General features: G+C 43.2%; 106 protein-coding genes (2 of these 106 cut by a window edge). 59 read left to right on the top strand and 47 right to left on the bottom strand.

Features of this window, described 5'->3' with window-relative positions; genetic code table 11:
- The 3 genes from ACNQO6_RS02255 to ACNQO6_RS02245 all read left to right on the top strand — a co-directional run.
- Positions 1–193, top strand: partial view of a PqiB family protein gene (locus ACNQO6_RS02255; RefSeq protein ID WP_343580571.1) — the final stretch only. The gene continues 1,460 nt to the left of window position 1, outside the view; 193 of the gene's 1,653 nt are visible here — the last part of the coding sequence; its start codon lies beyond the left edge, outside the window; the stop codon is at positions 191–193.
- The gene (locus ACNQO6_RS02250) at positions 193–888 is read left to right on the top strand and encodes a PqiC family protein (RefSeq protein WP_440208069.1); all 696 of its coding nucleotides are present in this window, start codon (positions 193–195) and stop codon (positions 886–888) included. The genes ACNQO6_RS02255 and ACNQO6_RS02250 overlap by 1 nt, the downstream gene beginning before the upstream one ends.
- 162 nt (positions 889–1,050) lie before the next feature.
- On the top strand, positions 1,051–1,623 hold the full coding sequence (locus ACNQO6_RS02245) for an undecaprenyl-diphosphatase (protein WP_440207966.1): 573 nt from the start codon (positions 1,051–1,053) through the stop codon (positions 1,621–1,623).
- Between the two features lie 89 nt (positions 1,624–1,712).
- Here the strand turns inward: ACNQO6_RS02245 and ACNQO6_RS02240 are convergent, their stop codons facing one another.
- The 6 genes from ACNQO6_RS02240 to tssH are packed head-to-tail and all read right to left on the bottom strand — an operon-like array spanning position 1,713 to position 9,279.
- Positions 1,713–2,681, bottom strand: coding sequence for a M15 family metallopeptidase (locus tag ACNQO6_RS02240; protein WP_440207965.1), 969 nt, complete (start codon positions 2,679–2,681; stop codon positions 1,713–1,715).
- Between the two features lie 3 nt (positions 2,682–2,684).
- A complete protein-coding gene (locus ACNQO6_RS02235; protein WP_440207964.1) occupies positions 2,685–3,278 on the bottom strand; it encodes a hypothetical protein in 594 nt (197 codons plus the stop codon).
- 11 nt (positions 3,279–3,289) lie between these two features.
- Positions 3,290–4,099: a type IVB secretion system protein IcmH/DotU gene (icmH, locus tag ACNQO6_RS02230; protein ID WP_005284332.1), complete on the bottom strand. Its 810-nt coding sequence runs from the start codon at positions 4,097–4,099 to the stop codon at positions 3,290–3,292.
- 10 nt (positions 4,100–4,109) lie between these two features.
- Positions 4,110–5,474, bottom strand: a complete 1,365-nt coding sequence (gene tssK, locus ACNQO6_RS02225) for a type VI secretion system baseplate subunit TssK (RefSeq protein WP_440207963.1) — start codon at positions 5,472–5,474, stop codon at positions 4,110–4,112.
- Positions 5,475–5,490: 16 nt separating this feature from the next.
- Complete coding sequence (gene tssA, locus ACNQO6_RS02220) at positions 5,491–6,582, bottom strand: type VI secretion system protein TssA (protein WP_440207962.1); 1,092 nt, start codon at positions 6,580–6,582, stop codon at positions 5,491–5,493.
- A 24-nt stretch (positions 6,583–6,606) separates the two neighbouring features.
- Positions 6,607–9,279 (bottom strand): type VI secretion system ATPase TssH, encoded by a 2,673-nt coding sequence (gene tssH, locus ACNQO6_RS02215; RefSeq protein WP_440207961.1) that lies wholly within the window; start codon positions 9,277–9,279, stop codon positions 6,607–6,609.
- Positions 9,280–9,654: 375 nt separating this feature from the next.
- Here tssH and ACNQO6_RS02210 point away from each other — a divergent pair, with 375 nt between their 5' ends.
- From ACNQO6_RS02210 to ACNQO6_RS02135, 16 genes are all read left to right on the top strand, one after another.
- A complete protein-coding gene (locus ACNQO6_RS02210; RefSeq protein WP_440207960.1) occupies positions 9,655–10,359 on the top strand; it encodes a hypothetical protein in 705 nt (234 codons plus the stop codon).
- 19 nt (positions 10,360–10,378) lie between these two features.
- Positions 10,379–10,882 carry a type VI secretion system contractile sheath small subunit gene (gene tssB / locus ACNQO6_RS02205; RefSeq protein WP_005229256.1) on the top strand — a complete coding sequence of 168 codons (504 nt, stop codon included), beginning with the start codon at positions 10,379–10,381 and terminating at the stop codon, positions 10,880–10,882.
- Positions 10,875–12,356: a type VI secretion system contractile sheath large subunit gene (tssC, locus tag ACNQO6_RS02200; protein ID WP_343579459.1), complete on the top strand. Its 1,482-nt coding sequence runs from the start codon at positions 10,875–10,877 to the stop codon at positions 12,354–12,356. Before tssB ends, tssC begins: the two co-directional genes overlap by 8 nt.
- Before the next feature lie 51 nt (positions 12,357–12,407).
- Positions 12,408–12,911 (top strand): Hcp family type VI secretion system effector, encoded by a 504-nt coding sequence (locus ACNQO6_RS02195; RefSeq protein WP_004654761.1) that lies wholly within the window; start codon positions 12,408–12,410, stop codon positions 12,909–12,911.
- Between the two features lie 74 nt (positions 12,912–12,985).
- On the top strand, positions 12,986–13,462 hold the full coding sequence (gene tssE / locus ACNQO6_RS02190) for a type VI secretion system baseplate subunit TssE (protein ID WP_004771197.1): 477 nt from the start codon (positions 12,986–12,988) through the stop codon (positions 13,460–13,462).
- Positions 13,463–13,474: 12 nt separating this feature from the next.
- On the top strand, positions 13,475–15,283 hold the full coding sequence (tssF, locus tag ACNQO6_RS02185; RefSeq protein ID WP_440207959.1) for a type VI secretion system baseplate subunit TssF: 1,809 nt from the start codon (positions 13,475–13,477) through the stop codon (positions 15,281–15,283).
- Positions 15,247–16,242, top strand: a complete 996-nt coding sequence (gene tssG, locus ACNQO6_RS02180; RefSeq protein WP_440207958.1) for a type VI secretion system baseplate subunit TssG — start codon at positions 15,247–15,249, stop codon at positions 16,240–16,242. Before tssF ends, tssG begins: the two co-directional genes overlap by 37 nt.
- On the top strand, positions 16,242–17,666 hold the full coding sequence (locus ACNQO6_RS02175) for a hypothetical protein (RefSeq protein ID WP_440207957.1): 1,425 nt from the start codon (positions 16,242–16,244) through the stop codon (positions 17,664–17,666). Before tssG ends, ACNQO6_RS02175 begins: the two co-directional genes overlap by 1 nt.
- 28 nt (positions 17,667–17,694) lie before the next feature.
- Positions 17,695–21,504 carry a type VI secretion system membrane subunit TssM gene (gene tssM / locus ACNQO6_RS02170; RefSeq protein WP_009514727.1) on the top strand — a complete coding sequence of 1,270 codons (3,810 nt, stop codon included), beginning with the start codon at positions 17,695–17,697 and terminating at the stop codon, positions 21,502–21,504.
- A gap of 37 nt (positions 21,505–21,541) precedes the next feature.
- A complete protein-coding gene (tagF, locus tag ACNQO6_RS02165) occupies positions 21,542–22,501 on the top strand; it encodes a type VI secretion system-associated protein TagF (protein WP_440207956.1) in 960 nt (319 codons plus the stop codon).
- Positions 22,502–22,503: 2 nt separating this feature from the next.
- Positions 22,504–23,271, top strand: a complete 768-nt coding sequence (locus ACNQO6_RS02160; protein ID WP_440207955.1) for an OmpA family protein — start codon at positions 22,504–22,506, stop codon at positions 23,269–23,271.
- A gap of 33 nt (positions 23,272–23,304) precedes the next feature.
- A complete protein-coding gene (locus tag ACNQO6_RS02155; protein WP_016651954.1) occupies positions 23,305–23,568 on the top strand; it encodes a PAAR domain-containing protein in 264 nt (87 codons plus the stop codon).
- Positions 23,569–23,735: 167 nt separating this feature from the next.
- Positions 23,736–24,170 (top strand): hypothetical protein, encoded by a 435-nt coding sequence (locus tag ACNQO6_RS02150; RefSeq protein ID WP_440207954.1) that lies wholly within the window; start codon positions 23,736–23,738, stop codon positions 24,168–24,170.
- 351 nt (positions 24,171–24,521) lie between these two features.
- Positions 24,522–25,292, top strand: coding sequence for a molybdate ABC transporter substrate-binding protein (gene modA / locus ACNQO6_RS02145; RefSeq protein ID WP_440208068.1), 771 nt, complete (start codon positions 24,522–24,524; stop codon positions 25,290–25,292).
- Positions 25,293–25,296: 4 nt separating this feature from the next.
- Complete coding sequence (gene modB, locus ACNQO6_RS02140) at positions 25,297–25,992, top strand: molybdate ABC transporter permease subunit (RefSeq protein ID WP_440207953.1); 696 nt, start codon at positions 25,297–25,299, stop codon at positions 25,990–25,992.
- Positions 25,989–26,606, top strand: coding sequence for an ATP-binding cassette domain-containing protein (locus tag ACNQO6_RS02135; RefSeq protein ID WP_440207952.1), 618 nt, complete (start codon positions 25,989–25,991; stop codon positions 26,604–26,606). Before modB ends, ACNQO6_RS02135 begins: the two co-directional genes overlap by 4 nt.
- Here the strand turns inward: ACNQO6_RS02135 and ACNQO6_RS02130 are convergent.
- Positions 26,601–26,867, bottom strand: a complete 267-nt coding sequence (locus ACNQO6_RS02130; protein WP_016651958.1) for a metal/formaldehyde-sensitive transcriptional repressor — start codon at positions 26,865–26,867, stop codon at positions 26,601–26,603. The two genes, ACNQO6_RS02135 and ACNQO6_RS02130, sit on opposite strands and share 6 nt — an antisense overlap.
- 56 nt (positions 26,868–26,923) lie before the next feature.
- Between ACNQO6_RS02130 and dmeF the strand changes: the two genes are divergently transcribed.
- Positions 26,924–27,907, top strand: coding sequence for a CDF family Co(II)/Ni(II) efflux transporter DmeF (gene dmeF / locus ACNQO6_RS02125; RefSeq protein ID WP_440207951.1), 984 nt, complete (start codon positions 26,924–26,926; stop codon positions 27,905–27,907).
- 46 nt (positions 27,908–27,953) lie between these two features.
- On the opposite strand, the gene chrA is transcribed toward dmeF, so the two are convergent.
- From chrA to ACNQO6_RS02070, 11 genes are all read right to left on the bottom strand, one after another.
- Entirely contained in the window at positions 27,954–29,306 is a 1,353-nt protein-coding gene (gene chrA / locus ACNQO6_RS02120; RefSeq protein WP_440207950.1) for a chromate efflux transporter, read from the bottom strand.
- 2 nt (positions 29,307–29,308) lie between these two features.
- Complete coding sequence (locus ACNQO6_RS02115) at positions 29,309–30,232, bottom strand: chromate resistance protein ChrB domain-containing protein (protein ID WP_440207949.1); 924 nt, start codon at positions 30,230–30,232, stop codon at positions 29,309–29,311.
- A gap of 106 nt (positions 30,233–30,338) precedes the next feature.
- Positions 30,339–30,626 (bottom strand): DUF971 domain-containing protein, encoded by a 288-nt coding sequence (locus ACNQO6_RS02110; protein WP_440207948.1) that lies wholly within the window; start codon positions 30,624–30,626, stop codon positions 30,339–30,341.
- Positions 30,616–31,608, bottom strand: a complete 993-nt coding sequence (locus ACNQO6_RS02105; RefSeq protein ID WP_440207947.1) for a HEAT repeat domain-containing protein — start codon at positions 31,606–31,608, stop codon at positions 30,616–30,618. The genes ACNQO6_RS02110 and ACNQO6_RS02105 overlap by 11 nt, the downstream gene beginning before the upstream one ends.
- A 12-nt stretch (positions 31,609–31,620) precedes the next feature.
- Complete coding sequence (locus ACNQO6_RS02100; RefSeq protein WP_440207946.1) at positions 31,621–32,442, bottom strand: ABC transporter ATP-binding protein; 822 nt, start codon at positions 32,440–32,442, stop codon at positions 31,621–31,623.
- A 1-nt stretch (position 32,443) separates the two neighbouring features.
- Complete coding sequence (locus ACNQO6_RS02095) at positions 32,444–33,286, bottom strand: ABC transporter permease (protein ID WP_440207945.1); 843 nt, start codon at positions 33,284–33,286, stop codon at positions 32,444–32,446.
- 128 nt (positions 33,287–33,414) lie between these two features.
- Positions 33,415–34,824: an ABC transporter substrate-binding protein gene (locus ACNQO6_RS02090; RefSeq protein ID WP_440207944.1), complete on the bottom strand. Its 1,410-nt coding sequence runs from the start codon at positions 34,822–34,824 to the stop codon at positions 33,415–33,417.
- Positions 34,825–34,834: 10 nt separating this feature from the next.
- The gene (locus ACNQO6_RS02085) at positions 34,835–35,080 is read right to left on the bottom strand and encodes a 4Fe-4S dicluster domain-containing protein (protein ID WP_038345284.1); all 246 of its coding nucleotides are present in this window, start codon (positions 35,078–35,080) and stop codon (positions 34,835–34,837) included.
- A 10-nt stretch (positions 35,081–35,090) separates the two neighbouring features.
- Complete coding sequence (locus ACNQO6_RS02080; RefSeq protein ID WP_440207943.1) at positions 35,091–36,830, bottom strand: fumarate reductase/succinate dehydrogenase flavoprotein subunit; 1,740 nt, start codon at positions 36,828–36,830, stop codon at positions 35,091–35,093.
- A gap of 44 nt (positions 36,831–36,874) precedes the next feature.
- Positions 36,875–37,627 (bottom strand): GntR family transcriptional regulator, encoded by a 753-nt coding sequence (locus tag ACNQO6_RS02075; RefSeq protein ID WP_440207942.1) that lies wholly within the window; start codon positions 37,625–37,627, stop codon positions 36,875–36,877.
- Positions 37,628–37,879: 252 nt separating this feature from the next.
- Positions 37,880–38,824, bottom strand: a complete 945-nt coding sequence (locus tag ACNQO6_RS02070) for a LysR family transcriptional regulator (RefSeq protein WP_440207941.1) — start codon at positions 38,822–38,824, stop codon at positions 37,880–37,882.
- 92 nt (positions 38,825–38,916) lie between these two features.
- On the opposite strand from ACNQO6_RS02070, the gene ACNQO6_RS02065 reads away from it, so the two are divergent.
- Entirely contained in the window at positions 38,917–39,558 is a 642-nt protein-coding gene (locus tag ACNQO6_RS02065) for a LysE family translocator (protein ID WP_440207940.1), read from the top strand.
- Positions 39,559–39,604: 46 nt separating this feature from the next.
- On the opposite strand, the gene ACNQO6_RS02060 is transcribed toward ACNQO6_RS02065, so the two are convergent.
- From ACNQO6_RS02060 to ACNQO6_RS02045, 4 genes are all read right to left on the bottom strand, one after another.
- Complete coding sequence (locus tag ACNQO6_RS02060) at positions 39,605–41,578, bottom strand: family 2A encapsulin nanocompartment cargo protein cysteine desulfurase (protein ID WP_440207939.1); 1,974 nt, start codon at positions 41,576–41,578, stop codon at positions 39,605–39,607.
- The gene (locus ACNQO6_RS02055) at positions 41,553–42,485 is read right to left on the bottom strand and encodes a family 2A encapsulin nanocompartment shell protein (RefSeq protein WP_199949319.1); all 933 of its coding nucleotides are present in this window, start codon (positions 42,483–42,485) and stop codon (positions 41,553–41,555) included. The genes ACNQO6_RS02060 and ACNQO6_RS02055 overlap by 26 nt, the downstream gene beginning before the upstream one ends.
- Before the next feature lie 235 nt (positions 42,486–42,720).
- Positions 42,721–43,677 carry a serine O-acetyltransferase EpsC gene (epsC, locus tag ACNQO6_RS02050; protein ID WP_150953190.1) on the bottom strand — a complete coding sequence of 319 codons (957 nt, stop codon included), beginning with the start codon at positions 43,675–43,677 and terminating at the stop codon, positions 42,721–42,723.
- Positions 43,678–43,713: 36 nt separating this feature from the next.
- Complete coding sequence (locus ACNQO6_RS02045) at positions 43,714–44,223, bottom strand: rhodanese-like domain-containing protein (protein ID WP_440207938.1); 510 nt, start codon at positions 44,221–44,223, stop codon at positions 43,714–43,716.
- Positions 44,224–44,629: 406 nt separating this feature from the next.
- On the opposite strand from ACNQO6_RS02045, the gene tauA reads away from it, so the two are divergent.
- From tauA to tauD, 4 genes are read left to right on the top strand one after another with little or no spacing between them, the layout of a single operon-like run.
- The gene (tauA, locus tag ACNQO6_RS02040) at positions 44,630–45,670 is read left to right on the top strand and encodes a taurine ABC transporter substrate-binding protein (RefSeq protein ID WP_171070922.1); all 1,041 of its coding nucleotides are present in this window, start codon (positions 44,630–44,632) and stop codon (positions 45,668–45,670) included.
- Between the two features lie 9 nt (positions 45,671–45,679).
- Positions 45,680–46,471, top strand: a complete 792-nt coding sequence (locus tag ACNQO6_RS02035) for a taurine ABC transporter ATP-binding protein (protein ID WP_009514775.1) — start codon at positions 45,680–45,682, stop codon at positions 46,469–46,471.
- Positions 46,468–47,349, top strand: coding sequence for a taurine ABC transporter permease TauC (gene tauC / locus ACNQO6_RS02030; protein ID WP_009514724.1), 882 nt, complete (start codon positions 46,468–46,470; stop codon positions 47,347–47,349). Before ACNQO6_RS02035 ends, tauC begins: the two co-directional genes overlap by 4 nt.
- Before the next feature lie 16 nt (positions 47,350–47,365).
- The gene (gene tauD, locus ACNQO6_RS02025) at positions 47,366–48,211 is read left to right on the top strand and encodes a taurine dioxygenase (protein WP_005229319.1); all 846 of its coding nucleotides are present in this window, start codon (positions 47,366–47,368) and stop codon (positions 48,209–48,211) included.
- A gap of 327 nt (positions 48,212–48,538) precedes the next feature.
- Here the strand turns inward: tauD and ACNQO6_RS02020 are convergent, their stop codons facing one another.
- On the bottom strand, positions 48,539–49,630 hold the full coding sequence (locus ACNQO6_RS02020; protein ID WP_440207937.1) for an AraC family transcriptional regulator: 1,092 nt from the start codon (positions 49,628–49,630) through the stop codon (positions 48,539–48,541).
- 63 nt (positions 49,631–49,693) lie between these two features.
- Between ACNQO6_RS02020 and ACNQO6_RS02015 the strand changes: the two genes are divergently transcribed.
- From ACNQO6_RS02015 to ACNQO6_RS02005, 3 genes are all read left to right on the top strand, one after another.
- Positions 49,694–51,442, top strand: a complete 1,749-nt coding sequence (locus ACNQO6_RS02015) for a neutral/alkaline non-lysosomal ceramidase N-terminal domain-containing protein (RefSeq protein ID WP_440207936.1) — start codon at positions 49,694–49,696, stop codon at positions 51,440–51,442.
- Positions 51,439–52,725 carry a D-arabinono-1,4-lactone oxidase gene (locus tag ACNQO6_RS02010; protein ID WP_440207935.1) on the top strand — a complete coding sequence of 429 codons (1,287 nt, stop codon included), beginning with the start codon at positions 51,439–51,441 and terminating at the stop codon, positions 52,723–52,725. Before ACNQO6_RS02015 ends, ACNQO6_RS02010 begins: the two co-directional genes overlap by 4 nt.
- A 286-nt stretch (positions 52,726–53,011) precedes the next feature.
- The gene (locus ACNQO6_RS02005) at positions 53,012–54,175 is read left to right on the top strand and encodes an alanine racemase (RefSeq protein ID WP_440207934.1); all 1,164 of its coding nucleotides are present in this window, start codon (positions 53,012–53,014) and stop codon (positions 54,173–54,175) included.
- A 63-nt stretch (positions 54,176–54,238) separates the two neighbouring features.
- Here ACNQO6_RS02005 and ACNQO6_RS02000 read toward each other — a convergent pair whose 3' ends face one another.
- The 3 genes from ACNQO6_RS02000 to ACNQO6_RS01990 all read right to left on the bottom strand — a co-directional run bounded on the left by ACNQO6_RS02000 (position 54,239) and on the right by ACNQO6_RS01990 (position 56,698).
- A complete protein-coding gene (locus ACNQO6_RS02000) occupies positions 54,239–54,607 on the bottom strand; it encodes a hypothetical protein (protein WP_440207933.1) in 369 nt (122 codons plus the stop codon).
- Between the two features lie 145 nt (positions 54,608–54,752).
- On the bottom strand, positions 54,753–55,994 hold the full coding sequence (locus ACNQO6_RS01995; protein WP_440207932.1) for an OmpP1/FadL family transporter: 1,242 nt from the start codon (positions 55,992–55,994) through the stop codon (positions 54,753–54,755).
- 263 nt (positions 55,995–56,257) lie between these two features.
- A complete protein-coding gene (locus ACNQO6_RS01990; protein WP_005284457.1) occupies positions 56,258–56,698 on the bottom strand; it encodes a universal stress protein in 441 nt (146 codons plus the stop codon).
- Between the two features lie 248 nt (positions 56,699–56,946).
- Between ACNQO6_RS01990 and ACNQO6_RS01985 the strand changes: the two genes are divergently transcribed.
- Both ACNQO6_RS01985 and ACNQO6_RS01980 read left to right on the top strand, forming a co-directional pair.
- Complete coding sequence (locus tag ACNQO6_RS01985) at positions 56,947–57,237, top strand: hypothetical protein (protein WP_440207931.1); 291 nt, start codon at positions 56,947–56,949, stop codon at positions 57,235–57,237.
- Between the two features lie 107 nt (positions 57,238–57,344).
- The gene (locus tag ACNQO6_RS01980) at positions 57,345–57,836 is read left to right on the top strand and encodes a DUF2505 domain-containing protein (protein ID WP_005229336.1); all 492 of its coding nucleotides are present in this window, start codon (positions 57,345–57,347) and stop codon (positions 57,834–57,836) included.
- A 46-nt stretch (positions 57,837–57,882) separates the two neighbouring features.
- Here the strand turns inward: ACNQO6_RS01980 and ACNQO6_RS01975 are convergent, their stop codons facing one another.
- The gene (locus ACNQO6_RS01975) at positions 57,883–58,086 is read right to left on the bottom strand and encodes a hypothetical protein (RefSeq protein ID WP_005229337.1); all 204 of its coding nucleotides are present in this window, start codon (positions 58,084–58,086) and stop codon (positions 57,883–57,885) included.
- 132 nt (positions 58,087–58,218) lie between these two features.
- Between ACNQO6_RS01975 and def the strand changes: the two genes are divergently transcribed.
- From def to ACNQO6_RS01960, 3 genes are all read left to right on the top strand, one after another.
- On the top strand, positions 58,219–58,701 hold the full coding sequence (def, locus tag ACNQO6_RS01970) for a peptide deformylase (RefSeq protein WP_199974847.1): 483 nt from the start codon (positions 58,219–58,221) through the stop codon (positions 58,699–58,701).
- 116 nt (positions 58,702–58,817) lie between these two features.
- Positions 58,818–60,095 (top strand): glutaminase, encoded by a 1,278-nt coding sequence (locus ACNQO6_RS01965; protein ID WP_440207930.1) that lies wholly within the window; start codon positions 58,818–58,820, stop codon positions 60,093–60,095.
- 155 nt (positions 60,096–60,250) lie between these two features.
- Positions 60,251–60,721, top strand: coding sequence for a hypothetical protein (locus tag ACNQO6_RS01960; RefSeq protein WP_199974843.1), 471 nt, complete (start codon positions 60,251–60,253; stop codon positions 60,719–60,721).
- Between the two features lie 91 nt (positions 60,722–60,812).
- On the opposite strand, the gene ACNQO6_RS01955 is transcribed toward ACNQO6_RS01960, so the two are convergent.
- Complete coding sequence (locus ACNQO6_RS01955) at positions 60,813–61,385, bottom strand: hypothetical protein (RefSeq protein ID WP_440207929.1); 573 nt, start codon at positions 61,383–61,385, stop codon at positions 60,813–60,815.
- A 193-nt stretch (positions 61,386–61,578) separates the two neighbouring features.
- Positions 61,579–65,265: a methionine synthase gene (gene metH / locus ACNQO6_RS01950; RefSeq protein ID WP_440207928.1), complete on the bottom strand. Its 3,687-nt coding sequence runs from the start codon at positions 65,263–65,265 to the stop codon at positions 61,579–61,581.
- Positions 65,266–65,703: 438 nt separating this feature from the next.
- On the opposite strand from metH, the gene ACNQO6_RS01945 reads away from it, so the two are divergent.
- Positions 65,704–67,332 carry an inorganic phosphate transporter gene (locus ACNQO6_RS01945; protein WP_343580613.1) on the top strand — a complete coding sequence of 543 codons (1,629 nt, stop codon included), beginning with the start codon at positions 65,704–65,706 and terminating at the stop codon, positions 67,330–67,332.
- Positions 67,333–67,813: 481 nt separating this feature from the next.
- Here the strand turns inward: ACNQO6_RS01945 and ACNQO6_RS01940 are convergent, their stop codons facing one another.
- Positions 67,814–68,800 (bottom strand): Tim44 domain-containing protein, encoded by a 987-nt coding sequence (locus ACNQO6_RS01940; protein WP_343580615.1) that lies wholly within the window; start codon positions 68,798–68,800, stop codon positions 67,814–67,816.
- Between the two features lie 98 nt (positions 68,801–68,898).
- Positions 68,899–70,287, bottom strand: coding sequence for a DNA repair protein RadA (gene radA / locus ACNQO6_RS01935; protein ID WP_343580617.1), 1,389 nt, complete (start codon positions 70,285–70,287; stop codon positions 68,899–68,901).
- Between the two features lie 360 nt (positions 70,288–70,647).
- On the opposite strand from radA, the gene ACNQO6_RS01930 reads away from it, so the two are divergent.
- From ACNQO6_RS01930 to dapF, 5 genes are all read left to right on the top strand, one after another.
- Positions 70,648–72,156, top strand: coding sequence for an alanine/glycine:cation symporter family protein (locus ACNQO6_RS01930; RefSeq protein WP_343580618.1), 1,509 nt, complete (start codon positions 70,648–70,650; stop codon positions 72,154–72,156).
- A gap of 290 nt (positions 72,157–72,446) precedes the next feature.
- The gene (locus tag ACNQO6_RS01925) at positions 72,447–73,859 is read left to right on the top strand and encodes an amino acid permease (RefSeq protein WP_440207927.1); all 1,413 of its coding nucleotides are present in this window, start codon (positions 72,447–72,449) and stop codon (positions 73,857–73,859) included.
- Between the two features lie 144 nt (positions 73,860–74,003).
- On the top strand, positions 74,004–74,225 hold the full coding sequence (gene lptM, locus ACNQO6_RS01920) for an LPS translocon maturation chaperone LptM (protein WP_343581319.1): 222 nt from the start codon (positions 74,004–74,006) through the stop codon (positions 74,223–74,225).
- Between the two features lie 40 nt (positions 74,226–74,265).
- Positions 74,266–75,516 carry a diaminopimelate decarboxylase gene (lysA, locus tag ACNQO6_RS01915; protein ID WP_343581318.1) on the top strand — a complete coding sequence of 417 codons (1,251 nt, stop codon included), beginning with the start codon at positions 74,266–74,268 and terminating at the stop codon, positions 75,514–75,516.
- Positions 75,517–75,522: 6 nt separating this feature from the next.
- Positions 75,523–76,377: a diaminopimelate epimerase gene (dapF, locus tag ACNQO6_RS01910; protein WP_343581317.1), complete on the top strand. Its 855-nt coding sequence runs from the start codon at positions 75,523–75,525 to the stop codon at positions 76,375–76,377.
- A gap of 47 nt (positions 76,378–76,424) precedes the next feature.
- Here dapF and ACNQO6_RS01905 read toward each other — a convergent pair whose 3' ends face one another.
- Complete coding sequence (locus tag ACNQO6_RS01905; RefSeq protein WP_440207926.1) at positions 76,425–77,036, bottom strand: LysE family translocator; 612 nt, start codon at positions 77,034–77,036, stop codon at positions 76,425–76,427.
- Between the two features lie 160 nt (positions 77,037–77,196).
- On the opposite strand from ACNQO6_RS01905, the gene xerA reads away from it, so the two are divergent.
- The 7 genes from xerA (at position 77,197) to gyrA (ending at position 86,142) form a co-directional block, all read left to right on the top strand.
- The gene (gene xerA / locus ACNQO6_RS01900) at positions 77,197–78,090 is read left to right on the top strand and encodes a site-specific tyrosine recombinase/integron integrase (protein WP_440208067.1); all 894 of its coding nucleotides are present in this window, start codon (positions 77,197–77,199) and stop codon (positions 78,088–78,090) included.
- 431 nt (positions 78,091–78,521) lie between these two features.
- Positions 78,522–79,271, top strand: coding sequence for an electron transfer flavoprotein subunit beta/FixA family protein (locus ACNQO6_RS01895; RefSeq protein WP_004771287.1), 750 nt, complete (start codon positions 78,522–78,524; stop codon positions 79,269–79,271).
- 17 nt (positions 79,272–79,288) lie between these two features.
- Entirely contained in the window at positions 79,289–80,224 is a 936-nt protein-coding gene (locus tag ACNQO6_RS01890; RefSeq protein WP_004771288.1) for an FAD-binding protein, read from the top strand.
- Positions 80,225–80,300: 76 nt separating this feature from the next.
- Complete coding sequence (locus ACNQO6_RS01885; protein ID WP_440207925.1) at positions 80,301–81,140, top strand: helix-turn-helix domain-containing protein; 840 nt, start codon at positions 80,301–80,303, stop codon at positions 81,138–81,140.
- A gap of 87 nt (positions 81,141–81,227) precedes the next feature.
- A complete protein-coding gene (locus ACNQO6_RS01880) occupies positions 81,228–82,193 on the top strand; it encodes an MBL fold metallo-hydrolase (protein WP_440207924.1) in 966 nt (321 codons plus the stop codon).
- A 213-nt stretch (positions 82,194–82,406) separates the two neighbouring features.
- Positions 82,407–83,063, top strand: coding sequence for a hypothetical protein (locus ACNQO6_RS01875; RefSeq protein WP_440207923.1), 657 nt, complete (start codon positions 82,407–82,409; stop codon positions 83,061–83,063).
- A 346-nt stretch (positions 83,064–83,409) separates the two neighbouring features.
- On the top strand, positions 83,410–86,142 hold the full coding sequence (gene gyrA / locus ACNQO6_RS01870; RefSeq protein WP_440207922.1) for a DNA gyrase subunit A: 2,733 nt from the start codon (positions 83,410–83,412) through the stop codon (positions 86,140–86,142).
- Between the two features lie 26 nt (positions 86,143–86,168).
- Here the strand turns inward: gyrA and ACNQO6_RS01865 are convergent, their stop codons facing one another.
- Genes ACNQO6_RS01865 through ACNQO6_RS01850 form a run of 4 tightly spaced genes read right to left on the bottom strand, consistent with a single transcriptional unit; the run spans position 86,169 to position 91,084 of the window.
- Positions 86,169–87,281: an ABC transporter permease gene (locus ACNQO6_RS01865; protein WP_440207921.1), complete on the bottom strand. Its 1,113-nt coding sequence runs from the start codon at positions 87,279–87,281 to the stop codon at positions 86,169–86,171.
- Positions 87,278–88,408 (bottom strand): ABC transporter permease, encoded by a 1,131-nt coding sequence (locus ACNQO6_RS01860; protein ID WP_440207920.1) that lies wholly within the window; start codon positions 88,406–88,408, stop codon positions 87,278–87,280. Before ACNQO6_RS01860 ends, ACNQO6_RS01865 begins: the two co-directional genes overlap by 4 nt.
- A gap of 3 nt (positions 88,409–88,411) precedes the next feature.
- Positions 88,412–89,575 carry an HlyD family secretion protein gene (locus ACNQO6_RS01855; protein ID WP_440207919.1) on the bottom strand — a complete coding sequence of 388 codons (1,164 nt, stop codon included), beginning with the start codon at positions 89,573–89,575 and terminating at the stop codon, positions 88,412–88,414.
- A 12-nt stretch (positions 89,576–89,587) separates the two neighbouring features.
- Entirely contained in the window at positions 89,588–91,084 is a 1,497-nt protein-coding gene (locus ACNQO6_RS01850) for a TolC family protein (protein ID WP_440207918.1), read from the bottom strand.
- A gap of 348 nt (positions 91,085–91,432) precedes the next feature.
- Here ACNQO6_RS01850 and serC point away from each other — a divergent pair, with 348 nt between their 5' ends.
- A complete protein-coding gene (serC, locus tag ACNQO6_RS01845; protein WP_440207917.1) occupies positions 91,433–92,512 on the top strand; it encodes a 3-phosphoserine/phosphohydroxythreonine transaminase in 1,080 nt (359 codons plus the stop codon).
- Positions 92,513–92,586: 74 nt separating this feature from the next.
- Here the strand turns inward: serC and ACNQO6_RS01840 are convergent, their stop codons facing one another.
- Together ACNQO6_RS01840 and ACNQO6_RS01835 are read right to left on the bottom strand one after the other, a co-directional pair.
- Positions 92,587–92,730 carry a hypothetical protein gene (locus ACNQO6_RS01840; RefSeq protein ID WP_004771301.1) on the bottom strand — a complete coding sequence of 48 codons (144 nt, stop codon included), beginning with the start codon at positions 92,728–92,730 and terminating at the stop codon, positions 92,587–92,589.
- A 36-nt stretch (positions 92,731–92,766) separates the two neighbouring features.
- Positions 92,767–93,705, bottom strand: a complete 939-nt coding sequence (locus ACNQO6_RS01835; RefSeq protein WP_343578535.1) for a hypothetical protein — start codon at positions 93,703–93,705, stop codon at positions 92,767–92,769.
- Between the two features lie 231 nt (positions 93,706–93,936).
- Here ACNQO6_RS01835 and ACNQO6_RS01830 point away from each other — a divergent pair, with 231 nt between their 5' ends.
- Together ACNQO6_RS01830 and ACNQO6_RS01825 are read left to right on the top strand one after the other, a co-directional pair.
- Positions 93,937–94,407 carry a YaiI/YqxD family protein gene (locus ACNQO6_RS01830; protein WP_440207916.1) on the top strand — a complete coding sequence of 157 codons (471 nt, stop codon included), beginning with the start codon at positions 93,937–93,939 and terminating at the stop codon, positions 94,405–94,407.
- Between the two features lie 7 nt (positions 94,408–94,414).
- Positions 94,415–95,308: a DMT family transporter gene (locus ACNQO6_RS01825; protein WP_343578536.1), complete on the top strand. Its 894-nt coding sequence runs from the start codon at positions 94,415–94,417 to the stop codon at positions 95,306–95,308.
- A gap of 12 nt (positions 95,309–95,320) precedes the next feature.
- Here ACNQO6_RS01825 and ACNQO6_RS01820 read toward each other — a convergent pair whose 3' ends face one another.
- Entirely contained in the window at positions 95,321–95,902 is a 582-nt protein-coding gene (locus ACNQO6_RS01820) for a PilZ domain-containing protein (protein ID WP_343578537.1), read from the bottom strand.
- Positions 95,903–95,927: 25 nt separating this feature from the next.
- Between ACNQO6_RS01820 and ACNQO6_RS01815 the strand changes: the two genes are divergently transcribed.
- The 4 genes from ACNQO6_RS01815 to ACNQO6_RS01800 all read left to right on the top strand — a co-directional run bounded on the left by ACNQO6_RS01815 (position 95,928) and on the right by ACNQO6_RS01800 (position 101,588).
- Entirely contained in the window at positions 95,928–97,163 is a 1,236-nt protein-coding gene (locus tag ACNQO6_RS01815; protein ID WP_440207915.1) for a lipoprotein-releasing ABC transporter permease subunit, read from the top strand.
- Positions 97,156–97,845 carry a lipoprotein-releasing ABC transporter ATP-binding protein LolD gene (gene lolD, locus ACNQO6_RS01810; RefSeq protein WP_343578539.1) on the top strand — a complete coding sequence of 230 codons (690 nt, stop codon included), beginning with the start codon at positions 97,156–97,158 and terminating at the stop codon, positions 97,843–97,845. The genes ACNQO6_RS01815 and lolD overlap by 8 nt, the downstream gene beginning before the upstream one ends.
- Positions 97,838–99,073, top strand: coding sequence for a lipoprotein-releasing ABC transporter permease subunit (locus ACNQO6_RS01805; protein ID WP_343578540.1), 1,236 nt, complete (start codon positions 97,838–97,840; stop codon positions 99,071–99,073). The genes lolD and ACNQO6_RS01805 overlap by 8 nt, the downstream gene beginning before the upstream one ends.
- A gap of 88 nt (positions 99,074–99,161) precedes the next feature.
- The gene (locus ACNQO6_RS01800) at positions 99,162–101,588 is read left to right on the top strand and encodes a DNA internalization-related competence protein ComEC/Rec2 (protein ID WP_440207914.1); all 2,427 of its coding nucleotides are present in this window, start codon (positions 99,162–99,164) and stop codon (positions 101,586–101,588) included.
- Position 101,589: 1 nt separating this feature from the next.
- On the opposite strand, the gene ACNQO6_RS01795 is transcribed toward ACNQO6_RS01800, so the two are convergent.
- Positions 101,590–102,543, bottom strand: a complete 954-nt coding sequence (locus ACNQO6_RS01795; protein ID WP_440207913.1) for a lysophospholipid acyltransferase family protein — start codon at positions 102,541–102,543, stop codon at positions 101,590–101,592.
- 137 nt (positions 102,544–102,680) lie between these two features.
- Between ACNQO6_RS01795 and sppA the strand changes: the two genes are divergently transcribed.
- Together sppA and ACNQO6_RS01785 are read left to right on the top strand one after the other, a co-directional pair.
- Positions 102,681–103,703 carry a signal peptide peptidase SppA gene (sppA, locus tag ACNQO6_RS01790; protein WP_343578543.1) on the top strand — a complete coding sequence of 341 codons (1,023 nt, stop codon included), beginning with the start codon at positions 102,681–102,683 and terminating at the stop codon, positions 103,701–103,703.
- 176 nt (positions 103,704–103,879) lie between these two features.
- The gene (locus ACNQO6_RS01785) at positions 103,880–104,677 is read left to right on the top strand and encodes an alpha/beta fold hydrolase (protein ID WP_440208066.1); all 798 of its coding nucleotides are present in this window, start codon (positions 103,880–103,882) and stop codon (positions 104,675–104,677) included.
- Positions 104,678–104,715: 38 nt separating this feature from the next.
- Here the strand turns inward: ACNQO6_RS01785 and purN are convergent, their stop codons facing one another.
- Both purN and purM read right to left on the bottom strand, forming a co-directional pair.
- Entirely contained in the window at positions 104,716–105,345 is a 630-nt protein-coding gene (gene purN, locus ACNQO6_RS01780; protein ID WP_440208065.1) for a phosphoribosylglycinamide formyltransferase, read from the bottom strand.
- Positions 105,342–106,412: a phosphoribosylformylglycinamidine cyclo-ligase gene (gene purM, locus ACNQO6_RS01775; RefSeq protein ID WP_343578544.1), complete on the bottom strand. Its 1,071-nt coding sequence runs from the start codon at positions 106,410–106,412 to the stop codon at positions 105,342–105,344. Before purM ends, purN begins: the two co-directional genes overlap by 4 nt.
- Positions 106,413–106,545: 133 nt before the next feature.
- On the opposite strand from purM, the gene cxpE reads away from it, so the two are divergent.
- The 4 genes from cxpE to ACNQO6_RS01755 all read left to right on the top strand — a co-directional run bounded on the left by cxpE (position 106,546) and on the right by ACNQO6_RS01755 (position 112,891).
- Positions 106,546–107,739 (top strand): chloramphenicol efflux transporter CxpE, encoded by a 1,194-nt coding sequence (gene cxpE, locus ACNQO6_RS01770; RefSeq protein ID WP_440207912.1) that lies wholly within the window; start codon positions 106,546–106,548, stop codon positions 107,737–107,739.
- Positions 107,740–107,759: 20 nt separating this feature from the next.
- On the top strand, positions 107,760–108,458 hold the full coding sequence (locus ACNQO6_RS01765; protein WP_004771428.1) for a DnaA regulatory inactivator Hda: 699 nt from the start codon (positions 107,760–107,762) through the stop codon (positions 108,456–108,458).
- A 114-nt stretch (positions 108,459–108,572) separates the two neighbouring features.
- Positions 108,573–110,441: a rhombotarget A gene (gene rbtA / locus ACNQO6_RS01760; RefSeq protein ID WP_440207911.1), complete on the top strand. Its 1,869-nt coding sequence runs from the start codon at positions 108,573–108,575 to the stop codon at positions 110,439–110,441.
- A 14-nt stretch (positions 110,442–110,455) separates the two neighbouring features.
- Positions 110,456–112,891, top strand: coding sequence for a CSLREA domain-containing protein (locus tag ACNQO6_RS01755; protein ID WP_440207910.1), 2,436 nt, complete (start codon positions 110,456–110,458; stop codon positions 112,889–112,891).
- A gap of 62 nt (positions 112,892–112,953) precedes the next feature.
- Here ACNQO6_RS01755 and ACNQO6_RS01750 read toward each other — a convergent pair whose 3' ends face one another.
- The 5 genes from ACNQO6_RS01750 to ACNQO6_RS01730 form a co-directional block, all read right to left on the bottom strand.
- Entirely contained in the window at positions 112,954–113,343 is a 390-nt protein-coding gene (locus tag ACNQO6_RS01750) for a DUF3106 domain-containing protein (RefSeq protein ID WP_005284567.1), read from the bottom strand.
- Complete coding sequence (locus tag ACNQO6_RS01745; RefSeq protein WP_005229427.1) at positions 113,333–113,656, bottom strand: hypothetical protein; 324 nt, start codon at positions 113,654–113,656, stop codon at positions 113,333–113,335. The genes ACNQO6_RS01750 and ACNQO6_RS01745 overlap by 11 nt, the downstream gene beginning before the upstream one ends.
- Complete coding sequence (locus ACNQO6_RS01740) at positions 113,643–114,260, bottom strand: RNA polymerase sigma factor (protein WP_262754604.1); 618 nt, start codon at positions 114,258–114,260, stop codon at positions 113,643–113,645. The genes ACNQO6_RS01745 and ACNQO6_RS01740 overlap by 14 nt, the downstream gene beginning before the upstream one ends.
- A 160-nt stretch (positions 114,261–114,420) precedes the next feature.
- The gene (locus ACNQO6_RS01735) at positions 114,421–115,197 is read right to left on the bottom strand and encodes a TrmH family RNA methyltransferase (protein WP_440207909.1); all 777 of its coding nucleotides are present in this window, start codon (positions 115,195–115,197) and stop codon (positions 114,421–114,423) included.
- 59 nt (positions 115,198–115,256) lie between these two features.
- Positions 115,257–115,343, bottom strand: the 3' end of a protein-coding gene (locus ACNQO6_RS01730) for a class 1 fructose-bisphosphatase (protein ID WP_005284579.1). Its footprint extends 885 nt past the window's final position; 87 of the gene's 972 nt are visible here — the last part of the coding sequence; the start codon falls outside the window, past its right edge — the gene reads right to left on this strand; the stop codon is at positions 115,257–115,259.

The following is a 115,343-nucleotide window of genomic DNA, read 5'->3' as shown; positions in this document are numbered from 1 at the left end:
CCTGAATGATGTGCGTAAAACCATGCAATCGAGTGAATCAATTTTATCCAGTGATGCACCGATGCAGCAGGACGTGCGTAAGGCATTACAACAAATGACCAGAGCAGCGGCATCTTTGCAGTTAATGGCCGATTATATTGAACAACATCCTGAATCGCTGATTCGCGGGAAAAAAGCTGAGAGCAATAAATGATGATGACAATATTTAACAAAGCATTCACGGCTCAGCACGCGATACGCGGCGCTGGTATTTGCGCCACGACTTTAGTGATAGCGGCATGCTCTGGCTCACCTACACCGAATTATTATACCTTGGCCAATAAGGTCACGCCTTTGCCAAACTCTAAAGTGAAGGTGATCGAAGTCTTGCCTGTAGGCTTGCCGGATCGAATCAATCGCGCACCGCTGGTCATACAGGAAACCAATGGTCGCTCAAATATTCTGGATAATGAACGCTGGACTTCAACCTTAGGGTCAGAGTTAAGAGATAATTTATCTGCCGGTTTGCAGCAGAAGCTGGGCGCCGTCGATCGCTATAATAGTGGCATGATCGGTGGAAAGGTGTCTTATCAGGTTGCGACGGATTTTTCCCATTTTGATATTGTGAATACTGCTTCTGCCAATACCAAGAATGTTGAAGTTTCAGTGGCATGGATTATTAAACGTAACGATCCGAATATTACGATCGATCAAAATTCTACCCAGAATCAGCAGTTGGCTTGCCGGATGACATTCAGCCAGCCTGTCACCGCCAGCAATCCTCAAATTTCAACCATTGTGAGCACTGCAAGTGCTTCACTGGGTCGCGTGATTGATGCCATGGCCGTATCGATCGCGGCATTGGATGCAAAAGCTCCTGTCAGAATAGAGGGGGCGGTGTGTTCTTAAACCCTTATAAATCATGTTTAGAGGAATATCACTAAAATATCAGTATTAAAAATAGCTTAAATTGAGGTTGAAGATTATATTTAATCATTTGGTAATTTTAATTTTTGTTTAAGCTATTATTTTTAATCTTTCCACGATCAAATCATCATGGATCGATTGGCAATGTCAATTGAAGATGTCAATATTGCTTTGTTTCAGTGGGTTAATGCAGCTGCGACTCAAAATTCATTTTTGGATAAAATCGCTATATTTGCTTCGCATAATCTGATTGGCTGTTTATTCGGATTTCTGATTGTTTCTGTCGTGTTTAAGGATAAAAAGTACAGAACGCAATTTATAAAGACCTTAATATTCATATTGGTCGCCTTGCTATTTAGCCAAGTGATCCATGCTTTCTATTATCACCCTCGTCCCTTTGCGATGGGGTTGGGGCATACTTTAGTTGGGCATGGTTCAACCTCATCGTTCCCGAGTATGCATACCCTTACCGTAGCAACCATTGCCTTTTCTTATCTGTTGTCAGGATTTAGAAAAATAGGAAGTATCGGATTATTACTGGGAGTTATTGTAGGCTGGTCCAGAGTGTATGTCGGTGTGCATTTTCCTTTTGATATCGCTGCTTCATTTATTTTCGCCTTTATAATCGTTTCGGTTACTGATTATATTTATGAGCTATGCAAATCAAAATTGAGCAGAATCGTGTCTATTCCAGTATTTGGTGAAAATATAATTTAAACGATATTATTAAAAGTCTTATGAAGTTTTTTTATTTGGAATAATAGAGACAGATCATCATCAGATAATCTGTCTAGATATGTTAATAACTATGAATCACCTGTTCGCGCTGTTAATTGACCTTCAGCAATCAGTTGATCTGCCATTTCCTTGGTTTTCTTTAAACCCGGCATACGATATTCGGTATGACCGTAATCTTGAATTGATTTCCAGCGACCACCCCAAGTCAAGCCAACCGATTCGGCGACCTGGCCATAGAGTTGATAACCGCGCATTGCCCACGGATCCCGTTCACTAATTACCACTTTACCATTGCGTTTAAAGGCAACATCCGCAGCCAGACCAAATTGGTGGTAACTTTGATAGCCTTTTGCACGCGTGGTATTCGGGTTACCTGCCAGCATGTTTTGACGATTCGGACTACGATAACCTTCGAGTAATACCAGTTCATAGCCATGCTGTTCTTTCATGATTTTAAAGACCATGAGTAAACGCTGCTTATAACGTGGATTAATTTTATCCCATTTACGATCTACCATTGATGAATCCAGACTGCCATGAGAATGGGTGAGCGGTACTTCAATTTGTGACGCATCAATGCTCGGGTCTGTGGTATGTTGAGCCTGATAGGCCTGTTCTAAACGCGTTGCTTCTACAATCGCATCTTGAATCAGGTTCTCGTCCACATCTGGTGGAGGGCTCAGCATTTCGCCATTCAGGAGCGCATAGACCTGTGGATCAGTTTCCTTTAAATATTCTGCTTCAATTCGTGTAGAACTGATCGGACGGGTAAACGCAAAAACCAGAATACTGGCAAATAGAAAGAAACCTGCAATCAGGATCCACCATTGTTGCAAATGCCAATGCGACTGTAATTTTTCTGGAGATGCTGCCTGATGCATATTTTCTGCAAACTGCATGGCATTGGCGATTTTCTTTTTCCCGCTGGGGAGCAGGGATTGTAAAAGCTGCGTACATTTGTAACGCAGCTCATAGGACATGAGTAAGGTCAGCCCAATTGCAACCCCGACAAAGCAGAGAAAAATAAACCAGATCATCTGTTATTTGAGTTCATTTACAGCGAAAGGCTTCTGGGTGACTTTAATCTGTACGGTTGCATCAGGTGCTTCGGCTTCAGGTTCTTTCACTGGTGCAACCTTGGCGGGTTGAGCAGCGGGTTTTACCACTTTGGCTGGTACTGCTTCACTTTTTGCAGGCGCCGCTTTTACTGGGGTAACAGCTTGAGCTGCTTTGCTACGCGGTTCATTGGCAAAAGGTGAGGCATGTTGTACGGGTTGAGCAGGTGCCGCAGCCGGTGGTGTGCGCTGGAAGAATTTGTTCAGGTCATTGCTACCTGGCTGGGTAAAGTTACTGTCTTCTTCTGACTCTGCTGTTTCATATTGAACAGGAGCAACAGTTTCGGTTGTCTGTGGTGTATGTTTGGTGACTGGAAGTACCGTGGTATTTTCTGCTACCGCTTGAGTCGGTTCGGCATATTCACTGGATGATCCTGTTCCCGTGGACAGCATAAAGAAGAATAGTGTGGTCAAAATAATGCCGGAAATAAACCCAATCAGTAAATAGATCACAGGGGATAACGTTTTTTTCTTATTTGTCTGTAAGATGCGTAAAGAGGTGGTTCTTTCCTGACTCATACTTCAATCAACTAAGGCAAATGGATAGTAATATGTGCTTCTTCCGCTGGCGCTGAAATCACATTTTGATAAGGTGTTAAAGCATTATGATTTTGTTTATTCAGCATAAACTTTAACCCTGCAAAGGCGAGTGCTGCGAATAACAATAAGAAAATCAGGATCCAGAAAAATGGCAGCTCATGATGAATAATATGCTTGATCTGGTCGGGAATCGCGGCAAAAGGAGAGAACGCGGCTTTCTTGCCTTTGAGATAATCAATTTCATCACCGACACGTGCCACCAGATGATTGAGGCTTTCCACCGATTCGAGACGATATTTACCTTGGAAGCCTAGCAGTAAGCAGTAATGAAACACTTCAAGCGAGGCCAGACGTTCTTTGCCGCGGCTACGGAGCTGTTCCAGAATCTCAAAAAAGCGATAACCTGCCAACTGAGAGCCAAATAAGCTCAACTGTAGCGGGCTGATCAGCCAGCTATTTTGCAAGTTAAAGTAAGCTGCATCCTGTTGCGTGGCAATGGTTTCATCAATCAAGGCACAAAATGCATATTTCGCATCATGAATATCCTCTGCAGAGAATTGCAGTCGTTTCGCCTGTTGCTCAAAACGGTTGAGTAAATCCAGAATTTTTTCACGAAAATCACCCGGATTTGAGGGGATATAACGGTTACGAAGCAAGAACACCAAATAAAATCCATCATGTAACAGATCGATCAGATTTGTTGCTTGTGCCTTATTCTGTGGCTGGTCAGTACTAGGTAAGCCTGAACCGATTTTGCCATCATCAAATAAAGAAGGAATACCCGCTGGATGTTGAGTCATTGTGATTCTCTTAACTATTCATTACAGCAATGAGTTCAATACTGATATCTTGGAAACCGGCTGGTACATAGACACAGATGGATTCTGACTCAAGCATACGTTGATAGAGTTCATGATGCGGTTCAATTTCAAAGTAACTCACACCGGAACGCACTGGAATTGCGGTTGGGACTTGCATCAAATGATGCAGTGGAACTGCAGGCAGGGCGGCAATCACACGTTGCTCAACGTCAATGGTACTACCCACTTTAAAGCGTAACGGCACGATCTGGATCAGTTCATGGGTTTGCATCATGCTGCTCGAAACTGCAATATAAAGACGTGTATCACGGGTAATCTTGTCAGACTCAAGGCTGCCGACCCAGTAGGATGGTCGTGTTTCTTTCAAGGCAATACTGAAATAACGGCTTGAAATAATAGTATCCAGCAAATCTCTCAGAATAACATCGAGTTGCTGGAAACTATCCTGCAGCTGATGATGCTTGTAATGCGGTAAATGGTCGACATCATAAGCCGTTGAGAAGGTTAGTAGGGAGCCAGTCAAACGCAATAATTCAGAGAATAAACGTTCTGGATGAATTTGCGGATAATGCAGTAAATGATTCAATCCCGCATAAGCAGTATTCAGGGCATTGATCAACCAGAATGAAACAATATCGCCGGAACGGAACTCAATCAGTTTCTGTTCGTTTTCACGGTTGTTGCTTTGAATGGTTTTAATCTTGGCCTTAATTACATTCAAGGTACGTTTTAGGTTATTGATTAAAGACTCTGACGCAGCCACATGTAAAATCGGTGGAATGAATTTGCTATCCAGCTCAAATGTACCTGAACTTTGGCGTTTTAATCTTCCTACAGCCAAATACAAGAAGCCATCAAGGTTCTGGGTCGGCTGAATATGTGAATCAAGCAATTTGAATTCAGCACGACGACGCAACAGACTCAGCTCAGCTGGGCTGGCATCGGTAAACAGGTCATGGGTTTCTGACAGATAGTTATGATAACGGCTCGACAGCGAGCGGGTTTCATCTGCAATATTTTTCTTGTTCGCCTGCAAAATAGGCAGGGCAAGGTAAACAATCATTTCACCTTGCAAATTTAAATCATCCAGCAATAAAGGTTCTGGTAATAGATCCTGTGCAGGTGCATGGTAGATTTCACCATCCTGCCAGATGATTTCAGCCTCTTCTAAAGCCAGAATATGGGTTGAAAGTTGTACTTCATCAAATTTGAGCTTTTGGACGCCATACGCATGCGGAATCAACGCCCGAACCGTATGATTCAAGCGTTGCTCGTGGTAGGTGTCCTGAATCTGGAAATGCTGAGGACGTAAAAACAGGCCCTCACCCCAAAGAATTTTCTCTGCTTTAAACATATCGATTTACCAACAATTATTCGTATTCATTCTTTGGTTGCACACCGAGCGTATCTTGCAGCATTTGTAACGGATGCTCATCTTTAATCACTTGGGTTAACCATTCATGTAGTGGCATTTGGCTCCACTTAATGGTTTTTTGCAACATATAGCTCACAGGACTATGCGGTTCATTTTTTTGAAAATAAGTCGCGATTTCCTGTAAAACGCGCATCGCTTGCTCACGATTTTCAACATGCGATTGAACTTGTGGCTGAAAGGTCGGTTGCGCTTGAGCTACAGTCGGCTGAGCGGTCAGATTTTGTGGTGTCGTGGTCATAGCGGTTTCACTGTCAGTCGCCACGGTTTGAGTCACTTGCTCAAACTGTTCTGTTTTATAAATTTTCTTCAGACTAATATGAATATGATCGAGGCTAGAGTCAATTGCAGCAAAGCTTGGTGAATCCAGACCAAGTAAACCATCCAGCACATTTTTCAGGGTCGACCACTGTTGGAAAATCTCACTGAAATGTTGATAGTTCTGGCGTTGGAAGGCTTTGTCTGTATTCAGTAAAGCCTGCTCAAACTGCTCTAGCTCACTGGTACTGCTCGCACTTTCATAGTCATCACTCTGTTTACGACGAATATTTTCATGGTAAAGAAAGTTATCATAGTCGAGTAAATGATAAAAAGGAGCGTGATTGATCAAGGGGACTTTTTTAATGAGCAGGGGTAACTGGTTAATTAAACCCTGTAATAATCCAATCCGTTGATCCAGATCATCATCTTCTACTTCTGGATGTAGTGTCAGCCAGTATTGTTCAAGCAAGCGATGACTGAGCTCAAGGCTTTTGGCAATCCCTTCGAAGCCATAGAGATTGGCCCAGGCTTCAGACAGCCAGGTGAGGATACGGATATCTTTACTTTTGGTTTGCAGTAGATCAATTGATGTGGCTGCAACAAAGTCCCAATCGGCCTGTTTCGGTTCTGTGACCCAATCGCCTTGATCAAGCAGCAGATCATCTTGAGTCCGGGCTTTTTTAATGGCATGGAACTCATTTGAAAAAGAGTAATCTTCACCACAAGGCGACTGCTCATTAATCGGGTTCAGTAATGGGTTAATATCCATATGTATCACAGTGTTGGCTCAATCTTAAAGTTCTGCTTTCGCTTTTTTGCTGGTACGCTTTTTTGTGGTTTTTGCAACAGGATCAAGTTGATAGATGATTTCATCATCTTTGGTATCAATGTTGATCAGTTTCGGCAATTTATGCTCAGCTAAAGCCACCAGAATTTCTGTCGCAAGTGCTGGTAAAACGGTTGAGTTTAAAATGTTATCTACATTGCGTGCGCCGCTATCAACTTCGGTACAACGACTTAAAATCAGTTCAATCAAATCGTCTGAATATTGCACCTGAGTTGCATATTGTTTTTCAATGCGTGCAACAATCTTCCCAAGCTTATGTTTAATGATTCGAACCAGTAAATCATCATGTAAAGGGAAGTAAGGCACAATGCGCATACGACCAATAAATGCGGGCTTGAACTGTTTATACAAGCTTGGCTTTAAATGCTCGATCAGGTCATCCGCATCCGGCCATTCTTCGACAGGCTGATTTAAGCAGGCTTGCATGATGGCGCTAGAACCTGTATTCGAGGTCAGGATAATGGTGGTGTTTTTGAAATCGATGACACGGCCTTCACCATCTTCCAGGGTACCTTTGTCGAAGACCTGATAAAACAGTTCTTGAACGTCACTATGTGCTTTTTCAATTTCGTCCAACAGCACAACACTATAAGGGTTACGACGTACCGCTTCAGTTAATACACCGCCTTGGCCATAACCGACATAACCGGGAGGCGCACCTTTTAAGGATGAAACCGTATGTGCTTCCTGATATTCAGACATATTAATAGTAATGAGATGCTGTTCGCCACCATATAACTCATTGGCCAAGGCAAGGGCAGTTTCTGTTTTACCTACACCACTTGGACCGATCAACATAAATACACCTTGCGGTTTATTTGGATCTTCCAGCTTGGCTTTAGAGGTCTTGATGCCTTTTACCAATTGATTCAATGCATAATCCTGCCCCATAACGCGCTCACCGAGCTTATCTTCAAGGCTTAGAATCTGTTTGATTTCATCATTGACCATATTGCCAACCGGAATACCGGTCCAGTCGGAAATGATCTCATTGATGATGCGTGCATTGACACGCTCAAAGACCAATGGAGTCTGACCTTGTAACTGAGTCAGTTGATCTCTTAAAGCAGCGACCTGAGTGCTATGTTGTTCCGTCTCATCTTGCTTGCTAAGTTGCTGGATCTGTTTGACCAAATCCAGTTCTTGCTGCCATTTCACTTCAACATCCTGTATTTCTTTATCCAAAGAAGCCAGTTGTTGATTGAGCTCTTCCAGACGTTCATGATGAATCGGGAAGTGCTGATGTTCATTGCTTAAAATCTGCTGTTCTAATTTCAGGTTGTGCTGTTGCGCTTTTAACTGGTCGAGCACCACCGGTTGCGCATTTTGGGTTAAGGCAACACGTGCGGCTGCAGTATCCAGCACACTGACGGCCTTATCCGGAAGCTGGCGTCCGCTGATATAACGGTGAGAAGCCTGAACAGCAGTAATGATGGCCTGATCCTCAATTTGCAGATTGAAATGCTTCTGCATCACCGGAATCATGGCACGTAGCATGTCAATCGCGACTTCTTCAGTCGGTTCTTCAACCTTGACCACCTGAAAGCGGCGACTTAAAGCCGCATCTTTTTCAAAGTACTGTTTATATTCAGCCCAAGTGGTTGCGGCGATGGTTCTTAGTTCACCACGTGCCAAAGCCGGTTTAAGCAAGTTAGCAGCGTCATTTTGCCCTGCCTGACCACCTGCGCCGATCAGGGTATGTGCTTCATCAATAAACAGGATAATCGGGTGTGTTGAAGATTGAACTTCCTGAATCACCTGTTTTAAACGATTCTCGAATTCACCTTTAACACTTGCACCGGCCTGCAACAAACCCATGTCTAATACATGCAGATGCACATGTTTAAGTGCATCTGGTACCTGACCTTGTGCAATCTTTAAGGCAAGACCTTCTACCACTGCTGTTTTACCTACGCCAGGTTCACCGGTCAAAATCGGGTTGTTTTGACGGCGACGCATCAGGATATCGAGCATCAAGCGAATTTCAAACTCTCGACCAATGACCGGATCAATGCCGCCTTTCTTGGCTTTCTCGGTCAGGTTAATCGTATATTGATCAAGTGCAGGCGTTTTTACCGTCGTTGTGGTGGGGGCTTGAGTGTCATCTGACGATAGATCAGAAGTAACAGATGGTTCGGAGGCTGGCTGTTCCGTGCTGTTTCCGCAAATATCCAGAAACTTGTGTTTCATGGTATCAATCGGGAACAGTTCAAATAGACTCGAAGCCCTGAACGCAATCTGTTGTAAATCTGGTGCGGTGAGCAGGGCAATCAGTAAATGACTGCTACGAATCACGGGTGTTTGTTCAGCAGATGCCAACAACCATGCCTGTTCAAATAATCTTACAATTGATTTTGCGAAAATAGGGGTACGGGTATTGCCTTTTGGCAAAGAGCCGATAGTTTCTTTTAAATCATTAATTAAGGCTTCAGCAGAGATATTATTTTTTTTTAATAAAATGTGTAAATCATTGGCAGGTGTTTGATTTAATAGCTCAACCAGTAAGTGTTCAATCTCAATTTCATAATTTAATTGGTTAATACAGTAATTTGCTGACTTTTCTAATGCAGTACGAGTAGGAGGTGATAGTTTTGTAATTAAAACCTTTAAGTTACTCATTTAATACTCACAGTAATTTTTAAATACCAAGTTCTATTCGGCACGTATTAACTTGGTATGGTTGTTTTCTCTTAAAAATATTTTTTGAATAAAATCAAAAACTTAACTAAACTCTACACGAGTATACAGATTATTCTACAACAAAAAATGTCACTTTTAAACAAAAAATGCACGCTATTTAAGTTTTTTTTTACAGGAATGTCTGTCATGAAACTTTAATAATGTTAATAAACGTAACTGGTATTGACTTTATGTGTGTTTTTTTTGTTAAATTCGCGGAAATGATGTAAATGTACAAAAATTGACGAGTAAGAGGGTTTTTTAACAATAATTGTCAGCTCTTCAATTATAAGTTAAATAATGACGAGGCATATTTTGAAAAAAGGTATTGTAATATCAATTCTTTGTATAGCGACTGGTTTAATCGGCAATTCAGTTTATGCTGAAGAGCAGGCTGCGAAACCAATTAAATTAAAAAGCAAATGTATTAAACAGAATCCGTTGGTGGCAAACCAGACGGATCAAACGCTATTGGGAATTTATCAACAAGTTTGTGATAAAGATAATGCTTCGCGTGTCAATGACCTGTTAGCTCAAGCCGCAATGCGCATGTATGAAATCAAGCAGCCCATGAATGCCTTAAAGCTGGTGACACAATTACAAGAGCAAAATGTACGTGGTGCAGCGTTAACCGATATAGCGTTTTTAGCAAGTGTTGAACTGGCGAATGAATCACTTCAGCATATGCGCTCAAGTGAAATGCGTTATTTAAGCAACGAGTTGACCTATCCACCAGCAAAACAGTTGAGTGACAATATTCGTGCCGCTGTGCCAGCACCTGATACCTCAACCAGCAAAGCCATTACTGACGAATCTTTAAAGAAAGAAGTTCGTAATACGTGGTCGAATACAAATACTCGACGTACAACAAACAGAAAAGCACCTACAACCCAACCAGCACGTAATAATGTAACTCGTACTGCTGCACCTAAGCGACCAGCGGCTGCGGCAGCACCAGTGACTAAACAACCAAATACTGTTCAAAAGACAGGCTCGAATCCTTTTGATTCGTTGAAATAATAAGCAAGGGTAGAAAGTTATGGCAAAGAGAGAAAGCGTACAGAAGAAACTGCAACGCATACGTCCTCCTCGTGTACAGCTGACATATGATGTTGAAGTTGGTGACGGTAAAGAGTCAAAAGAATTACCTTTTGTTGTCGGCGTTATGGGTGATTTCTCTGCAGCATCCGAATTAGAGAAAACCAAATTAAAAGATAAGAAATTCATCAATGTAGATCTCGATAACATTGATGAAGTCATGGAATCATTGGCACCACGTGCAGCCTTCCAAGTTGAGAATACCTTGACTGAAGAGGGTGGTCGCATGTCTGTTGACCTAACGTTTAACTCGATGGAAGATTTCCGCCCAGAACAGGTGGTACAGCAAGTTGATCCATTGCGTAAACTGGTTGCGGCGCGTGAGCGTTTAACGGATTTACGCAACAAGATTTCAAACAGTGAACGTCTGGAAGACTTGTTGGATGAAGTATTGAAAAATACCGATCAGGTCCGTCAATTAAGTGCGGAGGCTGACAATGAGTAATTTACAGGCAGCTACTGCTGCAAGTGTGGAAGCTGAATCAGCAAACCTGCTCGACTCCATTGTTGAGCAAAGCCGTATTGCACGTAATGATGATGAACATGTTCGTGCAAAAAGCCTGATTGGTGAGTTGGCAAAGGAAGTGATGGCGGGAACCATTACGGTTTCTGAGAACATGACCTTATCGATTGATAAGCGTATTGCCGAGATTGATGCCTTAATTTCCAATCAGCTTAGCCAGATCATGCATCATGAGCAATTCCAGAAAATTGAATCAACCTGGCGTGGTCTTTACTATTTCTGTCAAGAAACACCTTCTAACTCGATGATCAAGATTCGTATGTTGAATACGACGAAAAAAGAGTTAGTGAAAGACTTTCAGGGTGCAACTGATTTCGATCAAAGCACACTGTTCAAAAAGATTTACGAAGAAGAATATGGCTCATTCGGTGGTGCACCGTATGCGGCCCTGATTGGTGATTTCGAGTTTGATCGTACACCGTCAGATATGTATTTACTGGAACAGATCTCTCATGTGGCTGCAGCAGCACATGCACCCTTTGTTTCAGCGGCAAGCCCAAGTATTTTAGGCCTTGAATCATTTACGGATATTGATCGTCCACGTGATGTTTCAAAAATCTTTGAAACTGCCGAATACGTGCAATGGCGTTCTTTCCGTGACAGCGAAGACTCACGTTATGTTGCATTGACCATGCCTCACGTGTTGGGTCGTCTACCATATCATCCAAAAGAGGGAACTGCGACTGAAGGTTTTAACTTCATCGAAGATGTCTCTGGTGAAAACCATGATGATTATTTATGGATGAATGCGGCCTATGCCTTCGGTACCCGTTTAACCAATGCATTTGATATGCATGGCTGGTGTGCGGCGATTCGTGGGGTAGAGGGTGGTGGTCTGGTTGAAGGCTTGCCAGTGCATACCTTCAAGACTTCAGATGGCGAAGTGGTATTTAAATGCCCAACTGAAATTGCCATTACAGACCGTCGTGAAAAAGAACTGAGTGATCTTGGTTTCATCCCGCTCGTTCACTGTAAAAATACAGACTATGCTGCTTTCTTTGGTGCGCAATCGACGCAAAAGCCGAAGAAATATGACAGCGATACGGCGAATGCCAACTCTGCACTTTCGAGCCAGATCCAGTACATCATGGCAGTATCACGTATTGCGCATTACTTAAAAGCAATGATGCGTGACAAAGTTGGAAGTTTTGCATCTGCAGGCAATGTTGAAGCCTTCTTAAATGAATGGTTGTCTCAATATGTCTTGCTAGATGATGGTGCATCTCAGGAAGCAAAAGCACAATATCCGCTTCGTGAGGCATCTGTAAAAGTTGTAGAAGATCCAGCTCAGCCGGGTCACTACAAGTCTGTGGTTTTCTTAAGACCACATTTCCAGCTGGATGAGTTGTCTGTTTCTTTACGACTCGTGACTGAACTACCTCAGTCCTCAAATTAACAATGAGATCAGCTAGATAATAACTTTAAATAAAATAGAGGTAATGTTTAAATGAAAGATATATATGTTGAGTTTCGTGGCAAGTACAAGGTAGACGGAGAATCTCGCGATTCTGAACACAAAGGTTGGCTTGAAGTTAACTCTTGGTCTCATAATATTCGTCAACCAAAATCTGCGACTTCTAGTAGCGTTGGTGGTCATACTGCTGAACGTGTTGAACACTCAGACATGATTTTCGTTAAAGATTTGGATGCAACTAGTCCAAAACTTTGGGAAGCATGTTCTGCAGGTTACACTTTTGATGAAGTACAAATCGATTACTACCGTGCAAATGGTGACAAGCGTATCAAGTACTTACAAATCAAATTGAAACACGTTCTTGTTTCAAGCGTAACGCCAACTGTCAATGAGGAAGGCGTTCCTACTGAAACATTTGGTTTGAAATATGCTGCTGTTGAGTGGACATATAACCAACAAGACATTAACGGTACTGCGAAAGGTGCTGTTACGAAGAAATGGTCACTTTCTAACAACACAGCGTCATACGCTGCGTAATAGAAACCGTGATGTTCTAGTAGAGGTTAATAGTTGCCTATTAGCCTCTATTTTTCCAAGATTTGTTCTTAAAAATGAATTTAGATCATTTATATCCTTATGGCTTCCGGTCAACTTTATTTGATCGTTTGGTGCCTGAGCAGGAAGATTATTTAAGAGGCATGTCGATTCAGCAATTACGAGAGTCTGTTGCTCGGGATCTGGAAGACTTGCTCAATAGTCGGATTGCACAATTTGATCGTGATATGGATGAATATCCACTCGCCAAGAAATCGATTTTGCAGTTTGGAATTATTGACTTCGTTGGCCTGTCAACCGCCAACCCGCTGGATCGGGATAAAATTTGCCAGTCAATCGAGCAGTCAATTGCTGCACATGAGCCAAGACTGAGACAGATAAAAGTCGAGATGTTATTAGATGGTCACAATATGGGTTCACTGTGTTTGAGTATTCAAGCTTACTTAAATATCCATCCTTTATATGAGCCTGTGTTTTTTGACGCTTTACTCAAACCGACAACACAACAATATGTTATTTCTGCCAGAACCTAGTGTGAGCGAACTGTGATAGAGCAACTTTTACCGTATTATGAAAAACAACTACAAGAATTCGGTCAACAGTCCAGAGAGTTCGCGCAGAAGTATCCCAAAATTGCGCAGCGCCTTTCCTTAAATCAGGAACAGATTGATGATCCGCATATAGAACGGTTAATTCAGGCTTTTTCCCTGATCGCTGCACGTATTGATAAAAAACTAGAAGACAGTTACGACGTATTTACCCATTCACTGTTTGAGGTGATGTTTCCTCAATATTTACGTCATTTCCCTGCCTGTACAGTGGTCAGCTTTGAAGATATAAATAAACTGAAACAGCTCACGGCAGCACATGTCATTCCACAAAAAACAGCCTTGAAATCGCGTAGCTTTAAAGGCGTTCAATGCGAGTTTAATACCACCAATGAAGTTCGTTTATTGCCGATTTCATTGACGCAGCTTGAGTTTCAAACCTCACCCAGTATCCATATGCATTTGAACCAGAATGCGACTTTAAGCCTGAAATTTGAAATTTTTAATGAGGCACAAAAGTGGATCCTGGATGAGAAACTGCCGATTTATCTGGATGCGATTTCAAACTTTCCATTACAGGTGCTGGACAGTATTTTCCGTAAAGATACCGGCTTTGCGCTCCTTGTCGGGCCGCGCGTGGTAGAAATCAGCAATCCGTTTGAGGTGATGGGGTTTACCGAGCAGGAAAGCCTGTTACCGATTGATCAGCATACCCATCATGCCTATCGTTTATTGATGGAGTACTTCTGTTTTCCTGAAAAATTTAACTATCTCAATCTGGATTTAAGCCGCTTAAAAGGCTTGCTGGGTCAGCAGAATCAGTTTGAAATCCTGATCCATCTCAAGCTCAATTTAAACGATCAGGCGGTGGTACGGAATTATTCCGAACTGAATGTCGCAAACTTTAAGTTGTTTACCACACCTGCAATCAACTTGTTTGAAAAACAGGCTGAGCCGCAGAAAATTTCACATACCCAATTACAATATCCACTCATCACCGATGCACATCATCCTGAGCTTTATCAGGTCTATTCGGTGATTGAAATGAATATGGTGCGGGAAAAAACCAATCAGGAACAAACCCATCTGCCGGTATTGCCGTTTTTTGCAATGAGTCATTATCATAATGATAAAGTACAGTTCTTTTATTCGCTGAATTATGTACCCGCACAAAATAAAACCACGCAAATGGGCTATTCAATCGTTTCAAAACATTTGAAACCTTATGAAATTAAATCGGATTTTATTAGTACCCGCTTACTCTGCTCAAATGGCGATTTGCCGCATGAAGCATTAAGTCAAAGTAATAATATCCTGAACCTGAATGACAGCAGCCTGGCACGACGGGCATTAATTTTAAAACGTCCGACTTCGCCTTTCTATTTTGATAAGAATAAAAATGAGCAGTGGCGGATTATTTCTCATCTTTCATTGAATACGCTGGCCTTGATGAAAGGGGATGCGTTGAGTCATGTCAAAGAGCTATTGGCCTTATATAATTTGCCGCACTCAAAAGAAAATATTTTACTGATTGATGCACTCAAGCAACTGAGCTTTTCAACCACCAATAAACTGGTTAATTCCAAGCCTTTCCCGATGTTCATTCGAGGGGTGAAAGCTGAGCTTGCAGTCAACAAGAGTGTGTTTAGAGGGCATAGTTTATATATTTTCAGTCAGCTGCTCAGCCATGTGTTTAATCTGAAAGTTCAGATTAACAGTTTTGTCGATGTGGTCGTAAAAGACAGTCTTAATCAGCAGGAGATATACCAATGCGTGCAGAACGTTGGTGGCAAGACTCTTCTGTAGTCGACCAGATTTTTAAAAAAGCCGGCTCATTTGAGTTTATTCAGTCGACACGGTTATTACGGCATTTACCTGCACCATCCCGTCAGCAGGACTGGTCAGATGATTTCAAATTTGGAACCTCATTTAGTTTAAGTTTCCCTGCAACCGAAATTGAGGAACTGAGTTATCAAGAACAGCGGATTCATTTGACCAATTTGGTGGTCGGTTTAACCGGTACCCAGGGTGCACTGCCTTATACCTATACTAATAAACTCAAGCAGAGTTCACGCCAGCAACGTCTCGAAATCAAAGCCTTTCTGGGATTGTTTAACCATAAACTCACGACCAAATATGTCGATGCCAGTATTGCCTATAATTTACCGGTACGTTATGAGATTGAACAAAAGAATCACTATCTCGATATTTTACATGCCTTAAATGGTTATATTCGCTCCCAGCATCAGCAGCATGATCTGGATGAATATTTTGCCGAATTTTCTGGTTTGATGCAGGGACAGAATAATACTGCCCATGCCTTGAAAACCATCTTAGGACGGGTGTTTGATACGCAGGTACAGATTCAGGAATTCGTTAAAGAGAAATTCCAGTTGGGCGATGAGCAGAAAACCACTTTGGGCGGCAGTCACCCAAGTTTACTGGGCATTAATACCTTTTGTGGGGATACCGTTGAGCAGATTGACGGGAAAATAGAAATTCAAATTGGCCCATTAAACCGCGAACAGTATCTGGCTTTTTTACCGAATCAGCCGCTGAATAAAAAATTAAAAGATCTGATCCAGACCTGGTGCAGTCCGACCTTGTTTATTGATGTGCGCTTGATTCTCGACAAAAGTGAAATTCGCCCGATTTCGCTGGATTCATCGCATGCAATGGGCTTGGGACAAGGTGCATTTTTAATGCCGTCAGAACAATTACAACATAACAGTGAAACGCGTTATGCACTTTTAGGAGCCGCATAATGATCAAGAAAATCCTGGCAACGTTAATCACCTGTTTTATTCTGGTGGCACTGATTGTGATCTTCTATTGGAGAGATACGCAATATTTACCTGAATCTGCAGACCTGATTAATTACTTCCTGATTCTGCCTGTTGTCATTACCTTTATTTTACTTTCGCCCTGGCTCATCTATAAGGGCTATCAAAAATATAAAGAGAGAAAAGAACAGGCTTTGGCCGCTGAGCAAAATAATAATCAGGCAGAAGATGAGCAAGCGCCGATTGCTCAGGCAAGTAAATGGTTGAATGTCAATCTGTACTCTGCTGCGGTCTATAATGCATTGGGTGAAAATGATGCCATCCTGACGGGGATTAAAGAGTTTGCCAGCCCGAAACTGGATCCGCATTTATTGAGCTTTCAGGGATTACCGATTTTATCCTATCGTATTGAGGAGCTGGATCAGCAGTTGGGTCCGGATGACGAGGATGAGTCACAGTTTTTAGCTATTCGCCAACAACGCATCATGGCATTGATTCGACATCAGATCGAACAGCACCATGATGTACTTGTTTCCATCTCTGATCATTTAAAGCGCTCCAGCCTGTTTTACGAAAGCCAGAACCTGCATGAATACCGGATGCATCCTGCATGGATTGATCCTGGATTTTCAGGGGAAGAACAAAGTGAAGAGTTGCAGATCGAGCAGGTCTATCGTTTAGATAAGTTAAATTTACATATTTTGCTGTCTGAGGATGTGGTACATACCTGGAATGACCAAAGTAGTAATGAAATGCTGCAGCGCATTTTTTATGATCTGGGCATCATTCCACAAAAATTCCATATTGAATATCATTTTATCAGTGCCGCATCGACAGAGCAGCAGATGGTCGAGTTAGTGGAGCGCATCCAGAAACAGGCGCATGAAATTTCCTTGATTATTGCTGCAGACTCAGAAATTGATCAGGAAATCGTGGATGAAAAGGTGTGGGGAATGAGTGCCTATACACCTGCCGAGTTTGTCGGTAGCACTTGTCTGGCGCATCCGGATGTGCAGCTGGCGCAACAACAGCCTTTAAAAAGCTTAAAGCTGGTCGCTCATCAAAATAATTTAGATCAAATATTCAAAGAGCTAGAAATACATGATTTACCACAATATCAAGATGAAGAACCTTTTGTACTGGTGGTCGAGGATGCGACCGATATCAAGGCAGTCAAAAAGCTGGAACAGTTTTTTGCACAAAGCCCGGTAGAGCAGCATCACTACCTGTATTGTAAACCGGCTGCTGGACATACCCAGAACGTGGCAAAAGTTTTTGGATTGATGTTGGGGGCACACCTTCCAGATCAACAGGTTGCCTTTGTTTATGGACAAAATTTAAAAGCATTTATTCAAACTTTCCCAGAGATCTCACCGGATCAGGAAAGTGTAGCAATTGCTGATTGATTAACTTTATTAAGAATTTGAGAACTCAATGTATACCATTTTAGGTTATCTGTGGCAGTACATCACTAATCCTAAGGCAATCATTGCTTTGTCCTTGTTTGTGGCGCTTATTTCTTCATATTCGTCTATTCCGCGTCATATCTTCTGGGCGTTGGCAGCGACTTATGCGTTGGGCCTGATTGTGTATGGCATTTACTGGTTGATCCAGCGTAAACGCCATGCTGAACAGGGTGAAGAACTGGCCAATGCGATTGAACAGGACAGCAAGGCTGAGTACGGACAACAAAAAGATAAAGCCGAATTACAGTTAATCCAGCAACAGATGAAAGAGTCGATCCAGTTGATTCGCAAATCCAAACTGGGCGATAAAAAGGGCAATGCGGCTTTATACGAATTGCCTTGGTATATGGTGATTGGTAACCCGGCTGCAGGTAAGAGTTCGGCCATTTACAATTCCGGATTAAAGTTTCCATTTGAAGAAACCCATCAAAAGATGGTCTCTGCAGGTTTGAGTGGTACACGTAACTGTGACTGGTTCTTTTCTACCGAAGGGATCTTGCTGGATACTGCAGGCCGTTATTCGGTGTACTCGGAAGACCATTCTGAATGGTTAGGTTTCCTTAATATCTTGAAGAAAAACCGTTCTAAAGCCCCGGTGAATGGTCTGATCGTGATTGTCAGTATTGCTGAACTGATTAGCCAAAGTCCTGAAAACTCCTTAAAACTGGCCAAGAATTTACGTGCCCGTATTCAGGATTTAACCGAGCGACTTGAAGTGGTGGTGCCGGTTTATCTGGTGTTCTCTAAAATGGACCTGATTGCGGGCTTTACCGAGTTCTTCGATTGTTATGAGTCGCAAGAATACAATCAGGCTTGGGGTGCAACCTTGCCTTACGAGCAGAACTCATCCCAGAATGCGGTTGAATTATTCGAGAAACATTACACGATTCTGTATGACGGTTTAAAGAGTGTAAGCACGACGCATTTGAGCCGCCGTCATTCGCAGAATATTTCTCCAAGTGTGATGACCTTCCCACTGGAATTCAAAACCTTAAAACCGGCATTAAAAAGCTTTATTGGTACTTTGTTTGAAGATAACCCTTATCAGTTCCAGCCGGTATTCCGTGGTTTTTATTTTACCAGTGCTTTGCAGGAAGGCATTATTGAAAGTCCAATGACGGAAAATATTGCACAGGAATTCCAGCTTCAGCAGGTTCCGCTCAATGGTCAGGACGGTCCGAGTCCATCACTTGCACCGAATCATGGTTATTTCTTGCAAGGCCTGTTTTCGAATGTAATCTTACGCGATAAGGATTTGGTGAAGCAGCATATCAATCCTGCGAAAAAGCGTCAGCGCTATATCGGATTCATTGCCGCATTGGTCGGTGTTTCACTGGTCTTGGGCGTATGGGTCTGGTCATATCGCAATAACCAGCAACTGATTGCCGATGTGCAGGCAGATCTGGATAAAGTGGTGCATCTGGAAAAAGCTTCTGGACAACAGCTTTCCACCCAGCTTGAAGCTTTACTGATCTTGCAGGAGCGTTTACAGCAGCTTGATGAGTTCAATGACCATCGTCCACTTAAATTCAGCTTTGGTTTGTATCAAGGCAATCAGTTACGCGAGAGCTTAAAGGCAGAATACCTGAAAGGGATCAAGCAGATTGTCCTGACGCCGACCCAACAGAATATTGCACAATACCTGCAACGTGTTAAGAACAATGAAGCAACCCTGAAAGCCAACCATGTCAATGTGGAAATCAAACAGGTTGCCAAGACACAGCAGTATCTGGAGCCTTCGGATACCAATCCGCAAGATGCCTATAATGCATTAAAAGCCTACTTGATGATGAGCAATCCGGAATATATGGATAGCAGTCATTTAAGTGATCAGGTGTCACGTTTCTGGCGTTCTTGGCTAGATGCCAACCGTGGCCAGATGCCACGTGGTGAAATGATTCAGGATGCGGAAAAAATTCTTTCTTATGCCATGACCTTGGCCAATCAGGAAGGTTTCCCGATCCTTGAAACAGATGCGCAAGTGGTTGATCAAACCCGTCAGGTGTTATTGTCTGTCATTCGTGGCATGCCAGCGCGTGATCGTGTCTATAATGAAATCAAGATGCGCGCAGCGGTACGTTTCCCGGCGGTGACCGTTGCACAGATTGTGGGTGAGCAAAACCGTTCAATTGTGCTGGGTAGCTATGCATTACCAGGTGTATTTACGCAAAAAGCTTGGGATGAATATGTCGAAAAAGCGATTGATGAAGCGGCGAATAAACCAACAGACAGTAAAGACTGGGTGTTGAATAGCCGTCAATCTGATGATTTGACCTTCTCGGGTAGCCCGGAGCAGATTCGCAAGCAACTGGTGGCCTTATATAAGCAGGAATATGTGACGGAATGGAAGAAATTCCTGAGCGGTATTTATTATGCTAAAGCCGATCAGTTTAGCCAGCAGGTCAAGACCATTGATATCTTGGGTGAACCTCAAAACTCGCCGATCCGTACCCTGTTACAACGGATCGCGATCGAGACCAACTGGGATAACCCGATTGTTCAAGCTGAACTTGCTGTCCCTGAAAAAGGCTTTGTGGCCTGGTTCAAGCGTAAAGTCTTGAATAATTCGGATGATAGAGCAGCGGCTCAAGCTATGGACCGTGCGCAAGGTGCAATTTCTCAAGAGTACCAGATGTTCTATCAATTGGTGCGTAAGCGTGATGATTTGCAGGATAAGTCGCTGTTTGATGAGTACATGAATAATCTTGCGCAAGTCCGCAGCAAGTTCAATGATCTGAAAACTGCAGGTGAGATTGGCCCAAGTGCGATGGCTTTAGTGAAACAGACCATCAATGACCAAACCTCGGTTTTCAACATCACTCAGAAATATGTGGATGAGAAAATGATGGTGGGTCTGAAGGATACTGACCAGCAGTTATTGCAAAAGCTGTTGATGGGACCGTTGACTCAATCATTTGCCAGCTTGATTGCACCGACACAAGATGAGTTAAACAAATTGTGGGGTATTCAGGCCTATCAACCATTTAAAACCAATTTGAGTCAGAAGTATCCATTTAACTCAAGTGTGACTTTACAGGCAACCAGTAATGAAATTGGTCAGATCTTTGGTGAAACAGGTAGCATTGCACGCTTTGTCAAAGAAGCCTTGGATCCATTTGTAATTCGCCGTGGCTATGTGTTGACTTCTAAAACCTGGAAAGATCTGGGCATTAGCCTGAACCCGCAATTTGTGATGGCGTTCCAGCAATATGTGGCGCCAATCAATGGCATGGCGACCGGTAGTCTGGATCAGCCAGCCGCTGCGCCTGTGTCAAATCAGTCGAACTTTCAGTTCTATCCATTACCGAATCCACAGTACTTGTCGTACACCATTGATATTGATGGTCAGCGAATGGTGTTTGAAAATGGCATTCAGCAATGGGTGAACTTCGTATGGCCGAATCAGGGAGCGATTCCAGGTGCGCGTATTACTGCCGTCGATCTTGAGGGCAAGACCCATACTATTTTCGAAGAGCCGGGTGAATATGGCATTAACCGTTTGATCGATGCGGCACAGCGTAAAGAGCAAAATGGTAGCTTCGAAATGACCTGGACCAGCAAAGCTGAACCATCATTAACCTTAAAAGTGAACTTCCGTCTGATTAGCGGTAATAGCTCAGGCAATATCGGTTCGAGCCGTGGTTATGCAGGCTTGCAACTGGTAGATAAAGTGGTGACAGAGAAAGCAGTACGCGTGGTTTCTGCGCAAGCAACACCTGCGGGTGCTGCACCGAAGCCACAACCGGCTGCACCTGCTCAGCCAGGAGTCACACCGTAATGTTAGGGATAATCACGGAATATCAGGAGGGGCTGGGATGCAACAAGTGAAGACCACACCTTTGTATTACGGAAAGACACCCGCTCGGGGTGACTTTCTGAAGTCCAAAGGGCAATATGCGTTGATTCAGGTGCTTGATCAATGGATCACGGAAGCACTTGAACATGCCATGCGAGCGCCTGACTTTAAACAACGTTATGAGTCTTTACCAGCGCTGGATTTCTTTATCGCCAATCCTGCCGAGCCGATGTTTCTGGCAGCCAACCTGATTGCCAGTCAGGACAGCTCAGGGCGAGCATTTCCAATGGTGTTAAGCCAACTGCTGGAAGTCGAACAACCTTATCAGAATCTATTGTTGGCGCCGTATTATTACAAATCGGTACTGGTTGATCTGTTTCAGCGTAATCGGGTACTTCGCAGTATCCGTGATACCAATATCATGCTGGAAAAGCTGAATAATCTACCCAACGTGGTTCAGTTATTTACCTCGACCGAATGCAATGGTTTCTATGAAAATCATACCATGCACTCATTTGCACAATTGATGAAGATCAATGTCTATGAACTCGCACAAAGCATGATTGGTTTGGGATTGCTATTGCAGCCGATTTTAAAGAATGGCACCAGTCGCTTAAATAAGGTGTTGATCCTGCCGATCAATAACCATATGTATTGTTATGAAATTGCTGCCTTCTGGGTTGGCATGATTGGACGATTCTTAGGAATTAACAATACCGAAATCCTGATTGGCATCTTGCACCGGGAGGAGCCGATTCTATTTATTGGTTTCCAGGGTGCAGACATCCTGGCATTGAGCGATATCTTTACCCAGAATATGCAGAGTGAACATTGGGTTTCATTGATTCAGGCGCAATGGATTGATGCTTATCTGGAGCAAAATGCGGGCCTTGCGACACTCGAACAGTCACTTTGTCAGCGTCAGATGAGCCTGAGTCAGGGCTTAAAGCTATTCCGACAAACTTTTTTAGATGAATAAATATGAGAAATAATTTGAAATCTGTATCGGCGGGTTGGGTCTTTGCTTTAACACTCTTAGGGCAAAGTGCTGTGCTCAATGCAGCTCCGATCGTGGTGGAAGGTGTAGTACCAAACGATGCCAGCAAACAGGCAATTCTGGTCAAGATGCAGTCGGTGTATGGTGCCGATCAAGTGGTCGATAAAATTCAGGTCCGTCCAGTCTCAGCGCCAAATGGATGGAGCGATTCCGTAACGCGTGTGATTACACCTGACTTGAAAAAGGTCAAGCAGGGGCAATTGCGAGTCAGAGGAATACAGGTTGAATTAACAGGAAAAATGACGGATCCTAATGATATTCAACCGACCACCAATAATTTTCAGGCTTTGGTCCAGCAGCCTTATCGTTTTAATGCGCAGCTTTCTGTGAATCAGGCAGAGCAAAAAATTATTGATGATGCATTGAAAAACCGAATTATCGAATTTGAGTCTGGGAGTGCAATCCTGACCGCGGCAGGGCAACAGATTCTGGATGAAATGGCGGTGGCTTTAAACAAGGTGGGCGGCAAGAAAGTCAAAATTATTGGGCATACCGATAGTTCTGGTGATGCTACCAAGAATACGGTTTTAAGCCAGCAGCGTGCTGCAGCGGTACAAAGTTATCTGGTCAGTAAAAGTATTGCTGCTGACCGTTTGAGTACCGAAGGCAAGGGCTCTAGCCAGCCTGTTGCGGATAATGCAACGGCAGACGGGCGTCGGAAAAACCGTCGGATTGAATTTGAAGTGCTTTAACAGTTTAAATACCTATAGGCGAGGGATGTGATTATGGCAACACCCTATATAGTTGTTGGTTGTCCAACCACAGGCGGTGGACAGGTGATTAGCGGCAATAGTAGCTTCTTGATTGAAGGAATTCCGATTGCCTGTGTCGGTGACAAGGCGACTTGTCCTAAGCATAAAACGGTTGCTACGATTGTGGCGGGTGACCCCAATATGCAAGTCATGGGCAAAGCAGCAGCACGTGTCAATGATCCCTTATCTTGTGGTTGTAAATTATTACCGAAGCAGAACTTAGCTGTGAAAGGTTAAAACTTTTTAAAGCTCTTGGAATGAACAAAGGGCTTTAAAATTTAATTTATCTCGGCAAGGTCACTGGTTAGAGTAATAATTTAGTCATTGCATCAGGCTCAACTAAACTGTGTATTTCGCATTTTACGGGACAGGTCAATGCTTGATTTCTTGGATGAGCATGGCTGATGTTAAAACAATTACCTATACTCTTATTGATGGCTTTTCTTGGAGGCTGTAAAGAAAAGCAAACCGAAAATTTTAATTATGAATTTTTAGGTCATCAGCTTTGTGCTCTAAAAACAAGTGAGATGAGCGCTGCTAATGAGTTTGGATTGTTAGATAGTTCATTTAAGTATAAAGAAAATGTTTTTGATGAAAAATTATCGATTGATCTATATGGCGAAAGTTTAAAAAATTTATCGAATAAACAAAGTAATTATATTTTCTGTATTGATACTTCAAGCATAAAAGCAGGGACTTTGGAGACACAGATCAGATTGGAAATTAAAAAAGGAAAGTATTTGAGACAGTATGAATTTATAAATTATTCATGCCTGTCGGCACGTAATTCTATGTTGAATCTATCAAAAAATGAAATGATAAAAATATGTAGCTTCTAGATGAGGCTAAGTAAAGTCCAATATGATGATGTTTAATGAATTGTTATTAAATTTTTAAAAGATTTTATTTCTTCTAAAACTTTTTCCAATGAGCTTAATTTTCACGCCAGTAGCGATGGGTTAAAAAACTAGAGCTTTGCGGGGACCAATCATTGATGTCGAAATGCTGCATTGAGTAGCTATAAAACTTATTTTTGCACCCAAAGTCGCGATCTTGCCACTTTTCAGCGCCATACTCGTCTTTAAACAAATGAAGGATAAAGCCTAACTAAACTGGCGAAATGTTATTTTTAGTGTATCTTTATTCAGCGATATATTTTTAAAAACATATCGAAATCTGAGGACAGGATGATGACAATAACGATGAAAAAATTAGGTCTATGCAGTGCCATTTTCGGGGCGGGATTATTGATTCAGACCCCTGCATTTGCTGCCGAATCAGTTACAGTATATGCCGCTGCCAGCTTAACCAATGCAGTGAATGAACTCGATGCAATCTATCAAAAGAAGAATAAAACCCAGATCAAGACCTCATATGCCGGTTCCTCTACTTTAGCCAAACAGATTGAAGCAGGTGCGCCAGCTGATGTATTTATCTCGGCTGATACGCAGTGGATGGATTATTTGCAAAACAAACAATTGCTTGCTGCAACAGATCGCATCAATTTATTGGGTAATCGTTTAGTGATGATTACGCCTAAAGATCGGCCGATTAAATTAAAAATGGATAAAAGCTTTGATCCAGCTAAGGTGATTCAGGGCAAGCTGTGTACAGGCGATACCAAAAGTGTGCCTGTAGGGAAATATGCCAAGCAGGCATTGAATTCGCTGGGCTGGTGGGACAAGGTTCAATCTCGTCTCGTGGAAACAGAAGATGTCCGTGCTGCCTTAAACTTTGTAGCTCGCGGTGAATGTCAGGTCGGTATTGTCTACGCAACTGATGCTGCCATCAGCAAAGATGTGGTTGTAGCCGGTATCTTCCCTGAAAATACCCATCCAGCGATTATTTATCCTGTAGGACTGATCAAGAAAAATATCGAATCGATTAAATTCTATAAGTTTTTACAAAGTGGGCAGGCCAAAGCCGTATTTAAAAAATATGGGTTTAGCGTGTCGCAGTAATTGAATGATGATCCTCAATCTCGAAGAAATTGAAGTTCTTAAGCTGTCCTGCAAAGTGGCAGCAGCGTGTCTGGTGTTTAGCCTCATTCCTGCAACTTTAGTGGCTTGGGTATTGGCCCGAAAAGAGTTTTGGGGAAAATCACTATTTGAGACCTTGGTGTTCTTGCCTTTGGTTTTGCCACCTGTGGTGCCGGGCTACTTGTTACTGCAATTGTTTGGTAATCGCGGATTATTCGGACAATATCTGGCACCTTTCGGTTTAGAGTTTGCCTTTAACTGGAAAGGGGCAGTATTGGCCTCGGCGGTCATGGGCTTTCCCTTGTTGGTACAATCGATTCGACTGGCGATTGAACTGGTCGATCAACGTTTGGAAATGGCCGCAAAAACCTTGGGCGCATCTTCCCTTGGCGCTTTTATACAGGTGACCTTGCCATTGGCCAGTAGCGGGATTTTGGTGGGCAGTATTCTGTGTTTCTGTCGTAGTCTGGGAGAATTTGGTGCAACCATTACCTTTGTTGGCAATATTGCTGGCGAAACCCGGACTTTACCGTTGGCAATGTATAGTTTGATGCAGCAACCCGATACCGAAGCTGCGGTATGGCGATTGATTATCTTATCTTTATCGGTGGCATTCTTTGCCTTATGGTTTGCACAGTGGTTCAATCGATATCAGAAAAATAAGCGTGGGTATTCAGCATGATTGATTGTCATATACAACTGCAACAAGGACAATTCTCTCTGGATCAACGTTTTCAATCTGATCAGACAGTAATTGGTTTATTTGGGGCTTCCGGTTCGGGGAAAACCACGATATTGCATAGCATTGCCGGATTAATCCGACCGCAATCGGGTTGGATTAAAATTCAGGATCAGATCTGGTTCGATCAAGCTCAAAATATTCATCTCAGTACGCAGCAGCGTCACGTGGGCTTGGTTTTTCAGGATGCACAACTGTTTCCGCATAAAAACGTCAAACAGAATTTACTGTTTGGTTTTAAGCATATTGCACCACAACAACGTCAGTTTGAAGTGGACTATATTGTTGAGTTACTCAAATTGCGACATTTGCTGGAACGTATGCCGATTAAGCTGTCTGGAGGCGAAAAACAGCGAGTAGCTTTGGGACGAGCATTATTATACTCGCCACAATTGCTGCTTTTAGATGAGCCACTGTCTGCACTGGATACGGCGCATAAAGCCGAGATCATTCCTTTTTTTCAACGTGTCAAACAGGAAATCAAGATCCCGATGTTATATGTGAGTCATGATCATGCCGAGATCGAGCAACTGAGTAAGACGATCTGGTATTTATAGATAGCGTTGTAATAAGGTGAAAAACTTTTCTACTTCTTCCTCATCGACATGATCAGCACCTTTTAATACATGTTCTTTTAAGTGTTGTTCGATCAACTGGTTCATTAAACCATTCACTGCACCTTTGACTGCTGCAACCTGCTGTAGAACTTCTATGCAAGAACTTTCAGGATTGGTGAGCGATTTCTCGACTGCTGCGAACTGTCCCTGAATCCGCTTAAGACGATTTAAAATTTTCTTATCTTGATGTAGGTGAGACATACTTTTTTTCCTAAAAAAATATATACTAGGGGGAGTATATTGGAAGACTAAAATAAATGCAGCATAGTAACCTAGAACGACGTCATTCTCATCAGTTTGATCAAGGAAATCCTTTAGCGCAAAAAAGAATTTTAATTGCCACCCTTTTAACTGCAGTGATGATGGTGCTGGAAATTCTGGGCGGCTGGTTTTTTAATTCGATGGCTTTACTTGCCGATGGCTGGCATATGAGCTCGCATATGCTGGCCTTGGGACTGGCTTATTTTGCTTATCGTATGGCACGACATTATGCCCACGATCAACGCTTTAGTTTTGGGACCTGGAAAATTGAAATTCTGGCGGGATATAGCAGTGCGATTTTACTGATGGTGGTCGCGCTGTTGATGGGGATTCAGTCACTGGAGCGCTTATTCAATCCGGTCACCATTCATTTTAATGAGGCGATTCCGATTGCGATTATTGGCCTGATGGTCAATCTGATTTGTGCTTGGTTATTACATGAAGATGGTCATGATGATCACCATCACCATCACCATCACCATCACCATCACCATCACCATCACCATCACCATTCGCATAGCCACCACCATGAAGCACATCAACATGCTCATGACCATCATGATTTAAATCAAAAAGCTGCATTTCTGCATGTAGTTGCCGATGCGGTAACCTCTGTTCTGGCCATTATTGCCTTATTTGCAGCCAAATATTTCGGCTGGAATTTTCTGGATGCTTTGCTTGGAATTGTGGGGGCATTGCTGGTGGCGAAATGGTCTTGGGGGTTGATGCAGGAAACGGGAAAAACCTTACTGGATGCCGAAATGGGTCATCCTGTGGTTGAAGAAATACGGGAGGTGATTGCCGGGTTTTCACAGGTTGATATTACCGATCTGCATGTGTGGAAAGTGGGGAAAGGCAAGTTCTCGTGTATTGTCGGTCTGGAAACGACATTGACCGATCTTAATCCTGATCAGGTTAAAGCCGCGCTGGCGATTCATGAGGAAATTGTGCATGCCTCAGTCGAAATTCATCATATTTAAGATTGAGTGACATCGAGTAGGATTTTGCGCTACTCGATGCATCTGCTTAAGCACCGATATATAAGATCAGGCCACAAAAGGCTGAGGCAAATATCACATACAACACATTGATCTGGAATTTGAATAAGGCAATCAGCGCTGCAAGGGTAATAAAGGCTGCTTCATAATTAAATGGGTGGTTAAAGCCCTTTGGCCACAGCACATGATAGCTAAAGAATAAAGCCAGATTTAAAATGACTCCGACCACGGCGGCCGTAATGGCGGTGAGGGGGGCCGTGAATTTCAGTTCATTATGGGTTGATTCAATGACTGGCGCGCCTGTCAGAATAAATACAAATGAAAATAAGAAGGTAAACCATGTGACAATTACAGCGCCGAGTGCACCTGCTAAAAACAGCTGTTCAGCACCTAATACAGCATGATTGTACGCCCCTAGAAAACCCACGAATGCCACCACCATGATCAGAGGACCGGGAGTACTTTCACCCAGTGCCAGACCATCAATCATTTGAGTGGGACTTAGCCATGCATAATAATTGACTGCACCTTGGTAGACGTAGGGCAATACAGCATAAGCACCGCCAAAAGTGAGTAAGGCGGCCTTGGTAAAGAACCATGCCATCTGGGTATAAGTATGGTGCCAACCCAATCCCAAAGTTAAAAGCAACATCGGCACACACCAAAGTAATGCTGCAATGAACAGGATTTTGACGAGATTGCGCCAGCGGAAAATGGCATGGGCTGGCGTTGGGGTATCATCATCAATCAGGGCAGTTCCATAGCTTTTATGACTTTTTTGATGGGCTGCCTGAGCCGTAAATAAATCCGGTTTTTTCCTGCTGAGCAGATAGCCGGTCAAGGCAGCTGCTAAAACGATCAGGGGAAAAGGAACATTAAACACAAAGATGGCAATAAATGCCGCAGCGGCGATCCCCCACATAAACGGATTTTTAAGTGAGCGACTGCCAATACGATAAGTGGCATGAAACACAATCGCCGTGACTGCGGGTTTAATGCCATAAAATAGACCTGCAATGATCGGTACATCACCAAACTGTACATAAATCCAGGACAGGGCAATCAGGATAAACAGTGACGGAAGTACAAACAGAATTCCTGCCACCAGCCCACCTGCTGTTCGATGCATGAGCCAGCCAATATAGGTGGCCAGCTGTTGTGCCTCGGGACCGGGCAAGAGCATGCAATAATTCAATGCATGTAAGAATCTTTTTTCAGAGATCCAGCGTTTATTTTCGACCAGTTCCTGATGCATCACTGCAATCTGGCCTGCCGGTCCGCCAAAACTGATAAATCCCAGTTTAAGCCAGAACAGGAAGGCTTGCCAAAAGGGTACAGCGGCGATGGGCTGATCGAGCTCATTGATTTGTTTTTGTTGCATGATCATTCTCGAGAAAAATTGGCATAGAGGCCATCAAACACATAATTAGAGAGTTCAAGTAACTGATCATCATCCGTAATTTTAGTTCTTAAGCCCTGGATGACTTTTTCAATTCCGATTGCTTCGGGGGGCTCCACACCACCAACATCAAGAAAATGCACGATTTCCGCAATCTGCTTTAAAGCAGAGTGTTGATGCAGAGCAAAACTGTGCAATAAGGTTTCAAACGTGACCCAATGATCAATATGACTAAAGCGGGCGCCATCAAAATCAAATCCTAGGGCAGTGGCTGGGCAATCGTTTGGTGTGTCTAACCAGATGAAGGTTGCCTCAGGGTCAATAAAATTCTGGATGAGCCAGGCGGATGCTAAACGATCAATCCATGGTCGTTTTCTTGTGGCCCAGACCCTGTTTTGAAAGTCTTGTTTGCTTAGTACTTGAATATCGTCGTATAGGGCATGCGGTTCATCGGTTTCACCCAAACGTAAAATGCTCTGTTCAACTGCATTAAGTTCCCGAACCGTTTGCTGCTGTGCTTCGGTTGGGAAATAGTCAATTTCAATTAACGCATCGAGCTGCTTGCGTAGCTTGCGGATCTGTTTCAGCAGTTCTTTTTTATCGGTCTGATTGAGTGCCTGTCTTAGCTGGCTGAGCTGCTGATAGAGCGCTTCATAGTCTTCTTTTCGGTTAAATAGCTGTACGAGATCCAGATGTTCTGAGGCAATGGTTTGAAATAGATAGGCACTGCCTTGTTCTGCAATTAGATTTTCAGCAATCGCATCAAACTTTTCTGAATGCTCTACAGGCAGAATATATACCCCATCTCTTAGTGTGGCTGCACCGCAGGCTTTGAGTGATCGCCATACCCGCATTCGCGTTGTGGTGTTCTGGGTGGGGAGAGAGGAAATGAGTAAAGTTATTTTCATGTAATATACTCAACTTATTTGTTAAATATATTACACTTAAATTTTGGTTTATAAATCTAAAAAATTCATATCCTTTTAGGGTTTGTATATAAGTTATTTGAATGTTTTATGACAGATTCAAGGCTTTTAAAAATGCCCAGGGAAAGATACCTTGGTCATGTCCATCATCAAAACAGATTTGAATGCCGTAACCCTGTGAGTAGATTGCAGAGATGGCGACATGCTCAGGATATTGAATTTCTTGCTGACGTAGGCGTTTGGCTCGACAAAATCCGCAAGGACAACTGGCTCTCAGTTGGGCATGGCTAAACTGCTTTTCTGTGCCATCCTGCCAGGACAGCAACAGGCGTTGCTGTTCGGTATCGACTTTAAGCTGATCTGGTTTAAGCGACATCTTGTTTCTCCTGAATCAGCGCCAGCCCGATACGAATCGATTTGCGTACTTCGGGATCTGGGTCTTCCGCATGTTGCAATAAAATATGCTGGGCCTGTTCTCCACCAATTTCCCCTAAGGCAATCGCCACTTCTTTGCGCAAGTTACTGATGTCATGCTGGAAATTTTCCTGAAGTTTGGCAATCGAAGCTTTGGAGCGAAGTAAGCCTAAACTGCGGGCCACCGCAATCCGTACTTGCCAGTAAGCATCATCCAACTGTTGCAACAGTGGCTGTTCTAATTCGAAGGCTTTTAGTTTTCCAATGGTCAAGGCAGCTTCGACCCGGAGTTGCCATGCTTCGGCGGTAAGAGAACGGTGTAAGGCCGATAAAATTTCGGACGTTAAAACTTGACTGGCTGCCAATCCGCCTGTGGCGATACGACGGATTTCAGCATCAACATCAAACTGGGCAATTTGTGCCAAAGCAGATAATCCCTCAGCTTTCTGCAACCAGCTTAAGCTGCTGACGGCTTCCTTACGTACCAAAGGATTGACATGTTGTAGCTGTTGCAAAATATCATCAAACAGCTGCTCAGCGCGTAATTCCTTAATTGCTCTTAACACTGAAGCAAGCACAAAGTCATCTTGATGCCTTAAATAACTTGCCAAATGCCCAGCCGATGCGGAGTGTTTAATTTCACTTAAGCTTTGCGCGGCTGCAACACGTACATTTTCATGGGGATCGCTCAAGGCTTGAGCCAAGGTATTTAAAGACGTTGCATCCTCCCAGCCCTCTAAGCGGGTGGCTGCCAACTCACGCACCTTGCTGGCAGGATCATGTAACACTGCATGCTGTAACCAAGCCAATAATTCGGTTTGTTCCTCATCGGCAATATTCATCAGTGCGACAAAGCGGATATTTTCATCGTCCTGATTCAGTTGAAGGAGATAATCGGCATAATCCGCATCAATATCGGTCAGGAGAGGGTAATTTAGATTCATCTTTTATGCTTCCTAAACAGCGGCTTTCTGATTTAAACCGAGTGGATTTAACCGGCTCAGTTCGGCTTGGGTGGCCTGTTTTAATACTTGAATGCAATGTTTTTTAATTTGGGTAAATTCAGTCGAAGTTACCAGATCAACATGTCTTGGGCGGGGGAAATCCAGTTTGATTTCTTCAATAATACGTCCCGGACGATGACTCATGATCAGGACCCGATCCGCCAGAAATAAGGCTTCATCAATATCGTGGGTAATGAACAGCACCGAGGTCTGAATGCTTTGCCAGATTTCAAGTAGCAGTTCCTGCATCTTTAAACGGGTTTGCGCATCCAGCGCGCCAAAGGGTTCATCCATCAGCAATACACGAGGCTGATTAATCAACACGCGTGCAATTTCAACCCGCTGTTGCATGCCACCGGATAACTCGGCAGGATATTGATGTTCAAAACCTTTTAAGCCGACCAGTTCAATCATTTGTGCTGATTGTTCTTGTCTTTTAGCCTTGGAAATTCCTTTCATTTTTAAGCCAAAGCAAACATTGTCCAACACACTTTTCCATGGAAATAGGGTGTGTTGCTGAAATACCAAACCACGATCCGAAGAAGGTTTTTCAATAGCTTTTTGATCCAGCAACATGGTGCCTGAACTGATCGGTAAATGACCTGCCAGTGCACCAAGCAACGTTGATTTACCGCAACCCGAAGGGCCTAGTAAACAGACAAATTCACCCGCCTGAACGTCAAAAGAGACCTGATCCAGTGCCTGAAAGCGTTGTTTATCCTGACCCAGATGCAGGTTGATATTGTTTAAATGAATATGACCGTACTGACGCATGTTATGCCTTCCTTAACTGATACCAAGGGGTAAGTTTTTTACCGAGATAGCGCAGAAAAGCACTGCTGAACATGCCTAATGCGCCAATCAATAGCATGCCGACAATAATGTCTGCGTAGTTTTGCAAGGTGAAGGATTCCCATGTGAAATAGCCAATCCCAAGCTGACCAGAGATCATTTCAGCCGTGACCAGACAGAACCAGCAGGTACCCATGCCAATCGCGAGACCTGTGGTGATACTCGGTAAGGAACCCGGAATAATCACTTCGCGCAAGATGGCAAACTGACCCGCACCTAGACTTTTGGCGGAAGCAATTAAACGTTGATCTACGCCTTCAACGCCATGAATGGTATTGAGCAGGACTGGAAATAACGCACCTAAAAAGGTAATAAAAATCATCGAGGCTTCTGATGATGGAAACATTAGAATGGCCAAGGGAATCCATGCCACAGCTGGAATCGGACGCAAAATTTCCAAGGGTGGCATCAATAGAGCCGCCAGCGTTTTGGAATAACCAATCAATAATCCTAAAATGACACCAACCACGGAGGCGAGCAAGAAGCCAATCAGAACACGAGCAATACTGGCTTTGACATGAGCAAGCGCGGTATCCAGTTCGACAAAAGCAACTAAAGACTGAATCACCTCTCGTGGCGAAGGCACATTGGCAAAATTGATTAGCCCTAAATTCAAATGATGCTGTGAAGCCAGTTGCCAAAATACCAGACTGATCACCAGTGACAAGGCACCTAAGCTGTATGAAATGACACGACTTTTTGAAAATATCAGCACAGGGCGGATTGCCTTAGACTGAATCGGTTGGGTATCCGCTAAACTATTCATATTGTTTTCTCCTGAATCTCAAAATCCCCCTAAATCCCCCTTTTACAGGGGGACTTTTCACGAGTCTAAAGACTGAATAAGATTCGTGAGGCTCCTCCCTTTCTAAAGGGAGGTTGGGAGGGATTTGATCACTTCACCAACTTTTGAGCATGATTAAAGTCATAGACTTTGCCGCCATGTGCTTTGGCCCAATTGTTGGCATCTCCACGTAGTAAGAAGGCACTGATCTGACCGTTTTTATCGGTTGCATACCATGCCAGATTCGCCAGTAATTTGATTTTTAAATTACGGTCTTGGTTGTACACCACACGGATGTTTTTACCGCTCTGCTTTAATTTATTTAAATCTGCAAAGGCCGTTTCAGGTGTAGCATAACTACGCACTTGGGCTTCACCTTTCACCCAAATTTGTGTGACCCGATCAAAACTCTGAATCGGTTTTTGCGTCAGGGCATCTTTGGCAACGAGAGGGGATTGAGCGTAATTTTTGAGCTGTTGCGCGTAATTCAGGCCGGCACTCTGAAAGGCTTTTTTGATGTATTGCTCATCAATGAATTGATTGACATTAAGATCAACATCATCACGACCCAGATATTTCAGGGTATCGACTGCGGTTTGCGTGGCACGTTTGTATTCAGGTTTCCAGGTCAGGTCACGGGTCTGTACGCCGAGAGGTCCATGAAATAAATACACCACTTCGGCAGGGATACCTGTTTTGGCTGCGATCAGTTCACTATATTTTTCAGGTTGTTTACGGATCAGCTGATCGGCTTCAATGGTCGCGCGTAAGTAGGCCTGAATAATTTCTGGATATTGTTGAGCATAGGATTTGCTGGCTAAAGAACCATGAAAGGTTGGGGTCTTGGCCTGTGCGCCGTCATAAATTTTGCGGGCAAAACCTTGGTAGGGAAATAATTCTGCAAAAGGGACGAAGTCGGCATGGGCATCAACCTTATTGCTTTTCAGGGCTGGGCCTGCCACTTCAGGCGCTTGGGCAATAATTTTGACATCCTTTTTCGGGTCCCAACCTTGTGCAGCAATGGCGCGCAGTAATAGACCATGTGCAGTTGAAGCAAAAGGGACCGAAATGGTTTTGCCTTTGAGTTCCTGAATCGAAGTGATTTCCGAATCCACAGGAACCACAATGCCGTTACCACTTCCCGTGGTACTGCCAGAAAGCACACTCAGGAAAATACTTTCTTTACCTGTCTTTTTAAACGCGACATTGTTATTCACCGCTGGGAAGTCTGCCATGGCGCCAATATCCAGACGACCAGCCACCATTTCGCTGGTTAATGGTGCTCCAGAAGTAAAATTTTTCCAGACAATATCGTATTTGACATCTTTATATTTACCTGTTTTTGGCAAATATTTGGGTAGTAGATTTAACTCGCGAATCAGCAAGCCGCCTGTGGCACAGTTAATGGTGGTATCTTGGGTACCAATGGCGATGCGGATATTTTCTGCATGTGTCGGGCTAAAGATCAGCAGTAAACTACTGCTTAGAATCAGGCTTTGGGCCAAGTGGTTAAGTCTCATGTGGTTCCCCTCATTTAAGTAAATATGGAATGTTGACCTGAATGGCATCGGTCGGGCAGTCCTTCTCGCATGGCATGCAATACCAACATTCATCAAACTGCATATAGGCTTTGTTGCTGACCGGATGGATTGCCAATAAGTCCATTGGACAGACATCCACACAGACGGTGCAGCCCTTGTCCGCAATACATTTGTCTTCATCCACCAACACAGGTGCGGCAGTGCGGTGGGCAATTTCTTTAAAAATAAAAGCCATGTGTTATTCCTTATTCGACTGTCTCGGCGACGAATTTTTTATTAATCCGTAACAGGTTGTAGGCGTTGGCCTCATCTTGCTCAATCGGGATCAGATAGGGCTCAACTGCTTTTTTGAAGCTGATCATGTTGCCGTGCTGATCCTTTTTCAGATGAGCATGACAGAACCAGTCCCGATCATTTTTTTCAGGGCAATCTGCACGGTAGTGATAGAGACCCCAGCGACTTTCTTCACGAAAGAGCGAGGCCCGTGCGGCCATTTCGGCACAGTCACGAATCACAGCGACTTCGGCAGCACGCATCAGTTCATGGGGATGACTGGCATTGATCTGGTCGATATCGGCTTTGATTTCCTCAAAGCGTTTCAGTGCAATCTCAATTTTCTGTCGGGTTTTCGGTGGCTGTAAGTAGTCGTTGACCATACGACGCAACTTGTATTCCACTTGTTCCGGTGACAGCCCTTCTGGACGGTGTAAAGGCGCAAAAATACGGGTTTTTTCAGCTTCAATTTCTTGCGCATTCAGTTCTGAATCGGCTTGTGCTACGACATATTCAGCGGCATTGACCCCAGCAAACCAGCCATAGGTAAAGGCACCGAGCATGTAGTTATGCGGAACAGCGGCCATATCGCCTGCGCTATACAGGCCTTTGACCGAGGTCTCGGCTTTTTCATTGACCCATACCCCAGAAGCACTGTGACCACTACAGAAACCGATTTCTGAAATCTGCATTTCCACCATGTCTTGTCGGTAATCGGTGCCACGACCTTCATGAAAACGTCCACGACTTGGGCGTTCATTGCTATGTAGAATTTCTTCAATGGTTTGAATGGTTTCCTCGGCCAGATGGTCCATTTTTAGGAACACCGGGCCATTGCCACTTTGCAGTTCCTGATAAAATTCCCACATCATTTGGCCTGACCAGTAGTCACATTCAATAAAGCGTTCACCTTTGCTGTTGGCGGTATATCCCCCCAAAGGACCGGTCACATAGGCACAGGCAGGGCCGTTGTAATCTTTAATCAATGGATTGATCTGGAAGCATTCCAGATTGGAGAGTTCAGCCCCTGCATGGTAAGCCATGGCATAGCCATCGCCGGCATTGGTTGGATTCTCATAGGTGCCCATTAAATAGCCAGATGCTGGTAGGCCCAAACGTCCAGCAGCCCCACAACATAAAATCGCAGCCTTGGTCTTGATCACATAGAAATCACCCGTACGACAATCAAAACCGAGTACGCCGTTGATGGCGCCTTCGGCATTTTTCAGCAGGCGGGTGGTGACAATGCGGTTATTGATCTTGACCTGAGCACGTTTCAGTTGGCGATACAGGACTTTTTTAATGTCATGGCCTTCAGGCATCGGCAGTACATAAGCGCCCATGTGATGGACTTTTTTGACCGCGTACTCACCGGTTTCATCTTTTTCAAATTTCACCCCCCATTGATCCAGTTGCTGAATGGTGGTGAAACTGTGTTTGGCATAGGCATAGACGGTGGCTTGATTGACAATGCCATCATTGGCAATGGTAATTTCCTTGGTGTATTGCTCAGGTGTGGCATAGCCTGGAATGACGGCATTATTCAGGCCGTCCATGCCCATTGAAATTGCGCCACTGCGTTTCACATTGGCTTTTTCAATCAGTAAAACTTTCAGGTTGGGGTTGGCTGTTTTGGCTTTGATGGCTGCCATTGGGCCAGCCGTCCCCCCACCGATGACGACAATGTCATAGTCCAGTGTAATCGTATTCATGTTGTGCCTTTTTGAGTGCGTTTTAATTCACACGGTTGCTGATGTTAGGTATTTCTTTTTCGATCGACCCTTAAACGGTATTGGAAAATCTCTCCCGAGAAGTAGAGATATTCGAAGTCAATTGGATGTCCGGCATGATCGTGAGTCAGTCGCTCCACTCTTAATAGTGGTGCATTGATATCGACTTGCAGCAGTTCACTGAGTTCTTCATCAGCCAGGGTGGCGTCAATGTTTAAATCGGCATGTCCCAAGGCAATGGATAAATCTTCTTCAATCGCTAAAAACACATCGCGCGTGGAGAGATTGATCTCTTGCAAAGCTAAACCAATCGATTCGGGTAAATAGGTTAGTTCAAATGAAACGGGTTTGCGGTTAAGCAGGCGAATACGTTTGATTTCCACCACGGTACTGTTCACTGAAAGTTTTAATTTCGATGCAATTTGCGGTGTGGCGGGAATAAAGCGAAATTCTTTGACCACGTTAAACACCTCATGTCCCATATTGGTCATGGCTTCTGCAAAGCCTTGTAGCTGGGAAATGTTTTGGAAGGTTTTCGGTGCGCTGACGAAAGTACCTTTGCCTTGAATCTTGTAAACCAGGTGTTCGAGCTGAAGTTGATTGAGTGCCTGACGAATGGTGATACGACTGACATTAAATAATTCACTCAGTTCTTTTTCAGATGGCAATTGCTGATGAATCTGATAGCTCCCCTCGACGATCTGTTGCAGCAGGGCCTGATAGACTTGATCATACAATGGGCGTTCGCCACTTACTTTATTCACAATCGGTTGGTTCATTGCACTTAAACTTGTTATAACAACTTGGTTGTTAGATTAGCGATTATGCAAAATGAAGAAAAATAACTTATGCAGCAAAAAATATCTGTTTTTGTGCATTGTCTATTGCACAGGATAAAAATAAAGATGCTTTTTATCGTTTTATAAATGGATGATTTCAATTTAGATATAAATGAAAATCAATATTTTAAGATATATTGATTTTCATCTGGTTTGCTATTGACGCCAGATTTATAAATGAAAGTGATCGTTTTAGCTTGGCGTATTTTGCGGAAATAAGACTGGTTCTGCGGCTAATTTTTCCGCCAGATATTGAATGAACACACTCAATTTAGGTGGAACATGACGGGTAGGTGGATAGAGCAACCATGCACCACCACTGTAATGGGTTTTAAAATGCCAATCAGGTAAAACTTGAACCAAACTCCCTTGTTCTAAGGCATGGCGTGCCACGAAGTAAGGTAAACTGGCAATGCCTAGATGCTGTAAAGCGGCACTGAGACGCACGCCGGTATGATTGGCTGCATAACGACCACGGACTGGTACCGTAATCGATTTCTGTTCTTGCTGGAATTTCCACTTCGAATCATTGGGCTGTTCACCCAAATAAATACATTGATGCTGCCTTAAATCATGTGGATGTTGCGGGATACCATGTTGCTGTAAATATTCAGGTGTGGCACAGATTAAATGATCAATATCAATCAGTTTCCGTCCCATCAAACCACCCGGTGGCTGTTCGGTAATACGAATCGCCAGATCGACTCCATCATCAATCAAGTCAATATAACGGTCTTCCAATAGCAATTGAATATCAATTTGAGGATATAGTGCCAGGAATTCGGGCAAATGTGGATGCAGCATAAAATGCCCAACGGCTTTGGGCACACTGATCCGAATTACGCCTTGTGGTTCAATATGAAACTGTCCCGAGCTTTCCATTACTGCCTGTGCCGCATTGACCATGTCGACACAGCGTTCATAGACCTGTTGACCACTTTCACTTAAGCGCAGTTTACGTGTGGTGCGATGCAATAAGCGTGTACCTAAGGCCCGTTCTAAACGGGCAATGGCGCGGCTCACGGCAGAAGGGGTAGAACCGAGCTGTCGTGCCGTTTCAGAAAAGCTTTCCGTTTCGACAACTTTGACAAAGGTTGCCATTTCATTTAACAGAACCAGACTTTGATTTGTGCTCATGAAGCAAAAGTTATTTGGATTTTGATTGGATTATCGCGCTTTAAAAATCGCAATACAATCTTTTTCCTGTAGTCATGATGGAGATAAATCAAATGTGGCAGTTGTATGGACATGAGTTTCTGGCCTTGGCATTGATCCATTTTATGGCAGTCGTTTTACCGGGTCCTGATTTTATTATTACAGTACGGCAGAGTGTGCGATATGGCTATTTAATTGGCTGTATCACTGCAATCGGCATTGGTGTCGGCATTTCGGTACATGTATTTTATACCTTGGTAGGTGTGGGTGTGCTGATCCAGCAAAGCGTCTGGTTAATGTCGCTATTACGCATAGCTGGGGCGGCTTATTTGATTTATTTGGGTTGGCAATGTTTACGTAGTCAACCGAATGCCAATCTGGATATTCTGGCAGGCGAAGCGCTGGGCAAACCGAGCTTAATCCAGGCCTTTAATATGGGCTTTTTGACCAACGCGTTGAATCCGAAAGCGACCGTGTTTTTTCTGGCGATTTTTACCACGATTGTGAGTCCGACCACACCGTTAAAGGTTCAAATCGGTTATGGCATCTGGATGTGTCTGGTGAATGCATCATGGTTCATTTTAGTCAGCATCATGTTTGCACAACCGATTGTACGGAAACGCTTTTTGGAGTTTGGCGTATATTTCGAGCGGGTGATGGGCGTGATCTTGAGTGCAGTGGCAATACGCTTGATCTGGAGCGTTGCCTTTGCCTGAATAGAAAAAAGACTGCACTGAGGCAGTCTTTTTTATTGCAGAGCGTTTAAGTACTGTGTTTGTTTCTGCTCAGTTGATGTAAGACTGATACCAGCAAATCAATTTCTTGTGTGGTGTTGTAAAATGCCAAAGATGGGCGCACCGTCTGTTCCACACCAAAACGACGCAAGATCGGCTGAGCACAATGGTGTCCTGAACGTACTGCAATGCCATGTTGATTCAGTGCCTTACCCACTTGCTCGGTTGAATAACCTGCAAGGGTAAAGGACATCACACTGGCTTTATTTCTGGCTGTACCAATTGGTCTCAAACCTGAAACCGTACTCAATGCATGTTGACCATATTCGAGCAAGTCATGTTCATAACGGGCAATATTATGAATGCCGAGGCGTTCCACATATTCCAGTGCAGCACCGAGACCAACTGCATCGGCAATATTACCCGTGCCTGCTTCAAACTTGTTTGGGGCAGGTTGATAAACCACTTGTTCAAAGCTCACATCCTGAATCATATTGCCGCCACCTTCCCACACTGGCATGGTTTCCAGAATTTCAGGTTTGGCATAGACTGCACCAATGCCTGTCGGTCCAAATACTTTATGCCCTGAGAATACAAAGAAATCGGCATCAATCGCTTGGACATCGGTTGGCATATGGGAAACCGATTGAGCACCATCAACCAAGACCCGTACACCTTTGGCATGCGCGATTTTGATCACCTCGGCGACAGGCGTGACGGTACCTAAGGCATTGGACACCTGGGTAATCGAGATCAGTTTGGTCCGTTCATTGATTAATTTTGGCAGTTCTTCCAGAATGATTTGACCGGTATCATCCACGGGAATGACACGGAGTTTGGCACCGACTTTTTTGCTCAGTTGGAACCACGGTACGATGTTAGCGTGATGCTCAAGATGCGACACGATGATCTCATCACCTTCAGCAATATTTTGTTCACCCCACGTTTTGGCAATCAGGTTAATGCCTTCGGTGGTGCCACGAACAAAAATGATTTCCTTGGATGATTTTGCCCCAATAAAACGAGCGACCACATTACGTGCATGTTCATAGGCATCGGTTGCACGTGCTGCCAGTTCATGTGCAGCGCGATGAATATTGGAATTTTCGTGCTGATAAAAATAGGCAATACGATCAATCACGCTTTGTGGCTTCTGCGTAGTCGCTGCATTATCAAACCAGACCAGAGGTCGACCATTGACGCGTTCTTGCAAAATGGGAAAATCACGACGAATCGCCTGAATATCCAAAGGTTGCGCCGCACTGGCAACAAACTGCGGTTGTGAAGCTTGGTAATTGCCATAGCCTGCATTGTGTTGTGGCAGATCCAAGAAGTAAAAGCCTGAAGTTGCATTATTTTGTGCTTGAGTTGAAGCTTGAGAATCTTGCTGCAACACACTTTTTTTTAGCGCATCGCCATGCGGCAATTGAAATGATTGTGCCGTCGCAAAACTGGCAGCATCAAATTCAGAGCTAGATGAGCTGGGTGCTGCAAAATCATTTAAAAAATAAAACGGCGATGCCTCGCTTATAGACGGACGAGAAGGCTCAACCAAAGGTACATTCGGTGCACTATGAATGGCCTGTGGAAAATTTGGTTCAATCGGTGGGCGAGGTAAATTCGCCCCGCCGACCACGGGCGCAGAGGCAATGGCACGACGTTCCGGATAATCGGGATAGTTGGGGATATGCTCAGGATATTCAGGATTCAAACTTTTTTCATAGGCAATATTGGGCGCACGACCACTTAACGCTGCTAAAGGTTCAGCAGGTTGGGGGTGATGGGGTGGAGTACCGATATTGGGCAGGTCCAGATTCAAACCAGAAGGATGGCCACTGCCAGAGCTTGGCAATGCAGCAAAAAATTCAGTGGCAAGCCTTGAAAGTGTTGCTTCATCCGGGAAGTTGGACGGTGGTTGAACACCGACCACTTCAGAACCCGTCGGATGACCTTGCCCAGCAGCTGTAGATGAAAGCTTACTTGTAGTTAACTGGGTAGTCATGATATTTGTCCACCTCCACATCTTCGAGTACAGCCAACGCATCCTCGGTCAATACCGCCAATGAGCAGTATAGTGAGATCAGATAAGACGCAATTGCATTGCGGTTGATGCCCATAAAACGTACGGAAAGACCAGGGGACTGCTCGCCTGCCAAGCCCGGTTGGAACAAGCCCACCACACCTTGACGTTTTTCACCTACACGGAGGAGCAGGATTTTGGTTTTACCATCTTCCACTGGAATCTTGTTGGATGGAATCAGTGGCACACCACGCCAGGTAATAAACTGAGAACCGAATAAACTGACGGTTGGTGGTGGCACGCCACGACGGGTACATTCACGACCGAATGCTGCAATCGCATCTGGATGTGCCAGGAAGAAACCGGGTTCTTTCCAGACTTTACGCAGTAAATCATCAAAGTCATCTGGTGTTGGCGGGCCATTTAAAGTTGAGATACGTTGTTCATCTGCAACGCTGGCCAATAAACCATATTCGGGATTATTGATCAGCTCGCTTTCTTGGCGTTCTTTAATGGTTTCAATGGTTAAGCGCAATTGTTCTTTAATTTGATCGTGCGGGCTGCTGTAAAGATCGGCAACTCGGGTATGAATATCCAAGACGGTAGACACACCATTCAAGAAATATTCACGCGGTTGCGCATCATAATCAACAAAGGTTTGCGGCAAAGTCGCTTCATCACGTTGCGTACATGCCACTTGGATATCATCGGTGTTGCTGACACGGTTAACACGATAAATACCTGCTTCAACAGGAATCCATTGTAATAAATGTGTGAGCCAGCGCGGAGTAATGGTCGAAAGTTGTGGAACGGTCTTGGTGGCGTTGGCAAGCTGTCTGGCTGCATGATCGCCAAGTGCAAGTTGGGCTTTGTCGTTGGTTTTTGCCATGAATCAATTTTCCTGTTGTTTTTTGGCTTTGTTAATAAAAAGGGTTGGTCTTATTACAATGTGGTTTAATCATTTATTGAATTAGACTAGTGCTGATTTATTATTTTTAAAAATATTAATATGAGATAAATAATGCTGTGTTGTGATTATATGACTCATAAGAATATATTTATAAAAAATAAATATAAAATACAAATATAGACGGTTTAATCTAAAAACCATCTGCTTCATTTAATTAAACTTTACTGTTATGCAAGGACTCGCTGGGGGATTGTAAAATCTGGCTGCCTGCTGCAACGCTATGGGTGAGCCAGACATTGCCGCCAATAATGGAGCCTTTACCAATGGTAATGCAGCCTAAAATGGTTGCACCTGCATAAATCACCACGTGGTCTTCAACAACCGGATGACGGGCATAATCTTTTTTCAGTGCGCCATCTTCATTGACTTCGAAGCGTTTTGCGCCGAGCGTGACCGCCTGATAGATGCGGACATATTCACCAATCACCGAGGTTTCGCCAATCACCACGCCGGTACCATGATCGATAAAGAAGCCTTTCCCGATTTGCGCTCCAGGATGAATATCAATCCCGGTGGCTGAATGGGCCAGTTCAGAAATAATCCGTGAGAGCAGCGGTACACTGTGATAGAGCTGATGGGCGACACGATGATGAATAATCGCTAAAATTCCTGGATAGCAGAGCAGTACTTCATCGACGCTATGTGCTGCAGGATCGCCTTCATAGGCTGCACAGACATCGGCATCCAGTAGACGACGGATGTCCGGCAGGGTGTTGGCAAAGTCCTGCACGATGGTCTGTGCCAAAGCGACTTGCTGTTCATATAGCAGCCTGTCGTTATTCGAAATGGGAACCGGTTTTACCCGACTTTTGGCTTCATAATTTAAAGCCAGTTTGACCTGTGCAAACAGGGCATTCAAAACCCGGTCAAGCGTATAGGCAATATAATAATCTTCTGTTTCCTGACGCAGCTCACTGGGTCCAAGCCGCATTGGAAATAGAATGCCGCACAGATCATCTAGTATTGATTTAAGCGCCTCTTTGGATGGAAGTTCGCGTCCACCAAATTCCTTGATACGGTGTTGCCGCTCCCGCCATTCGTGTCGTGCTTGTTGTAAGCCTTCGACCACCGGCTGTATTTTCCATTGGCTCACGAGAGTTCCTTGCAAAATGAGGGATTAAAAAAACATCAAGCTTGAAAAGCCATATCAATCTTGTAGCCAAGGTAATTGATGAATACGCCAGCCATTGCTTTGATTTCGTTGTTGCTGTTCGTTCAGATCGCCTTCGAAGCCTTCTAGCACGTTATAGACTTGGGCAAACCCGGCACTAAAGGCCGCAGTCGCTGCCAAAGCCGAGCGTTTACCACTACGGCAGAGTAATAGAATGGTTTTGTCTTTGCCGACCTTGCTATCCAGTTCTTTCAGGAAACGTGGATTTCGGTTGAATGAGGTACCGGTTGCCCATGCCACATGGACACTTTCAGGCACATAACCGACAAATTTACGTTCTTCATTGGTGCGGACATCCACTAAGATGGCATGACCTTGTTGAACCAGAAACCATGCTTCAACAGGCGGAATACTGCCGGTAAAATCAAGCTCATTGTCTTCTGCATATTGTTGTGCGCGTTGCAGGATATCTTGTGGATCGTTTGAAGAACCGTCTGAAGTGAAGTTGGATTCTGCAGCTTGAGCAGAATCAAATTGAGCATTCATTTTTATAACCTTTATATACATCAGCGGGATGATGTTTTTATCTTAGGACTGTTTTTATATTCAGGAAAATAATCAAAATTTATTTATATATCTATTTTTGATAAATAATGGGTATTTATTAGCTTATTCAGAATATGGTTTAAAACCGTTTTTTAATAAATACATTTATTGGATTTAAAGATGACATTATCAGGAATAAATATTTTACTTTTCCATTAAGTTGTATCACAAATATTTAAAAAGGAGAGTTTGGAAAATTAAATGCAAGAGCACTGAAAAATATCGCTATTGATGATAAAAACAGCATAAATTGTCTAAGACTTATTCTTATCTTATAAAGGAATAAGTAACTCACTTTTTCTTATTTTTAATCATAAGGCATGCCGCATACCATAAGCCTATATTGTTGAAAGATCATCTAATTATGGGCATCAAGAACACCAAGCCGCTAATTGTTACAGCGATCGTCCTTGTGGCGATTGTTGCTTTTATTGTCTATCAAAATCAAAAAGATGCTGCGCCTGTTCAGTCCAAAAACAACAAGGCAGTGGTGATTGCCTATCAGACTGGTGTTGATCCAACCAAGGTTGCACAGGCCAATGGTGATTATGAGCGTGACAGTAAGCAAGCCATTCAATGGCGTAAGTTTGATGCAGGTTCAGATGTGGTCAATGCATTGGCTTCGGGTGATGTGGTGATCGGCAATATCGGTTCCAGTCCGCTGGCCGCTGCAGCAAGCCGTGATTTACCGATTGAAGTCTTTCTGGTCACAGCAAAATTAGGTGGTTCAGAAGCCCTCGTGGTCAGCAATAAATCCGGCATCAAAAACCCGCAAGACTTGATTGGCAAAACCATTGCGGTGCCGTTCGTTTCAACCACACATTACAGCTTGTTGTCAGCACTCAAGCATTGGAATATTGCCGATAACCAGGTCAAGATTATTAACTTGCGTCCACCTGAAATCACGGCAGCTTGGGAACGTGGTGATATTGATGCCACTTATGTCTGGGAACCTGCATTAAGCAAAGTCAAAGCCAGTGGGCATGTCTTGACCGATTCGAAACAGGTCGGCGAGTGGGGCGCACCAACTTATGATTTATGGGTAGTACGTAAAGATTTTGCTGAAAAAAATCCAGAATTCTTAAAAGCCTTTGTGCAAACCAGCTTGAAACAAGTTGAAGCGTATCAGCAAGATCCGAAAGCATTTGAACAAAATGCCGATAATATCCAGAAAATTGCTCAGCTGACAGGCTCTGATGTGAAGGATATTCCTCTACTGTTATCCGGCAATATTTATCTGAATGGCCAGCAACAACATGCGACTTTAGCGGGTGAGTTTGCCAAAAATATTTTCGATACCGCAACATTCCTAAAAAGCCAAGGCAAGGTGGATCAAGTAAAACCTGATTATCAAGCGAATGTCACCACCCAATTCTTACAGCCATAGGAGATCGAAATGAGCGTATTAGCTGCCGAGCATCTTCATTTAACCTTTCCCAAACAGACCGTGCCTGTATTGCAAGATATCAATCTTAAGATTGAGGAAGGCACCTTGACTGTGGTTTTGGGCGAGTCTGGCTGTGGTAAAACAACATTGTTGAATATCTTGGCGGGCTTTCAACAGCCAAGTTCGGGCCAGATTACACTGGATCATGAAGTGGTGACTGCACCCGATGCACGCCGTGCGGTGGTGTTTCAGGATCATGCATTGTTACCTTGGTTAAATGTCTCTGAAAATATCGGTTTTGCTTTACAGCTCAAAGGCTTGAAAGCGCAAGACATTCAACAGCAAGTCGATGCAATCCTGAAAATTGTGGGTTTAAGCCATGTGGCACAAGCCAATATCTGGGAATTGTCAGGGGGCATGAAACAACGCGTCGGTATTGCACGTGCCTTGATCAGCCATGCGGCATTCATTTTGCTGGATGAGCCTTTTGCTGCGCTGGATGCCTTTACCCGTGAAACCATGCAGCAGTTGGTACTGGATTTATGGATTGAACAAAATAAATCGTTCTTCCTGATCACACATGACATTGAGGAAGCGCTTTTGCTGAGCAATCAGCTGGTGTTGATGACGGCGCGTCCTGGAAAAATCGTCGAGACCTTAAAACTGGATTTTGCCGATCGTTATCAGCAGGGTGAATCAATCCGTGCGATTAAGTCCGATCCACAATTTATCCAGTTACGTGAGCAACTGTTTGAACGCTTACGCGTACAGAAGCAGGCAGGACATGAGGTGGCTGTATGACGGGTCAAGCAAAAAACACCGCTTATGAGTTGAGCAAGGCAGAACAACTGCAAGCGACCAACAATGCACACTCGGATTCAGTCTTGAGTTCAATTGGGGCTTTTGTTGCTCGTCATCGCAGTTTGGTACTCAGTCTTTCCAGTGTATTGAGTGTATTGGTGATCTGGTATCTGATCACAGCATTAAAAATTGTCCCAAGCCTGTTTTTACCAAGTCCGCAAGCGGTATGGCAGAAGTTCCTTGAAGTCAGCCAGCAAGGCTTTATGAAAGCTACCTTATGGCAGCATCTGGCCGCGAGTATTTCTCGGGTCTTATTGGCCTTGGTTGCCGCGATTGCGATTGGGGTGCCTTTAGGTTTATGGATGGGACTGAATAAATGGGTGCGTGCAGTGCTTGATCCATTGGTCGAGTTATTGCGTCCGATTCCACCTTTGGCTTATTTGCCACTCTTGGTGATCTGGTTCGGAATTGGTGAAACCACCAAAGTACTTTTGATTTTCTTTTCGATCCTTGCGCCTGTGATTATCAGCAGTACCCATGGTGTACTCAGCCATCAGCTCAATCGTGAGCGTGCAGCTTTATCTTTGGGAGCGAGCCAGTCGCAAGTATTCTGGCATGTGATTCTGCCGACCGCATTACCGCATATTTTAACGGGTGTCCGTATTGGTTTGGGTGTAGGCTGGTCAACCTTGGTGGCTTCGGAATTAGTTGCAGCAGATCGGGGCATTGGTTTTATGGTGCAGTCGGCGGCACAATTCCTGATTACCGATACCGTGGTTCTCGGCATTATTGTCATTGCGATTGTCGCAGTAAGTTTTGAATTGTTTTTGCGTTGGTTACAGAAGCAATTATCTCCTTGGTATGGCCAACAGTTATAAGTGTGAGTAGTAGAAGATGACGTTAAATATTGAAGTTATTAAACCAACAATCGGTGCCATTATTCACGATGTTGATTTAAACACGGCTGATGAAAATACTACACAACAAATTCAACAGGCTTTGCTGGATCATCATGTAATCTTCTTCCGCAACCAGCAGCTTGCCCCTCAGGCACAAGCTGAATTGGCGCGTGGTTTTGGTTCCTTGCATATTCATCCGATCTATCCATCGGTAGACAATGTTCCTGAAATCATTGTGCTCGATAGCTGGAAACAGGATTTGCGTGACAATGAACTCTGGCACACTGATGTGACTTTTAGCCAGAAACCGCCATTGGGCTGTGTATTGCAAGCCATCAAGATTCCACCTGTAGGCGGTGATACCCTGTGGTCGAGCGGCGCGGCGGCATTTGCTGCCTTGGATCAAGACTTGCAGCAAAAGTTAAAAGGTTTAACCGCAACCCATGACATCCGTCAGTCTTTCCCGATTGAACGTTTTGCACATAATGATGTTGAACGTCAAAAACTGGAAGAAACCTTTAAGCGTAATCCTCCTGTGGTTCATCCTGTGGTGAGAACGCATCCGGTCACGGGGCAACCGATTTTGTTTGTGAGTGAAGGCTTTACTACCCGTATCAATGAGCTGGATGAAACTGAAAGCGCTGAATTGCTCCAGTATTTATTTGCGCATGCCACCAATGAGCAGTTCCATTTGCGTTGGCAGTGGCAGGCAGGCGATGTGGCAATTTGGGATAATCGTTGTACGCAGCATAAGGCTTTATTTGATTATGGTGATGCGCATCGAATTATGCATCGTGCCACGATTAACGGTGATGTACCGTTTTATCAGGCAGCGAGTTAAGGTTTGATTTAAATGAGAAAGCTTGGGTAAATCCTGAGCTTTTTTTTATTTTATAGTTCGATCGTCGTTGTGGATTCTTACGGGAATCTCATCCTATTTTAGGATTTGCCTTCGGCTGGAGTTACTTTTTTAAAAAAGTAACCAAAAACTTTGTCATCCACAAAACCTGTTTACTTCCATCATCTTTTTAAATTAATCGCAGAAATGGCATTTGATTAATTTCACGCAGGTTGTGGATGACTTGTAGCACCAGTGATTCCTGAGAAAAGTTCTATATAAAATAGTAGATAGCACCAATTAATCCAGAATTTTCAAAGTGTTATTTAATCAAAAATGAGCCTCTTGTTTATAGATCGAAGGCGCTTGTCCGGTCCAGCGTTTAAAGGCACGTCGGAATTCACGTAATTCGCTAAAACCCAGTTGCAGGCTAATCTCACTCATTGACAGGTTCTGTTCAATAAGCTGCTTGGCCTTGCGTTCCAGTACATTTTGCCGGATTTGTTGAAAACTCAAGCCCTCTGCTAATAATTGCCGTCTTAAATGGCGTTCGCTGATCCGTAAATGTTCGGCAGCGTGTTGCATCTCAAAACGCTCAGGTAAATGCTGTTCAATCAAATGATCGAGTAAATGCACATAGCCGACCTGATTGAGCCGGACGATTTCTTTTAGGGCCTGTTCACAGATCTGGATGGCAGTTGCGTAGTTAGCGGGACTGTAATTTTTTAAGCTGCGCTGTAACAGGCGGTGGCTAAAACGCATGATATTTTTATCACGGTTAAACTGGATGGGGCAGCCAAACAGATCGTGATATTGTTGTTGATAGTCGCTTGGGAAATAGCTGAGCTCAAGACTGATGACATCCTCATGATCACCTAGCATTGCATTTAAACAGGTAATGATGCTGCTGAATAATTCATCATAGAAAAAGGCTTTGAGTGAATCGCAGGGATAGGGTTCAGTGACTTCCAGCTCACACAGATCAGCATGGATGGAAAAGTTAATATTCAAGACGCTGCCAGAAATCCGATGGTAGCGCAGCGCAATGTCCAAAGCATCTGCCACGGTTTTACAGGACTGCATGGCAAAGCCCAAAATTCCCATCGAAATCAGACCTTCACTACTGCCAAGTTTTAAACCGAGGTCGGGTTGCTGATAGGCTGTAATGGCTTGCCGAACCACATCACAAAGCTGGGTAAAACGAACCACCCCTTGGGTTTGCCGTATTTGCGCAATGTCCAAACCTGAATCTTGAAACCATGCAGCATAATCCCACTGCTGTTGCTCTGCATAATGGATCAGGCTCGCCAGAATGGTGGGTAGAATAAACTGTTGTTGCTCATTTTTATCGCTGCTGTGTATAGGCATAAGTCCGTTTAGCCCCCCAAAGAAAAGTGTCTTTAACCCTGTTGGGTATCGCATAATTTTGATTAACTTTCAACATGCTTTAAGACAGTTAAAAAAAGAATTGAAAAGGAAGTCGTAATGTATCAGGTGGGTTGGGACAAGCAGAAAATCAAAATCACAGCGAAAGGCTATGCCATGTTCGGTTATGGACAATGGTCACATCGGGCCTATGAGCAGCGCACAGCTTTATTTGCACGTAGCGTGAGTATTGTCGATCAGCAGCACAACCGGCTGTTGATCTGCTGTCTGGACGTAGGCTGCATTACCCATGCCATACGCAGCCAAACTGTAGCGCAACTTACACAAATTCTAGATTCGCAATTTGATGAAAATCAACTGCTTCTCATGGCCACCCATACCCATTCTGGGCCTGGCGGTTGTGGCTATGAAGCTTTGTATAATATGCCGACCCCTGGATTTGTGCCTGAACATTTAAAGGCGATTGTTGAGGCAATTGTACAGAGTATTCAAAATGCGATTGCATCTGAACAAGACACCGAGATTTTTTTAGCGACTCAACATTTCCCGGAACAGACACCTGTGGCATGGAATCGTTCGATCAAAGCCTATAATCGTAATCCAGAAGTTCAGTCACGGACCGAAGCTGAAACGCATTTAGCCTTGAATCGTGAAATGCAGTTGATTGGTTTCTATCGTGAGCAAAAACTACAGTCCTTTATTTCTTTATTCGGGGTACATGCAACCTGTTTGGGGAATTCTTTAAACGCCTATGATAGCGATAATAAAGGTTATGCAGCCGCATTTTCCGAACAAGCTTTAACTGAGCAAGGGATTCAAAATCCAGTGACGATTTTTGCTCAGGCAACTGCGGGGGATGTATCGCCACATTTCCATGGCAAAGACCAGCTCAAGATTCGCAATAAGATCAAAGGCGAGCAGGAATATCAGTACGCGCAACAAAATGGTCGTTATCAAAGTGAACTGGCTTTGACGGCCTTACGACAGCAGATGCCTAAAAATCTAAAAAATGTTGAAGGCAAGATCGATGCGGTTTTGTCCTATGTCGATCTGAGTGATATTGAAATTCCAGATGAGTTCGCAGCGGGGCAAAAGCATGCCAAGACCAGTCAGCCTTGTCACGGTACCGCATTTTTTGCAGGTACGCCTGTCGATGGCTTAGGGGCGCCCAAACCCTTAATTATGGGGATGCAATTTTTAGCCGATCAATTTCGCAAACAGAAAACCAGGCATTCCAATGCAGCTGATTTTGTAGCGTATCAGCAACTGTATGCCTCTCAAGGGCCGAAACAGATTTTGCTGGAAGCTGGCTCCAAAAAGATTTTAGGTCAACCCATTGGTTTTCCGCCGAGTTTTCTTGATCCGTTGATAGCAGAAATGAACCGACAAGTGAAAGCTGGGGCGATTCAGCACAGTCCTTTAGTTCCAAGTGTGGTTCCCTTACAGATCGTGCGATTAGGTCAATTGGCTTTGATTTGCTGTCCAGGAGAATTTACCACCATCGCAGGACAGCGTGTGGTTGATACGGTTAAACAGACGCTTGCCGCACAGGCTTCAATTGAAAGCGTCTGGTTAGCATCCTACTGCAATGATTATATGGGTTATGTCACTACTTATGAGGAATATCAGGAGCAGGCGTATGAGGGAGGACATACCTTATTTGGCCAATGGACATTGGCTGCCTGTCAGAGCAAATTCAAAGCATTAGCAGAACAATTATTACTGGAAAAAAACAAACGTCATTACGATGAAATGACAAGACCACAACCGATTCCAGTACAGGAACTCGCAAAACGCAGCAATCATGGCAATGTAAAAACTGCCGTTAGCCAAGGAGAGGCAGTATGAGTGATTTAACACAAGGCGTCTGGTCAAACTGGTCCGGTTTTCAACAATCCAAACCGCAACAGGTTTTACATCCTGCCAATATTCAAGAACTACAGACCATCGTTGCACAGCAACAAAAAATAAGGGTAGTCGGTGCTGGACATTCCTTTACGCCGTTGGTGTGTACTGATGCCACCTTATTGTCTTTAGATCATATTGCAGGTATTGCATCGACGGATCTTGACCGATGCCAGAGCAGTATTTATGCAGGGACCCGTTTATATGATCTAGATCAGCACTTACAGCAGCACTCGATTAATCAGGCCTTGATGAATCAGGGTGATATTGATCAGCAAAGTCTGGCAGGGGCGGTCTCTACGGGCACACATGGGACAGGAGCAGATTTACATTGTATTTCAGCCTATGTGGAGGCTTTTGAGCTATTGACGGCTTCTGGTGAAATCCTGCAATGCAGTCGAACAGAGCATCCTGAAATCTTTGCCGCAGGACGGGTGTCTTTGGGAAGCTTGGGTATCCTGACTCAGATCACCATGCAGAATCGGCCTCGCTATAAGCTCAAAGAGCATATTCAACTGTGTCCGGTAGAAGACATGATGCAGCATATTCAGCAATGGAAGCAGCAGCATCGACATATCGAATGTTTTGTGTTTTCCCATGAAAAGCAGTTGATGCTAAAAACTTTGGATGAGACCGATGAAGCAGTTTTGCCGCGTAAGGAAAATTTCCCGTCTGACGATACGCTGTTGACCCTCTGTTCAGAGTTGACCAGAAGTTTTCCTGCACTGAATCCGTATTTACAGAAGCTATTAGGTATTTTTGTTAAACCGACCACCTATGTGGATTGGTCGAGTAAAATCTTTCCGACACCGCGTAATACCAAGTTCAATGAAATGGAGTATCAGATTCCTGTAGATCGTGGAATTGAATGTCTGGATGAAATACTGCATGCCTTAAGAAAATATAAAGTGGCCACCTTTTTTCCACTCGAATTTCGCTTTGTGAAAGGGGATGATATCTGGCTCAGTCCGTTTTATCAGCAAGATTCCATTTCAATTTCAGTGCATCAATACCACAAACAAGATCCGAAGTTAATTTTTGAGGTAGTTGAGCCGATTTTGCAGAAATATCGGGGTCGTCCGCATTGGGGGAAAATGCATACCCTGACAGTGGCTCAATTACGGACTTTATATCCAAAGTGGGATGAGTTTATGGTGTTGCGTCAGCAGTTGGACCCAGAAGCTAAGTTTTTAAATCCTTATCTGGAAAAGTTGCTTTTAGGTTAGTTTTAACTTGGGTTCGACTTAAATGTTTATTTAATTTATTGAAAAATAATTAACTTAACGGAGTCTTGCCGAATTTTTATCTATTTTAGGATAAGCCTGCGGCTCGCCTTACTTTGGTTTCGCCCAAAGTAAGCAAAGGCATTGTCATCTACAAAACCTGTTTTCTACTTGCATTTATTTGGTTTTATCGCAGATACATTATCTTTTTTATACCATGCAGGTTGTAGATGACTTTTTCGCGTATCAACTTACATGTAAATTTTCTTTGATTGAAAAAGGTATAGCCATGTTGGATCATTATTTTAAACAACTCAATTTGGACCTGAAAAAACAGGGGATTGCGACTCCACAACTGATCATCGATGAAGCCGCGTTAAAACAAAATATCCAGCATGTTCAGATTCGCCTTGCTCACGCCACACATTTAAAAGCACGCCTGGTGGTGAAGTCATTAGCCAGTCTGGATTTACTCAAGTTGTTATCTACCCAGATCAATACCCAGCGTTTTATGGTATTTCATCAACCTCATATTATTTCGATATTAGAAAATTTTGCCGAAGCCGATATTTTGTTGGGTAAACCGATGCCGGCTCAAGCGGTACGCCATTTTTTTCAACAACATGCAGCATGGTCGAATGCCAATATTCAGTGGCTGGTGGATACAAAGCAACGTGTGCAGCAATATCTTGAGATTGCCCAGACCTATTCGCGCTGTCTAAAGCTGAATATCGAGATTGATGTCGGTTTACATCGTGGTGGGGTTCAGTCAACCCAACAGCTGATCGAAATATTAAAGCTGATTCAGCAGTATCCACAGTATTTAAAACTTTCTGGCTTGATGGGCTATGATGCGCATGTCACCAAAATCCCTGCCATCATTAAAAAACCTGAACTGGCTTATCACAGCTCCCAGCAGACTTATGCGCATTATCAACAACTGATTCAAAAACAGTTCCCAACCTTGTGGAATGAGGCGTTGTGTTTTAATGGCGGTGGCAGTCCAACCTTTAGCTTGCATACCACTGCAAGTGTCTGCAATGACTTGTCTTTTGGTTCAATGTTGTTAAAACCGAGTGATTTTGACAGTGATTTTTTACAGGCATTGCAACCTGCATTATGGATCGCTGCACCTGTGCTCAAGGTATTGCCATTTACCCAATTGCCTTCAATGTCGTTACTGGATAAATTGCCGCATAAATGCAAGGCGCTGTTTATTTATGGCGGCTATTGGTTGGCTGATTATGTTTATCCTGATCAGTGTCATACCCATGCCTTGTATGGGCGCAGCAGTAATCAGGAGCTGGTCAATGTACCGAAGAATTGTGATATTCAGGTCGATGATTTTGTGTTTTTAAGACCCACACAGAGTGAGGCAATTATTCCTCAATTCTCCGAATTAAAACTGTATCGCACACATGCTTTTGAGACATGGCAAACTTTTAGTGAGTGATTATGAGTCATCAAGCTTTGCTCATCAATATTCGAGCTAAAAACTTGCCGTGTACCTGGAGCTTTAAAACAAATCGGCTAAATGACAGCTTTTTGCTTCGGTCAGGTTTTCAATGGAATCGACCAATAGAATATTGATATCCTTTTCACTTTTATAGGCCGCGATCACTTCTGCATAAATCGGCTGTTTTAGTTTGGTGGCATTGGAGAGAAAACCTGATACCGCCTTTTGCTTAGACCAGTCGGCATCTTTTAACACATATTCATTTTGCGCAATATCGAATCGCGTTAACATGGCTTTATTATCCTGAATAGTTAAGGTGCCAATAAAAATATCCATGCTCTCTTTGGGATCAGGCGAATTGGCAAAAGTCGTGAAAGGAGAAACTAAGCCAGATATACATATTGCAAAGACAACAGCGATTTTTTTCATCGGATTTTCCTGAAGATGACATTCATTATTAAAGTAATACTTTGAGATTTTAATCTCATAGGTGGATTGAATGCCAGAAAATAGCCAAGTAGGCGCAGGAATTAAATCGGATCATGCGCCTACTTGGCTGGATAAGACTGAATGACTAAAAGCGATAACCCATCTTCAAACCATAGCCAATGGCGCTGTTATCTTTAAAATCGGCTTGTTCAGCAACCGGTTTGATTCCCGGTACAGGAATGTAATAGGTACCGTCTTCGGCCACCACATCGCCTAACCAGAAATATTTAACGCCTGCGGCAATAAAGTAGTTCGGGGCAGGATTAAACTGGGCACCTAAGCCAATTCCCCAAGAGCCTTTAGTGGGGTTCAAGGTGGAGGCAGGATCGCCTGTACCCGAGTCCCAACTGACTTCTGTGGAGGCACTCCATTTTTCAGTAAATTGATGTCCGAGTCCGAGATTGACCGTCCATTGATCTTTTTGGTAGCTATCCAGATCAAAACCACCGCTATAGCTGCCTTCGCTGATCAAGTCAGTCAGGTATTCGGTGACTGCGCCAAACTGGGTCGGGCGGATGTGAAAATCTTTCCAGTTGACCCAACGTAGATTGCTATAGAGCAATGTGTCTTTATACACTCCTGTCTGAAAATCAATATTCACCGATTGTGGCGTCGAAATTTTGGTTTTACTTGGCGTAGTCACTTCTAAAGGCTGACCGAACATGGTCTCAGTCACTTGCATATCGTGGTCGATCTTGGAGCGATAGGTCACTGCAGCTTTTAAGGCAATATCCGGGATCTGATAACTCAACCCAGCCAGCCAGCCCACCGCATGATCCTGTTTAAATTTTGCATCATAGCCATTAAAGGCTTCACTGTATGAATTACCACGTAGCGCGACATCACCTTTGACAGATTGATAGACAGCACCGCCATAGAGTTGAAAATTGCTAAAAGGACTGACACCCAAAATCATGCTAATACTTTCAGTATCAACATTGACCGATGTGCCTTGCTGGGTAAATTCATTGTCCGAGAAGGTGTTATTCGATTGCATCGGATAGCGAATATCGGCACCAAAAGGCTGGTCATAGAGCAGACCAAAGCTGATTCGATCAGTCAGTTGCAGCTTGAGCGCGGCACTATAATATTGAAAGCTATTGCCCATATTGCCTGAGTTCAGATTTTGCGGATCATTGACCAGTTCAGGACGATTACGGATTTCTCCTGAAATATCAGGATCGACCGCTGTGGCGCCAACCTCGACATAATTGCCATTTTCCAGAAAGGGTAAAATGGATTGGCTGGATTGATCCAGTGCCGCAGCATGATTGAGGGTGGCGGCAAATAGGCTACAGATGCCGATTAAAATTGGATTGCGTTTCATAGTGATCATCCTTGGAAATCCGTGTCTTATTTTTAGCGCTGATATTTTTATTAACGGTCATTTTTTCTATTAGCAGCAAATTGATTTCACTCAATATTTTTAAATAGAAAAGCAATGTCCATGCTTGTAGTGAAGCATCTTTTCAAAAGCGGGCATAGGGTTGTAAATGTTCAGGATGGGGGGCTAAGCGGTCAATTCTTTTTATTCTGATAAGAAAAAAACCTTGTGATCGGGCACAAGGTTTATGAAGCAAATGGGGGGGATTATTGCTTGACGATGAGTACCGGAATATGTGATTCAGTTAAAACTGCACGGGCCACACTACCCAGCAATAAACGTTTGACGCCTGTACGTCCATGTGAGCCCATCACAATCAGGTCGGCACCCACTTCGTCGGCAACAAAAATAATGCCTTCACTGGCGGAACCATGATGGATTTTGGTCTCGACTTGTATACCGTCGCGCACAAAGGACTGGGCAATATCCTGCAACTGGGTTTTGGCGTGTGCTTCAGCCTGCATAAAATAATCGGTAACTGCAGGGGCCAACTGGTAAAAATCAACGCCAACAAAAGGGTCAACCACAACCACACTCAGAACGGTTACTTTTGCTCCGGATAGTTTGGCTAAAGATAGTGCATGTTGAACCGCTGCATAAGAAATTGGAGAATCGTCGACCGGGACTAATATATTTTGATAGGACATCTTATAGTGCTCCTTTATGGTTATAAAAAATGATAAAGCATAAGATGTTGATAACATATTGAGCTGGCGCGAGCAAATCAGCACAGACTGAATCTGTATGATAAAACTGAAAATAATCTAGAAAAACAGGGGATTCCACCGCAAAATAGAGCGATAAGAAAATCACTGTATTTTTGTAAGTCAGCTTAAGATGAACCTGAGAGCCAGCGACAACCTTTCAACTGTATTCGAATGTATAAGGAACTTTTGTGTTATTGAGTCTAGAGGCATTTAAGCAACAAAAATTTGACCAGATGGCTGCGAAAATCATGGCTGATCCAGACGTTTATCTGGATTTTGATTCGGTTTCAGATTTTTATAAAGCGGCATGGTTAAATGAGTTTCCGCAAGGCACCACATGGTCAGCCACGGGGCTGGATGACGGGGCCGAACAATTTTATGCAGTGATTGAATATGGGGATCATTATCTGTATATCAGCCGAATGGAACGTGTTATGGTCAAATTAGGCATACGTCATCATTACAATAAAAATAACTAATCCGAGCAGTCATCTATTTTTAACGGCTCAGACTTTGAGATATCGCCTTGAATGTTATACTTTTGCGCAATGATGAAATCCTAATAAAACAAAATGGACATTTAAAAATGGCACATCAATTTACGGTGAATGAAACAATTCATGGTGTTTCAATTGAAGACTTTTCTAGACTGGTGGCAGATACGTCATTGCATGAAGCGGTGTGTAAACGTATTCCTGGGGAAAACCTGGAAATTATTGAATCGGCGGTAAATGGCGATATTTATACCTTGCGCCGTGAATATAATCTGGATGTGAATATTCCAGATGTGGCAAAAAAATTATTAAAAAATGCATTCCGTTTAAAACGTGCTGATGTGACCCATTTAAAGAACTTAACTTCTACGGTTGAACTGGGCGCAAACCTGCCTTTGGAAGCCAAAGGTGAACGTAGTGTGACTGGCGACAGTGAAAAAGTGAATATCTCTTTAACATGGACGGTTAAAGTCAAAGTGCCATTGATTGGTGGCATGTTAGAGAAGCATGCTGAGGGTGAAATCCGTAAATTCAGCAATCTTGAAATCGAGATCGTTGCAGATGAACTAAAGAAACATCTTTAATTTTTTTCAATGAATAGAAGACTCTCCAAGCGGAGAGTTTTTGTTTTTAGAAGCGCAGAAAATAGGGAATAACCGAAAGGATGATCCCCATGATGCTGATCAGCGCGGTACTTTCAATCAAGTAGGTGAAAAACATCAGGACCAGACCACAGACCAAAGGCACGGTCATCTTCTGCTTTTTGCCATACAAAAAATAGCCTAAGCCAATCGAGCTAAAGATTACACCTAAAAACAGTTGCGTTGCATTCATTGGGATTTGCCCGTGTTATTTTTTTCGCAAATATATTATGACAAGATTCTTAAATGAAAATTATGGTAACTCGATAAAATATCCAATACGATAATATCCACTATTTGGTCAAAACAATTATAAGGGCGTGGGATGAGCGTAATTCTACCTGTAGCACAACGTGGTGAAGAGATTTTAAAAATTAAAGCGGCTGCAGTCGCGAACGGGGAATTTAATAGTGAATGGTTATTGCAACTGGCGTCTGCCATGCATGCGACCATGCTGGAACGCAATGGTGTCGGTATTGCAGCACCTCAAGTCTATATTTCTAAAAGATTAATTATTGTGGCCTCACGCCCGAATCCACGTTATCCCGATGCACCTGAAATGGATGCGGTGGTGATGGTCAATCCCGAAATTTTAGCCTTTTCTGAAACCACCTGTTTCGGGGAAGAAGGCTGTCTAAGTGTGCCGAATGAACGGGGGCAGGTCGAACGGGCACAAGCGATCAAAGTCCGTTATTACACCTTACAGGGTGAAGTGATTGAAACCGCGTTTGAAGGTTTTCCTGCCCGTATAGTTCAGCATGAAGTAGATCATCTGGATGGCATTTTATTTGTTGAGCGTTTGAGCTAGTTATATTTATGACGGCTTAAAATGATTACAAAAGCTATAATTTCAATATTATCAGTACTCTGTACTATAGGCCTTAATTGAAATGAAAACCTGAAATGCTTAAAGGCTAGATGACCATGAAAACTCCGCTTCCTGATTATTTGGCACATGTGATTGAGGCCTGTGATACAGATAACAGGGGACATCTCGCCGATTATATTCCTGAATTGGCCAATGCCAATCCTGACCGTTTGGCGCTGGCTTTGTCGACTGTCGATGGTGAAATCTATGCCGTTGGAGATGATGAGATTGAATTCACCATTCAATCGATGTCTAAACCATTTACTTATGCCTATGTGCTGCAACAGTTGGGTATTGATGCTGTATTAGAAAAAGTCGGGGTTGAACCTTCAGGTGAAGCCTTTAATGAAATTTCATTGGGAAAAGATCGCCGTCCCAAGAATCCGATGATTAATTCGGGTGCCATCACCACACATTCCTTGATTCCAAGCAAAGACGATCTGTCCGGTGCAGAAATTTTACGTCAGTTTATGAGTGAGCTGGCAGGACGTGAACTGCAATTCGATGATGCTGTTTATGAGTCAGAAGTAAAAACCGCTTATCGCAATCTCTCGATCGGTTATATGTTGCGAACCGTGGGGATTTTGGAATCTGATCCAGTTGATATTGTGAATGGCTATATCCGTCAATGCGCGATCTTGGTGACGGTCAAAGATCTGGTACGCATGGGTAGTGTTTTTGCCAATGGCGGGGTTGATCCTAAAACTGGAAAGCGTTTATTGAATCGAGCTGTGGTACGCCAAGTCCTAAGCGTGATGATGAGCTGTGGGATGTACGATGCAGCGGGGGATTGGCTCACGACGGTTGGCATTCCAGCCAAAAGTGGTGTTGCAGGTGGCATCTTGGGGGTGTTGCCGGGTCAGGTCAGCATAGCGGCTTTTTCTCCTCGACTCGATGAACATGGCAATAGTGTACGCGGCATTGATATCATGGAAAGACTCTCTCGTGATATGGGCTTGCATTTGATGGAAGGCACACCTTCCGCACAAACCATTGTGCAGAGTCATTATCGGACTGGAAAAGATGCTTCTTTAAGTGTCTACGTACTACGTGGTGTATTGAAATTTACTGAAGCGGAAATGTTGTTACGAACGTTGCAATGTGAGCCAGTCGATAACAGTAGCATCGTGATTGATTTATCCCAGATTTCCTTGATTCATGATGTCGGGAAACGCATGTTTCTGGAGGGGATTGATCGCTTGATCGATGATGGGCATAGCTTACTTTTGGTTGATCCTGAGCAGCGCCTGGATAACGCACGAACGCATAAAGATCGGGTCTTGCATGTTTATCAGAATCTAGAGGATTTGATTGAAAAGCATAAAGAGCTATAGGAGTAGGAGTAGAGAGCCTGTATTGAAATGATATAGGTTCTAAATAGCATTTATATATTGTGCTTAATATAGTCGGATGAATTTTATTTTGTGGAGGGAGAATTTAATTTAAATTGTATTTATAATGAGCCGATTAGTTTTGAAGAATATCTCATATGAAAAATAAAATATTGGGTTTTGTATTGATGTTTATGGCTTCACAGTCATTGTTTGCAGCTCCATTTGTGCAGCCTGTTATTCAAGGTAAAACTTACAATAATTGGGAAGTACCAATACGCTCATTAGCTAAGCCGAAAAGCGTCATTAAAGGAAAACCAGACGAGTGTAATGGTGGTTATTTCCCTGATGAATATGATTATGGCAGTTTTAAACTTTTAGACACAGGCATCATTAAAGAGGTTTATTTAAGCCAGAACAATGCGCTAGTGTTTCATGGACAAAAAATTCGTGGTGGGATAGATCAAAAGACTTTTATGCAACAATTTAAAAAATATGAATTGTGGATGGACGCTGAAAACAAGAATGTTGTTTATAGTGGGCTTGCCGAAAGTGGAAATGATTCAATAGCGTTTGTCTTTAAAAATGGAAAACTTTTAAAATATAAATTGTTCTTTGATAATTGTTAGTTTTGACAAGAGTAAGTATAAAAATAAACCAGTCGCTGAAATGTAGCAGTTTAGCCAATTTAAAATGTATTTTAGGGGCTGGAAAAGCAAGTTAGAGAGAGTTAAATTTTTTTAAAATAAATTGATAAATATGGCCCCAAAAGATCATAAAAAGTCCTCCGCAACTCAACAATAAGAAGACAGCTATAGCTACATAGGAGACGTTGCTTTTAGCTTCATATAATTTCATGAGCTGGTGGTCTGCCAATGTATGTTGAAATTGCTTTTTATTTACAGCGTCGACCCAAGTCATATCTTTGATCATAAACCTATCGTTTATTTTTATAATATCTGCCGTTTTGATTTGATAGTTGAAAACTTGGTCTTGATCATGGCTGCAGATAGTTTCCAAATAATTTGAACAGTCAAAAAGATAAATTCTTTTTTGATTTTCAGTGATAAATATCGTATCTAACTTATTAAACTTTTTAATGCTGAATTCATAATTCATGCTTTTATCTGTTTCCAGATGCTGATACGGCGTTACTTTAATTATCTTCTTTGGTGAGAACAGTTTGTGAATGCTCAGGGCTATTATAAAAAGAAGAAAGGCTGTAAAAATTAAAGCAAGAGTAATCGCTAATTTATTTTTATGTTCTTGATTTAATTTGGAATATTTGATCATTTAAAGCTGGGTGCAGACGAATTTTATGAATATCAAACTTTACTACAATTCCTCAAATTTAAAAAATTAAGCTGGCGATTTCTAATGGTTAAATCTATTTAGAAACTGATATCCTAGCTATATAACTTTTATAATATTTAATTATAAGTAATAAAAAAAATCCCCTTGATCGAGGGGATTTTTCTTTTAAAACTTACGCAATCGAATCATCTAAATTCGGTGCTAACCAACGCTTCGCTTCATCCAGTGTCCAGCCTTTACGTTTTGCATAATCCTCAAGCTGATCCTGAGAAATTTTACCCACGTTAAAGTATTCACTATCAGGATGCGAATAATAGAAACCACTCACAGAAGAAGGCGGCATCATCGCGAAATGTTCAGTCAACTTGGTACCAATTTTCGCTTCCGAGCCTAACCAGTCAAATAACACTGCTTTTTCAGAGTGCTCTGGGCAAGCAGGGTAACCTGGTGCAGGGCGAATACCGACATACCTCTCTTTGATCAATTCTTCATTGCTCAAAGTCTCATCGGCTTTATAGCCCCAGAACTCTTTACGGATACGCTCATGCAAATGCTCGGCAAATGCTTCGGCAAAACGGTCAGCCAAAGACTGAACCAAGATTGCTGAATAATCATCACCTTTGGCTTTATATTCATTCGCCAATTCTTCCGCACCAAAGATCGACACGGTGAATCCGCCTAAGTAATCCTGCTGCTCACGGTCACGACGAATGTAATCTGCCAAAGATAAGTTTGGTTTGCCCGTGACTTTGTCAGATTGCTGGCGAATATGCTCAAAGGTATGTGTAACCTTTTGACCAGATTCATCGAATACGCTCACTGTATCCGCACCTGTACGTTGTGCAGGGTATAAACCAAATACAGCACGGGCATCGAAACGATTATTCTCGATAATGTCTTTCAACATCGCTTGCGCCTGATTATACAAATCAGTAGCTGCCTCACCGACCACTTCATCTGTTAGGATTTTCGGGAATTTACCTGCCAAGCTCCATGAGATAAAGAATGGCGTCCAGTCAAAATATTCAACCAGTGTCGCCAATGGATAGTTGGTAATGACTTGCGTACCTAAGGTATTTGGAATTGGTGGCACATAGTTATCATCCACCTTAAAACCATTTTCAATCGATTCGGCATAGCTGAGTTTGGCGGCTTTCGGTTGCTTGTTGGCTAGACGCTCACGAATCTTGGCATATTCAGCACGATGCTCGGCAATAAAATTGCCACGCATTTCAGGTGAAAGCAGCGTCGTTGCCACACCCACTGCACGTGAAGCATCGGCTACATAAATGACGGCATCATTTTGATATTGTGGATCGATTTTGACGGCGGTATGGGCTTTCGACGTGGTTGCACCACCAATCAATAACGGAATGTTAAAGCCTTTACGTTGCATTTCTTTGGCAACAAACACCATTTCATCCAGAGATGGAGTGATCAAACCGGAAAGGCCGATGATGTCACATTTCTCGTCAATTGCGGTTTGCAGGATTTTTTCAGCAGGTACCATTACGCCAAGGTCAACGATGTCATAACCGTTACAGCCCAAGACCACACCCACGATATTTTTACCGATATCGTGTACGTCACCTTTTACTGTCGCCATCAACACTTTACCTTTAGACTGGCTACCGGTTTTTTCAGCTTCGATATACGGGTTCAGCCATGCCACGGCTTGTTTCATCACACGTGCAGATTTCACCACTTGTGGCAGGAACATTTTACCTGAACCGAACAGGTCACCGACCACGTTCATACCATCCATCAAGGCGCCTTCAATGACATCGAGTGGACGTTTGGCTTTTAAACGGGCTTCTTCGGTATCTTCATCAATATACGTGGTGATACCTTTAACCAGTGCGTACTCCAGACGTTTCTCAACCGACTCGTTACGCCATTCCAGGTTCTCAGCTTCGCGTTGCGCGCCACTATGACCGCGGTATTTTTCTGCCACTTCAAGCAGTTTCTCTGTGGCGTTTTGACCTGATTCACCTTGGTTCTGGTTTAGAACTACATCTTCAACGGCTTCTTTCAGTTCTTTTGGAATATCGTCATAAATCGCCATTTGACCAGCGTTGACGATGCCCATGGTCATGCCTTGCTTGATGGCATGGTACAGGAATACCGAGTGAATCGCTTCACGCACCGGCTCATTACCACGGAAGGAGAAGGAAACGTTCGATACACCGCCTGAAATCATGGCATGTGGCAAGTTTTGTTTGATCCAGCCCGTAGCCTCAATAAAGTCAACGCCATAGTTGTTGTGTTCTTCGATCCCGGTTGCGACGGCAAACACGTTCGGGTCAAAAATAATATCTTCGGCAGGGAAGCCGACATCATTGACTAACACATCATAAGAACGTTTACAGATTTCACGTTTACGTGCAGCGGTATCAGCCTGACCGGCTTCATCAAAAGCCATGACAATAATCGCAGCGCCGTATTGACGGCACAGGCGTGCTTTTTCGACAAACTCGTCATAACCTTCTTTTAAGGAAATCGAGTTCACCACTGGTTTACCTTGTACACACTTCAAGCCCGCTTCAATGATTTCCCATTTTGATGAGTCAATCATGATCGGCACGCGAGAGATATCCGGTTCAGACGCCACCAGATTGAGGAAATGTACCATCGCGGTTTGCGAATCCAGCATCCCTTCATCCATGTTGATATCGATGATCTGTGCACCAGCTTCAACCTGTTGCTGAGCCACTTCCAAAGCTTCGGCAAAGTTTTCTTCACGAATCAGGCGCAGGAATTTTTTTGAACCGGTGACGTTGGTACGTTCACCAACGTTAACGAACAAAGAGTTTTCATCAATGTTAAATGGCTCTAAACCACTTAAACGGCAAGCAGGAATGGTTTCCGGCACTTGGCGTGGTTGAATATCTTTGACTGCATGATAAATGGCACGAATGTGGTCGGGTGTAGTACCACAGCAACCACCGGTAATATTGATCAAACCGCTTTCAGCAAATTCTTTAATGAAGGCTGCGGTTTGTTCCGGGGTTTCATCATATTCACCGAAGGCATTAGGCAAGCCAGCATTCGGATGGGCAGAAATAAAGGTATCTGCAACATCAGCAATGGTCTTGATGTGTGGACGCATCGCGTCTGCACCCAAGGCACAGTTGAAACCGATCGAAAGTAAATCACCGTGACGTACCGAGTTCCAGAATGCTTCTGCAGTTTGGCCGGTTAAAGTACGCCCTGAGGCATCGGTAATAGTCCCTGAAATCATCAATGGCAGTTCATGACCGATTTGCTTGAAGACTTCTTTCACTGCAAAGATCGCAGCTTTACAGTTCAAGGTATCGAATACGGTTTCAATCAGCAGGATGTCGGCTCCACCTTCGATCAAGGCGTGAGCAGCTTCAATATAGTTTTCTTTGAGTTCATCAAAGGTAATGTTACGGAAGGCCGGATCATTAACATTTGGTGAAATCGAACAGGTACGTGATGTCGGGCCAAGCACACCCGCAACAAAACGGGGTTTATCTGGAGTCGAATATTTGTCACAGGCTGCACGTGCCAAACGTGCTGCTTCACGGTTGATCTCCGGTACCAGATCTTCCATGTGGTAATCCGACATGGAAACGCGGGTGCCGTTAAAGCTGTTGGTTTCAATAATGTCCGCGCCTGCATCTAGGTAGGCTTCATGGATACCTTGAATAATCTGTGGCTGTGTCAGAACCAGGAGGTCGTTATTGCCTTTCAGGTCTGATGCCCAATCTGCAAAGCGTTCACCACGATAATCTGCTTCTTCTAGTTTATGGCGTTGAATCATGGTTCCCATTGCACCATCAATAATCAGGATGCGTTGGGCAAGAAGTGATTGTAGGGTGGTAAGCGTGGACATTCAGAAACCCCAGTCGATGATGAAGATAAAAAGCAGGGGCATTGTAACAGAAGCTAGGTCAAAGCGCGTATTTTCAACAACCCAGAACAGTGATTCATCGGGTCATTTCGAAAATGTCATAAAATGTTCATTAAGTTGTCACAATTGGATCGAATAATGCTTAAAAAGAAAACATCCAGTTCGGAATATGACAGTTTAATGTCATATTTCGTAGCGTTTGTTGCAAAATCAGACAAACAGTTCTAGGGTTGTTTTAGTTTTTATAATTTATTGTTTTTTATTAATTAAAATAAAAAATAAGGTGAATTTATTGCGTAAAAATACAAAAAAATGTGCTGAAAACATGAAATTTTGGCTTTATGTGACAGTCCTTTGTCATATAATTGTCATAATTTAATTAAACAATACAGAGGATTTTATTATCCTCTAACCGTCTACATGAATTCTAATCTTCCTCCTGTTTCGGATTCACCGCTTGCCAGTTCTCAGGCAAAATCGACGAATGTACATGTACCAACACCGAAATTTTTTATGCCGGTGTTTTTGACTATTATTGTTGCAACACTGATTTATATCGGTTTTCAGTTAAGTGCTGATCTGGCACATGTACCGCCGTTAAGTTTATATTCAGTTATTCTTTTATCGACGGCACTTTTCATCGCGTTAGGCTTTGAATTTGTAAATGGTTTTCACGATACGGCAAATGCTGTAGCGACGGTTATTTATACCAATGCTTTACCTGCACCGGCAGCAGTCATGTGGGCTGGCTTCTGTAACTTCCTTGGGGTTATGGTGGCGAGTGGTGCGGTTGCATACGGTATTATTGCATTACTTCCTGTAGAAATGATCATGAACGTCGGCAGTGGTGCCGGCTTTGCGATGGTTTTTGCATTGTTAATTGCGGCGATTCTGTGGAATCTGGGCACGTGGTTCTTGGGAATTCCTGCGTCAAGCTCACATACTTTAATCGGTTCGATTTTAGGTGTGGGTATCATGAATCATATCTTGAATGCGTCTGCTGGTGCGACCAGTAGCGGCATTGATATTGATCAGGTGATTAAGGTGGGTAAGGCGTTATTATTTTCACCATTGATCGGTTTTGCCTTTGCAGCTGTTCTATTCTTACTGGTGAAAAAAGTCTTTAAACGTCAAATGGAGCTGTTTCAGCCACCAGAAGGCAATAAGCCACCACCTCCACTAATTCGTGCAATCCTGATTTTTACCTGCACTGGCGTAAGTTTTGCGCATGGTTCAAACGATGGTCAAAAGGGCATGGGCCTGATCATGTTGATCCTGATCGGCTTGGTACCATTGGCTTACTCATTGAATAAAAATCTGGATGCACAACATTTACAGTCTTTTGAGCAACTTTCTGCTCAGACTGCAGTCGTTTTGAATGTGAATCAAAACGAGCTGACCGATGAAAAAGCACGTGATGTATTAACCAAATATATCCAGACCAAAGAACAAACCGCTGAAGTTGTTCCTGCACTTGCAAGCATGACCTCTCATATCGGTACCCGTGTTGCAGGCTATGGTGATCTTAAATTGATTCCAGAAGCGGCAGTGAGTGAAATCCGTAATGACATGTATTTGAGCACCACGACATTCAAACGTTTAGATAAGGCAGAAGCTTTACCGGCAATGGATGAAAGTCAGGCCAAAGTGGTCAAAGAATATCGTAATAGCCTGGATTCATTCCTGCAGTACATTCCAAACTGGGTTAAAGTTGCAGTAGCTCTTGCACTGGGTCTGGGTACAATGGTGGGCTGGAAACGTATCGTAGTGACTGTGGGTGAACGTATCGGTAAGAACCATATGACCTATGGTCAGGGTATGTCTGCTGAACTTGTAGCAATGAGTACCATTGCTGCGGCTGATGGTTTAGGTATGCCGGTATCAACGACTCACGTATTAAACAGTGCGGTTGCAGGGACCATGGTCGCGAATAAGTCCGGTTTAAACTTCAATACCGTGAAAACCATTCTTTCTGCATGGGTCTTCACTTTACCGGCAACGATTGCATTGTCTGGTGGTTTATACTGGTTATTCTTACAATTTGTCTAATGAGGCTAAATCATTAGATTCGAATAAAATTTAAAGGCTTTGCTACTGCAAGGCCTTTTTTTATGGGTGTTGTTTGATGGTGTAGACAGACCTCTGCTTCTGAAGGCTATATCAAAGCCTACAAGGTGATTTAACCTGAGCAGTACACAAAGGGAGGGTGATCTGACGAAATGGCGTAGGAGCCGCTTTAGGTGGGGTTACAGGTAAAAATTCACTACCGTCTAGGTTTCGACGGCTATTCTTAAAGATGGCCCCAATAAAAGCGTTTTATTCCCCAAAAGAGGAATATTTTTTAAAGCATTTATCCGTTAGTATCAATAGACAGATCGTGCCAGGTTGTGCTGACCTATCTCAATAAGAACGATAATTTTGTTGTTTTACACTCCGCCATTCTCTAGGGAATGGCTTTTTTTGCTCTTGTTAAAATAAGGCCAATAAAAAAGAGCTATCGAAATAGCTCTTTTTTTAATACTCAAGACAATTAAGCTTGTTGAATTCCTGCAACCACCCAGTCTTGTTGTGAACCGGCAGGTTTTACAAAATGCCAGATCTCAGTAAAAGGTTGTGGCAAGCTGTTTAGATCTTCACTTACCGTACCGGTAAAGCGTACGCTTACGACATATTGATCATTTTCAGTCGTACTTTCCACAACCATCGCATTCAGATTGCTGAATTCAGCAACATCCTGATCCTGGTTTGCCATAATGTCGTTATACATTGAGTTATAAAGCTCAGGCGTTAAATAACGACGGATTTCTTCAACATTGCTGGCGCTGTTAACCGATTGAATGTGATTAAAACGCTGACGTGCAATACGTAAGAATGCTGCAGGTTCTGTACCATCTGGTAATTGATTGCCACTGCTCATCGACGCGCCACCAAATGGGGCTTGAGGCGCAGCGGTACCACCAGCGACAGACTGACCAAAGATATTGGTGTTATCCGCTGCTTGACGTGGTGCTGCTTGAGGTGGAACCTGACGGCCAAAGTTGTTTTGACCGCCATTATTAGGTGCGTAAGGGTTATTGCTGGCTAATTTTTTTTTTGCGCCTAATTTGCGGAACACAAAGAAGGCGACGGCAGCAGCGAGAAGCACCCAAATCCAGCTAGGAATACCGCCTTTTTCTTCCTGTTGCTGTTGTGCTTGTTGAGCAGTTTCTTGCTCAGTCGCTGTTGGGTTATGTTGCTTGTCATCCGCCAATGCATTGGCAGCTACAGCACCGACTGCTGCACCTGCAACACCCGCAGCAACCATAGAGCCCACACCCGGACCTGATCTTTGAGGTGCAGTTTGTTGTTGAGGCGCTGGCGCTGCTTGACGTGACGGCTGATAAGATTGGCTAGATGAACTAGATCTGCTCATACCATGGCTTTTACCGCCACCTGCACGTTTTGCTTCCGCAAGCGGTGCAGCGACCAAAGTTGCCATCAAAAGAGCTGCCATCAAGCCACGCTGGTGTACTTGCATCGAAAATTCCTATTTAAATTCAATTTGTAAATGTATTTATGAAGGTATTTACATCGAATTTCAACTAGAAAAGTATGTTTTTTTATGTCAGTACTTGATCACAGTTCATCACTGAGCTGCATGGCTTCGGTTAATGCTTCATGCAAACGTGCAACCGCAATGATTTGTACGCCATCAATCGATTTTTGTGGGGCATTGCCTCGCGGTAAAATCACATACTTAAAACCATGTTTGGCCGCTTCTTTTAAGCGTTCCTGACCGTTGGGGACAGGGCGGATTTCACCAGAAAGCCCCACTTCGCCAAAGACAGCCAGTTGTTGGGGTAAGGCTTTGCCTCTTAGGCTGGACGCACAGGCCAGTAATACTGCCAGGTCGGAACCGGTCTCGGTAATTTTTAAACCACCCACCACATTGACATACACGTCTTGTCCTGAGGTTTGTACCCCCCCATGTCGGTGCATCACCGCCAAGAGCATATTTAAACGGTTTTGTTCCAAACCGAGTGCCACGCGACGTGGCTGTCCATGGGCATCATCCACCAGTGCCTGTACCTCGACCAGTAAGGGGCGAGTGCCTTCACGGCTAATCATCACGATTGAACCCGGGATGGCTTCATCATAGCGGCTCAGGAAAATGGCGGATGGGTTGGCGACTTCACGTAGACCTTTATCGGTCATGCCAAATACACCAAGCTCATTGACTGCACCAAAACGGTTCTTGACTGCACGGATCATACGATAGCGAGAATCTGACTGGCCTTCGAAATACAGCACACAATCGACCATATGTTCTAAAACACGGGGACCTGCCAGCGCGCCTTCTTTGGTCACGTGACCCACAAGGAATAAAGCAGTCCCGCTATTTTTGGCAAAACGGGTCAGTAACGCTGCAGATTCACGAATTTGCGATACGCCGCCGGGTGCAGATTGTAGTGTTTCGGTATACAGCGTCTGAATCGAGTCCAGAATTGCAACAGCAGGGCGTTGCTGTGCCAGTACTTCACAAATCCGTTCGACACAGGTTTCAGCCATGACTTTGAGCGAATCGGTCGGTAGATCAAGACGTTGTGCGCGCAAGGCCACTTGAGACAGGGATTCCTCACCGGTAACATACAACGCAGAGCTTTTCTTGCTGGCCATATGGGTTGCGGTTTGCAGCAGGATGGTTGATTTACCGATACCGGGATCACCACCAATCAAGACCACTGAACCCGTCACCAGACCACCACCCAATACACGATCGAATTCGCTAATCCCCGTTTGCAGACGAGTTTCCTGTGAAACCGAGATCTGGTTTAGTGTAGTCAGATTCGCCACTTGCCCCGCATAACCGCCACCCATTTTAGGTTGACCGCGATGCGTCACCACCGGTTCAACGCGGACTTCGAGCAGGCTATTCCATTCACCACACTCTGAACATTGACCTGCCCATTTGGGATGATCTGCACCACATTGTTCACATCTGTAAACGGATTTAATTTTTGCCATAAGATAAAATTGAAAACTTTCTTAAAATTAGATAAAAAAGAATCAGGACGAAAAATTTCTAAACATGTCCATCGTTGTTTAAGGAATAACAAAACGAAGACGGCATGATTTCGTCGCAGATTGGTTAAAGGGAAGTGCTCAGAAAAATAACATGATATACAACTTTTACAAGTTATAGACCGTGTGTTTTTAGCAATCGGTTTTTTTGTTCAATTCACTTTTTCCATGGATGGTGTTGGTGTGTTCGTGTATTTGTTGCCATGAGATTTTGATCAAGTGGCATAGATATTGCTCATGCTCAGACGAATGCAAATTTAGCTGTGGCTATTTTTTCAAAATATATAATAAAGGTTGATGTCTATGAGTGCAGCAGAAATTGTAAATTGGGTCAATGGGATCATCTGGAGTCCAGCGCTGATCTATTTATGCCTCGGTGCTGGTTTATTTTTTTCTATTTTAACTCGGTTTGTACAGGTTCGCCAAATCAAGGAAATGGCAAAACTGTTAATTAATGGTTCTTCTTCTGCGCAAGGAATTTCTTCATTCCAGGCCTTGTCCGTTTCCTTGTCTGGACGTGTCGGAGTGGGCAATATTGCTGGCGTGGCAGCAGCAATTGGATTTGGTGGCCCTGGTGCGGTGTTCTGGATGTGGTTAGTGGCATTTTTGGGTGCGAGTACCGCTTATGTGGAGTCGACACTGGGTCAAATTTATAAGGTTGAATATCAAGGTGAATATCGCGGTGGGCCGGCATTTTATTTTGATCGAGGCTTGGGACAGCGCTGGTTAGGGATACTCTTTGCGATTGCTGCCATTGTTTCATGTGGTTTGTTTTTGCCGGGGATTCAGGCCAATGCGGTCGGTAATGCATTTACCCAGATTACGGGGCAGGGTGCTATCGTATTTGGCGATGTAGGTGCTTATAAATTATTGGCCTTGATCGTGATTGTATCGTTGCTGGCAATCATTATTTTTGGTGGGATTAAACGGATTGCCCGTTTCGCGGAGTTTGTTGTCCCTTTTATGGCGCTGGGTTATATCCTGATGGCCGTGATTATCGTAGTCATGAATATCCAGGAACTGCCAGGAGTGATTAAACTGATCTTTGCAGATGCCTTTTCTCCAATGGCGGGGATTGGTGCCGCAATTGGGTGGGGAGTAAAACGTGGTGTTTATTCCAATGAGGCTGGACAAGGGACAGGACCACATGCTGCGGCAGCAGCCGAGGTTCAGCATCCGGCACAACAAGGTTTTGTGCAAGCCTTTTCCATTTATGTCGATACGCTATTTGTGTGTTCTGCAACGGCATTTATGATTTTAATTACCGGTACTTATAATGTGCAAGGTACTTTGGAAGCAGGACAATTTATCGTACAGCATGTTGCACCAGCTACTGAAATTGGCTCACCTGCTTTTACGCAAATGGCTGTGAGCACCGTGTTTGGTGGCTTTGGGCAGATCTTTGTCGCATTGGCCGTATTCTTCTTCGCCTTTACGACCATTGTCGCTTATTACTATATCGCTGAAACAAACATTACTTATCTGAGCTATATCACTAAAACTCCCTCGCTGTTATTTATCACCAAATGTTTCATCATGATTTCCGTCGCATATGGCGTACTCAGTGCAACAGGCTATATCTGGGGGATCGGTGATATTGGGGTAGGCCTCATGGCGTGGATCAATATTATTGGCATTATCGTGACCTATTTTGTGTGGAAACCGACCATTAAAGCGTTAAGGGATTATGAAGCGCAGCAAAAGGCTGGAGTCAAAGAGTTTATATTTGATCCAGTTAAACTCGGCATCCGTAATGCAACCTTCTGGGAGGAGCGTTTAAAGAAGAAACAGCAACAATCCTCTACTGATTGAATTATAAATTAATATTTTCGGGATAAAGAAGTGAAGCAGAATATTCCTGACTTCTTTTTATGGATTCAACGATTTACTGTGTCTGTTATGTCAGCACAAGTTCATTGTATTGTTTTGGCCTTGTGCGTATGATCGAATTCAATTGTATTTTGACAAATACAGGTACAACATTACTTAGCTAAAACAAGCCCAAGCATGGATAGCGAAAAAAGATACTGAAAAGGGTATGTATCGTTATAAACAGCTGGTTTTAGCTAAGGGATTAAAAAACACTGGAGAGTTTTTGTAAAATGTCGAATCAAAATCTGAGTGAGGCTGCTGAGCAAAGCGGACTTCACCGTAGTCTATCTAATCGACATCTACAGTTGATTGCGATTGGCGGTGCAATCGGAACAGGATTGTTCATGGGGTCTGGTAAAACCATTAGTTTGGCCGGACCATCTATCCTGTTTATTTATATGACCATTGGTTTGATGGTGTTCTTCGTAATGCGTGCATTAGGGGAATTGTTACTGTCTAACCTGAACTACAAATCTTTTATCGACTTATCGACGGATCTGATCGGCCCTTGGGCAGGTTATTTTGTTGGCTGGACCTACTGGCTCTGTTGGGTCACCATCGGTATCGCAGATTTATCGGCCATTATTTACTATCTGGAATTCTTTAATGGTGGAGAGTCGTTTACGCCATTAGGCGGGTTACTGATTAGTACGGTCGCGATCATGTTTGTATTGGGCCTGAATCTGGTCACCGTTAAATTATTCGGTGAAATGGAGTTCTGGTTTGCAATGGTGAAGATTACTGCAATTATTGTCTTGATTGCGGTGGGCTTATGGATGATCTTTACCGGCTTTACCAACGCCTCGGGTACAGTTGCAAGCGTTTCAAATCTCTGGACGCATGGCGGCATGTTCCCGAAAGGTCTGGAAGGGTTTTTAGCGGGTTTCCAGATTGCTATTTTCGCCTTTGTTGGGGTGGAGCTGGTCGGTACCACGGCTGCTGAAACGCAAGATCCAAAACGTAACTTACCGAAAGCGATTAACTCGATTCCGATCCGTATCATTATTTTCTATGTATTGGCCTTGTTTGTGGTGATGTGTGTGACGCCTTGGGATCAGATCAATCCTAAAGTGAGTCCATTCGTTAACATCTTCTCACAAGCGGGTATTGCGTCTGCTGCGATTATCATGAATCTGGTGGTGTTATCTTCGGTGATGTCATCCATGAACAGTGGTGTTTTCTCGACCAGTCGTATGTTGTTTGGTCTATCTACAGATCAACAAGCGCCTAAACTGTTTGGAAAACTGTCTAAATCGGCTGTTCCATCAAAAGCATTGATCTTCTCGTCAATCTGTATCTTTATCGGTGCATTTGTGCAGTTTGTTTATAAGTTGCAGACCGGTACCAATGATGAAGTAACAGCATTTACGCTCGCAACAACGCTCTCAACCATTCTGTTCATCTGCGTATGGATCATTATCATGTGGAGTTATATTAACTACCGCAGAAACCGTCCAGAATTGCATGCACAATCAAGCTTTAAACTTCCTGGTGGCGTGTTCACATGCTGGGTCGTGATTTTATTCTTCCTTGCAACGATCTACTTCCTTGCACTGGATGAAACGACCTTGGAATCGCTCAAAGTGAGTCCGATCTGGTTTGTCATTCTGGCCATTGGTTATTTCTTCTATAAGCGAAAATAGACAGTAACCAGATTGAAGAGTCAAAACGTCGACCTTTAAAGTCGGCGTTTTTTTATGGTTATTGCCTGATTCATTCAAGTTTAGACTTTAGCCAATCCAATGATCACGCTATACTGCTCCGAATTGTAAAAGTTAGGTGCTCAGATGCTTAAAGTCATTTGTTCGATCAGTTTATTATTAAGCAGTATTGTTTTAACTGCCTGTGGCCAGACGGGTGAATTGCATTTGCCATCTGATCCAAACCAAGACAAACGCGCAAAATATCTGCTTTATAAAAATGAAGCATCTCCGGCTAAAACTTCATCTGTTGTAAGCAAAGATGAAGTCGAAGAGGCAAGTCAGGCAACATCATCCACGACGCAATAACAAACCATCTCACCTTAAGTTTGTAAATAAGGACATCTTCATGAGTTTCACTCGCATTAATGGAGTATTGCATGCTGAGCAATGTTCACTGGATCAGCTCGCACAGCAATATGGCACGCCTTTATATGTGTATTCAAAAGCAGCTTTTGAAAAGCATTATTTGGATATGCATCGTGCTTTTGATTTTATTGATCATCAAATCTGTTTTGCAGTGAAGTCAAACTCAAATTTAGCTGTTCTCAATGTATTGGCAAAAGCCGGTGCCGGTTTTGACATCGTAACAGGTGGCGAATTGGCGCGTGTATTGGCAGCTGGTGGTGAACCTTCAAAAATCGTATTCTCCGGTTTGGGTAAATCTGAAGCAGATATCGAAAAGGCTTTAAATGTTGGAATTGCCTGCTTCAATGTGGAGTCACATGCCGAGCTGGACCGCATTCAGAAAGTCGCAGCAAAATTAGGTCAGAAAGCACCGATTTCGTTACGCGTGAATCCTGATGTAGATGCCAATACGCATCCTTATATCTCAACCGGTTTGAAAGAAAACAAGTTTGGTATTCCAAGCGATACGGTGAATGAAACTTATCAATATGCTGCGTCATTACCCAATCTGGAGATTGTTGGAATCGATTGCCATATCGGTTCACAATTGACGGAAACGCAACCCTTTGTCGATGCACTGGATCGTGTCATTTTAATGATCGAGCAGTTGAAAAGTCTGGGGATCAACCTCAAACATATTGATATCGGTGGTGGTTTGGGCGTGCGTTATAAAGATGAAACGCCGCCAAGTGTTGAAGAATATGCCAATGCCATGCGTCCTGCTTTAGAAAAGCTGGGCCTCAAAGTCTATATGGAGCCGGGGCGTAGTATTTCTGCCAATGCGGGCGCATTATTAACCAAAGTGGATTTACTCAAACCAACCAGTCACCGTAACTTTGCCATTATTGATGCGGCCATGAATGATTTAATTCGTCCTGCCTTATATGAAGCATGGATGGATATTCAATCGGTAAATCCGAGTACTGATGTTGAAGTGAAGACCTGGGATCTGGTGGGTGCCATCTGTGAAACTGGCGATTTCTTGGGTAAAGAGCGTGATTTGGCGCTTCAGGAAAATGATGTACTGGCGGTGCTGGGCGCAGGTGCATACGGTTTTGTGATGAGCTCTAATTATAATACCCGTGGCCGAGCTGCCGAAGTGATGGTCAATGGTGATCAAGCCTATTTAATTCGTGAGCGTGAAACCATAGAATCACTTTGGGAAAAAGAACGTTTATTGCCTGAGGAATAAGTTGAGATGTATTTAGAATTTACCAAAATGCATGGTTTGGGCAATGATTTTATGGTCGTTGACCTGGTGACCCAGCGCGCTTATTTAGATACAGTCACGATTCAGCGTTTGGCAGATCGTCATTTTGGGGTGGGTTTTGATCAACTACTGATTGTTGAGCCACCTGATTTACCCGATGTCGATTTCAAATATCGAATCTTTAATGCCGATGGTTCTGAAGTGGAACAATGCGGTAATGGGGTGCGTTGTTTTGCCCGTTTTGTTCATGAGCGTCAACTGACCACCAAAACCAAAATCCGTGTGCAAACCAAAGCGGGGATTGTTGAACCTGAATTGGGTGCCAACGGCTGGGTGCGTGTCAATATGGGGCAACCGAAGTTTCTGCCAGAAGAGATTCCGTTCGTGACTCAGGCGCATGAAGATATTGAAGGCTTATATTCACTGGCATTGGCAGATAATCAAAGTATTAATATTGATGTGGTGAACATGGGAAATCCGCATGCGGTAACCATCGTGCCTGATGTATTGACAGCTGATGTGGAGCGTATTGGTCCGCAAGTCGAATCGCATGTGCGTTTTCCTGCACGTGTCAATGCGGGATTTATGCAGATTCTGGATGAAAAACATGTTCGCCTACGGGTTTATGAACGTGGTGTTGGCGAGACACTGGCCTGTGGTACAGGGGCTTGCGCAGCCGCAGTGAGTGGGATGCGCCGTGGCTTACTTGCCAATGAGGTTGAGGTGCAGCTTGCGGGCGGTAAATTACATATCGCTTGGCGTGAAGGTGATGTGGTGTGGATGACAGGCCCAACTACGCACGTCTATGATGCCCGTCTGGATTTAAGATATTTTCAGGGCTGATCAACCCACATGAAAAAAGCGCGTTTTAAAAACGCGCTTTTTTATACTTAGCGTTTACTCAATGCCAGCTTGAGCGCAAACAGGATAAATACACTGCCTGTGATCCGATCCATATATTGAATAAATTTGGGTTGTTTTAAATAGGCTGAAATGGACTGCATCGCAGCGATCAGGAATATCGACCAGAACAATCCAATCACCACATGAATCATCACCAAGCCCATGGTCCAGATGATTGGAGATGAGGACTGGGGAATGAACTGCGGTAAAAAGGAAATATAAAAAATACCGACTTTAGGGTTGAGTAAATTGCCGAAGAAGCCTTTGATAAACCAGTTTTGCGCCGTCGTAGAATCATTCAGACCAGCGAGTTGGCTACGAGGTTTTAAGATCAGATTGAGTCCTAACCAGGCTAGATAAATGGCGCCCATCCATTTTAAAATATTAAAGGCCAGATCGGAAGTCATCAATAAGGCGCCCAATCCACAGGCCACAATGATTCCCCAGACGATACAACCCAGATTAATCCCCCAGGCTGCTTGAAATGCTTTGGCCTTACCTTCAAGTGTTGCGGTACGGATAATCAGCGTAGTATCAAGCCCGGGGGTGATGGTCAGCAGGGTAATTGCGATCAGATAGGGAATAAGCATGGTTGTCATCGATCAAGCACCATTTAAAACTTGAAAAATGATTGTAGTACAGTGCACTACATTGTTCGAGCAGGTTTAGCAGGAATCGAGGGAAAAATTTGCTAGACTGTCGCTAGGTCTTGTTTTCAGCATGGAGCGTCATTTGGAAACCTCTGCAAAACTTCTATCCATGTGGTTAAAAGAACGGGTGATTCAAAATCAGTCGGAACATACCATTTCGGCTTATCAACGCGACTTGACTGATTTCTTCCGGTTTTGTGAACAAAAGCAATTACAACTCCAGGATATTGAAGCTTCTGACTTGAGAGAGTATCTGGCTGCCCGGGTTGAACGAGATCAATTGAGTTCCAGTACGCTACAGCGACATTTGACTTCTATTCGCCAATTTATGAAGTGGGCAGAGCAAGGGCAATATCTGGAGCAGAATCCATCTGAAGATTTTAAATTAAAGCGCCAGCCTCGTCCTTTACCGGGCATGATTGATATTGAGACGGTTCATCAAATACTAGATCAGGCGGCCCCTGAAAAACCTGTTGAGCAGCAGCTGTGGCTGCGAGATAAAGCCATGCTGGAACTGCTATATTCAAGCGGTTTACGTCTGGCTGAATTGCAAGGCTTAATGATTAAGGATATTGATTTCAATCGGCAGCTATTACGCATCACCGGTAAAGGCAATAAAACCCGAATTGTCCCATTTGGAAGCAAAGCCAAAGACAGTCTGGTGGAATGGCTAAAAATCTATCGGATCTGGCAAGGTGGCTTTCATGCGGATTCTGCGGTTTTTATCTCGCAACGCGGCAATGCCTTAACACCACGACAAATTGAAAATCGGGTCAAGCTACAAGCACAACGTGCGGGCGTCAATGTCGACCTGCATCCGCATTTATTACGGCATTGTTTTGCCAGTCATATGCTTTCTGCCAGTGGTGATTTACGTTCCGTGCAGGAAATGTTGGGTCATAGCAATCTTTCCACCACCCAGATCTATACCCATGTCGACTTTGATCAGTTGGCAAAAGTCTATGATCAAACCCATCCAAGGGCGCAAAAGGCGAGTTCCTGATATATTATGTTGCAAAGTTGGATGATTAATAGTCGACTACTTTTCCACATTATTGCTTAGATTTGCCGAATTGGTGTTCTTACTTAATTGCCAAGTTTTCTTGAAAGCCAAAAGGCAGCTAAATTCGCAAGAAACGAACCGTTACAGATCATTTCAATCTTGTTTAAAAAGGCTGGTTTAGATCGTTGAATTTTATAAAATATTAAAAAAATCAAAGTTTAATATTCATCATCTTGATGAGCTAAATAAATAGAATGAATCATTATTTTCAATTTGTGAACTGAGCGTTTCATCTTTTTTATGGCTGTAGCAGAAATTGTGACTTGACCGAAATGCCAAATACATTGCAAGATAGGGCACCTAAAAAGTTTCAATCGAAGAGTTAGAATACTCTTCATTACATTTACTTGCTTAGAACAGCCGAGGATTACATGAAGGCTCTTGTCGCTGTAAAACGTGTGGTTGATGCCAACGTTAAAGTTCGTGTTAAGCCGGACAATAGTGGGGTTGACCTTACCAACGTTAAGATGTCAATCAACCCATTCTGTGAAATCGCAGTGGAAGAAGCGGTTCGCTTAAAAGAAAAAGGAACAGTTTCTGAAATCGTTGTGGTTTCAGTGGGTGCTAAAGAAGCTCAAGAACAAATTCGTTCTGCAATGGCGCTAGGTGCTGACCGTGGTATTTTAGTTGAAACTGCTGATGAAGTTGGCGCTCTTGAAGTTGCTAAAATCTTGAAAGGCGTAGTTGATGCTGAAAAACCGGAACTTATTCTTCTTGGTAAACAGGCAATTGATGACGACTCTAACCAGGTAGGTCAGATGCTTGGTGCTTTACTGGGTGCAGGTCAAGGTACTTTCGCATCTGAAGTTAAAGTTGACGGCGGTAAAGTTCAGGTAACTCGTGAAATCGACGGTGGTTTACAAACTGTTGAGCTTGCACTTCCTGCAATCATCACCACTGACTTACGTTTGAATGAGCCACGTTATGCTGCTCTTCCAAACATCATGAAAGCGCGTAAAAAGCCACTTGATACCAAATCACCTGCTGATTATGGCGTTGCAACAGGCACTAAGCTTAAAACAATTAAAGTTGAAGCTCCTGCTGAACGTAAAGCTGGCGTACAAGTGAAGTCTGTAGACGAGCTTGTTGAAAAATTGAAAAACGAAGCGAAAGTGATCTAATACAGAAGGATAAAATCATGAGTATTTTAGTTATCGCTGATCACAACAACCAGACACTTAACGGTGCAACTTTAAACGTTGTTGCGGCAGCTCAAAAAATCGGTGGTGATATTACTGTATTGGTTGCTGGTTCTGGCGCTCAAGCAGTTGCAGATGCTGCTGCTAAAGTTGCTGGCGTGAGCAAAGTATTACTTGCTGACAATGCTGCTTATGCAAACCAATTGGCTGAAAACGTTGCTGGCTTAGTTGCTGACATCGCGAAAGGCGGTTACAAATACGTATTAGCTGCTTCAACTACAACGGGTAAGAACATTCTTCCACGTGTTGCTGCACTTCTTGATGTCAGCATGATTTCAGACATCATTGCTGTTGAATCTGCAAATACATTCAAGCGTCCGATCTACGCGGGTAACGCGATTGCAACTGTTCAATCTGATGAAGCAATCATCGTGGGTACCGTTCGTGGTACAGCATTTGATGCAGTTGCTGCTGAAGGCGGTTCTGCTGCAGTTGAAGCGGTTGCTGAAGCAAAAGACGCTGGTATTTCTACCTTTGTAAACGAAGAAATCGTGAAACTTGATCGTCCAGAGTTAACTGCTGCACGTATCGTGGTTTCTGGTGGTCGTGGTGTAGGTTCTGGTGAGAACTATCACAAAGTTCTTGATCCATTAGCTGACAAGCTTGGTGCTGCTCAAGGTGCTTCACGTGCTGCGGTAGATGCTGGCTTCGTACCAAACGACTTCCAGGTTGGTCAAACGGGTAAAATCGTTGCACCTGATCTTTATATGGCGATTGGTATCTCTGGTGCGATTCAGCACTTGGCAGGTATGAAAGACTCTAAAGTGATTGTTGCGATCAACAAAGACGAAGAAGCGCCAATCAACAGCGTTGCTGACTACTGGTTAGTGGGCGATTTGAACACTGTTGTTCCAGAATTGGTAAGCAAACTGTAATTTATAGTCTGCTACTTATTCAAGAAAACGCCCTTGTGCTATACATTGCACAAGGGCGTTTTTTATTGGATAGATGATGAATATTGATTTTGCTGCTACGATGGATGCACAGCATTTACACCGTTCGCTGGTCAGCTTGGCACATGCAGATATGGCGCGGGATTACTTATGTATTCGGGCGAAAAACCAGCATGGGCTAGCGAATATTCAAGTGAACCAGTTGCATATGGGCATGATTCTGCATGGGCAGAAACAATTAACGTTGCATCATCAGCAGGTGAATCTCCGTACGGGTGATCTGTTTATTATCAAGCCCGATACTGTCGCCGATACCGTCAATATTCCAGATCCGGAAACGGGCGAATATCTAACCATTCTGGTGCCGATGTGTGAAGAGGTGATTCAGGCTGCACAGATGATTTGGGCCAAGCCGATTACCGATAAAACAGAAGCAATCTTACGGTTTTCAATTGAGGATTTTGCCTCACATCTTCTCGCTTGGCAAAAGGCTTTATTTGAACAGGATCTCGTTAAGGCACGTTTGTCGATTGCAGCAATCTTGGTGCAGCTATGTCAGCAGCAGTGTGCAGATGTACTGATTGTTCCTGCTCCACAACTCTCCAAACGAATTTACCAGTGGGTGCTGGAGCAGCCACAACATGTATGGCAATCCAGTGAAATTGAGGCGCGCCTAGGTTTAAGCAGTGCCACATTGCGGCGTAAACTCAGTCAGGAACAGACATCTTTAAGAGAAATCATTACCCACGCACGTCTTGCCTATGCTTTGGAGTTGCTCTATTCAAGAAAGTTACCGATGAAGACGATTGCAGCGAAGTCCGGTTATCAATCGGTTGCAACGTTTCGTACCCGATTTATGCAGCGTTATCAGGTTGATCCTAACGTTTTAGCTTTGTAATTCTCTAAATTGAGCGATTCACGTCGATGATTGAGCGATTTCGATCATTAGGAATGATTAGATTTAAATCAATCCAATATCGAGGTGATGAACGTGAAATTATTAAAACCGATCCTGATTACATTACTGTTTAGTGCAGTTACTGTCATCCATGCTCAATCCGCTCCACAGGCAACGCAGGTTGCGGGATATTTTTTACAACCGATTGGCAATTTGAAAGTGACGGCGCTGTTTGATGGCGAACTCGGCTTGCCACGCAGTGATTTGCTGGGAATTTCATCTGCAAAAGCCAACCGGTTATTTGCAGAGAATTTTGTACCTGTCGATGAGCATAATCAGATCGTGACTGACTTTTCTGCTTATCTGGTCCAAACCCCGACCCAGAATATTTTAATTGATGCTGGCACGTCCCAATGCTTTGGCCCAAGCTTGGGACATGTTGTGGAAAATCTGAAAAAGGCAGGCGTACAACCCGAGCAGATTGATACGATTTTGATTACCCATGCCCATCCTGATCATTTATGTGGCATTAGCTTAAACGGGAAAATGGTTTATCCAAATGCCAAGGTGTATCTGGCCAAAGCGGATGTGGACTACTGGACATCAGCAGAGAACGAAGCAAAAGCCACTGATTTCTTCAAACCTTTATTTAAAATGACCCGCGATGCATTAAAGCCTTATCAGCAGGCAGGGCAGTTGAATGCCTTTACCAAAACCTCTTTCCATGTGCCGAATGTTGAACTGATCATCACGCAGGGGCATACCGAAGGCCATTCCTCATATCTGCTGGATGGACAAAATGGACAGAAGTTTTTGGGACTGGGGGATGTGGTGCATTATGCTGCGGTGCAATTTCCGTATCCCGAAGCCAGCTATAAACCGGATACGGATTCTCGCAGTGCTATTGCAGTGCGCAAACAGATATTCGAACAAGCCTATCAGCATCAATGGTGGATTGGCGCTGCACATGTGGCTTTTCCCGGCATTGGTCATATCGGCAAGAATACGCACGGCTATCAATGGATTCCAGCCCAATATCGCCCAGAACAGTGAAGGGTGGCTTTGATTCTTTGTTTACGGATTGAAGCTTCAAGCTTATGAGACAGAGCGTTTCCTTTATGCAACGATACTACTGCTAATTTAACGTACTGATTTAAATCGTATTAATTTAAGTTTTTCTTAATGGTTAATTTCAATTAAGCTGAAAGTGTACTCGTTAGTACACTTTTGTTAGACTTTTATTTTCGCTGGTTTTTCTGTTGAATAATGAAGTTTGATTTCCGCTTAAATCGCGTTGTATTGGTTCTATTCTCCCTTTTATTTCTCACGGCGTTTCTGGCTATTACTCAAAGTACTGTACTGTTGACATGGAATGTCCATGTTCTGGAAGCCTTTCAGGCCATTGTGTTATTGGCTTGTGTTCCGTTCACCTGGTTCTATGTCAAACCCAAGACTTTAACTGAGCAGAAGAAATGGTTCTGGATCTGGGCCATGGCATGGTGGTTGATGTTCTTTGGACGAAGCATTAGTTGGGGGCGTGATTTTTTCCCTGAAGTTCCTCATTTTTATTATCGAATCATTTCAATTTTTGTGATTGCACCTGTGGTTCTGATGCTGTTTTCTCCGCACTTAAGAGCTGAAATCAAGTATAAGTGGCAACAGCTCAAGTTTCCGTTCTGGTATTTGCTGATTGCTGTTGTATCGTTATTTTTCGCCGATAGCGTCGAGCATCATCGCTTTATAGATACTTGGCTATTTAGTTCTTCTGCAAATCAAGATATCGTGGAGGAGCTATACGAAAATCCATTTATTCTGGCGCTGTTCTGTGCTGCTTTTTATTTTATGCAGCAGGATCGGGTGACTGAACAGGACAAGCTTATGTCGGTGATGCAGTCAGAGCTTTCTCCCAAGCCCTATCAATAAAAATAGGGGCTTTTTAAACGGTTTAGCTTAGGGCTTAACCGATACAGAATTGCGCTCAATCAGCGACTTTTGCAACAGGGTTTGCTGCTTTTTTATCCAAACCGCTGGGCAAAGTATTTTTATCGGCGCTTTTCTGTTTTTAATAATTTTAAGTCATTCATTTATATATTCTTTTTATTGTAAAAAAATGCTATTTTTGCACGCTTAAACTTACCGTTATTTCGTCCTTTATGCTATAATTTTTCGCTGTATTTTTTATTTTTAGTTCAAGTCTTTGAGCTGAATTTTTGCAAGATTGAAGACATAAAAACAGGTACAACTCTCTACCTGTAAACAAGGAGTATGCATGAGCGTATCGGAAATCAGACCGATTGCCATTGAGGACGAACTCAAGCATTCATATCTAGATTACGCGATGAGCGTAATCGTATCTCGTGCATTGCCAGATGTGAGAGACGGTCTTAAACCTGTTCATCGTCGCGTATTATATGCGATGCACGAATTGGGCAATGATTATAACAAAGCGTACAAAAAGTCTGCCCGTGTTGTCGGTGACGTGATCGGTAAATATCACCCGCATGGCGATAGCGCAGTATATGAAACAATCGTTCGTATGGCGCAGGACTTTAGTTTGCGTTACATGCTGGTGGATGGTCAGGGTAACTTCGGTTCGGTCGATGGGGATAGCGCGGCAGCAATGCGTTATACCGAAGTTCGTATGCAAAAGCTCACCCATGAAATTTTGGCCGATCTGGAAAAGGATACGGTTGACTGGGAAGATAACTACGACGGTTCCGAGCGTATTCCTCAGGTGATGCCAACGCGTATTCCAAATCTACTGATTAACGGTACGACGGGTATTGCAGTGGGTATGGCGACCAACATGGCGCCACACAACATGACCGAAGTGGTCAATGCATGTCTGGCCTATGCCAATAATCCGAATATTTCTGTAGAAGGGTTGATGGAGCACATCACGGGCCCGGATTTCCCTACAGGCGGTATTATTTACGGTAAATCGGGCATTGTAGATGCCTACCGTACCGGTAAGGGTCGTTTGCATATTCGTGGTAAATATCACTTTGAAGAAGACCAGAAAACAGGTCGTACCACGATCGTCTTTACTGAAATTCCTTATCAGGTCAACAAGGCAAAAACCATTGAGCGTATTGCCGAGCTAGTCAAAGAAAAGAAAATTGAAGGTATTTCAGAGCTTCGTGACGAGTCTGATAAAGAAGGGATGCGTATTGCCATTGACTTGAAGCGTGGTGAAAACGCTGAAGTTGCGGTGAATAACCTGTTCTTGCATACCCAGTTGCAAAATTCGTTCAGCATCAACATGGTCTGCCTAGATAATGGCCAGCCGAAGCTGATGAACCTGAAAGATATTATTGCGGCATTTATTCGTCACCGTCAGGAAGTTGTGACCCGTCGTACTATGTACGAATTGCGCAAGGCACGTGAGCGTGGTCATATCTTGGAAGGTTTGACCGTTGCTTTGGCTAATATTGATGCCATTATTGAGACTATCAAGACTTCTGCCAATCCGGCTGAAGCGCGCGAGCGTTTACAGGCAGGTGAATGGGCCGGTGGCGGTGTAGTTGCATTACTGGAAAAAGCAGGCGCGATTTCTGTTCGTCCGGACGAGATTGAAGGCGAAGATCCGGCACGTCCATTTGGCTTGTCGGGTGATATTTATCGCTTGTCACCAACTCAGGTTGGCGCAATTCTAGAATTGCGTTTACACCGTTTAACGGGCCTGGAACAAGACAAGTTACACGCTGAATATACTGAAATTTTAGGTCAAATTGCTGAATTAACAGCGATTCTGAATGACTTCAATTTGTTGATGAATGTGATTCGTGAAGAGCTTGCGTTGATCTTGCAGCAATATGGTGATGGTCGTCGTACTGAGATTGTCGAATCTGGTGTCGATTTCTGCCGTGAAGACTTGATTCCTGAAGAGCAAGTTGTATTGACTGTGTCTCAAACAGGTTATGCGAAAACCCAGCCGCTTTCTGATTATCAGGCGCAACGCCGTGGTGGTCGTGGTAAGTCTGCCACTGCAATGAAAGATGATGACATCATCCAGCATTTAATTGTGGCGTCGAACCATGCAACCGTGCTGTGCTTTACCAATGTAGGTAAAGTTTATCGCTTGAGAGTGTTTGAAGTGCCGCAAGCATCTCGTGGTGCAAAAGGACGTCCAATCATCAATTTACTTCCTCTGGAAGCGAATGAAACCGTTACTGCTATTTTACCGTTGACGGAGTTTCCTGAGAACCATTACGTGTTTATGGCCACTGCATCCGGAACGGTAAAACGTGTTGAACTTGCACAGTTTAGCAATGTACGTTCAAACGGTTTACGCGCAATTGAGCTGAATGAAGAGGATACCTTGATCGGTGTTGCGATTACCGACGGTAACCAGCAGATCATGTTGTTCTCGAATGAAGGTAAGGCCATCCGTTTTGCTGAAACTGATGTCCGTGCCATGGGCCGTACTGCGAAAGGTGTGCGTGGTATGCGCGTCAGCTTCGCAAGCAACAGCATTGAAGCTGAAGATGCGGATGTTGAAAATGATGATAGCGATGACAATGATGATTCATCAGATTCAAATGTGATCAGCCGTATCGTTTCACTGGTGGTTGTACCTGAGACCGGTGAAGTGTTGTGTGCATGTGCCAACGGTTATGGTAAACGCACCCCGGTGGATGACTTCCCGACCAAGAAACGTGGTGGTAAGGGTGTGATTGCGATCAAGACCAGCGAACGTAATGGTGAGCTTGTGGGTGCAGTATCGATTGATGAAACCAAAGAACTGATGTTGATTTCTGACGGCGGTACATTAGTACGTACCCGTGCTGCTGAAGTGGCAACAACGGGCCGTAATGCGCAAGGTGTACGTTTGATCCGTTTAAGCGATGCTGAAACCCTGGTGGGCGTGGTTTCGATTGAAGCTGTAGAAGATGATGAAGAGTTATTAGATTCGACAGAAGAAGTAGAAAATACTGAGGCAGAGGTAATCACTTCTGAAGATGTCGCTGTTGAACCGAAAGATGATACGCCAGAAGCGTAATCATTGAGGTGATAAAAAAAGGAAGCTCATGAGCTTCCTTTTTTTATGGATTGCATTATGACCAGACGGTAATAAGAAATTGCCAGTAAAACTGCTCCTACTGTGGTCAGATAAATCAGTTTTGGCACCACAATGGAGGTTGGTACACCCATTTGATTGAGCTGGACAAACATCTGAACCCCATGCGTTGAAGGAAATATCCAGGCGAACCATTGCATCCAGTGTGGCATGGCTTCATGAGGCCACGCTGTTCCAGTCAGTAAGAACAATGGAACAGAAGTCACCACAATCAGATGTCCAACCCGTTCCGGCATATCGACCAGTGAACCGAGCAGCATGCCCAAGCCAATCACACAGCTGACATAGATTGGAACGGCCAGGAGCATACCCCAGAAGTTGCCACCGTGTGGAAATTCATACAACCAGAAGGTAAAGCCGAATAAATACAGACAGCTGAGACAGCCAGTGGTAAAAATGGCAGCAAACGTAGCCCAAAACTCAACAGGTTTAGCCACCCAGCCCTGTTCACGGTAACTGGCAATCAGCATGGCGAGACCCAACACAATGGTCTGATGAATGATCAGGCTGGCCACAGCAGGGAAGATATAACTGCCATAACCTGACATGGTATTGAACAACGGAATCTGATGAATCGAAAGCTCTGGCTCGAAAGAAGAGGCATTACCGAATTTCTCTAAATGTTCTTTCAGGGTGTATTCGATTGAGCTTGCCAAGCCCACGCCAACCTCTTTGGTCCGAATAAAATAGGCCGTGCTCAAGTACAGGCCAATGCCGCCCATTTCCCCGCGTTTCAAGCTATTGGTGAGGTTCTCAGGCAGTAACAAGATACCTTCTGCTTGCTGGTTCTGCACCATGCGCTGTGCTTCCAGAAAGTTATCTGTGACGGTTGTGATCTTGATATGCGGACTATTCGACGCCTGACTGATAATTTTTGAGGTCAATATGCTTTGTTCTTCATCCACAATCACAATCGGAATATCTTCTGCGGTTTGTGCTTTATATGCGGTTGGATAGAAAAAACTATATAGCAGGGTTGCTGCAATCAGGGTGGTAAATACCGAATTATTGGCAAAAATATTCTTAAAGGTCTGTAGGTAATAGCTGAAAAATGACTTCATGAACACAGCTCCTGAGTATTTTTCTTCAACAGACGCACACTGAATGCAAAGAATAGGCTCGCGAAGACCAGTAAAATAGCAAAGGGAATCATCGAGACATGCAGATCGCTGCCGATAATCCACTGTTCGGTTTGCAGCTTGGCATAAGGGGTGTAGGGAATAATCATTGACCAGAACTGGGTAAATGCAGGTGCATTGTTCAAGGGTAGGGTAATCCCTGAGAAACTAGGTGAGGAACCGCCATAAAGGGCAATAAAACCAAAGGTTTTAGGCAGGTTTTGGGTGGCGAGTACCACGGTGCTGCTAATCACGGCATAAGAAAAATACAGTAAGAATTGTGCAGCCAGAATCAGCGTGAGTGAACCTGCAATGAAGTAACCGCGGATCTGTGCCAGCCAGAACATCCAGCACCAGGTCCAGGCACAGAAAATAAAGACATAAAGTAATATTTTACCGAGTAGGCTGGAAACGACTTGTTTGGAACTGACCCATTCACCCACTGTCTTGCGCTTAAACTCTTGCCCTATGGCAAAAGCCACGCAGCAACAGAGCAATAAGTGTAAAACGGCTGGTACCATAAATGGCTCAAGAAATAACTCATAACTCATGCTTGGGTTATATAAGGTCGAGATCTTGATGTGTGGGGTGGGCATGTCCAGATAGGGGATTGTATTGGACAGATAGCTTTGTCCCATATATTCCGCCATGCCATTCAGGGTGCTGATGAGCATGGCTGAGGAAATGGTATTCCCGATACTAAAAAATGACTGGTTATAGGCGATACTGATTTGTGCATCTTGTGCTTTGACCAGCCGTTGCTCAGCACCCTCGGGAATCATCACGAATCCCCAGGCTTCTGTTTTATTGATCAGGCGCTCTGCTTCATCCTGACTGGCAGTGATGGTCTTGACCTGTAACGTATGGTTCAGACTTAAGCTACGAATCACCTTACGGCTCATTTCACTCTGGTCCTGGTCAATCACCACAATAGGAAGATGCTCAGCCTTGCCTGCTGAAAACATACTGCCAAACAGTAGGATCACCAGCAATGGGGCAATGACCGCCATAAACAAATCGACTTTATGGCGTTTGAGGTAGTGTAATTCCCGAAGCATGACAGCAAACATCGGTTATTTTGCCTCTTCTATTTTGAAGAGTACGCTCATGCCGACTTTTAAATCAGGAATGCTTTGCTCTGGCACCAAATGGAATTTGAAGCTGCGGATGTCATAACCACCGGTCTGGCGCGTGGTTTTAATGGTTGCAAAATCACCTTCGGCATCAATGTTTTTGACTTTAAAGGTTTCTTTACGATTTAGCGCAGGAATAAAACCTTCAATAGTTTTCATTTTATACACAGCGCTATACATGTCTTCGCGGACATTTAAGCTGACCCATAAATCATGATCTTCAATGATGCTGACCACAGGCACGCCTGTTGCGACTAACTCAGTCGGTTTGCCATAGGTCTTCGAAACCGTTCCGTCAGTCGGTGAATACAGTTTGGTTTCTTCAGTTAAGGCATTGGCTTCTTTGACTGCGGCTTGTGCCATTGCCACTTGTGCATCAGCAGTTGATTTCTGTTGTTCTGTGCTGCCGCGTTTGGCACGCGCATATTGTTGATAAGAGGCTTCGGCAGTTTCACGTGCAGAAGTTTGCGCAGCCCGCATTTCATCACGGCGTTGGCGAGAAATCACACCTTGTTGATATAAGGTTTCACCACGTTTATAGGTGGTTGCTGCCAATTCTGCCTGGGTTTTCATGGCTTGCCAGTTGGCATACAGGGTCTCGATATTTTCCTGTTGAGCACCACGATACACAGTGGAATGGAATGCAGTTGCACTTTGTAAAGCTGCTTGAGCCTGTTCTTTTTTTGCTTCGAGTTCAGGGCTGACAAAACGAACTAGTGCCTGACCTTTCTTAACTGGCTGGCCTTCAGAGACATAGAACTCTTCAATACGACTAGGCACTTTGGTGCTGATATGCACGGTTTCTGACTCAACCCGACCTTGTAGCTCAATCGCTTGTGGTTGATAAGCTTTCCATAAGCCAAAAGCGATTAGACCTAAAAGTAGAATCAAAATAATCAGGCCGATGATTTTAGCCTTGCCTTTTTTAGCTGGCTCGTTCGGTGGCTGCGGTGTATTGGAATTTGATGTCTCAGGTTGTGGCTGTGCAATTTGCTCAGTCGCGCTCACTTGTACTGGAGCAGATTCAGAGGCTTGGGTTTCAGTCTTGTTGTCCACTTGATTTTTATCGCGTTCTGAATTGGATGATGATTGATCTTGGCTCATAAAATTCTCCAATTAACGGATATAGTCAGTACGTGGTTGATGAACATACAGCTTGAACTCATCAATCGAGCCATAGCTTTGTAAAAGTGTTGCGAGAGATAAAATGTATTTATAGGAATTAAGCGCCATTTCACTTTTCAGTGCACTCAAGGCGTTTTGTGCATCAATCACCTGTGTTGCCGTGCCCATCCCTTCCTTAAAGGAAAGCTGCTGGATGCGTAAGTTTTCTTGGGCTGCCTTGGTGTTCTGGACCAATAGCTGATGGCTGGTCTGGGAAGAGCTTAATTCGCTATAGGATTTGTACAAGACATTTTCGACTTCCTGCTTGGTGCGTTCGGTCATCAGTTCGGCTGCATACTTTTTAAGTTCGGCGGCACGGATGTTTTTATTATTATCGATGCCCGAAAATAAATTGTATTTTGCCATGACGCCGACAATCCAGTTCTCCTTGCTGTCCAGTCCATATTCACCAAAGGCAAAAACACTCGGTTTTTTGGCTGACTGTTGAACCTTGATATTTTCATTGGCCAGTTGGGTATCCATTTGCAGCTTTTTGATCAGACTGGAATTCTGATCATAATTTGCCAGCATTTTATCCAGCGAATGGTTTTGTGCGTTATTCACAAACAGGGGCGTGGTGAGATTTAAACTTTCTTTGGTTTTGAGTAAATTTTGCAGACTAAACTGACTGGCTTGTAAATTCGATTGGGCATTTTGATAGCTACGTTGCGCATTATTGCGCGCTACTTCAAATTGCATACGCTGGCCTTTATTAATAAAACCTTGCTTCTCTAATTTAAGTGCATTGTCATAATGTTCTTGCATTGCATTTAAATTAAACAGGCTGGCATTCAGTAATTGCTGCTGTAATTGCACATTAAAGTAGGACTGGATCATCTCAAAACGTTGCGAGTCTTGTTGTTGTTTTTCGCTAATGTTTGAACGTTGAGCCTGAATCGTGGCAATCTGTTTGGCGCTGCTAATTTTACCGCCGGTATAGAGCGGCATTACCATGGAAACTGAAGTACGTACATCATGGTCTTTAACCGTAACATCTACATTGTTTGGTACCTGATTCAGACCTTCACTTACGGTTTGATCAAATCCCTGACTGACCTGATCAATTACTTCAGGTGGTAATACATTTTCCCATTGTGATAATTTGTCATCAAAACCACGGGTCAGCGAATTTTCGAGTCGACGTTTGCTTGACCCTAAAGGCACGCTGGTTTCACTATGAAATGAATAAGCACGTGCATTTAAATCAATACGGGGAAGGCCTAAATTTTTAACGGCTTCCATCTCAAGTTGTGAGGCTTGTTGCAAAGCTTGTTGTGCTTGGGAGGCATAAGCATTTTCAACCACATAGTGTTCAGCTTCACTATAGCTAAAAGTCTGGGCCAATAGTGTGGACGAAAACAGAGAGCAACTGATTAAGCTAATACTCAAGCTTAACAGTTTGGGAAACCGCTTGACCTTAAAACTCGGTCGATCATGTCGTTTCAACATTAGGGTAGGTCGCAATTTAATAATATCCTGAGGTAGTCTAAATTCTTTTTATAAAATTAAAATATTATGTTTTTAATTAAATAGTTATATGGCTAGGATTGGTGTAGTGAATTTGTAAAAAGTAGAGTTTTTAATCTAATTGAAATAGCGCAAAACAGACGGATTTTACCCGCGTGAAAAGGATCACTAAGTTTGGCCTAAAATAATTGTAATGACAGAACATGATTGAAAAATTAATACTTTTTTTGCAGTCAAATTGAAATATTTACTGCATAAGCTGCTGCAAGCTTCGCCAATCTATGATTAAATTCCCATTCCAATTTGTTCCACTTTAACAAGGGAAAACTCATGCGTGCTTATAATTTCTGCGCTGGTCCTGCTGCATTACCTACTGCCGTTTTAGAAAAAGCTCAACAAGAATTGTTGAATTGGCAGGGCAAAGGTCTGTCGATCATGGAAATGAGTCACCGTAGCAGCGATTATGTTGCCGTGGCGGAGAAGGCTGAAGCTGACTTACGTAAGCTCATGAACATTCCAGAAAACTATAAAGTACTGTTTTTACAAGGTGGAGCATCCTTACAGTTCTCGGCGATTCCGCTGAACCTGTTAGGTAAAAATAACAAGGCAGATTATATCCATACCGGCATCTGGTCTGAGAAAGCGCTAAAAGAAGCGAAACGCTATGGCGATATTAATATCGTTGAAGCGGGTACGCTGATTGAGGGTAAACATGCGATTACCGAACAAAGTCGCTGGAATCTTTCGAATGACGCAGCCTATGTGCATTATGCAGATAATGAAACCATTGGCGGTTTGCAGTTTGCGACTATTCCAGAAGTAAATGCACCGTTGGTCTGTGATTATTCATCAAGTATTTTGTCTGCACCTCTGGATGTGAGCAAGTTTGGTCTGATTTATGCCGGTGCGCAAAAGAATATTGGCCCGGCAGGTTTGACTATTGTCATTATTCGTGATGACTTACTTGATCAGGCCAAGCCTGAGATCCCAAGCATCTTGAAATATGCAGATCAAGCCAAAAATGGTTCAATGGTGAACACTCCGGCGACCTATGCATGGTATTTATCAGGTCTGGTATTTGAGTGGTTGCTTGAGCAGGGTGGGGTAGATGCCATCTATAAAGTGAATCAGGAGAAAGCCAAATTATTGTATGGCTATATTGATTCGAGTGATTTCTATAACAACCCGATCGCAGTGCCGAATCGCTCAATGATGAACGTGCCATTTACTTTGGCTGATGAAACGCTTGAAAAGACTTTCTTAAAAGAAGCTGAGCAGAACCACTTGTTAAACTTGGCAGGTCACCGTTCAGTCGGTGGAATGCGTGCAAGTATTTACAATGCAGTTCCATTAGAAGGTGTACAAGCTCTTGTAAACTTTATGGATGATTTTGCGAAACGTCATGGTTAAGCAATAAATTATCGGTAAAATAAAAGCCCTCATCATTGAGGGCTTTTATGTATGAATAGGGGTATGGTCAAAAATTAGAAAAAGCCAATTTGATGAAAAATAAGTGCCGCTAAAAACATACCGAGTAAGAAAAAGCAAAAAGCACCAACATCAAGTTTAAGACCTTGATCACTCGAATGAATCAGACTGGTGGTCGTTTGTTCTGGTATAATTTTCATTAGAACGCCTAAAAATGCCATTTATGTGATTTTTTGTCACTCAGTAGCAGTTTTAGCATAAATATTGGCCTGAATCCATAGGTTACCGCGAATATATTGGCCAATGTTAAAGTTTTTATACAATTCATTTTTAGTTGCAATACGAATCAGGATTGCAGGTAAATCATCTTCTAAAACCAGCGTTACATCATAAAGGGTATATTCATCCTGCATAAACTGCATTTGAGTTTTACCGACGATATTACCCTGGAACCACGCTTCATCTTCCTGACCTAAAGTTTCACCGAATAAATAGGCCACCATTTTAGAAAAGTCGACCGTAACAGGTTCTTGATCTTCTGGTGTTTTTGGCTGCCAGTCATTAATCAGTTCCTGTAAATTTTCAGGGGCAATACCATTATGTTCCGCCAAAATCGCATTTAAGGCACGATGATGTTTAATTGAAGCTGGATCATCCACAATGATTTTCTCATCCGGAGCGACGGCTTCTAATTCATAGGCCCAAGCATTAAACTGAACTTTATAGCTTTGGTTTTTATCATATTGACAGCTATTTACACTGAATAAATTATCGAATGCATAAATGGTCGTATCTTTATTTAAATTTAAACGTAATACTGCCTGAGTGGCAGAATCACAGGTAATAATTCGCTCGATTTTTGCATCATATTTATAGGGACTTTCAAAACTTGGAAAAGCCGTTTTTAATGCGCGTGGTTTTTGATCTTCCACCGCAATGATCTGGTTAATGGAAACAGATTCACCACTTGGGCCTTGGATTAACCAGAAGGTCTGATCCATCTCATGTTCATCTTCACATAGCCCCATAGGCATTATCGGTGCATCAAGAGCCAGTCCTAACCATTTGGGAACATCTGTTTCAGGTGTATCTGTCAATAGATTCCAATGCTCGACATGATTACCGAAATTTTGATCTTGAATTTTAATGATTTCTGGACTGTTTTGATTTTTCATAAAGCGAGAGGCTAAAAAGATTGAACTTATTCTATTAAATCGAGGGTAACTGGCATATTTCAAGTCTGAATCTGTAATTCTCTAAAAATTATTTTATTTTTTAATCTGATATCTATGACAACTTCATTCGAAGCAAATGTAAAAATGGATGGGGTGATATCCGCTTTCTTAACTCTACTTTTCCCGTAATCTGCTACACTAGCTTTTTTGTTCTCAAGAGTTTTCATCAACGTGCTGCCATTTAAATTATGGGTAGATGCTGATGCATTACCTAAAATTTTACGTGAAGTGATTTTACGTGCATCGGATCGTTATCAACTCGAAGTGACCTTTGTCGCCAATCAGAATGTCGGCATCACTCCGTCTATGCGGATTAAATCCATTCAGGTGATGAGTGGGGCAGATCAGGCGGATCAGGAAATTGTAGAGCGCATGCGAGAGAATGACATTGTCATTACACAGGATATTCCGCTGGCGGCGCAAGTGATTGAAAAGGGCGGTATTGCTATTCACCCGCGTGGTGAGATCTATACGACGGCTAATGTTAAAGCACGTCTCCATCTACGTGATTTTATGGATACTTTACGTGGTGCAGGTGTCCAGACCGGTGGGCCTCCACCGATTTCAGAACGAGATAAACGTGAATTTTCAAGTTCTCTGGATCAGACCATTTTAAAACAGAAACGAAAAACAGCGTCCTGAGTTGAGTATGCCATCACGTATAAACCTGATGCTCACCTACGGACTACTGGTCTTTATCTGGGCGACGACACCGCTTGCAATTGTGTGGAGTGTTTCAGATCTGCATCCGATGTGGGCATTGCTGATCCGCTTCTTTATCGCGTTGCCTCTGGCGGTAACCGTATTATTGCTGTTAAAAGTGAAATTTCCCACTCATAAAATTGCCTTATTGAGTTATGCTGCAGGTTCTTTAAGCCTGATTGGGTCGCAAATCTTTACCTATGCCGCCACAGCGTATCTGAGTTCGGGTCTGATCGCCCTAATGTTTGGTCTGGCACCGATCATGGCGGGGCTGATTGGTCGTTTTGGTTTTCAGCAAAAACTGGCGGGCTTGCAATGGCTGGGAATGGGGACCTCCATTATTGGCTTGGCCATGATTTGCTTGAGTGGTAGTCAACAGCATGTACAGCCGATTGGTATTATTTTAATGCTGATCAGCGTTTTTTCTTATTCACTCTCCATTTTTCTGGTCAAGAAGATTAATGCGGATTTACCGGTCATGGCTCAGGCCACCGGTTCAATTCTGGTCTCAACCCTATTGGCCACCCTGCTGATCCCGTGGATCTGGCAATATGTGCCGACCCATTTTCCTTCAGCCAAATCCCTATTTGCACTGACCTATACTATTGTTATGGCCTCGTTAATTGCCATGTTCTGTTATTTTAAATTGGTTCAGAACTTACAGGCGACAACGTTGTCACTGACTACAGTGATGACCCCGATGCTGGCAATTCTGATCGGGGCATACCTGAATCATGAACAGTTATCGGTTCAGGTCTTTGTGGGCGCGAGTATTATCCTGTTCGGTTTAGTGCTGTACTTCTTTAGGGATTTAAGGGCGTATCGCCGTTTGAAATCGTAGCCATACACCGATTTAGCTGGCTTCCGTGTGTTGAGCCTGTCGGATGCTGGCGGCTAGCTTGGCACGATCTTGTGGATTTAAGGTAATGAAGTAGGCACCAATACGGAATTTACCTTGTTCTTCCGCAGTGCTATGCACCACTTGTGCGATTGCAGCGATATGGAAGAAATTTTCCGGATGACTCAAGGTAATATGGATATACGTTCCCTCATTAATGTCTTGAGAACTAAAGAAACTTAATCCATTTTCAGACACGTTAACCTGCTCAGGAACGGGGAGCAAAGATTGCACGATATTGTCGTAATAAGATCCCGTAATCAGGTTTAATTTCTGGTTAAAAAGGGATAAGATGCGAGCAATTTGTTGATCTTTTTCATTTAATTGTTCTAATTCGTAGCGAAACGCATGATCAAATTGATCTAATTCTGCAAGTAGTAGAAAATAGCGTGGCAATACGAAATGGGAATCATATGGATCATTCAGCGCAACATCATCTGGAATGATTTGATAGTTGATTCTCAACACGGCATCAATACGAGACATCACACGACGTTCAGTGTTGTCGTCAACAAGATGATGTTGTGAATTTTCCATAATAAATCACCTCGGACTAGCTGGTATGTTTAAGCCAATTTCGCTGTATATAGGGTTGAGATACACTCGTGCTCGGCGGAGTAATCATTTTATTTCTTTTGTCGCTTTAGTTTCCATGATCGGCTTGACGCTTGGTGTTGCTGTCCTCATTACAGTGTTATCTGTCATGAATGGTTTCGATCGTGAATTAAAAAGCCGTGTCCTTGGAATGGTCCCACAAGCCACTGTTTCTTCTACTCAAATTCTAACAGATTGGCCTGAGCTTGTAAAAAAAGTTGAGCAGGACCCGCATGTCACTGGCGTTGCACCGTTTACCCAACTGCAAGGGATGTTAACCGGGCAAGGTCAGGTCGCAGGCATTATGGTGACGGGGATTGAACCAAAATATGAAAAGAAAGTTTCGATTATCCAGAATCATATGGTTGCAGGTGATTTAAATGCATTGAAAAAAGGGGAATTCGGGATTGTCCTGGGGAAAGACATGACCGATGCGTTGGGTCTGGGCTTAAATGAAAGTGTGACCTTGGTGCTACCGGAAGCTACGCCGTCACCTGCAGGTGTCGTACCTCGTTTTAAACGCTTTAAAATTGTCGGTATTTTTAGTGTCGGTGCCGAAGTAGATTCAATGGTGGGGTATATCGCCTTGAATGATGCCTCGACCTTGTTACGTTTGCCGGATGGTGCTCAAGGTGTGCGTCTTAAAGTGGACGATATTTTTGCTGCTCCCGAAGTGGTTAACCAGATTGTTAAACAATTGCCTGACAATTTTTACGCAACCAGCTGGAAGGAAACGCACGGAAGTTTATTCAGTGCGGTACGAATGGAAAAGAATCTGGTGGGTTTACTGCTATTCCTGATTATTGTCGTCGCTGCATTTAATATCGTTTCATCATTGGTCATGGTGGTCACTGAAAAAAAAGCGGATATTGCAATTTTACGTACTTTAGGGGCCTCTCCAAGGTTCATCACCTCTGTTTTTATTGTGCAAGGTACGATCATTGGCATTGTCGGTACAGTGATCGGGGTGATTTTAGGCAGTGCTTTTGCGTTAACCATCAGTGAGCTGGTTGGCTGGTTGAATCATACCTTTGGACTTAATTTATTTAGTGGTTATGTCATTGGCTATTTACCTTCTTATTTACGTTGGCAAGATGTTTTGATTGTTGTGACAGCATCTTTATCTATCAGTTTTTTAGCAACAATTTACCCTGCTATCCGTGCAGCAAAAACGCAACCAGCCGAGGCATTACGTTATGAGTAAGATCGTTCTAGAATCAAAAAATATCTTTAAGCATTTCGATGATGGCAAAAGTAAAGTTGAAGTGATCAAAGGCTTATCGCTTCAAGTCAATGCTGGCGAGTTCGTTTCTATTGTCGGTTCGAGTGGTTCAGGGAAAAGTACCTTGTTGCATGTGTTGGGTGGCTTGGAGCAACCTTCGCAAGGCGAAGTATTTTTACAAGGACAACGTTTTGATAATTTAGGCGAGGCAGAGCGAGGCTACAAGCGAAACCAATACCTTGGGTTCGTTTATCAGTTTCACCATTTATTGCCAGAATTTACTGCCTTGGAAAATGTTGCGATGCCTTTAATGTTACGCAGTGAAAGTAACTTTAAGGATGTGAAAAAGCAGGCCGAATATCTGCTGGATCGTGTGGGCCTATCTCATCGTATGGATCATAAGCCTGGGGAGTTATCGGGAGGGGAACGCCAACGTGTGGCTTTGGCCCGTGCTCTGGTGACCAAACCTGCGGTGGTGCTGGCAGATGAACCAACGGGAAATCTGGACCGTAAAACGGCACTCAGTATTTTTGAATTGCTTACTGACTTGAAAAAAGAGCTCAACATGGCCATGTTAATCGTGACGCATGATGAGCAACTGGCACAGTCAGCAGATTCGATTCTGCATATGCAAGATGGTATATGGGTGGATGAGCATGTTTAAACCCATTTCATTTTTTATTGGACTGAAGTATACGCAAGCCAGAAAAAAAAGCCGTCTGGTGTCATTTATTTCGTTGATGACCATGATCGGTTTAACTTTAGGCGTTGCCGTGCTGATTACGGTTTTATCCGTGATTAATGGTTTTGACCGGGAATTAAAAAACCGTATTTTAGGTATTGTGCCTCAAGCGACCATTGCATCAACCCAAATTATGACCAATTGGGATGGTCTGGCGAAAGATATCGCTAAACAGCCTCACGTTGTTGCGGTTGCGCCTTATACCCAGTTACAAGGCATGCTAACCGCACATGGTCAAGTGACCGGGATTTCGATCTCGGGGATTGAGCCAGAATATGAAAAACAAGTCTCTATTGTTCATAACTATATGAAAGCAGGGAGTTTGGATGCACTCGAAAAAGGTAAGTATGGCATTGTACTGGGGCAAGATTTAGCAGATAGCCTAGGACTCAAGCTGCATGACCCTGTGACACTTGTGTTGCCTGAAGCGACCAATTCATCAGCTGGGGTGGTGCCACGTTTCAAACGTTTCGAAGTGGTTGGTATCTTTAAAATTGGCACTCAAGTCGATTCGATGGTGGGTTATATTGCATTAAACGATGCGTCAACCTTATTACGCTTGCCAGATGGCGCACAAGGTATTCGCTTAAAGCTGGATGACATTTTTGCCGCACCCGAGATTTCCGAGAGCATTATCAAAAAATTACCGAGTAATTTTTATGCTTCGAATTGGACCTATACGCAAGGTAATTTATTCAGTGCCATTCAAATGGCAAAAAACATGGTGGGGTTATTACTTCTACTGATTATTATTGTTGCAACCTTTAATATTATTTCATCCTTAATGATGCTGGTGACTGATAAAAAATCAGATATCGCAATATTACGTACTTTAGGCGCTTCACCATTATTAATTACTCAAATTTTTATGGTGCAGGGGACAATTATCGGTGTGATTGGAACAGGTTTGGGTACCGTTTTAGGGATTGTTCTTTCTTTAAGCATTGGGAGTATTGTATCTTGGGTGAATACGACCTTTGGCTTAAATTTATTAGATGCCTATTTTGTACATTATTTGCCTTCGTATTTACGCTGGCAAGATGTATTGCTGGTTGTAAGTGTTTCATTGTTATTGAGTTTACTCGCAACAATTTACCCTGCATTACGCGCAGCAAAGGTTCAGCCTGCGGAAGCCTTACGGTATGAATAGTGCATCAATATTGCATTAGACCTCTTGTTAAAGCCCCGAAAAGGGGCTTTAATTTTGTCTTTAGAAAAACTAAATCCAATGTTAAGAAATGTTGAAGATTATTTTGTTCGGCTGGATTGCCGGTATTACTTTGATGGGGCAAGATTTCCATTTTATTAACCAGACATGGTGGATATGGCTGACTTTCGCATGTCTGATATGGGTTTTAGGGCGATATAAAAAGCAGCGCTATTTGCAGCACCCTTGGTATAAGACGCTCCTTTTAATCAGCTGCACCTGGGCACTGTGCTGTACGGGTTATCATTATGCGGATGTGGCTTTAGAACAGCGCTTAAGCTTACGGGAACTTCAGGTTCAACCCTTTGAAGCCATTGTCTATATTAAAAAAATAGATGAACTGACAGACGATGGGCAAAAGCAGGTTGCTGAAGTCCTCAATCGGCATAGCCAGCCAGTTGAGTGGCTACTGTATCTTCATAAAGCATCCGAGCAATCCATGCAGCAGCCGAGCCTACAACTGGGGTGTTATTATCGGATCAACGGACTAATCAGGCCTGCGCATAGTTATGCCGTAGCAGGGGTATTTGATCAGGAAAAATGGTTCTTACAGCAGAATATTGTTTCTGCATTTTCAGTCAGGCAAATTCAGCCGCTAAGTGCTGATGAAATTTATCGTCTGGGCTATCAGCAATATGACAAGCAACAACATACCCTAAAAGCAAAGTTGCTATTAAAGATTGAAAACATGCGGCTGGCTTTCCGGCAAATGCTGCAAACAAGCTCCCTGCAACATCGAGGTCTGCTGCTAGCTTTGCTGACGGGCGATGAAAGCCTGTTGTCGAGTGAGCTAAAACAGCAATTCCAGTTACTTGGAATATCCCATTTACTGGCCATTTCAGGGCCTCATGTGCTGATCTTTGCCTTGATGCTGACCTGGTTATGCCAAAGGGGGATACAGCGTTATTGGCCGCAATTATATTTATGGCAGCCGAGACAGATTCTGCTGGTTTTTCCCTTCGTTGCCAGTGTTGCCGTTTATGTTGCTTTTGTCGGCTTCGAGATTCCGTCCATCAGAACGCTATTCACTGTGCTGATTGCCAGTCTTTTCTTGATCTTTCGACAGTCTATTCAACCCTTGAGCTTGCTGATCTACAGCGCCAGCGTGCTGCTGGTTTATGATCCATTTAGCATATTGTCGGCTGCATTCTGGTTATCTTATGGGGCATGCTTTATTCTGCTACGGATCTATCAAACCACAGCATCTCTTTCTCAAGCTCAGGCTCTGAGCTCAACACAAAAGATGGGGCTGGCCATTAAAGTGCTGATTGATACGCAATGGAAAATCTTTATAGCCTTATTACCATTGGTTGTTATTTTCTTTCAGCAAGTTTCCTGGACAGCCCCGTTGAGTAACCTGATTGCCATTCCGTTATTAGGTGGTGTGGTGGTACCGCTAGACATTTTTGCAGCCTGTCTATGGCTGATCATTCCTGTACTCGGTCTATTGTTATTTCAGTTGAATGACCAGTTGCTTGCATTTTTGTTGTGGGGCTTAGATGGCCTGCAGCATCTATCTCCTGCATTATATGGCGTCAGTTATACACCAGCCATGATGCTGAGCTTGATCTTGGGTTTGGTCCTTGTATTTATGCCAACAGGAAGCGTGCCCAAGCTTTGGGCTGGTGTCTGCTTTTTGCCCATGCTTATCGGGGTAAAAACTCAATCTACGACTTTAACTATTCTCGATGTAGGACAAGGGCAGGCAATCTTTTTACAGCATCCTCAACAGACAGTGATGATTGATACAGGCGGTGCTTATGATGAACGCAAATTTGACATCGGCGAGCGAGTTGACATCCCGTTCTTAAGACAGCAGGGCGTCCAAAGTCTGGATCATGTGATTCTGTCTCATCTGGATCAGGATCATAGTGGTGCATTTCCAGCTATACAAGATGCCTTTGCGATTACGCAAGTGCAGTCGAATCAGCGCAGTGAAAAGCTACCCTTTAGACAAAATTTTTCCTATTGCTATCAAGGACAAAGTTGGTCCTATCATAATCTGAATATTAAGATTTTATCACCTACGCAAGATGAGCTGAATTTTGTGGAACATCAACAGAATGAACAATCTTGTGTGGTCTACCTGCAGTTTCTCAATGCTCAACCTTATCAAAACTTTCTGATTATGGGCGATGCAGGCTGGGAAACAGAATTTAAGTTACTACAGCAGTATCCGGATTTAAAGGTGGATGTTCTGGTTTTAGGCCATCATGGCAGTAAAAATAGTTCTGCTTATGATTTTTTAAAAGTTTTAAAACCCAAGCTGGCGATTGCTTCAGCTGGCTTTAATAATCGTTATGCTCATCCCAGTCAGGAAGTCCAAAAACGTCTGCAAGCTCTGGATATTCCTTTGCTGAATACAACGTATACTGGAGCGGTAAGCTTTCTGTTTGAGCATGGCAAGGTTGAAGTCAAACAACAGCGGCAGCAAAGAAAATGGTTACGACGAGAATAGCCTAAGCAATCCCTGCTTGTGTTTGCTGACGAACAGCGGCCACTTGAGCCAGCGCTTCATGCTCATCAATGTCATAAATTTTCTTGAGGGCGGGATTGGCACGAAAGCGTTTATAGCTCCAGTGATAATGTTCTGGGTAGCGTTGAATCAGTTGTTCTAAAGTTTGATGAATGATCAGGGTGCCATCTTCGGCACTGCCTTCATAGATTTGAGGATTGATTGGCTCAATATACATATCGAAGCCATCATGATCATTTCTTTTTGTATAAAGCAGTAAGGCCTTGGCCTTGGTTTTCTGGATGAGCTTGGCGCTTAAACTGCTGGAGGCTAAAGGAATACCAAAATAATTTACCATGTCACCGCCATGATCGGGAGTATGATCAGGCAAAATGGCTGTGGTACCACCTTGTTTTAAGGCTTTGAAAATCTGTCTTACACCACTTTCATCGGTCGGGACAAGGTGCGCTTGTTCACGGCTACGTGCATCACGAACAAACCGGTCAGCAGCAGGATTTTTTACAGGCTTGTAAAGAATGGTCATGGGACTATATTGCGAAACCCATGCATTCATGACCTCCCAGGTTCCAAAATGAGGAACCACCAGTACCACGCCTCTTTTTGCTTCGAGCGCTTCATGTAGGTAGTGTTCACCCTGAACCTGATGGATACGCTGGATATTTTTCTGATTGGAAGCGCCCCAAATGCTTAAAAACTCAAAATAAGAGGTAAGTTCATTCTGAATCGCCTGTTTGGTCAACTGTTGTCTTTGCTGCTGTTCCATCTCGGGAAATGCAATCTGGATATTCAGGCTGATAATTTTGGCAAGTTTAGACAGCTGAAAGGTATTGACCAGTCCAGCAACCATACGCGCCAAGAAACGACCTAATTGAATCGGCTGACGACTTAGGAGTTTGATGAGACGGTAATTTGAGCTGCTCGATCTGGACTGGGTCATGGATTTGGTATGAGAAAATTACAAAGGAGAAGTATAATGCAAAAAATAATTATAAGTTAAAACAAGTTATTTAAACAGTTTTGTTGAAATCAGCGTATATAATAAAGCCACTTTAAAACATATTGGATTGGAATCTTATGTCCGATTGGCCACCAAAACCAAAAAACGAATCAACAAATAGTGATAATGTGACGGGCAAAGAATGGCAGATTTTAGAAAAAGCCGTTCTTGCGTCTGTGGAAGAACAACGCCGTAGTCGTCGTTGGAGTATCTTTTTTAAATGTTTAGGCTTCGCTTATTTACTCATTGTCTTGATTGCAATGGCTAAAGGCTGCTCAACTTCAACTGAGAAATCGACCACCAGTATCAGCAGTGACCATTTGGCTGTGATTGATATTGTGGGGACGATTGATTCATCTGCGGGTCAGTCAACGGTCAACAGTGAAGATACCAATAAAGCTTTAAAACGGGCATTTGATGCAAGTGGTAGCAAGGCCATTGTTTTAAATATTAATTCTCCTGGCGGTTCGCCGGTGCAGTCAGATGAAATCTGGCAAGAGATTCGCTATCAGAAAAAACAGCACCCAGATAAGAAAGTCTATGCTGTCATTGGTGATATGGGCGCTTCAGGTGCATATTACATTGCGTCTGCTGCCGATGAAATCATTGTCAATCCATCAAGCTTGGTGGGTTCAATTGGTGTGATCATGCCAAACTATGGTTTAAGCGGCTTGGCACAAAAGTTGGGTATTGAAGATCGTACGTTGACTGCAGGTAGCAATAAAGACATCTTAAGTATGACCAAGCCATTAGACCCTGCGCAGAAACAACATGTGCAATCTGTATTGGATAATGTACATACCCACTTTATCAATGCGGTAAAAGAAGGTCGTGGCAAGCGTTTGAAGTCTAATGATCCAGCAGTTTTCTCTGGTTTATTCTGGACAGGTGAACAGGCGATTGCTTTAGGTATTGCAGATCGTAGCGGTAGCATTACCACACTGATGCGTGATCTTAAAGTTGATCAAAAAGTGGATTATACCGTTCAACGTAATCCTTTAGAGTCAATCTTGGGCCGTATGGGGGCAAAGATTGGTGAAGGGATCAGCAGCTCGCTTGCATCGCAGCTTGAAACTCAGCAGAATGCTAAAATCCAATAGCATATAAGCATGTCTCGTGATTAATGCGATGCTTTGTGCCGCAATGTATTTCTCGTACTCAGGCTGTGGTTTCCACAGCCTTTTTTCATATAAAAGTAACTGGACAGTTCTTGTTTTGATTTGCAATACAGATGTAGAGCAGGATAATTGACTCATCAGTGAAAACACAGATAGATCTGCTTATGAAACCTTTGATTCATTTTGCCCATGCCAATGGTGTTCCTTCTAAAGTTTATCAAAAGCTGTTTGATCAGTTGAAAGATCAATATGACATTATTTATCTGGCTGAAATTGGCAATGACAAACGTTATCCGATTACACATGGCTGGACACATCTGGTCGATCAGGTGATTGATAATATTGTTCAGCAAGCACAGGGGCGTAAGGTGATTGGCTTAGGACACTCTTTGGGTTCGGTCCTGACTTTAATGGCTGCCTATCGCCGTCCAGAGCTATTTTCTCAAGTCATTATGCTGGATCCGCCATTAATCATCGGTAAGGCATCTTTTGTGTTTCATTTGGCTAAACTCTTTAAACCTAAGCTGGTCGATAAAATAACCCCTGCGGGTTTATCTGCGCGCCGTCGTGATCATTGGGATTCGCGTGAACAAGCGGCTGAGTTGCTGGGTTCACGTGGATTCTATCAACATTTTGATGCAGATTGTTTTCAAGCCTACATTGATCATGCCTTAACTGTTGATCCACAGCGGGGCGGCGTTACTTTAACGATTCCTAAGCAGGATGAGGTGAAGCTGTTTAGAACAACGCCATCAATGTGGTGGTTACCGATGCCAAAACCACCTGTTCCTGTACATTTGGTTGTAGGGCAAGAGAGTGTTTTCTTAAAAGAGAAATTTCCGCAGGTTGCGAAAAAGAAACTAGGTATTCCATTTTCTGTTGTTAAAGGAGGGCATATGTTCCCATTGGAGCATCCACTAGATACCGTTGAGAAAATTAAAAGCTTGGTAATTTAAGCCAATAAAAAACGCATCCTTGGATGCGTTTTGTTTCTTTAGAATTGAGCAAATTGAATCGGTCGTTCTAAAGGCTTCTGGTTAAAATAGGCTTGGCCATTTTGCCAGCGCAGTTGACCTGTACAAAACCATTGCGCGACTTGAGGATAAATAAAATGCTCAAGTTCATGCACGCGTTGCGCCAGACTTTCTACCGTATCGTGTAAACCCACCTGAATGGCAGATTGTGCAATACTTTGCCCGGCATCCAGTTCAGCTGTCACAAAGTGAACGGTACAACCATGCAGACGGTCTCCTGTATTTAATACACGTTGATGTGTATTAACGCCTTTATAAACAGGCAACAGAGAAGGGTGGATATTTAACATTTTGCCTTGCCATTGCATCACAAAGCCTGGTGTTAAAATCCGCATGAAGCCGGCAAGAATAACCAAATCAACTTGCCAAGCTAACAGCTGTTGATGCATGGCTGCATCAAAGCTTTCCCGGTTTGGGTAATCTTGGTGTGAAATAACAGCGGTTGCAATATTGGCATCTTTCGCACGTTGTAATGCATAAGCATCAGCTTTGTTTGATAGCACACCAATGATTTGCCCTGACAGATTTGCATCTATCAGGGCTTGTAAGTTACTACCGTTGCCAGAGACAAGGACAGCAATTCTCATTATGCAAAGATCACGCGAATTTTTTCGTCAGCGCCTTCAACTGATTCGGCATTTTCCTGAATATGACCAATTTTCCACGCTTTTTCGCCTTGAGTGTTTAATACTTCAATGGCTTTGTCAGCTTCGCTTGGATCAACTGCAATCACCATGCCGACACCACAGTTAAAGGTACGATACATTTCAAAGCGGTCTACGTTACCTTCACGTTGTAGCAACTGGAATAACTCAGACCATTCCCAGCTTGATTCATCAATCACTGCTTGAGCGCCATTTGGAAGAACGCGTGGTAAGTTACCTGGTAAACCGCCACCCGTGATGTGAGCCATAGCATGCACATCAACTTGTTTGCAAAGTTCGAGTACCGGTTTAACATAAATACGTGTCGGTTCCATCGCAACATCTGCAAGTGGGCGACCATCAACGATTTGAGTTAAATCTACATTTTTAACGTCTAAGATTTTGCGTAGTAATGAGTAACCATTTGAGTGTGCACCACTTGATGCCACACCGATGAGTACATCACCAGACTTCACTTTTGTTCCATCAATAATTTTACTGTGTTCAACTACACCTACAGCAAAACCAGCGAGATCGTAGTCTTCGCCTTCGTACATGCCCGGCATTTCAGCAGTTTCACCACCAACCAATGCACAACCAGCAAGTTCACATCCCGTACCAATACCGGTGACTACATTTGCTGCAACATCAACATTTAAATGGCCTGTTGCATAGTAGTCGAGGAAGAAAAGGGGTTCAGCGCCACAAACGAGCAAATCGTTTACACACATTGCCACAAGGTCTTGACCAATGGTGTCATGACGGTTGAGGTTAAGTGCCAGACGTAATTTTGTACCTACGCCGTCTGTTCCTGAAACCAATACAGGTTCTTCATAACCTTTTGGAATTTTGCATAGTGCACCAAAGCCACCAAGACCGCCCATTACTTCAGGACGAGTGGTGCGTTTAGCGACAGATTTGATACGATCGACTAATGCGTCGCCCGCTTCAATGTCGACGCCCGCATCTTTATAGCTTAAACCAGTGTTTGAGGTAGAAGTTGAGTTGCTCATAGTGAAGTCTCCGCAGTGGCGGCAGATTATAACCTGAATATACGAAACTCTTATGTTATTTATGCTCGAAAATGCTATCTTTAATTAAATTTTTTTCCATTTATAACGAATATACAAAAAAAGGCTAGATTTTATGCAAGATCAGGTACTACGTCGTATCTTTATCCTCGCTGGGCTCGCATTATTGCTTTGGGTGCTCTATCTGCTAAAGCCCATTGTCATTCCGTTCGTAGGTGCTTTTTTCATTGCCTACCTGTTTAGTCCACTCGTGGATGTTCTTGTCAAAATTAAATTACCGCGTTGGCTAGCCATCAGTATCGTGTTTATTGGTATTGGGGTGACCTTGACCATGGTGTTGTGGTTCCTGGTACCGTTGATCTGGAAACAGCTCATGTATGCACGGGACAGTATCCCAGCAGGTATTCACTGGGTTAATGCCACTTTCTTGCCGTGGGTGTCGCATACATTTAATGTTGTACCAATGGAAATAGATACTGAGCAGATTTCCAAGGCATTGATGGATTATATTCAAACCAATTACAGTGCCGATAGCATTCAGACAATGTTGTTGAGAGTTGCCCAATCCGGTTTGAACTTTATCCAGATTGGTGGTGTGGTTGTGCTGATTCCGATCATTTCTTTCTATTTCTTGCTGGATTGGGAAAGAATGTTGCAGAGTTTAAGACGCTTAATCCCACGTCCTTACGAAACATCAACTTTAACCATCGTGCGTGAATGCCATAGTGTATTGGGTGCTTTTGTGAAAGGCCAGTTCCTGGTGATGTTGCTATTAGGGATTGTTTATGCGGTCGGATTGCAGCTGATTGGTCTGGAAATTGGCTTGATCATTGGCATGATTGCTGGTCTGGCAAGTATTATTCCTTATTTAGGTTTTGGCGTCGGAATTATTGCGGCTGTGATTGCAACACTGTTTCAATTCGGGCTGGACTGGACCCAGTTACTTCTTGTCGGTGTGGTCTTCATGATCGGACAAATGGTCGAGGGCTATATCCTTCAACCTTTCTTATTGGGTGATAAGATCGGTTTGTCTCCTGTTGCAGTGGTTTTCGCGGTATTGGCAGGCGCACAACTGGGTGGATTCCTTGGAATGCTGATTGCTTTGCCTGTAGCAGCTGTAATTGTTGTGTTACTTAAACATGCACGTGATAATTATGAGCGGAGCCGCTTTTATGGCTCCACCACAGAAGTTGTGCTGGTACAGGGTGAAACTCAACATATAAATGTTGAATCAGATCAAGTAGAGCTTGATATTCAAATAAAAAACTCTCAAGATACAGAGACTTCAAAACCGAATGATTTAAAGTAATTGAGGAACATATTAAATATATGCGTCAACTACAACTGGATATAGAACCGCAACTCGATGCCCGAATCAGTGATTTCTCGGGGCCGGGTTGGGGACCTGTGGTTGATGCGGTTAGACAATTACATGCGGGTTTGGTCAGTCGATTCTATGTCTATGGGGGCGCTGGAACGGGTAAAAGTCATTTGCTCTCTGCAATTTGTGATTCTTATCTGGAGCTGGGACGGCCTGCAATTAAAGTCTCATTACTCGAACTATTAGATGCACCTATCGAAGCAATTACCTCGCTAGAGTTTTATGATCTGGTTGCCTTAGATGATATTGATGCGATTAGTGGTGTACCGCATTGGCAAAAAGCCGTTTTTCATCTGATGAATAATCATGAAGGCCAATTGGTGTTTTCATCTCGGGTTGCACCGATAGAATTAAAACTGGAATTACCTGATCTTCAGTCAAGATTAACGCAAGCGGTGAGTGTTAAAGTCCCAAATGGCAGTTCGTATATTGACCGTCAAGCCTTGCTTCAATCGGTGATGACTCGCCGTGGCATTCATTTTGATCAGCAGATCGTCGATTATTTATTAAGTAATGGCCCGCATCAGGCCTCAATATTATTACAAACGCTGGCTCAGCTTGAAAAAATGCTGAAAGGTGAAAAAACCAAGCTATCCAATACCACACTTAAGCAAATTTATGCCTTGATAGATGAATATCGCCAATAGTATAAAATTTCTTGAGTAATTTTGAGAGCTATGACAAAGTACGCACAAAGGAATGTGGTTGCAAACACCTAGTTTGTAAAATTAAAAAAATGAAAAACATGAAAGGAGATCGGTATGCTCAAACGGACGCTTACCTGTGCTTTATTGGTAATGACTGGGCACGCATATTCTGCGGATATCCAAGTCACGACGTTGCTTGATGAAGAGAATTATACCGGTTGCTCGCTAAGAAATGCTGTAGAGTTTTTAAATAAAAGAAGCCAAAAAGAATATGAAAATGGCTATCGCGGTTGTGGCAATAAAGACTCCAGTAGCACAATTATTCTTCAAAGAGATAAAGAGTATACCTTAAACTCTGCAATTCACATTAAAGCAGGCATGGCCATCATGACTGCTGCAAGTAGTGATTTTAATAATAATCAAAAAGGTTTGCATAACGCGACCATTAAAATGACAGGGAATGATCGTTTATTTGTTATTAATGATGAAAGTGTTGAAGAAACCCTACTGCCTGTAATCTTCGTGGAATTAAACTTAAAGGGTTCTGGCTATAAAATTACTGATGGCGGGCTAATCTTTAATAGGGAGGCGCTTAGTATTCAATATTCCCGTTTAATGGGAGGAAATGCAGTTCGAGGTGGGGCAATCTATAATGCAGGGACTGTGACAGATGAAAAAACAACTGCAAGTTTATTGAATATCAGCAATAGTCTGATACAAGCAAATAAGGCAGATCAAGGCGCAGTCATTTACAGTGAAATGCCTTTATATTTAATTACGCAATCCGTGATTCGTGATAATGAAGGTGCAAAAGGTGAAAGTGGTGCTTTACTTTACTCCCAAACATCATTTACAGATAAGACTACAGCACAAGTATTAGCTTCTCGAGTATCAGGTCTGCGCAATAGTACAGTTTTTCATAACAAAGGTGGTTATATCGCGAATATTCGTGGCGGGATGTTGTTAAATAACGTGACAATGATTAAAAATGCTGCAGGCTTATTTTTACAGGCACCGAAGAGAGAGGTTTCAACTACGACAGATGGTAAAACCACGACAACACTGGAACCAAGTGCTTATATTTCCAATAGTATTATTGTTGCAAATGAAGCAAATAACTGCGCCAGTTCTGCCGATGATGAGGCAATTGTACAAAGTAATTTGATCACGCCAGAATGTGATCGCAATGCACCAAGTGGTAGTCCTAACTTTTTCATAGGAAATAATAAACTCATTGCGGGTGGAACCAATGATGAGGGCGAATGTGCTGCACCTCCTGCAGATGGCCTTTTATGCCCATATTACATCCCTAAAGATCAAATGTTAGGTTACTTTAAGCCACGTTTATTAATGTCATATACCAAGCTTTCAGATTCATTAATTGTAAATAAAGGCCGCATTTATAGTGATGGAACGACTGCCGGTTTTGCGAAAAGTTGTGAGGGGGCGGATCAGCGTGGCAAAAGCCGCAGTGGCTATGATGAATTGTGTGATCTTGGGGCAATTGAGTTAGTGATTAACCGTGCTGAAGTTCCTATTGCTGGGGAAGATATTTTATATGGGGAGATTGCCAAATTTAGTATCGCCGATAGCTTGTTAGATGGTGAGCTGCTTGATCCTGCATCATGTGAAAAAGTTCTGGGCAAGCGTCAGGATGGATTACCTTGGCAATCAGGTTGTCTTGATATTCAGCAAAGACAAACACCTTCAAAAGGTAAGCTGTCGATTGATCAGCAGGGCAATATTACATATGTCCCTAATGGAAATTGGCATGGGTCTGATGAATTTAATATGCGGGTAATGACAACCACAACCCGTTTTAATGACGTCTCAAATTATTACATTACGATCCCAACCACAATTGTTCAGGCTCCACCTAATAATTTTCAAAGTAAAACTGTAAATGTCGGGGGTGGCAGTTTTGGCATAGGTGCAATTTTTGCATTATTCGGTTTAATTGGATTGCGTCGCTTTAAATCATAATCAGGGATGATGAGATGAAAAACTATAAAAAAACTTTGCTAGCCACCTTGGTGCTTGCGACGATGCCGCTTTTTGCAGCGACAAGTAGTGCGCCAATCAAAGTCACAACTTTTGTAGATGAAGATGGTGAAAATAATAATGCCTGTTCATTACGCGAAGCACTTAAAACGGCAGCAGACAGAAAGCCTTATGGAGGGTGCCAAGTCACTGATACTTCACCAGCTACGACAAAATCGATTCAATTAGATGCCGGTACTTATGTACTAGATAGAGAATTGGCCCCAAAGATTGATATTGTTATTTTGGGCAAAAGTCCAGTTTACTGGGAAAAAAGAAGCGTTATTACCAATGATTATCCTACACAAACAGGGTTGAAGACAACGATTGATGCGAAAGGGCAAAGCCGTATTTTCAATACCACAGGTAATAATAGTTCATTAACCCTGAATGATATCATTTTGAAAAATGGCAAAACCTCAGACCGTGGGGGCGCGATTTATGCAGGGGGTAATGTAAATTTACAAAATACTCAAATCTTAGATGGTCAGGCGGCGATTAGTGGAGGGGCAATTTTCTTGGCTGGGCCATCCTCATCATTAAATATTATCAGTGGTTTACTGAAAAATAATAGGGCACCATTAGGTAGCCTGCTTGCGATGAGTTGTATTAATGATAATGTATATTCCAAACGGAATATTGAAGTAAAAGCGAGTAGCCTTATTGCAAATGGCGCAGCTAATTCAAGTAGTATGCTGGAGTTTTGTGGAGAACCTACGGCTACATTGACCACAAATACGATTGCTCAAAATACAGCAAATCTAACAAATGGTAGTTTGATTAAATTTACAGGTGACACTCAGGCAGGAAGTACGACCACAAATAATTCTAGTATTCTAAGTAACTTGAGCAGTATTAATTTACTCAGTAATACCATTGTAGAGAACAATGCTTACTCTGCTTTTCTATATGATAAATTGGGATTGAAAATATTAAGCTTCAATGTACTTGCTTATAATAATGGAGGGTATTCTTGCCGTTATCTATTGGGAAATGTCACCGAAGAGAAAGATGTAGATATTGCTCCTCTTTATAATGCTATTTCTTTAAATGGAGCGAGTAAGTGTGATTTACCAAAACAGGCTTTACCTGAAAAGCATACCAATATTGATATCAGTAATATTAATATTCGTACGCTTTTAACCCCATTACAGCCAGAATCGGAATTTACAGCTTTCTTACCTTTATATTATCCAGTAAATACCAATTCGGACAAAGATTTGCTTAATACAGGTGTCACTGGCTGTAGTGCAGCAGATCAGCGCAATATTGCGCGTATTACAGATGGGACATTACATTATGATCCGGACTCGCGTAATTCCTGCGATATTGGTTCTGTTGAATTTATGAAATTGACGGCCGGTGATGTTTCTGATGTCTCAAATATTTCGTTAACGACCTTGTTAGCAAACTATAAAAATCAGCTAGATTTTTTTAACGATCTTGTTAAGCAGCCGAATAATCCTGATTTTTTAACTTATTATAAGGTTCGTGCCCAAGAGTATAAAAACCTATATGAAAAGACCAAGAGTAATATAAACTACAGAGCGATCTATGTTGATTTAAAAAATTATCAGTTGCCGATTCCTCAAGAAACTCAGCAAGCTGATGGTACTTCTAAATTAGCATTCTTTAATAAAGAAAATTATATCGTTACAACAAAGCCTTTAGGAAAAGGGCAAATCAATGCTGATGTCGAAAATATAGATGAAAGTGATGCTAAAAATCTGGTGTGTGAATGGAATAATGACTTAGAACAAATTATTTTCTATCGCAAAGATGATCGTATTACACAAGCCGGCGATAAAATTTTCTGTAAATATACAGTTCAATATCGGGCAGATCCTTCGATTACCTCCTCAGGACTTATCAGTGCTGCTTTTGTAAATATTGCACCAGAAGCAAAAGATACATCTGTCACATTAAAGTATCAGAAAAAAGAAAGGGTCACCGTAAACCTGCTGAACTTCGCCAATGATTATGGTGATATGGGAGAAGGTGGAAAAGGGCCTGCTAGTAACCCGAATAAACCACAATTCTGGAGAAATGCAGAAGGTATTGAATTACCAATACGATTGTCTAATGTCCCATCAGAAAATATTAGTGTCACTGCTGATCGTAAAGGCCCTTGTCCTGAACCTGATCAGCAGGAAACTTGCTATGGTGGTAATATCTATGTTCAGGAAATAAATATTTTTAACCCATTCAATTATTCATTTAATTATCAGGTTTATGATGCGGAAGGTTTAATTTCAAATACAGCGACCGTGAAAATTATCAGTACAGGTACGACCTCAGATGATACGCGTAAAGCTGGAGGGGGAGGCAGTACCAATCTATTGTCTATCCTTGGTTTACTGGGGTTATTGGCTTACCGCCGCCTGAGAAAGTAAATTATATAATTTAAAAGAGCGCCAAATTAGGCGCTCTTTTTTTGGAATTGAAAATTAAAAAATTAGTGTTCAGCATATTTACTTAAATATTCTTCTCGGATATTGACGCGTTCTTCGGTACTCGCATTTTGCATGCGTTTACGCAAGGTGGTGCGTTCCTGAGTACTCATTTTCTGCCAGACATCACGCATTTTCTGTTTTTCATCTTCCGGCAGTTGAGTAAACCATTCCATTCTTTGCTGGAGCTGTGAACTTTGTGTGGTTGGAATTTCCTTTAACGACTGATAGCGTTTAATTAAAACGCGTTGTTCTTCAGGAGTTAAATCATCCCATGCTTCTTCAGTCGTTGGTTTATTCTGTTTGGAAAAAATCCAGAAACGTTCTGAACCCGCAAAACTGGTTTGCAATAATCCAAGCGTACACACAACAAGTGCTAATCTTTTAGCTGCCATGTGGAACTTTATCCTCACCTAAAACCAGTAACATTTCCATATCTTCAACCATCTGAGGTGAAAGTTTCGGATTCACCACCACCTGATTCTGTGGTTTATCGATTAACTGTAAAGAACTTGGTAATACAGCAATGCCCATAATCGCGGCTGCAAAGGCAAAGCCTGTCATTTTCCAGATACTGTAATAAGACGTTGGTTTCTTTTGTACGGTATCTAAAACATGATTCATCACCCGCATTTTATTGTGGTGCTGCTCTCTTGCAAGTTGATCAAGTTTGGAAGTCACTTGTTTAGCGAACTCATCTTTCTTCATCTGATGATCCTCCCGTATGTGGATTTAAGTGCTCTAAGGCAATTCTGAGTCCCTGAATTGCACGGTGATAATGTGTTTTTACACTACCTTCACTACAATCCATAATTTGCGCTGTCGTCATCGTATCAAAGCCTTCCCATGCTCTTAACATGAACGCTTGTTGCTGACGGACCGGTAGTTGATTGATTGCAGCCTGAATTTCCTCCATAGTCACTTCCTGATCAAGGAACTCAAATGGATTTGGAGTTGATTCATCGACTACATCAATGATTTCTTCGTCATCGTCTAAACTGATCTTTTTAAATAATGAGAATGGACTTGCTCGACGAGCCTCCTTTCTTCTCCAGTCCTGGAGCTTATTATTCAATATGGTATAGAACAGGGGATACCATTCGTCGGTACTCTTATCGGCATAGGATTTATGCAATGAAATAAAGGCTTCCTGAACCAGATCCATTGCAATGCCTTGTTGTCCCTGTGTCGCACTTTCCATCATCACAAGCGCACGACCAGTCACGTCTTGCATAAAGAAACGCAGACGTTGTTCAACTGTACTACGATCAGTACCGTTTTCTGTTCGAGCCTGTTTAGGTGCTAAATCCATAGAGATGGAAAATCCTGTCATGGATACCCACCATTATTATTTCAATTCATTAATCATATAACGTTGAAAATGGTGGGCGCGTTGACAACTTAAGCAATTATTTTTAGTAGTGTAATAGATTTCCCCAGTAAAAAACGCGTATTTAAAATAAAATAACGTTTTACTGACGTTGGCGCACCATTTCAAAGAAGCAGACTGAACCCGCGATTGCAACATTTAAAGACTCTTGACCACCCGGCTGAGGAATTGTAACCGCTTGGGCATGTTCTAGGGCATAGTCACTTGCGCCTTGGCCTTCATTACCCAGGATCCATACACAAGGTTGGGTTAAATCTTGGCTATATAAACTGGTTGAACGATGTGAACTGGTGACAAATACAGGAATTTGAAACTTTGGCAGTAGGTCGTTGAGTTGGAAATTTTCAAAACAAGTCAGACTGAAGTGTGCACCCATACCCGCACGTAATACACGCGGTGACCATAATGAAGCCGATCCTTGCGTACAAATTACCTGTTTAATATTGGCAGCTGCCGCAGAGCGTAACAGTGTACCGACATTTCCTGGATCCTGAACATTTTCAAGAATGAGTGTATCTGCTTTAAAATCAATGGTCGCTGAGCTTTTTGGAAGATCAATAATGGCCAAGCAGGGCAAGGTTGTGCCTAGAGTACTCAAATCTTTATACAGTACTTCGCTAATGACAAAAATATGCCCTTGGTGTAATTCAATCACCTGTTGTAACTCTGGGTGATTGAGTGCCTGTTCAGTGGTAAAGAGAGAAAAGATTTTTTTCTGCTGTTGTAACCAAGCCAGACAAAGATGAGTACCTTCCAGAACCGTTTGCTGATGTTTTTTTCGGGCGCTGTTCAGCTCGATCAGCCCACGCAAATGTTTAATCTTTGCATTGTCTTTTGATTCTAGAAAAATAACTGCCATAAGATAAACATCCAAAAGGGCATTATAAGTGGATGATAATGCCCTGATTATAAAATTAATTAGTGATAGCTGGTAACGCGTTCAACTTCATTTTTCGAACCAATAATCACTGGAACACGTTGGTGGAGTTCGGTTGGTTGAATATC

It is taken from the genome of Acinetobacter calcoaceticus (genome assembly GCF_051947995.1).
Taxonomy (GTDB): domain Bacteria; phylum Pseudomonadota; class Gammaproteobacteria; order Pseudomonadales; family Moraxellaceae; genus Acinetobacter.
This window is presented reverse-complemented; position numbering and strand designations above follow the sequence as displayed.

Coding starts and splice junctions, on each gene's coding strand:
- ACNQO6_RS02250 (WP_440208069.1), top strand. CDS start 193: ATGATGACAATATTTAACAAAGCATTCACGGCTCAGCACGCGATACGC.
- ACNQO6_RS02245 (WP_440207966.1), top strand. CDS start 1,051: ATGTCAATTGAAGATGTCAATATTGCTTTGTTTCAGTGGGTTAATGCA.
- ACNQO6_RS02240 (WP_440207965.1), bottom strand. CDS start 2,681: ATGATCTGGTTTATTTTTCTCTGCTTTGTCGGGGTTGCAATTGGGCTG.
- ACNQO6_RS02235 (WP_440207964.1), bottom strand. CDS start 3,278: ATGAGTCAGGAAAGAACCACCTCTTTACGCATCTTACAGACAAATAAG.
- icmH (WP_005284332.1), bottom strand. CDS start 4,099: ATGACTCAACATCCAGCGGGTATTCCTTCTTTATTTGATGATGGCAAA.
- tssK (WP_440207963.1), bottom strand. CDS start 5,474: ATGTTTAAAGCAGAGAAAATTCTTTGGGGTGAGGGCCTGTTTTTACGT.
- tssA (WP_440207962.1), bottom strand. CDS start 6,582: ATGGATATTAACCCATTACTGAACCCGATTAATGAGCAGTCGCCTTGT.
- tssH (WP_440207961.1), bottom strand. CDS start 9,279: ATGAGTAACTTAAAGGTTTTAATTACAAAACTATCACCTCCTACTCGT.
- tssB (WP_005229256.1), top strand. CDS start 10,379: ATGGCAAAGAGAGAAAGCGTACAGAAGAAACTGCAACGCATACGTCCT.
- tssC (WP_343579459.1), top strand. CDS start 10,875: ATGAGTAATTTACAGGCAGCTACTGCTGCAAGTGTGGAAGCTGAATCA.
- ACNQO6_RS02195 (WP_004654761.1), top strand. CDS start 12,408: ATGAAAGATATATATGTTGAGTTTCGTGGCAAGTACAAGGTAGACGGA.
- tssE (WP_004771197.1), top strand. CDS start 12,986: ATGAATTTAGATCATTTATATCCTTATGGCTTCCGGTCAACTTTATTT.
- tssG (WP_440207958.1), top strand. CDS start 15,247: ATGCGTGCAGAACGTTGGTGGCAAGACTCTTCTGTAGTCGACCAGATT.
- ACNQO6_RS02175 (WP_440207957.1), top strand. CDS start 16,242: ATGATCAAGAAAATCCTGGCAACGTTAATCACCTGTTTTATTCTGGTG.
- tssM (WP_009514727.1), top strand. CDS start 17,695: ATGTATACCATTTTAGGTTATCTGTGGCAGTACATCACTAATCCTAAG.
- tagF (WP_440207956.1), top strand. CDS start 21,542: ATGCAACAAGTGAAGACCACACCTTTGTATTACGGAAAGACACCCGCT.
- ACNQO6_RS02160 (WP_440207955.1), top strand. CDS start 22,504: ATGAGAAATAATTTGAAATCTGTATCGGCGGGTTGGGTCTTTGCTTTA.
- ACNQO6_RS02155 (WP_016651954.1), top strand. CDS start 23,305: ATGGCAACACCCTATATAGTTGTTGGTTGTCCAACCACAGGCGGTGGA.
- ACNQO6_RS02150 (WP_440207954.1), top strand. CDS start 23,736: ATGTTAAAACAATTACCTATACTCTTATTGATGGCTTTTCTTGGAGGC.
- modA (WP_440208068.1), top strand. CDS start 24,522: ATGACAATAACGATGAAAAAATTAGGTCTATGCAGTGCCATTTTCGGG.
- modB (WP_440207953.1), top strand. CDS start 25,297: ATGATGATCCTCAATCTCGAAGAAATTGAAGTTCTTAAGCTGTCCTGC.
- ACNQO6_RS02135 (WP_440207952.1), top strand. CDS start 25,989: ATGATTGATTGTCATATACAACTGCAACAAGGACAATTCTCTCTGGAT.
- ACNQO6_RS02130 (WP_016651958.1), bottom strand. CDS start 26,867: ATGTCTCACCTACATCAAGATAAGAAAATTTTAAATCGTCTTAAGCGG.
- dmeF (WP_440207951.1), top strand. CDS start 26,924: ATGCAGCATAGTAACCTAGAACGACGTCATTCTCATCAGTTTGATCAA.
- chrA (WP_440207950.1), bottom strand. CDS start 29,306: ATGCAACAAAAACAAATCAATGAGCTCGATCAGCCCATCGCCGCTGTA.
- ACNQO6_RS02115 (WP_440207949.1), bottom strand. CDS start 30,232: ATGAAAATAACTTTACTCATTTCCTCTCTCCCCACCCAGAACACCACA.
- ACNQO6_RS02110 (WP_440207948.1), bottom strand. CDS start 30,626: ATGTCGCTTAAACCAGATCAGCTTAAAGTCGATACCGAACAGCAACGC.
- ACNQO6_RS02105 (WP_440207947.1), bottom strand. CDS start 31,608: ATGAATCTAAATTACCCTCTCCTGACCGATATTGATGCGGATTATGCC.
- ACNQO6_RS02100 (WP_440207946.1), bottom strand. CDS start 32,442: ATGCGTCAGTACGGTCATATTCATTTAAACAATATCAACCTGCATCTG.
- ACNQO6_RS02095 (WP_440207945.1), bottom strand. CDS start 33,286: ATGAATAGTTTAGCGGATACCCAACCGATTCAGTCTAAGGCAATCCGC.
- ACNQO6_RS02090 (WP_440207944.1), bottom strand. CDS start 34,824: ATGAGACTTAACCACTTGGCCCAAAGCCTGATTCTAAGCAGTAGTTTA.
- ACNQO6_RS02085 (WP_038345284.1), bottom strand. CDS start 35,080: ATGGCTTTTATTTTTAAAGAAATTGCCCACCGCACTGCCGCACCTGTG.
- ACNQO6_RS02080 (WP_440207943.1), bottom strand. CDS start 36,830: ATGAATACGATTACACTGGACTATGACATTGTCGTCATCGGTGGGGGG.
- ACNQO6_RS02075 (WP_440207942.1), bottom strand. CDS start 37,627: ATGAACCAACCGATTGTGAATAAAGTAAGTGGCGAACGCCCATTGTAT.
- ACNQO6_RS02070 (WP_440207941.1), bottom strand. CDS start 38,824: ATGAGCACAAATCAAAGTCTGGTTCTGTTAAATGAAATGGCAACCTTT.
- ACNQO6_RS02065 (WP_440207940.1), top strand. CDS start 38,917: ATGTGGCAGTTGTATGGACATGAGTTTCTGGCCTTGGCATTGATCCAT.
- ACNQO6_RS02060 (WP_440207939.1), bottom strand. CDS start 41,578: ATGACTACCCAGTTAACTACAAGTAAGCTTTCATCTACAGCTGCTGGG.
- ACNQO6_RS02055 (WP_199949319.1), bottom strand. CDS start 42,485: ATGGCAAAAACCAACGACAAAGCCCAACTTGCACTTGGCGATCATGCA.
- ACNQO6_RS02045 (WP_440207938.1), bottom strand. CDS start 44,223: ATGAATGCTCAATTTGATTCTGCTCAAGCTGCAGAATCCAACTTCACT.
- ACNQO6_RS02035 (WP_009514775.1), top strand. CDS start 45,680: ATGAGCGTATTAGCTGCCGAGCATCTTCATTTAACCTTTCCCAAACAG.
- tauC (WP_009514724.1), top strand. CDS start 46,468: ATGACGGGTCAAGCAAAAAACACCGCTTATGAGTTGAGCAAGGCAGAA.
- tauD (WP_005229319.1), top strand. CDS start 47,366: ATGACGTTAAATATTGAAGTTATTAAACCAACAATCGGTGCCATTATT.
- ACNQO6_RS02020 (WP_440207937.1), bottom strand. CDS start 49,630: ATGCGATACCCAACAGGGTTAAAGACACTTTTCTTTGGGGGGCTAAAC.
- ACNQO6_RS02015 (WP_440207936.1), top strand. CDS start 49,694: ATGTATCAGGTGGGTTGGGACAAGCAGAAAATCAAAATCACAGCGAAA.
- ACNQO6_RS02010 (WP_440207935.1), top strand. CDS start 51,439: ATGAGTGATTTAACACAAGGCGTCTGGTCAAACTGGTCCGGTTTTCAA.
- ACNQO6_RS02005 (WP_440207934.1), top strand. CDS start 53,012: ATGTTGGATCATTATTTTAAACAACTCAATTTGGACCTGAAAAAACAG.
- ACNQO6_RS02000 (WP_440207933.1), bottom strand. CDS start 54,607: ATGAAAAAAATCGCTGTTGTCTTTGCAATATGTATATCTGGCTTAGTT.
- ACNQO6_RS01995 (WP_440207932.1), bottom strand. CDS start 55,994: ATGAAACGCAATCCAATTTTAATCGGCATCTGTAGCCTATTTGCCGCC.
- ACNQO6_RS01990 (WP_005284457.1), bottom strand. CDS start 56,698: ATGTCCTATCAAAATATATTAGTCCCGGTCGACGATTCTCCAATTTCT.
- ACNQO6_RS01980 (WP_005229336.1), top strand. CDS start 57,345: ATGGCACATCAATTTACGGTGAATGAAACAATTCATGGTGTTTCAATT.
- ACNQO6_RS01975 (WP_005229337.1), bottom strand. CDS start 58,086: ATGAATGCAACGCAACTGTTTTTAGGTGTAATCTTTAGCTCGATTGGC.
- def (WP_199974847.1), top strand. CDS start 58,219: ATGAGCGTAATTCTACCTGTAGCACAACGTGGTGAAGAGATTTTAAAA.
- ACNQO6_RS01965 (WP_440207930.1), top strand. CDS start 58,818: ATGAAAACTCCGCTTCCTGATTATTTGGCACATGTGATTGAGGCCTGT.
- ACNQO6_RS01960 (WP_199974843.1), top strand. CDS start 60,251: ATGAAAAATAAAATATTGGGTTTTGTATTGATGTTTATGGCTTCACAG.
- ACNQO6_RS01955 (WP_440207929.1), bottom strand. CDS start 61,385: ATGATCAAATATTCCAAATTAAATCAAGAACATAAAAATAAATTAGCG.
- metH (WP_440207928.1), bottom strand. CDS start 65,265: ATGTCCACGCTTACCACCCTACAATCACTTCTTGCCCAACGCATCCTG.
- ACNQO6_RS01945 (WP_343580613.1), top strand. CDS start 65,704: ATGAATTCTAATCTTCCTCCTGTTTCGGATTCACCGCTTGCCAGTTCT.
- ACNQO6_RS01940 (WP_343580615.1), bottom strand. CDS start 68,800: ATGCAAGTACACCAGCGTGGCTTGATGGCAGCTCTTTTGATGGCAACT.
- radA (WP_343580617.1), bottom strand. CDS start 70,287: ATGGCAAAAATTAAATCCGTTTACAGATGTGAACAATGTGGTGCAGAT.
- ACNQO6_RS01930 (WP_343580618.1), top strand. CDS start 70,648: ATGAGTGCAGCAGAAATTGTAAATTGGGTCAATGGGATCATCTGGAGT.
- ACNQO6_RS01925 (WP_440207927.1), top strand. CDS start 72,447: ATGTCGAATCAAAATCTGAGTGAGGCTGCTGAGCAAAGCGGACTTCAC.
- lptM (WP_343581319.1), top strand. CDS start 74,004: ATGCTTAAAGTCATTTGTTCGATCAGTTTATTATTAAGCAGTATTGTT.
- lysA (WP_343581318.1), top strand. CDS start 74,266: ATGAGTTTCACTCGCATTAATGGAGTATTGCATGCTGAGCAATGTTCA.
- dapF (WP_343581317.1), top strand. CDS start 75,523: ATGTATTTAGAATTTACCAAAATGCATGGTTTGGGCAATGATTTTATG.
- ACNQO6_RS01905 (WP_440207926.1), bottom strand. CDS start 77,036: ATGACAACCATGCTTATTCCCTATCTGATCGCAATTACCCTGCTGACC.
- xerA (WP_440208067.1), top strand. CDS start 77,197: ATGTGGTTAAAAGAACGGGTGATTCAAAATCAGTCGGAACATACCATT.
- ACNQO6_RS01895 (WP_004771287.1), top strand. CDS start 78,522: ATGAAGGCTCTTGTCGCTGTAAAACGTGTGGTTGATGCCAACGTTAAA.
- ACNQO6_RS01890 (WP_004771288.1), top strand. CDS start 79,289: ATGAGTATTTTAGTTATCGCTGATCACAACAACCAGACACTTAACGGT.
- ACNQO6_RS01885 (WP_440207925.1), top strand. CDS start 80,301: ATGAATATTGATTTTGCTGCTACGATGGATGCACAGCATTTACACCGT.
- ACNQO6_RS01880 (WP_440207924.1), top strand. CDS start 81,228: ATGAACGTGAAATTATTAAAACCGATCCTGATTACATTACTGTTTAGT.
- ACNQO6_RS01875 (WP_440207923.1), top strand. CDS start 82,407: ATGAAGTTTGATTTCCGCTTAAATCGCGTTGTATTGGTTCTATTCTCC.
- gyrA (WP_440207922.1), top strand. CDS start 83,410: ATGAGCGTATCGGAAATCAGACCGATTGCCATTGAGGACGAACTCAAG.
- ACNQO6_RS01865 (WP_440207921.1), bottom strand. CDS start 87,281: ATGAAGTCATTTTTCAGCTATTACCTACAGACCTTTAAGAATATTTTT.
- ACNQO6_RS01860 (WP_440207920.1), bottom strand. CDS start 88,408: ATGTTTGCTGTCATGCTTCGGGAATTACACTACCTCAAACGCCATAAA.
- ACNQO6_RS01855 (WP_440207919.1), bottom strand. CDS start 89,575: ATGAGCCAAGATCAATCATCATCCAATTCAGAACGCGATAAAAATCAA.
- ACNQO6_RS01850 (WP_440207918.1), bottom strand. CDS start 91,084: ATGTTGAAACGACATGATCGACCGAGTTTTAAGGTCAAGCGGTTTCCC.
- serC (WP_440207917.1), top strand. CDS start 91,433: ATGCGTGCTTATAATTTCTGCGCTGGTCCTGCTGCATTACCTACTGCC.
- ACNQO6_RS01840 (WP_004771301.1), bottom strand. CDS start 92,730: ATGAAAATTATACCAGAACAAACGACCACCAGTCTGATTCATTCGAGT.
- ACNQO6_RS01835 (WP_343578535.1), bottom strand. CDS start 93,705: ATGAAAAATCAAAACAGTCCAGAAATCATTAAAATTCAAGATCAAAAT.
- ACNQO6_RS01825 (WP_343578536.1), top strand. CDS start 94,415: ATGCCATCACGTATAAACCTGATGCTCACCTACGGACTACTGGTCTTT.
- ACNQO6_RS01820 (WP_343578537.1), bottom strand. CDS start 95,902: ATGGAAAATTCACAACATCATCTTGTTGACGACAACACTGAACGTCGT.
- ACNQO6_RS01815 (WP_440207915.1), top strand. CDS start 95,928: ATGTTTAAGCCAATTTCGCTGTATATAGGGTTGAGATACACTCGTGCT.
- lolD (WP_343578539.1), top strand. CDS start 97,156: ATGAGTAAGATCGTTCTAGAATCAAAAAATATCTTTAAGCATTTCGAT.
- ACNQO6_RS01805 (WP_343578540.1), top strand. CDS start 97,838: ATGTTTAAACCCATTTCATTTTTTATTGGACTGAAGTATACGCAAGCC.
- ACNQO6_RS01800 (WP_440207914.1), top strand. CDS start 99,162: ATGTTGAAGATTATTTTGTTCGGCTGGATTGCCGGTATTACTTTGATG.
- ACNQO6_RS01795 (WP_440207913.1), bottom strand. CDS start 102,543: ATGACCCAGTCCAGATCGAGCAGCTCAAATTACCGTCTCATCAAACTC.
- sppA (WP_343578543.1), top strand. CDS start 102,681: ATGTCCGATTGGCCACCAAAACCAAAAAACGAATCAACAAATAGTGAT.
- purM (WP_343578544.1), bottom strand. CDS start 106,412: ATGAGCAACTCAACTTCTACCTCAAACACTGGTTTAAGCTATAAAGAT.
- cxpE (WP_440207912.1), top strand. CDS start 106,546: ATGCAAGATCAGGTACTACGTCGTATCTTTATCCTCGCTGGGCTCGCA.
- ACNQO6_RS01765 (WP_004771428.1), top strand. CDS start 107,760: ATGCGTCAACTACAACTGGATATAGAACCGCAACTCGATGCCCGAATC.
- rbtA (WP_440207911.1), top strand. CDS start 108,573: ATGCTCAAACGGACGCTTACCTGTGCTTTATTGGTAATGACTGGGCAC.
- ACNQO6_RS01755 (WP_440207910.1), top strand. CDS start 110,456: ATGAAAAACTATAAAAAAACTTTGCTAGCCACCTTGGTGCTTGCGACG.
- ACNQO6_RS01750 (WP_005284567.1), bottom strand. CDS start 113,343: ATGGCAGCTAAAAGATTAGCACTTGTTGTGTGTACGCTTGGATTATTG.
- ACNQO6_RS01745 (WP_005229427.1), bottom strand. CDS start 113,656: ATGAAGAAAGATGAGTTCGCTAAACAAGTGACTTCCAAACTTGATCAA.
- ACNQO6_RS01740 (WP_262754604.1), bottom strand. CDS start 114,260: ATGGATTTAGCACCTAAACAGGCTCGAACAGAAAACGGTACTGATCGT.
- ACNQO6_RS01735 (WP_440207909.1), bottom strand. CDS start 115,197: ATGGCAGTTATTTTTCTAGAATCAAAAGACAATGCAAAGATTAAACAT.